Here is a 113941-nt window from a genome sequence, read left to right as displayed (position 1 = left end):
GGCCATCCCCGCAACCTGGAGACGCTGTCACGCCTGCTCCAGACGCGTCACGACCTGGCCACGCTCCTGGGCTACCCGAGCTGGGCCGCCTACGCGTCAGAAGACAAGATGGTCCGGCACCAGCACGTGGCCGAGGACTTCATCGAGCAGCTCGCCACCGCCACCACCACCCGCGTCCAGGACGACTACGCCGCGCTGCTGGAGCGCAAGCGGCGCGACGTGCCCGGCGCCGCTCGCGTGGAGCCCTGGGAGCAGACGTACCTGAAGGAACAGGTGCGCGAGGAGCGCTACCGCTTCGACTCACGCGAGCTGCGCCCCTACTTCGAATACACGCGGGTGAAGCAGGGCGTGCTGGACATCACCGCGCGGCTCTTCGGGCTCACCTACCGCCGCGTCCCGGACGCGCCGGTGTGGCACCCGGACATCGAGGCCTGGGACATCTACGAGGGCCCCACGCGCCTGGGGCGCTTCTACCTGGACATGCACCCGCGCCCCAACAAGTACGCCCACCCGGCGCAGTGGGACCTGGCCACCGGCCGCGCGGGGAGAACGCTTCCTGAAGGCGTGCTGACGGGCAACTTCCCGCGTCCTGGCGCCCACCCCGCGCTGCTCCAGCACGCCCAGGTGCAGACGTTCTTCCACGAGTTCGGCCACCTGCTGCACCACGTCCTCGGCGGCCGTGCGCGTTGGGCGGGCCTGTCCGGCTCGCGCACGGAGCGCGACTTCGTGGAGGCCCCCGCCCAGGTGCTGGAGGAGTGGGCCTGGCGCCCGGAGTCACTCCAGACGTTCGCCCGGCACGTCGTCACCGGCGAGCCACTGCCCACGGAGACCATCCTCCGGATGCGGCGCGCGGACGCCTTCGGCAAGGGACTGTGGCTGCGCCAGCAGCTCTTCTACGCGGCCGTCAGCCTCCAGCTCCACGCGAGCGACCCCGCCGGCGTGGACACCACCGCGCGGGTGAACGCGCTCCAGGAGCGCTACATGCCCTTCCCCGCACTGGACGACACCTACGCCCATCTCTCCTTCGTCCAGCTCGACGGCTACTACTCCTCCGCGTACTACGCCTACCTCTGGTCGCTCGTCATCGCCCGGGACCTGCTCACGCCGTTCCTGGAGCACGGGCTGATGGACCCCTCCACCGCCCAGCGCTACCGGGACACCGTGCTGGGTCCGGGCGGCTCCCGTGACGCGGCGGACCTGGTCCGGTCATTCCTGGGCAGGGACTACGACTTCGAGGCGTACACCCGTTGGCTGAACGACGCCTGACGCTGCTCGTCAGGGGCTGTAAAAACCAAGGGCCCCGCGATGTGAATCGCGAGGCCCCTTGTGTTGTGAATCCGTCAACCCGTTGACACTCCGCTCACGCGGCGTCAGCGCTCAGTGCACCGCGGGTGCGGACACCGGCTGCTCGGGCTGCAGGGAGATGCCCTGGGAGCCCACATCGAAGCGGACCTGCACGGGGACGCCCTGATAGCGGTACTGGGCCAGGGAGTCCGCCGCCTCGTCGAGCTGGCGCTGATAGCGCTCCTCGAGCTCCACGGCGATCAGCAGCATCGTCTCGCCCGCGTCCTCGACGCCCGGGCGGTACACCTGGCACCGCTGGAACCGCGCCCAGCGACCGTTCTCCATCTTCACCAGCTCGCCGTCGTAAGCCATGCGCAGCTCCTCTGCCGTAAATCCAACGGAACCCAATGTAGGGCCGGATTAACTCCGTGTCATCCCCCCACCTGAAAATTCGTCAAAACCCTGAAAGTCCAATGGGTTAGGGGCATATCTGGCAGGCATCCAGGCGAGGAAACAGGGCAACTGCTCAAAAATGTAAATTGAGTGGGCCGTCAACGTGGTTAAGGCCAGCCTCGCGGGGCGGTGGCACGGGAGCAGTGCGTCACCTATGCTTTGGGGGAGATGAAGCTGCCCGGGCTGTTCCGCAAAGAGCGCACCACCATCCAGGCCGCCGACGCCCAGGACCATGCCGAGCGGCTCCTCGCGGAGTCGCTGCGCATGCTGGGTCAGGTCTGCTCCAAGGTCGCGGACGCCATCGAGGCGCAGCGGCTGTCCCGCCAGGGGTACTCGCACAACACCTACCTGCGACGGACCGACGGCGACGAGAACGAGGACGACCGCGTCAAGAAGGCGTAGACGGGTGGCTCGCATGGCCACCGACTCCGACGCTGACGTGCCCGCGCCCTGTCTGGCCTCCGCGCCCACGTGGCGGGACGCCGGCATCCGCATGCCCATGCCCGCCCTCCTGGACGCGGAGGGCCCTCGCCTGCCCGAAGGGCTGCCTCCCGTGGTGGACGCCCACGTCCACCTCTTCCCGGACCGGGTGTTCGACGCGGTGTGGCGCTGGTTCGACCAGTACGGCTGGCCCATCCGCTACAAACTGCACACGCGGCAGGTCGTGTCCTTCCTCCTGTCGCGAGGCGTCCACCGGGCGGTGGCGCTGCATTACGCCCACCGGCCGGGCATGGCCCGCGCGCTCAACGCCTACGTGGCGGAGGTGGCCCGGGAAGAGCCTCGGGTGCTGGGGCTCGCCACCGTGCTCCCGGGCGAACCCGACGCCACGGCCGTGCTGGAAGAGGCCTTCGACGCGGGCCTGCGTGGGGTGAAGGTTCATTGCCACGTCCAGGCCTTCTCCCCTGACGCGCCGCACCTTCACGAGGTGTATGCCGCGTGCGCGAAGGCAGGCCGTCCGCTCGTCATGCACGCGGGACGGGAGCCCTCCAGTCCCCACTACCCCCGCGACACCTACGCGCTCTGCGCCGCGGAGCGGGTGGAGCGGGTGCTGAAGGACCATCCCACGCTGAAGCTGTGCGTGCCCCACCTGGGCGCGGACGAGTTCGACGCCTACGCGCGGCTGCTCGAGCGGCATGACAACCTCTGGCTGGACACCACCATGGCCCTGGCCGGGTACTTCCCCGTCCCGCTCCCCCGCCGCGCGCTGGAGGTCCGGCCCGAGCGCATCCTCTACGGCACGGACTTCCCCAACATCCCCTACGCGTGGGACCGCGAGCTGCGGACGCTGCTGGGGATGAAGTGGGATGACGCGGTGCTCGCGGGCATCCTGGGGCAGAATGCACTCCAGCTCTACGGAGCGTGAGCCCCGTGGGCATCCGGCCCCGGATGCAAGCCTCGCCCTCACGGGCCGTTCGCTGTTGAAAAGCATCGGGGCCCCTTCCGGAATGGAAGAGGAGTTCCCATCATCCTGCCCATAGAATTTCGCGGCGCGACACCCAGCCGCAGCTTCCGAGGCCCTGCCATGTCCCACATCCTGGTCGTCGACGACGACGCGAGCCACCGCACGCTCATCTGCGATGCACTCGAGGAAATGGGCTATCCCACGGTGCAGGCGGCCAACGGCCGCGAGGCGCTGGACCTGCTGGAGGGCGCCATGCCCTCCGCCGTGCTGCTCGACCTGAGGATGCCGGTCATGAGCGGCTGGGGATTGCTCGACGCGCTCAAGAAGATGCCCCGTGCGCGCGGTCTGCCCATCATCATCATCTCCGGCTACGGCTTCGAATGGGAGGCCGAGCTCGTGGGCGCCGCGGGCTACATCTCCAAGCCCGTGGACCTGGACAAGGTGCGGATGACGGTGCAGCAGATCGCAGGACCGCCGGAGCTGTCGCTCGTCCACTGAGTCGGCACCGTAGGAGCCGGCGGGCATCCCCCTGTTGACGGGTGGGGATTGTCCCCCGGTGCCGGGCTCGGGTGAGATGGAGGGCATTCCATGACGCCCTCTCCCACTGATGACCTGGCGGTCGACGCCCGCGGCCTGCAGAAGCGCTTTGGCGGCTTCAGCGCACTCAACGGCCTGGACCTGCAGATTCCCCGCGGCGCCTTCTACGCGTACCTGGGCCCCAACGGGGCCGGGAAGTCCACCAGCATCGCCCTGCTGACGGGGGTGTACGGCCCCGACGCGGGCACCATCCGCATGCTCGGGGTGGACGCGGTGGCCAGGCCCATGGAAGTGAAGCGCCGCGTCGGCGTGGTGCCGGAGGAGCTGAGCCTCTTCGAGCGGCTCACCGGCCGGCAGTACCTCACCTTCTGCGCGCGCATGTACGGGCTGGACGGCGACGAGGCCGCGGCGCGGGCCACGGAGCTGCTGGAGCTCACGGAGCTCACCTACAAGGCGGGCGCGCTGGTGGCGGAGTACTCCAAGGGCATGCGCCGGAGGCTCGCCATCGCCGCGGCGCTGATCCACGCGCCGGAGCTGGTGCTGCTGGACGAGCCCTTCGAGGGCATCGACGTGCTGGCCGCCGGCGTCATCCGCGAGCTGCTGCGCGAGCTGAGCCGCCGAGGGGTGACGCTGCTGCTCACCACGCACGTGCTGGAGATCGCCGAGCGGCTGGCCACGCACGCGGGCATCATCCGCGGCGGCCGGATGCTGGACCAGGGCCCGGTGGGCTCGCTGCTGTCGCGCTACGCGTGCCCCTCGCTGGAGGCGGTGTTCGAGAAGCTCATCTCCGTGCCGGCCTCGCGCAACGCGCGCCTGTCCTTCTACGGCGAGGCGCCCGAGTCCGTGACGCCGCTGCGCCAGGAGACCGCATGAGCCGCCCCGCCGTGCCCGGCTTCTTCCGGCACCTGTGGCTCTTGTGGGGGCTGCGCTTCGACATCGGGCTGAATCAGGGCCCCGGACGCAGCCGGTTGCTCGCGGTGGCCGCCTTCGCCGCGTCGAGCGCGCCGGGCCTCTTCCTGGGCCTGACGTTCTTCACGCTGATGCGGCTGCGGCCCATCGCGCAGAGCAACGTATGGCCCTTCTTCATCCTCAACCTGCTGTGCTTCGTCACCTTCTCGGTGTGGGTGACGTGGCCGCTGCTCTCCGCGGGTGTGGATGACCACTCCGAGCTGAGCCGCTACGCCGCCTTCCCCATCTCCCCCTTCCGGCTGCTCATCGCGTCGACGGTGGCCAGCCTCTTCGAACCGCGCGCGCTCGTCTTCTACGCGCCGCTCACCGGGGCCGCGCTGGGCTTCGCGTCCGTTCGCGTGCTGTACATGCCGTGGCTGGCGGTGGTGCTCTACGTCCTCTTCGCGCTCCTGTGCGCGGCCTGGAGCCGGGTGGCGCTGTACGCCGTCATCAACGTGCTGCGGGCGAAGCACAGCGCCGAAATCATGGGCGGCGGACTGGGGCTCTTCCTCCTGGGCGCGTCGTTCATTCCGCCCATCGACACCTCGTGGCTGACGGCGGTGGGCGAGGCGGGCGTGGACGCCCTGGACATGTCCCTCATCATCAACGCGGCGGTGGCGCTGGGCCGCGTGCCCCCGGGCCTCTTCGGAGACGCGCTGGCGCAGCTCGCCTGGCACCGGCCCCGGGTGGCCATGCTGGAGGCGGCGGCGCTGCTCTTCTTCGCGGGCGTGGGCATGGCGGTGGCCTACGCGCTGCTGATGCGCTTCCACCGGCAGGCGGGCCGCGCGGGGAGCGCTGGCAAGGACTCGGGTGACAGCAACCCGTTCGCCACCACGCGGACGCGCTACACCACGCTGGTGACGCGCGAGGCCCTGGACCTGTGGCGCAACCCGCGCGCGCGGCTGCTGGCGTCGGTGCCCTTCATCCTGGCCATCCTGCTGAAGCTGCTGTCCGGAAGGGATTTGTTCGTGTTCCTCCTGGGCGGCTCGGCGGATGCGTGGCTGATGGGTGGCCTGTGCATCTACGGCGCGGTGGTGATTGCGTCCACGTTCTCCCAGAACACCTTCGCGTATGACGGACAGGGCTTCGCGGCCTTCCTGGCGGCGCCCCTGGACCTGGCGGAGGTGCTGCGTGCGAAGAACCAGGTGCAGGGGGCGGCGGCGCTCGGGATGGCGGCGCTGGTGGCGCTCTTCTACCGGGTGTACTTCGGCTTCGGCACCGGGCTGGACCTGCTGTGCGCCATGGCGGCCGTGGCGGCCGTGGTGCCCATGCTGCTGGCCGCGGGCAACTTCCTGTCGCTGTACTTCCCGGTGAAGTTCCACGCGAGCCTCAAGCGGCGGGACAAGGTGCCGCTGACGGCCTCCATGCTGGGCATCCTCGCGGCCAGCGCGGGCTGCATGCCCTTCGGCTGGGCGCTCAGGCTCGCGGGCAAGGAAGGCCCCACCTGGCACACGGCGGCGATGATTCTCCTGGCCGCCGCGCTGAACGTGGCGCTGTATCGCGGCGTGCTCCCCCTGGCGCTGCGGCTGCTGGAGCGGCGGCGGGAGGTGGTGCTCCAGGCGGTGACGCGGGAGTAGCCCACGGACGCCTGCAAGCGCGTCCGCGGTCTCCTGTTCCCCACCTCCATCGCGCTCAGTAGGCGATGCCGTGCCGGGCGGCCTGCGCCTTCACGCCCTTCATCACGTTGGCGTCGAAGGCGTCCTCCTTCTCGGGGGCGTTCTTCGTCAGCCACGCCTCGCGCTCCGCGGCCAGCGCCTCCGCCTTCTTCTCCAGCGACTTCTTCTCCTCGGAGAGCGCCTTCACCTTCGCCACCTGCGCCTCCTTGGACATGCCCTTGAGCTCGGAGGGGAGCTCGTCCGCCTTCACGCTCGCCAACGAGGACGGCGCCTCCACCAGGTCCACCGCGCCGCCCACCGCCTTGGGCGCGCTGCTCGCGGGGGCTCCCGCGGCCCCACGGCCGCGCGTCTTCTTCATGTAGCTGATGCGCTCGGCCGCCGCCTCCGGCGCCAGCGCCCCCATGGAAGCGGCGCGCGCCATGTTCTCCGCCTGGACCTCCCTGCGGCCCGTGTAGAGCGTCTTGGTGGACAGCTCCGCGTTCACCTTCGCCAGCTCCGCGTCATACGGCGTGGCGACGGCGACCATGCCACCGCCCTGGTCAATGGAGTCGAAGGTGCCGTCCGTCAGCTTCGCCACGAACCGCCACGACGTCTCCGTCTCGGCATCCCCGCCGCACCGCACGGTGTTCACGACGATGTGCTTCTCCCGGGCCTTCTTCGCCCAGTGCTTGAAGTCCCAGTCGTCGTTGCGCTGCGCGGGGGGCGCGTCCCCCACCAGGAAGATGGCCTTCATCACCTCGCGGTTCTGGCTCCAGGACAGCTTGGACACGGCCTCGCCCAGGCCGCGCCCCACGTGCTCGGGCGTATCCCCGCCGCCCCCCGCCTCGAACTTGCGCAGGTTGGCGAACACCGTGTCCAGGTCGTCGCTCAGGTCGAAGCGCTTCGTCACGTAGTCGTCGCCCACGTCGCGGTAGGCCACCAGCCCCACCTTCAGGTGCGGCGTCGGGCGGCCCTGCGCGATGCGCGATGCGATGGAGTAGATCTTCCGCTTCGCCCCCTCCAAGAGCCCGCTCATCGAGCCCGTCGTATCCAGCACGAACACCACCTCAATCTCCGGCCGGGCGGAGGCGGGGACCTGCTGTTGCTGGGAAGGCGCTGGCTGCGCGGGCTTCTGGTTCGGAGCGGGCTGCGCCTGAGCGGCCGGCGTCGCCGTCCTGGCGGGCGTGGGCTTCTCCACGGGCTTGAGCGGCGGGCTCTCCTTGGCCAGGGCCAGGGCAGCGGACAGAGCGGTGACGAGCGCGGCCGACAGCGCGGCGCGCGACAGGGACTTGCGGTCCATGGCGTTCTCCAAGGGGATGGGACGACGACAGCGAGGTTCAAAACGAACGACCTCACCCCCAGGTCTACGCCCCCGGTCGATTTCTCACACGCTCCGCCGGCCGCCTCGCCGAGCCCGCCTGCCCTGGAGCGGCTTGCCCGGGTGGCACGGGGGGCGGATGCTGGCGGGCACCAGGAGATTCAAGAACATGACCCCATCCATCCGCCGGCCCCTCATCGGGAGCCTGTTCCTCGTCGGCAGCGCGCTCGCGTTGTCCTGCGGCGGCACCGGGCCCTTCTTCCGCATGGCCTTCGACATCCCCGACACCCTCACCGCCATTCCGGGCGAGAGCCTCCCGGTGGACATCACCGTGCGGCGCGAGGGCGACGACCAGAGCGCGTTCCGCATCAACCTCCAGAACGCGCCCGAGGGCGTGACGCTCGCGCCGGAAATCGTCCTGCCCGACGGCGAGGCCATCGTCACCACGACCGCCACCTACGCGGTGGCGCAGGACACGCAGGCCCGGGGCATGATGCGCGCCTTGCTGGTGGCCACCAACGCCCTGGAGACGTTCGCGACCGGCGCCAACATCTTCCTCGTCATCCTCCCGCCGCCCGTGGACCAGCCGGACTTCTCCGTCACCATCGAGCCGCGCCAGTTGGACCTCTCCGCCGGCCAGAATGAGAAGGTGCGCATCACCGTGACGCGGGCGGAGGGCTTCACCGGCCCCGTCACCGTCGCCCTGGAGTCGCCCACCCGCCGCATCAGCATGCCCACGGTCACCATCCCCGCGGACCAGACCTTCGTGGAGCCCTACATCAACACCGACCGCGGAATGACCCGCGTGCCCGTCGCCGCCTCCATCATCGCCACCAGCGAGGACGGACGGCAGGCCAGCACGGGCACCACCGTCAACGTGCGCTAGGCACCGCCACGCCTCGGTTCGAAAGCCCACCCGCTCAACCTGCCCTCCCTGTCAGACGAACGGCGAGCCCCCGTCCAGCGCCGGGGCCCGCCCGCACGACACCGGTGCACGAAGAGGCCTGGGAGGGTTACCTTGAAGACAGTCATGAGCATCTCACCCACCCGCCGGCAGGCCGCGCTGGACGCCCTCAAGCTGGACGACGAGTCCCTCCTGAAGGCGTGCGAGGTGGACTACTTCATCGCCTCGGGCCCGGGGGGCCAGCACCGCAACACCACCGCCAGCGGCGTGCGCCTCACGCATGCCCCCACCGAGCTGTCCGTCAGCGCCACCGAGCGCCGCAGCCAGGTGCAGAACAAGGGCGTGGCGCTGGAGCGCCTGCGCGAGGGCCTCAAGGTCCTCACCTTCGTGCCCAAGGTGCGGCGGGCCACCAAGCCCACCGCCGGCTCCAAGCGGCGGCGCCTGGAGGGCAAGAAGCGCACCTCCGAAAAGAAGGCCCTGAGAAACAGCAAATCCGGCTGGTGACCCGGGTCCATTCGGACTCCAGTCACCCTGTCGTCGGACAGTCTGGGTGCGCCTAAAGTTTGCGGGCTCGCAGACGTTGCGAGGTCGTCTGCCGCTCTCAGCGCCCTCCTCTTGGAAATTTTCCGTGGAGTGTCAGGGGCTTGGCTCACCAGGCAGGGAGGCACGCGGTGTGCAGATACACCCCGCGTGTCTCCACTGCCCCAGCCCCCAGGGGTCATTGTGCCCGCAGGACATTCCCCCATGCCCTTGCTCACGGTTTTTGCGACGCCTTCCCAGAAGTACCGTTCCCGCGCGCCCCGCTGGAAGCTGTGGGCGCCCCTGGCGCTGACGCTGGCCGCCTCCGCCGCGTGGGCCCAGGACGCCGCCCCCGCGCCGGACTACGCCGTCGAGGCGAAGGACGCGCAGCCCTCCGGCCTGGTGGTGCGGGTGGCGCCCCTTCATCAGACGCAGTTCATCGTGGAGAACGCCGAGCGCGTGAGAGTCCAGGCCGCCGCGGTGGTCGAGGCGTCGCTCGGTGAGCCGAACCAAATCATGGTCCAGGGGCTGAGCCTGGGCGTGTCCGAGGTGCTCGTGTGGCGCCAGGGCGTCAAGCAGCCCCTGCGCGTGCGCGTGGAGGTCGCGAAGTGAGCCGGCGCGAAGCACGCGGAATGACGCTGCTGGAGGTCAGCATCGTCCTCGCCATCATCGCGGTGCTGGCCGCGCTGGCCTACGCGGGCTACGCGCAGCTCAGCGCGCGGACGAGCCCGCAGAACGCGGCCGCCGACCTGTCCGGCGCGCTCGCCGAGGCCCGGGCCCGCGCCGTGGACCGCCAGGCCGACGTGTGGCTCATCATCTACCCGGACATCAATCCGGAGGGCCAGGCCGGCGCCGGCAACGGCGCCTGGTTCCTGGTGGAGGACCGCCTGCGCGACTTCGGAGCCGCCGCGGCCCCCGCCGGGCAGCTGAGCTTCGGCACCTTCTCACCGCCGCTGGACATCCAGCCCACCGCGGCGCAGGGCCGGCTGATGGACGCCACGTACCTGGACCGCTACTCGCAGCGCACCGTCCGCTTCGGCGCCAGCGGCAACCTGGCGTGGACCGGCATCTTCGAGGGCCTGCCCGCCACGGACTGCAGCTTCTGCAGCGGCGCGCCGCGGCGTGGCGCCATCGTCTTCCGCGGTGACGGCTCCGCGCGCTTCGTGGACGGCGCGGGCCAGCCCGTCATCCCCGCTGGCAACGACACCGTGAACCGGGCCGCGTCGCTGGCACTTCTCTCCACCGACGGGCAGCGCGAATACCTCTTCGCCGTCTCCGCGCCCGTCGGCTTCGTCGACATGAGGGTCAACCGATGAGGCGCCTGAATCCCGCATCCCGCCGTGCCCACGTGCGCGGCGCCACGCTCATCGAAGGCCTGGTGGCCGCCGCCATCCTCGCCATGGGCATCAGCGGCGTCTTCGGCGGGCTCATCTTCGCCAGCCAGCAGAACGCCGCCGCCAACCGCCTGTCGCAGGCCAGCGCCATCGCCTCGCAGGTGCGCTCCGGCATCCAGCTCCAGGGCCGCTCCCGCCTCTTCGCCGACACCGGACCGCTGTCCAGCGCGCGCTGCGCTGGCGCCGCGGAGACGCTGGAGCTGGCCGGCGGCCTCTCCACCCTGCCCGACGCCTGCGTCGTGGACCTGGACGCCTTCGAGACGGGGACCGGCGACCCGCTGCTCCGCGTGGTGCCGGGCTACTCGCCGGAGGAGAGCGAGCACTACCGCCGCGTCCTCGTCTGGACGCCGGCGCAGGCCATCGACTCGGTCGCGGTGGTGGTGTCCTTCCGCAGCGCCGGCCAGCGCCGCTACGTCAAGCAGTTCGTCGCGCTCTACAACCCGGCGGAGAACGGCGCGGGGGTGGAGCTGTGAGCATGTCCAGGGCGCACGCGCGACGCGGCTTCACGCTCATCGAGTTGCTGGTGGGCATCACCGTCTCCTCGGTGGTGCTGCTGGCGGTGGCGGGGACCATCATCGCCGTCAACAACATCTTCCAGAACAACACCGTCTCCAAGACGGCCGTCGAAGGCAGCCGCGTGGGCACCGACTACCTCAACCGCACGCTGCGCTACGCGGGCTACGGGCTGGACCCGGCCATCGCCTTCGACTTCGACACGGCGGGCCTGCCGGGGGCGCGCAAGGACAACTACACCGAGGAAGTGGAGGACTGGGGCACCTTCGTCACCGACGACCTGGCCTTCCGCTACCGCGACCCGATGTTCCTGCGCCAAGGCCAGCTCGACGGCACCGGGACGCCGCCCTTCCAGTTGACGCTGGACTCCGCTGCGACCTTCGGCCAGCCCCTGCGCCAGGGACAGGCGGTGCTGGTGGCCTGCCCGGGTGGCCAGGACTACTTCCTGGGACGCCTGACGGCGGACGTGCCCGCGGACGGCACCACCGCCACGCTGGACACCGCGCTCGCCGCGGGCCTCCCGGGCGACGTGCCCAGGGCCTGCATGTCGGACGCCGGCCGCGTGCCCTTCGTCATGCTGGTGCATGAGAAGCGGCTGCGCGTGGAGGCGCACGGTGGGCGCCCGTACCTGGTGGTGAAGCACGGCTGGGCGGACAACGCCGACTTCGACCCCATCGCCGCGGACGTGGAGTCCTTCCAGGTCAGCTACCAGATGAACCGGCCGCCCGCGAACTCCGCGTGCTGCGCCGGCCTGCCCGCGCCCGACGGCGCCGTGGGCAGCGGCATGGCCTGGGTGCTGGGTGACGAGGACTCCGTCGTGCTGCCCAAGTCCGACGCCGACGTTCCCACGCCCACGTACAGCACGCCCTATGACCATGAGCACCGCTACAACATGAATCCGGCCAACATCCGCTCGGTGGGCGTGGGCCTCACGGTGCGCTCGGTGCGCCAGCTGCCCTCCGGCCAGAAGAACCAGGCCCGCCGGCTCTTCAACGCGGAGCCGGTGAATCCCGAGGACACGTTCTTCCGCACCACCGTGGAGACGTCCGTCCGCATTCCCAACATGACGTCCCGCGCGTTCTTCATCCCCGAGCTGCGCGCCGCTGGCGTCGCCGGTGACCTCAAGAACGTCTGGGGAGGCTAGCCACCATGACTCACTTCGCCTCACGCCGGGGCAGCGCCCTGGCCATCACCCTGATTGCCCTGACGGTGCTGCTGCTGCTCGTGGTGGGCGCCATCACCTTCACCGGCCGCAACCAGTCCGCCGCCGTGGCCAAGACGCGCAGCGACCGCGTGGAGGCCTGCGCGGAGACGGCGCGGCGCTACCTGCTGTCGCGGCTGAAGGTGTTCGGCACCGGCGCGGTGCCCGTCACCCACATCAGCCTGGAGCAGGTGCTGCAAGACGACCAGGTCGTCGCCGACAGCACCGTCATGCGCACCGCCCACCTGGGAGACACCGCGTCGGCGCCCACGGCGGCGGTGCTCGCCTCGTCCTCGTTCAGCAGCGGCAAGGACCAGGTGAGCGACGCGGCCAACACCCTTCGAGAAGGCACGGCCGGCGGCAGCTACTACCGCGTGGTCGTCATGTGTGACGAACCCGGAGGCCGACAGGCCGAGACCGAGTTCGTCTTCCGCTTCGGCATCTGACCCCTTCGACACCGCCCTTCCCCGAGAGCCCCCCCCATGAAGGCACTCTTCTCCACCTTGACGGCCCTGTCCGTGCTGCTGGCCGCCCCTGGCGCGCTCGCGCAGGACCCGGCGTCATGCAGCCTGCAGTCCACCTCCCGCCTGGACGCGCTGCTCAACCCCGCCCGCGGCAGCGACGAGCGCTTCTTCACCAGCCCCAGCGGCCCGCCCAACATCCTGCTCATCCTGGATACGTCGGGCTCCATGGCCTGGTGGCCCATCGCCTGGAGCAACAACGACGACTACAGCTACGCCGAAAACGGGAACGGGCAGTTCCCCGGCTGCCGGCAGGGAAACATCGACGAGCTGAACTACGACGCCAACGTCGAGTACCCGCGCATGTGGCTGTCGCTGACCAACCAGGACTCGCCCTGGTTCGTACCCACCAGCTACTACCGCTTCGACGGGAGCGGCGGCAACAACCAGGAAAGCTTCGGGATGAACCTCAACCCCGTGCGCTTCGACCAGCCACCGCCCAACACCGTCATCAGCGACAACGCGGCGGCGGCATGCGCCAACCTGGTGGGCACCGGAAACGGCGGCAACCGGCCCGCCGCGCGCGCCGCGTGCGCGCAGTGCCTCGCGACGAAGGGCTACTTCCAGCACACATCCAGTCGGCGTGTCGCGTCGGGCAACTTCCTCAACTTCTACTCACCGCGCGGCCACTCCGCCGTCAACGTCATCAGCCAGGTGCTCAAGGACTCGGAGCGCACGCGCTTCGGCGTGGTGACGTTCTCCGCGAGCAGCGCCGCCAGCAACACGGTGAAGTGGGACAACCAGGACGTGGTGCGCTTCGAGCGCTTCGGTCCCCGGTGTGACCAGTCACTCAGCGGCGCGGAGCGTGACAACCACCGCAACAACCTGCTCCTCAAGATGAACCGCGGGCTGCAGTTCAACACCGGCACGCCGCTGACGCAGGCCATGTGGGGCGCCAGCACCTACTTCCGCTCCGCCGGCAGCGACCCGTTCCCCGGCTGGTTCGGCAGCGGCTACCTGCGTGACTCGGACTTCGACGACGAAGACTCGCCGGGACGGGCCGCCACCTGCTTCACCTGCGGCTTCAACGCCATGATTCTGCTCACGGACGGTGAGCCCAACGAGCCCAGCGGCGACTCCGCCCAGGTGCCCTCCCAGGTGCGGAACCTCGAAGTCCCCTGCAACAACTGCGCGGCGGCCGGCCAGGGAAACAACAGCGGCGGCTCCAGCAGCCACATCCACCGCATCGCCAAGTGGATGTGGACGCATGACCTGCGGCCGGAGCTGGATGGGGCGCAGCAGGTGGCCACCTACACCGTGGGCTTCGCGCTGACGAACACGCAGGCCATCAACCTGCTGCGTGTCACCGCGGACGCGGGCGGCGGGCGCTTCTACGCGGCCACCAACTCCAGCCAGCTGAAGACGGCGCTCCAGTCCATCGTCGACGACGTGCAGAACCGGAACGTCGCGTTCGCCGCGGCGGCCATCTCCTCGTTCCAGACGGGCAGCTCCACGCTCAGCGCGTTGATGCCGCGCATGTCGCCCGCGTCGGGTGACAGCGCCTGGCGCGGAGACCTGTGGCGCTTCAACCAGTTCAACGAGTTCGTGGAGGGCGTGGACAAGAATGGCGACGGGGACATGGACGACATCTTCGTCGTGGACCGGGATGGCGACATCGTCGTCGAGGACACGTCTGGCAACTTCGTCAAGGACGGCGGCAGCACCCCGGCCAATCAGTTCTGGGAGGCGCGCCGCGCGCTGATGGCGCGGACGCTGAACAGCCGGAAAATCTACACGGTGACGGACAGCAACCAGGACGGGCGCATCACCGCCGCGGACAACACGGCGACGCCCATCGAGTTCACCGTGGAAAACCGCGAGGCGCTGAAGAGCTACTTCGGCATCCTCGGCACCCCCGTCTGTCCGAAGGTGCAGTCGCTCATCCCCCTGGACATCGACCCGGGCACGTTGATGACAGGCCTCCGGCTGACGCCGCAGCAGGCCGCCGCGGCCATGAGCGTCACGGTGCCCGGCTTCACCAGCCTGACGCAGACGCAGACCTGGCTGGACGACCTCTGCGTGCGCACGCTCATCCAGTACGTGCGCGGCCAGGACCTGGCGGACGAGGACGGCAACAACAACCGCATCGAGGTGCGCCGCTCCGTGCTGGGCGACATCTTCCACTCCGCGCCGGTGCTGGTGGAGCCACCCATGGACAAGTTCCTGTGCAACCTGGGCATGAGCAATCAGTGCACGCGCACGCTCTACAGCCAGCAACTGGGCGTGTCGCCCACGCCGCTCGCCACGGAGAACATCAGCCGCTGCGGCAACACCGTGGAGGTGGACGCGTATGACGCGTACCTGCACCGCTACCGCCGCCGGGACAAGCTGGTGCTGGTGGGCGCCAACGACGGCATGCTGCACGCCTTCCGCGACAGCACCGCCAGCGGCGACAACTGCGAGGGCGGCATGCCCATGATTGAGTACGCGCCCAGCACCGGCGAGGAGGAGTGGGCCTTCATCCCGCCGGACCTGCTGTCGCGCCTGCATGAGATGGCCAATGGCCACCAGTACTACGTGGACGGCGACATCATGGTGCGCGACGTGTGGGCGGACGGCTCGGGCGGCTCGCAGGCGGACGGCATCAAGCAGTCCGACGAGTACCACACGATGGCGGTGATTTCGGAGGGACGCGGCGGCGTGCACTACCTGGCGCTGGAGCTGCGCGCGGACGCGGGCACCGGCCGCTTCGGCGCGCCCCGGATGCAGTGGATGTACCCGCAGCCGGACTCCCCGGAGGCCGCCCTCTTCGGCAAGACGCTCTTCTCGCTCAGCCCCAAGCCGCCGCCCATTGGCCCCGTGCTGGTGGAGGCGGGCACCGCGCCCGGTGCGGTGTCCCGCTACAACGTGGAGACCCAGGAGCGGTGGATGGTGGCCCTGTCGGGCGGCTGGTCCCCCGGCCAGGAGAAGGGCCGCGGCATCTACATGGTGGACGCGTGGTCCCCCGAGGTGAATGGCCGCACCGACAACCTGTGGTGGAAGTTCGAATACGACCCGAACGCCACCGGCGAGCAGCACGGCCCCGCGCGGCACCTCACCCACAGCGTGGCGGCGCCCGTGGCGCTGGTGGACTACGGCGTGGCGGGCAACGTGCAGCAGGATGGCTTCTTCGACACGGCCGTCTTCGGCGACATGCGCGGCCAGCTCTGGGTGGCGCGCATGTCCGTGCCCGGCGCGCTGGACCCGTCCACGCGGCTCATCCGCAACTGGAGCGCCGCGCGCGCCTTCCAGATGGACCGGGACTCCGTGGGCCCCTCGGGCGTCCCGGGCACCAGCCTGACGCGGACGTGGCCCTTCTATTACGTGCCCTCCATCGGCATCCAGCCGGGCACGGGCGCCATGCGCGCGCTCGTCGGCACGGGTGACCGCTACGCGCTGCTGGATGACCAGGCCGGCATCTGCCGCTTCGACAACCCGCAGGCCTGCGCGCGCTACGGGTGCGGCAACGTGGAGGTGGACTACCGCGTGGACCGCATCGGCGAAAACATCACCCAGTCGCGGCACCAGTGGACGCAGCGAGGGCTGGCGCAATCCACGCTGACGCGCGGGACGGCGTCACAACCCGCTTGCGGCGACCCGGGCCAGACGGTGGTGTCTGCCCGGTTCACCCGGCACGAGGCCCGCGCCTGCCCGGGAGCGCCCCAGGACTACACCTCCATGAGCCCCGCGCGCGTGGAGTGCGGCAAGGACGCCGCGGGCAACTTCCGCTGCCTCGACGTGAGCAACGTGGCGCCCAACTTCGCGGACCTGGAGCTGACCCGCAGCGTCAACGCCATCGGGAAGAACCGCTTCTACGGCGTGCGCGTGTACGGCGTCACCGGGCAGATGTTCGCCGAGGACGCCACCGCTGTTTCCGCGGAGGGCCCCATGACGGCGAGCCAGTTCGACGCGGAGCGCCTGAGCGACCGCACGGGCGACAACGACACCAGCGGCGACCTGGTGGACGTGACGAACATCACCTGCGACGCGTCCGGGGCCTGCTCCGCGACGGGCGCCGCGCCGGAGAGCCCGGGGTGGATGCTGGAGTACACGGACAACCACACCCACAAGACGGCGGGCGGCGCGGCCACGGTGGCCAGCTGCACGCTGTGGAACGTCATCTACCCGTCGCAGGACGGCGAGGTGTGCAGCAGCACCGCGGCCCGGGCCCGCTTCTACCAGGCGGACTTCCTCAGCGGCCTGCCCAACTGCGCCGCGTCCTTCGACAACGCGCGCTTCCAGGAGCGCGCGGTGCTGTCGCCGCCGCCCGAGCCCGCCACCGCGGTGATGATTTCGCCCACGGGCAGCGTGAAATACAGCGCCATCATGCAGGAGCCCGGGCAGCGCCAGGCCACCTCCGTGGACGTGTCGGAGAACAGCGAGGTGCTGCGCAACGTGTACGAGCTGCCCCTCACCCAGGAGCAGCACGCCTGCCGTCACGAGGACGCGGCCCGCTGCCTGCCGTGATGTCGTGAAGGCCCGCCGCCGCCCTCTCCAGCTCGCCTGGGGAGGGCGGCCGGCGTTAGAAGACGGGCATGCCCACACTCGAAGACGCCATCGCGCTCGCGGTGGCCGCGCACCACGGCCAGCGAGACAAGGCCGGTCAGACGTACATCCTCCACCCGCTGCGGGTGATGATGCGGCTGGACACCGACGAAGAGCGCACCGTTGCCATCCTCCATGACGTGGTGGAGGACACGCCCTACACGCTCGAGCGCCTGCGCGAGCTGGGCTACCCGGAAGCCGTCCTGGGCGCGCTGGACGCGCTCACCCGCCGCCAGGACGAGACGTACGAGGCCTTCATCGAACGGCTGCGCCCGCTGGCGCTCGCCCGCCGCGTGAAGCTGGCGGACCTGGAAGACAACATGGACGTGCGGCGGCTGGCCGCGGTGACGCCCAGGGACGCCGAGCGTCTGGCCCGCTACCGCGCCGCCTGGGCCCGCCTGCGCGAGCCCTGAAGACACCACGGCCCGGAGCGCCACCAGGGACACTCCGGGCCGCGGTGCTACCGGCGCCCGCCGAGGAAAGCAGGGCGCCGGCTTCTTCGACTCCGCGCTAGGCCTTGGCCAGCTGGCGGAGCACGTACTGCAGGATGCCGCCGTGGCGGTAGTAGTCGAGCTCGTTCGGCGTGTCGATGCGGCACACCACCGTGAACTCCTTGGTGCCGCTCTCACCCGTGGCCTTCACGGTGAGCTTCTTCTGCGGCGCCAAGTCTTGCGCCACGCCGGTGATGTCGAACTTCTCGTGGCCGGTGAGGCCCAGCGACGCCGCGTCCTGGCCCGCCTCGAACTGGAGCGGCAGCACGCCCATGCCCACCAGGTTGGAGCGGTGGATGCGCTCGAAGCTCTTGGCGATGACGGCCTTCACGCCCAGCAGCATGGTGCCCTTGGCCGCCCAGTCACGGCTGGAGCCGGTGCCGTACTCCGCGCCCGCCAGCACCACCAGCGGCGTGCCCTCCGCCTGGTACTTCATGGACGCGTCGTAGATGCTCATCCGCTCGCGCGTGGGGATGTGGACGGTGACGCCGCCCTCCACGCCCGGAACCAGCAGATTCTTGAGGCGGATGTTGGCGAAGGTGCCACGCACCATCACCTCGTGGTTGCCGCGGCGCGCGCCGTAGGAGTTGAAGTCCTTGGGCTCCACGCCGTTGGCCATGAGGTACTTGGCCGCCGGGCTCGCCTTGGCGATGTTGCCCGCGGGGGAGATGTGGTCCGTGGTGACGGAGTCACCCAGCAGCGCCATGACGTGCGCGCCATGGATGTCCTGCGCGGGCTTGGGCTCCTTCGGCAGGTTCTCGAAGAAGGGCGGCTTGCGCACGTAGGTGGACGCGTCGTCCCACTGGAAGGTGGCGCCCTTGCCCACCGGCAGCTGCTGCCAGAGCGCGTCGCCTTCCATGGCGTTGGCGTACTGGCTGCGGAACTGCTCCGGCTTCACGCAGGTGCGGATGACCTCCTGAATCTCCTCGTTGGACGGCCAGATGTCGCGCAGGAACACGGGACGACCGTTGGGGTCGGTGCCCAGCGGCGCGTTGTCCAGGTCCATGCCCACCTCGCCAGCCAGCGCGTAGGCCACCACCAGCGGCGGGCTGGCCAGGTAGTTCATGCGCACGTGCGGGTTGATGCGGCCCTCGAAGTTGCGGTTGCCGGACAGCACCGCGGCCACCACGAGGTCCCCCTCGGTGACGGCGTTGGCCACGGGCTCCGGCAGCGGACCGGAGTTGCCGATGCATGTGGTGCAGCCGTAGCCCACGATGTGGAAGCCCACGGCCTCCAGGTAGGGCAGCAGGCCGGCGTCGCGCAGGTACTCGCTGACCACGCGGCTGCCCGGAGCCAGCGACGTCTTCACCCACGGCTTCGGGTTGAGGCCGCGCTCCACGGCCTTCTTCGCCAGGAGGCCCGCGCCCACCAGCACCGCCGGGTTGGAGGTGTTGGTGCAGGACGTAATCGACGCAATCACCACCGCGCCGTGGCCCACCTGGTAGCTCTGGCGGCCGTTCTTCACCGTGACGGTCTGGGCCAGGCGCTCGGGAGGCACCGCGGCGGCGGCCTTGCCCTCGTCCCCGCCCTTGCTCTTGCCGGCCGACAGCATCTCCACCAGCGACTTCTCGTAGCCGGACTTCATGTCCTTGAGGGGCACGCGGTCCTGCGGGCGCTTGGGGCCGGCGAGGCTGGGCACCACGGTGGACAGGTCCAGCTCCAGCGTGTCGCTGAAGAGGGGCTCCTCGGCGTCGTCACGCCGCCACAGGCCCTGCTCCTTGGCGTAGGCCTCCGTGAGGGCGACGAGGTCGTCCGGCCGGCCGGTGAAGCGCAGGTAGTTGAGGCTCTCCTCGTCCACCGGGAAGAAGCCGATGGTGGCGCCGTACTCGGGCGCCATGTTCGCGATGGTGGCCCGGTCCGGCAGGGACAGGTTCTTCAGGCCGCTGCCGTAGAACTCCACGAACTTGCCCACCACGCCCTTCTTGCGAAGCATCTGCGTGACGGTGAGCACCAGGTCCGTGGCGGTGGCGCCCGCGGGCAGCTTGCCAGCGAGCTTGAAGCCCACCACCTGCGGAATCAGCATGGTAATCGGCTGGCCCAGCAGCGCGGCCTCCGCCTCGATGCCGCCCACGCCCCAGCCCACCACGCCCAGGCCGTTGATCATCGTGGTGTGGCTGTCGGTGCCCACCAGCGTGTCCGGGTACACGGTGCTGCCCTGACGGAACGTCACGTGCGCCAGGAACTCCAGGTTGACCTGGTGGCAGATGCCGATGTCCGGCGGCACCACGCCAAAGCCCTTGAACGCGCTCTGACCCCAGCGGAGGAACGCGTACCGCTCACGGTTGCGCTCGAACTCCAGCTCGGCGTTCTCCTTGAACGCGGCGGACGTCGCGAAGGAATCAATCTGCACCGAGTGGTCGATGACCAGGTCGGCCGGGTTGCGCGGGTTGATTTTGTCCGGGTCGCCGCCCATGGAGGACAGCGCCTCACGCATGGCCGCCAGGTCCACCACCGCGGGCACGCCCGTGAAGTCCTGGAGCAGCACGCGCGCCGGGTGGAAGGAAATCTCCACGTCCGGGGTGGCCTTGGGGTCCCAGGCCAGCATCTTCTCCACGTGCTCGCGCTTCACCACGCGGCCGTCCTCGTGCCGCAGCAGGTTCTCCAGCAGGACCTTCAGCGAGAACGGCAGGCGGTTCACCGCCGGGTGGGATTTGGCCAGCTTGCCCAGGCTGAAGAGGTCGTAGGTGGCGGAACCCACCTTGAGCTGGGACTTCGTGCCGAAACTGTCGGTCATGTGTTGCCGTCCTTCCTTGCGCGGGATGCGGCAACTTCTAGGCCCCCCTTTGACGCGTTGCAAAGGGTTCCTGCGAGCGCATTGAAGGCCGGACGATTCGAGCCGCGGGACGCGCCCCGCCGAGGGGTGGGCAGGCGTGGCTCAAATGATTCTGCGAAGCAGAGACAGTGCCCGCTCCAGCAGCTTCTGCCACAGGGGCCGGCGGCGGAACTCCGCCAGCGTCACCTCGCGGCAGTCCCCACAGTCGGTGCGGAAGGAGTCCTCCAGTTGCCGTCCCAAACGAGCGTCGGCGAAGACCGCGTTCACCTCGTGATTGAAGGCCAGGCTGAGGCGCTCCAGGTTGAACGAACCGATGGTGCCCCACACCCCGTCCACCACGGCCGTCTTGGCGTGCAGCACGCCGCGCTGCCATTCGAAGATGCGGACGCCCGCGACCAGCAGCCGCTCGTAGAAGGCCCGGGCCATGAACTCCAGGAGGGGGTGGTCACTGCGAGCGTTGAGCAGCAGATGGACCTCCACCCCGCGCCGGGCCGCCTCACGCAGCGCCATCACCATGCGGCGGTCCGGGATGAAGTAGGCGGCGGCCACCAGCACGCTGCGCCGGGCCCGGCGGATGGCGTGCAGATAGGACCGGTGGATGCTTCGCCGACTGGACAACACCGCCAGCCCCACCGAGCCGCGGCGGGGCGGCGGGTTGCGCAGGCGCTCCAGCCGCCGCGTCAACCGGTGGAAGCGGCCCTGGAACATCATCCGCCACGTGGCGGAGAAACACCGCTCCAGTTCGTGGACGGCCGGCCCTTCGATGCGCAGCACGTCATCCCGCCACGCCGCGCCCAGCTCCGCGGGCGCCCAGTGGGCGGAGATGTTCACCCCGCCGGTGAAGGCCACCTCACCGTCCACCACCAGGATTTTGCGGTGGTCCCGCCGCAGCAGGTGCCGCAGCCCGCGTGACAGGCTGAAGGGCTTGAAGGCGCGGATGTCCACGCCCCGCGCGCGCAGCCCGGTGAAGAAGCTCCGGCGGCTCGTCCACGAGCCCACCGCGTCGTACAGCACCTTCACGTGCACGCCGCGCTCGGCCGCCTCCGCCAGCGCCTCGCCGAACCGCTCACCGACGGCGTCGGAGACGAACATGTACGTCTCCAGGCGGACATAGCGGCGCGCCTGGCGGATGGCCTCCAGCATCGCCGGGTAGGCCTCCACGCCGTCACGGAGCAACTGACAGGCGTTGCCCTGCACCACCGCGTGGCGGCGAGGCAGGTAGTAGCGCGACAGGAGCAGCCCGGAGACGTTGGGGCTCCACACCGGCCCATGCTCCGGCACGGGCCCCGGGGGCGTGGGCGCGCGCCGCGGCGCGCCCGTGTCCGCCTCCCCAGCCTGCTCGGTCAACGCCTCCGGCTCACGCATGGCCTCCCAACGGTGCGGATGCCCGCGAGCCCTGGCAACCCGAGCCGCTTCGCAGCCTGGCTTCCCGTGCCAGCCGGTGTCCGGAAGCCGACGGGACAAGCCCGTGACTTCACGAACACCGGAAAGCCGTGGCGTGCACCTAGAGGCCGTACTCCGCGCGCTTGGCGTCCGCGCGGGTGGCGCACGGCTGGTCGAACTCCGGGAAGTACTCCTTCACGTGGTCCAGGGTGGCGGAGGCGCTCTTGTAGTTGCCCTGGTTGTAGTAGCCCTCCACCTCCAGCAGCAGCTTGGAGCAGGTGCGGTCCAGCTCCTGCTGCGCCGCCTTCATGCGCTCCTGGGCGTCGTAGTAGAGGTCCGGCTTCGGCTCGGGGTGGGCCTCCAGCATCAGCCACGACACGCGGAAGGACTTCCAGGCCTCGTAGCGGTTGCGAGCGCCGATGTCCGGCGTCTGGAAGTGCTTCAAGCCCCGCTTGTGGTACTCGGTGGCCTCGCGCACCAGCTCCTCGGGCAGCAGGTCCGGCAGCAGCGCGCGCTCCACCCAGATGTTCCAGATGGTCCACGGGTCTTCGCCCGGCGGATTCTTCACGTTGTCGAAGATGATGCGGTTGGGCTCGCCCTTCTTCAGGTGCTGCGCCGGAATCATCAGCTCGATGGAGCGGTCCTGGCTGGCCAGCGTGTCGGGCGGCACCTTGCCCACGTCCACGCCGTTGACGCTCACCACGACCTCATCCTTGGAGATGCCCTGGGCCTGGTAGTGGAGGATGACCACCGCGCGCGTGGCGGCGGTGTACTCCCACTCGAAGACCTTCATGTCCGCGCGCTCCCACGTCACGCCCGGCCCCAGGCCGAACGACTCGCGGATGGGCTGGCCGCTGAGCATCATGGGCTCCTCGCCCACCGGCTGGCCGTCCTCGCCGCTCAGCACCAGCCAGTAGAGGACGCCGAACAGCGCGAGCACCATGGCCACGCCGCCGCCGATGATGCCGGTGCGCACGCCCTGGCTGGCGTCCGCCCAGAAGAGCTTCGCGCTGGACACCACGCCGGGGGACTCACGCCGGATGCGCGCGCGCTCCGCCGCGGACAGGCCCCCACCCCCCGACGCGGACGGCGCCGGACGGGCCCGGGCCGGCGGGGGCGAACTGGCCGGCCGCCTCGCGGGAGGCGCCGCGGGCGCCGAGCGCTCGATGGCCGCCGGCCGTGAGCCGCTCTGCCCCTGGGACACGGGGCGCAGGGCCTGCAGGTTGGAGCGGGTGGCGCCCTCTCGGATTTCGTTCAGCGCCTCCTGGTCGGCACCGTCCGGGGCCAGCGCGACGCCCTTGTTGCGCTGCCGCTTCAGGGAGTCCAGGGAGACGATGCGCGTGCTGCCATCGCCTTCCTGGGCACCGGCGGGCAGCTCCTCTTCGCCCGTGGCCGGCTCGTCCGTCAGCATGCCGAAGATGAACGTCACCGGCCCCAGGGTCAGCTTGTCGCCGTCCTCAAGCACCTGCGTCTTCACCGGGCTGCCGTTGACGAGCGACCCGTTGGCGCTGCCCTGGTCCTCGACGGCGTAGGCATCACCGTCGAGGAAGATGCGACAGTGGCGCCGGGACACACCCGGGTCGAACAGCGCGACGTCACAATCCGTCGAACGGCCGATGAGAACGGAGTCCTGGTCGAAGACGAACTCCTTACCGGCTTCTCTACCCTCGGAGATCGTCAGCTGGAAAGGCATGGGGGGTCACAATCCTACAGAGGCCCGCGCCGCTCGGGCAACGGCCGCACGCGCGGAGGGCGGTTCCATGACCTGCGCCTCGCCACCGAAGGACAGGACCCACTGGGTGAGCCAGCGCTCGCTGTCCCCCGCCACCAGCACCTCCACGCCCCCGTCAGCGAGCGGGCGGGCGTCCTGGCCGAAGCGCTCCTTCACATAGGGTGCGGCCACGGGGGAGAAGCGCACACGCACCGTGGCATCCTTCAAGCCCCGCGCCGGGTTGGGCACGTCCGCCCGGGCGTCCGCGGGCGGCTGGAAGGACACGTCCGTGACGAGGATGTCCTCCATCCGGTCCAGACGGAACAGGCGCGCGTCCTGCCGGGTGTGGCAGTAGCCCTGCAGGTACCACTGCCCCCGGTGGCTGAGCAGCTCGTAGGGGCGCACGGTGCGCGGCTCCGGCGACCGGCCGGGGCTGGCGTAGCCGAACGTCACCTCCAGGCGCTCGATGATGGCGCGGGTGAGCGGCCCCAGGGCCTGGGGCGCCTCCGTGGACGCATCAATCTTCCGGTACATCTCCCGGTAGCGCTCGCGGGTGGCGGGCGGCAGCACGCGCTCCAGCTTCTCCAGGGCGCTCTGCAGCGCGTCCCCCGTGGCCGGCCGCAGCAGCTCCGCCGACGCGGCCAGCGCCGCGGCCTCGCCCGGCGTGAGCCGGGGCGGCGCGAACAGGCGCTGGTCCAGGTCCACGTAGACGCGGTCGTTGTCCACGTAGATGTCGATGTAGTCGTCCGGGTTGAAGGGCGGCCGGCCCACGCAGGTGAGCAGGTCCAGCTCCTCCAGCAGGTCCTCGCGGCTGACGTTGAGGGCGCGCGCGAGCGCGTCCACCGTGACGCCGGGGTGCTTGGAGACGTAGGGGACCAGGAACAGCAGGCGGCGGAGCCGCTCGTGGACGTTGCTCATGCGCTCACCTTGTCCAGCGAATCGTCGTGGCACGCCACGATGCGCGAGGCCATCTCCCGCAGGCGCGCCTGCGCCCGCTCCGGGCCCTCCACGCGGCAGTCCGGCCCCAGCGCCAGGCAGAAGCGCATCAGGCCATCCACGAACGTCACCGGCAGCCGCGCCCGCACCGCCCCCGCCTCCGCGGGCTCCAGCGTGGCGCCGGGCAGCAGGCTCGCGGCCCGCGAGGCGAGCGTGCCCGACAGGTGGAGCACCACCTCCACCTGCTCATGGAAGCGGTGCTGCCACGGGAAGTACGCCACGTGGGCCTCCAGCGAGAAGTCCGCCGGCACCTGGAAGTCCGGCGTGCGCGGACGCGCCGTGTTCACCTTCAGCTCGCGAATCCGGTGGACGTGGAAGGTCCGCAGGTCCTTGCGCAGGTGGCAGTACCCCACCAGCGTCCAGGCGCCGCGGCGCAGCGCCAGGCCAAACGGGTCCACGCGCCGCTGCGTGGTGCCGGCCTGCTTGGGGCTGGCATACGTCAGGTCCACCCACTTGCGGGCCGCGCACGCATCCCAGAGCTGCTCCAGGCGCGCGGAGACCTCCTTCTCCTGGCCCTCATGCACGGAGCCCAGCTCCATGCGCACCCGGGGGGTGGGCAGGGATTGACCGGCGAAGAAGCCGATCTTCCGCAGCGCGTGCGCCAGGTCGTCCCGGCCCGGGAAGGCGCCCGACGCCAGCGCCGCGGAGCCAGCGGCATAGAGCACGGCCAGCTCTTCCTTGGAGAGGTCCGCCTCCGGAAGGTAGTAGGCGTCCCGGTCGACGAGGTAGCCGTCCCGCCGCTCGTCATCGCCCTGCGCGTACGTCAGCGGAAAGCCCAGCTCCACGAGCTCCGCCTTGTCGCGCTCGAACTTGCGCTCGGCGGCATCATCGGAGCCGCCGTAGTCACCAGGGAAGTGCTCGCGCAGCTCGGCCCAGGAGATGGGCTCGCGCGCGTCGAGCAGAAGGGCCACGAGGTCGAGGATGCGTTCGGTGCGGTCCATTGGGAAGGTCGGCGACGATGCCGGGCGGACCCGGGGGGGTCAAGAAGTGGACGTGTGGGTGGGAAACAGGTGAGCGGTCCGCCCGCGTCCGCGAGATAGCCGGATGCAACTGAACAGACAAGCAGGTAATCGCCTGTGGGTGCGGCCATCCTCATTCCAGCGGACAAGGACTTGGGCGGGGGGCTCGCACGGCGGGCATGATCTGGGTTATTGCTGCACCATTCCGTGGAAGTGGAGGAGACGCGGACGGGCCATGCCTGTCCGGATGCCGCGTGGCCGACGCGGCGAGCGGAGCCTCTGAAGGGACTCACGATGAGCGGCATCACCCTCGTCCGTAATGTAGTGGCCGGGTTGGCGATGTTCGTGGGCGTCACGAGCATGGCCGCGCCTGCGCCCGTGCGCGCGGAGCCCCTCTACTTCGCCGTCGAGGTCCGCCGCGACGGGCGCCTGGTGGCCCAGCCCAAGCTGCTGGGTGAGACGGGCCGCACCCTTCGCGCCGAGCGCCGCCGCCCCGGAGCGCCCCTGCCCGACTACCGGCTGGTCCTCACGCCCAGGGCCGAAGGCCAGTCGTTCCTCCTCCAGTTGGACCTACTCCTCCCCGAGGCGAAGGGCCACTCCGAGCTGGCGCTGCTCCACGGCCAGGAGCGCAAGCTCCAGCTCGGCCGCGTGCCCGGGGAGCTCGAGGTCTCCCTGCTGCTGATGAAGGTGGACTCGCCGGAGTTCCGCGCGCTCATGCAGTTGGGCGAAAGCTGCGGCAAGTCGCTGTCCACCTCGTCCATCTGACCGGCTACAGCACCGCCAGGTCGTCGCGGTGCACGGCCTCGTCCAGGTAGCGGTAGCCCAGCACCGCTTCGATGTCCGCCGTGTGGTGTCCGGCGATGCGTCGCAGCTCGTTGGCGTCGTAGGCCGCCAGCCCCCGCGCGAACACGGTGCCCTCCGCGTCCACCAGGTCCACCGGGTCTCCGCGCCCGAAGTCGCCCTCCACGCCGCGCACGCCGCTGGGCAGCAGGCTGCGCTTGCCGGTGACAATGGCCTCGCGCGCGCCGGCATCCACCGTGAGCGTCCCGCGTGCGCGCAGGGCATGGGCAATCCACGCGGCGCGGGCGCTGCGGCGGCTGCCCGTGGGCTCGAAGAGGGTCCCCACGTCCGCGCCTTCCAGGACGGCGCGCAGGCGGCCGGGCACGGCGCCGGACGTAATCACGCAGTGGATGCCGGATTCAGAGGCGCGCGCGGCCGCCCGCACCTTGGTGCTCATGCCGCCCGTCCCCACCCCGCTGCTCGTGCCGGTGGCGAGCGCCAACACCTCTGGCGTCACCTGCATCACCGTGGTCACCAGCTCCGCGTTCGCGTCGCGCCAGGGGTCACCGGTGTAGAGGCCCTCCACGTCCGACAGCAGGATGAGCGCGTCGGCGTCCACCACGCCGGCCACCAGGCCCGCCAGCGTGTCGTTGTCACCGAACTTCAGCTCGTCCACGGAGACGGTGTCGTTCTCGTTGATGACGGGGACGACGCCCGCCGTCAGCAGCCGCTCCAGCGTGTGCTTCACGTTGAGGTAGCGCCGGCGCTCCTGCACATCCTCGTGGGTGAGCAGCACCTGGGCCACCGCCTTCCCGCGCGCGGCGAAGGCCTCTTCGTAGGCCTGCATCAGCCGGCTCTGCCCCACCGCCGCGCACGCCTGCTTGCCTGGGATGTCGCGAGGGCGCGAGGGCAGGCCCAGCCGCTCGACCCCCAGGGCGATGGCCCCGCTGGACACCACGACCAGCTCGCGGCCCTGCGCGGCCCACAACAAGTCCTGGCCCAGCGCATCGAAGTGCTGACGATTGAACCGCCCGGTGGCGTTCGTCAGCGCGTTGGTGCCGATTTTCACCACCACCCGCCGGGCGGCGCGCAGGGCGGTGCGTCCCGTGGAAATCGAACTCACGGGGCGTCAGCGTAGGTCAGAAATGGAAGACGCGCGCGTCCGGCGTGTTTTCCTCACAGCGGCAGTCATAGAGTCGTCCGGAAAAGGTGGGGGCCCAACGCCTCCGCCAGGAGCGCACGGTTTGAAGGAAATCTACGGCAACACCCTGGGCCTCAAGTCGAGCGAGCAGCACCGCCTGCGCAACACCTTCCGCCGGCGCGTCCCACCGCACGAAATCGTGTCGCCTGAGCTTGCCCGGCACCTCACCGAGCTGTCGCGTGAGACGAACCGGCAGGTGGGTGTGCTCGTCAACCGGAAGGGCGAAATCGAGCACGTCATCGTGGGCAGCGCCCACAAGCTCGAGCTGCCGGACATCGGCCGCGCCCGCGCGGGCCAGGTGCGTCTGCGTGGCCTCCGCCTGGTCCACACCCACTTGAAGAGCGAGCCGCTCACCAAGGACGACCTCACGGACCTCGCGCTGCTGCGCCTGGACTGCGTGGCGGCCATTGGCGTGGGCCACGACGGCCTGCCCGGCGTCCTGCACTACGCCTACCTCGTTCCAGAGAACAGCTCCGGCGAATTCTGGCACGTCGAGACGCTGCCCTCCGTCCACGTAGTGCAGCCGGACCTCATGGACACGCTGGGCGCGCTGGAGGAGGAGTTCAACCGCAAGGCGGCGTCACGCAAGGTGGGCGGCCGGGAGAAGGCCATCCTCGTGGCGGTGTGCCTGGACGGCAACCGCGCCCTGGCCGAGTCCAGCCTGGCGGAGCTGAAGGAGCTGGCGCGCACCGCGGGCGTGGAGGTCATCGACTCCGTGCTGCAGGTGAAGCGCGAGGCGGACCCGCGCTACCTCATCGGACGCGGAAAGCTGGAGGAGCTCAACCTGCGCTCCATGCAGTCCATGGTGGACCTGCTCATCTTCGACAAGGACCTCACCCCGTCCCAGGGCCGGCACATCGGCGAGGCCACCAGCCTCAAGGTCCTGGACCGCTCACAGCTCATCCTGGACATCTTCGCGCAGCGCGCGCAGAGCGCCGAGGGCAAGCTCCAGGTGGAGCTGGCGCAGCTGAAGTACCGGCTGCCGCGCCTGGTGCAGAGCGACGATTCGCTCAGCCGGCTCATGGGCGGCATTGGCGGACGTGGCCCGGGTGAGACGAAGCTGGAAATCGACCGCCGCCGCGTGCGCGAGCGAATCACCCACCTGGAAAAGCGCATCGACGCGATTGGCAAGGAGCGCAGCGTGCGCCGGGCCCAGCGCAACCGGCGCGAGCTGCCCGTCATCTCCATTGTCGGCTACACCAACGCCGGCAAGTCCACGCTCCTCAACGCGATTACGAACGCCGAGGTGCTGGCGGAGAACAAGCTGTTCGCCACGCTGGACCCCACCAGCCGGCGGCTGCGCTTCCCGCAGGAGCGTGAGGTCATCATCACCGACACGGTGGGCTTCATCCGCGACTTGCCCAAGGACCTGGTCGCCGCCTTCCGCGCCACGCTGGAGGAGCTGTACGACGCCAGCCTGCTGCTCCACGTCGTGGACGCGGCGGACCCCGCCCGCGACGAGCAGGTGGAGGCGGTGGAGAACATCCTCGAGTCACTCGACTTGATGGAGAAGCCCCGCCTCATGGTGTGGAACAAGGCGGACCTGCTGCCGCCAGACGAAGTGGAGGTGCTGCTGCGCACCCGGGGCGGCGTGGCCATCAGCGCCGCGACGCGCGAGGGCCTGGCGACGCTGCTGGCCAAGGCGGACACCACGCTGTTCGCCGAGGGCGCCACCGCGGCCATCGGCGCCGTCTGAGCCCGCGGTTGCCGGGCAGGCACGGCTCCCCGTAGAGTCGGGGGGCCGTGTCGACTCCATTCTTCACACCCCTGCTGCTGGCCCAGGCTGACTACGCGAAGCCTGTGTCCTCGCTGTCTCCGAAGTACTTCGAGCTGCTGGAGCAGAACAGTCACATCATCTACCCCGTGCTGGCGATTCTGACGCTGGTCATCATCGCCGCGGGTGTCCTCCAGGCGTGGCGCACGCAAGACCTGGACGGCCTCCAGAAGAACGAGTTCAAGCGCGCCATCGTCAACGAGCTGCGCCGCAACATCAGCGGCATGCCCGGTGACTTGCTGTCGAAGTCCGTGGGGCTGGACCGGCTCAAGACGAACCGCCTGCTGGAGCAGATGCAGCAGGAGGGCCTGGTGGTGAGCCACACCAACTCCCAGCGGCTCACCGTGTGGCGCGTCCGCGGCGCCACGCCGGACGCGGCGCCGCGCCGCTTCTGAAGGCCGCTCAGACGCCCGCCAGCTCCGACTTCGGCTGGCGCGTCATCAGGTCCACCACCGCCGAGCGCGCGCTCTTGCCCTCGTGGGCAATCAGGTACACCTGGTGGCAGATGGGCAGCTCCACGCCCGTCTTGAGCTCCAGCTCGTGCGCGCTGCGGGCCGTCTTCACGCCTTCGGCCACTTCCTTCATGTCCGCGAGGATGTCCGGCAGCTTGCGGCCCTTGCCCAGCTCCATGCCCACGTGCCGGTTGCGGCTCAGCTCGCCGGTGCACGTCAGCACCAGGTCGCCCATGCCGGACAGGCCGGAGAGCGTCAGCGGGTTGGCGCCCTTGCGCACCGCCAGGCGCGTAATCTCCGCCAGGCCGCGGGTGATGATGGCCGCGCGCGCGTTGTGGCCCATGCCCAGGCCGTCCGCCATGCCGGCGGCAATCGCGATGACGTTCTTCAGCGCGCCGCCGTACTGCACGCCCACCACGTCCGTGGACGTGTAGCTGCGGAACGTCTCCGTCTGCAGCGCCTTCTGGCAGCGCAGCGCCACCTTGTCCCAGTGCGAGGCGATGGTCACCACCGTGGGCATGCGCCGCGCCAGCTCCTTGGCGAAGCTGGGGCCGGACAGCACCGCGAGGTACGGGTGGAACTCCTCCGGCAGGCAGTCCTCCAGGAGCTCCGTCATCGTCAGCAGCGTCCCGTTTTCGATGCCCTTCGACACCGTGACGATGGGGACATGGCGCGGCAGGTACGCCTGGGCCTTCGCCACCACCTCGCGCGTGGCGTGGCTGGGCGTGGCCAGCACCACCAGCTCCGCGCCCGCGAGCGCCTCCTGGAGGTCATTCGTGGCGCGCACGCGCTCCGAGATGGGGATGCCCTTCAGGTAGGTGGGATTCTCGTGCTGCGCGTTGATGGCCTCCACGACGGAGGACTCGCGGCCCCACAGACGAACCTCCTCGCAATTGACCGCGAGCACGTTCGCCAGGGCGGTACCGAAGGAGCCGGAGCCGATGACACTGCCACGCATGGAAGACCTCGCTAGAAACCAGTCACGACGCCAAAGGTGATGACGGGCATGAAGTCCGTCTCGTCAGGCCGGGTGCGGATGTCCCCGCCAATCGTCAGAGCGTAGGACGTTTTCTCACTCACGGGGATTTCCGCGCCCAATCGCACCGGAAAGGCGCCGGACAGCGCCACGTCGGGGGGCAGGCCGCCCAGCGGTACCCCTTGAATGGGCTCGGTGTCCAGCGCCATCAGGTAGCGGACGTCCAGGAACAGCCGCGGCGCGCGGGCGCCCGCGAGCTGGAGATTGCCGACAAGGCCGGGCAGCACGTTCCAGTTGCGGCGCCCGCTGTAGTAGCGCGCGCCCCGGTCCTCCACGCTCGCGGGCCGCAGGAAGAAGGCGTGGCTGCCCTCCACCGCCACGCCCACGCTCCACCGAGGCCCGCCGTCGAGCACCATCCACCGCGCGCCCACGCGCAGCTCGTTCATCAGCCCGTAGGCGCTGTCCACGCCAGCCAGCACGTCCACGCGGCGGTGGACGCCCACGGCGACCCGCGCGGACACGATGGGAAAGCCCAGGGCCAGGCCCGCGGCCAGGCCCCCTGTCCCCACGGTCCGGGCGCCGAGCAGGCTCACCCGGTTGGGGACGGACGGCGGCCTGACGAGAACCGGCGGCGTCCGGGGCGCTTCGGGGACGGCGGCCTCGTCGGCGGGCACCAGCGGCGGGACTTCGGGCAAACGGGGCAGCGTGGCCGCCTCCTCGGCCTCGGGGACGGCGGTGGCCCCCGGGAAGGACTCCCAGGCCGCGTCGTCTGGCGCTTCGTTGCGAGCGGGCGCGGAGACCTCGCCGGGTTGTGCCCACGAGGTGTCCGGCGCCGGGTTGCGTGGGGGAGGCTCCGCGGGACGCGCCTGGACGTCTCCCACCAGGGCAAGCACGAGCAGGGGTAGGGAAGGGGCGGAGCGCATGGCGGGGCGCCTCAGCTTAGTCCGACGCGTGGACAAGGCACGAGACAAGCCCGCCCGCTCGGCGGCCTGAACGGGCCTGCGTCCGGAAGCGGTCAGCGGCCTGCGGGAAACGTCGCCGCGCGAGGCATCCTCCGGTCTACCATCCGCGCCGCTTCAGCAGGCGCACACGGGAGTCACACGGGATGAGGGCTGGAGGGCGCGCGGCATTGTTCATGACACTGGCACTGGCGGCGTGCCGAAGCCGCCCCTCCGACCCACCCCCGGTGGACGCGGGCGCTTCGGCGCCCCCTGGCGAGCGCGCGGCGCTCCCGGACTGCGAGGTGCTGCTGCCCTTGGACGACCGCGAGCTGATGCTCCCCGGCTTCACCATGAAGCAGGAGCGCGCCTGCCCCACCTGTGGACCGCTGTGCAGCTTCCGCTCGGACGCCGAGCCCGGCCTCGCTGTCTCCGTCACCTGGGACTGCAACGCCCGCTACGCGCAGTCGGACATCCACGCGTTGATGGCCCCCACCCTCCAGGCCGGCGGCGTGGCGGTGCCCGCGCTGGGCCGTGCCGCGGTGCGGCGCGCGCCCGCGCAGGGAATGTCCCAGGTGCTCGCCTGGGATGACGACACGGACTGCGCGGTCGTCGTCACCTGGCTGGGCGGTGAGACGGAACGGGCCGTGGAGGTGGCGCGCTCGGCGCTCACCGCCACCACGCCCGCCGCGCTCGACGCGGGGACACCCGGTGCCCAGGACGCGGACGCCGGTGAAGCGGACGCGGGGGACTCCGGCGCGCCCTGAGGCCCACCGGACAGGCCCCCTCCCCCTACAGCGTGAGCAGGTACTCCACCAGGTCGTCGACCTCGGCGTCGGTGAGCTGCGCCGTCACGCCGTGCTGGTTCGACTCGCGGCCCTGCATCAACCGGTCCCTCAGCGACACGGCGCTGCCGTCATGCAGGTACGGCGCGGTGCGGGCCAGCCCCAGCAGCGACGGCGTGTTGAGCCCCTGCTTGCGCACCTCCGGGTCATCCTGGAGCGGCCCCGTGGTGACGAAGGTGCCCACGTCGGCCTGCGTGTTGAGGGTGAAGTGCGCCCCGCCGTGGCAGGTGTCACACGCGGCCTTGCGGAACACGGCCTCGCCGCGTGTCTGCGCGTCGGTGAAGACGTCGGCCCTGTGCGGGTTGTCCGGCGCGGGCAGCACGTCGATGAAGTCGGACAGTTGCGCCACCATGACGCCGTCCAGCACCGTCCCGCCCATGCGGTGGCGCACCGTCGCGTCGAGGAAGTCCCGCATGGTGGAGAACTCGCCGCTCCAGTGGAACGGGCCCGTCTTCGTCATGCTCCGGCCCGCGAGGCTGGGCGTCTGGCGAGGCCCGTCCGGGAAGCCCCAGACGTGGCCGTCCTCGCGGCCATCGGGATGGCAGCTCGCGCACGACGCGCCCACCGAGCTGCTGGCCATGCGCGAGTCCAGCGCGCTGAAGAACAGCTTGCGTCCCGCCACCTCGTTGGGCGCCAGCACGTCCCCGGCGATGGGCAGCGGCGCGCCGTCCACGCGCACGTTGGCGGTGCCACCCGCGCCGTCGCTCACCAGCGTCGTCACCGTGTGGTCGAAGGCGTTGTAGACGTAGGCCTTGCGCCCATCCCGCGTCATCGCGATGCCCGTGGGACCGGAGCCCACGCGCACCAACTGGCGCACCGTGCTGCCCAGGCCCGCCATCAGGTCCGAGCCCGAACGGCGCCCCGTGGGGATGATGGCGACGTTGTCCGTCTCCCGGTTCACCACGAAGGCCCAGAGGCCCGTCGGGTCCACCACCGCCGCCACCGGCCCCTGGATGGGGTGCGTCAGCTCCGGGCTGATGATGGTGGAGGGCGGGAAGTCCGGTGACAGGTCCGGCGGCGGACGGCACCGGTCCAGGTCATCCACCCGGGGCGTGCCCGTGTCCGTGTCGAAGGTGACCAGCCCTGGGGCCACCACGCCGCCCGTGTTGCAGGGCCCGCCGCCGCCGTAGAGCGAGCCCCCCGACGGCGGGGTCGGCGACCCGTCCGGAGACAGCGGGTCCTCCCGGGCCCACATCACGGTCGCCAGCGCGCGCGCGCCATCCGGCGTCACCGCCACGCTCGACATGCCGCGCGGCTGGAAGCGGATGTCCGCGGTCGAAGGCAGCGGCGGCAGCCCGTCCGGGGACGCGGCCACGTCGTCCCGGACGTTGGCGCGCGCGTACAGGTCCGTCTGCTCACGCGCCATGCGGGGCCGGTCCGCGTCCGTCAGGTCCACGGAGACCAGGTCGCCCTGGCGGAAGCGGGTGATGAGCGCGCGCCTGCCACCCTGCGCCAGCGCGATGCCTCGGGGCTCATCCCCCACCGGCAGCTCCCAGCGCACCGCCAGCGAGCGCGTGTCCACCGCCATCAACGAGCCATGGCTCGACGTCGCCAGCGCGGTGCTGTTCACCACGTACAGCGTGTCCCCCGCGGGCGACACCGACAGGCCCATGGGCTCCACGCCCACCGCGACGCGGGCCGACTCGCTCCAGTCACCCCGGCGGATGACGGACACGCTGCGCGAGCCGCGATTGGAGACGTAGACGGTGTCGTCCGGCCCCACCGCCACGCGCTCGGGGAGGAGGCCCACCTTCACCTCGCCCACCTTTTCACGCCGCGCCGTGTCCACCACGGCGAGGACGCCGTTGTCCGAGTCCACCACGTAGAGAAAGGCGTCATCCCGGCTGAGCGCCACCGAGCCCGACGCCTGGGTCCAGGTCGCCTGGGCATCGCGGTCTTCACACGCCGGCAGCGCGAGCATCGAGGCCAGCACCGTGGCCAGGACCGTCCGTCTCATGGAGGGGTTCCCTTCCTCGCGGCGGCCCGTCCCACCCACCCGACGCCGGGCGGCCGCGTCCTCAGCGGGGAAGAAGGCGGCCGGCCCACGTCGCACGCCTGCCCCGCTGCCACCCATGCTTGCACCAGAACACACCTGAAGTCGATGCCGTCCGCACACACCCCGGGTGGGTGGTGGACACTCCCTGGCGCGGGCGTGGATGAAACGCCACGAGCGTGTAGCGCCGGGTGGGAGTAAAGGAGGGGGGCCGTGTCCCGCACTCCGCCCCGCTTCCTCAACTTCCGGCGCACGTTCGCGCTGCTCATCGTCCTGGTGGTGGTGCCCTCCGCCGGCCTGTCCGGCTTCGGGGTGGTGGCCATCATCAACGAGCGCGCGGCCGTGGAGAAACGGCTGGAGGCCGCCTGGCGGGGCACCCTGGAGTCGTTGTCGGAGGAGCTGCCGGGCCTCCTCGGCTCGGCGCGCCTGGCGCCGGTGAATGGCCAGCTCCAGTTCATCCTCCCCGACGGGCAGCCCGTGTCGGAGCCGAACGGCGCCTTCCAGTTGGAGGATGGCCAGGTCCGCACCCGGGACACCCAGTTGGAGGAGGCGCTCATCACCGTGCTGCCAGAAGCAGGCGGACTGCCCACCGAGCCCACCGTCTTCTCGCTCACCGCGGGCGGACGCGCGGTGCTGGTGGCCGCCGAGCGACGCGGCAACGTGGTGCACGGCGTGCGGCTGTCGGTGCAGACGCTGGAGGCCCTGCTGGCCGAGCGCGTGGACTCCCGAGCCGTGTCCAGCGAGCCAGTGCGCTTCGCCCTGCTACCCGTGCCCCGGGAGCCCTCCGAGGGCGGGCTGATGGGGCGCCTGGTGTCGGAGGTGGCGCAGGCGCGCGCCAGCGCCATGGGGCCCACGGGCCTGGCGGAGCGCGTGCTGCCCTCACCCCTCCAGGACTTCCGGATGGTGGTGCTGCCCACCGGCGAAGACCCGGTGGCGCGCGCGTCCACTCGCAACCGCGTGCTGTACGGCGTGCTGCTGGGCCTGTTCTACCTGACGCTCACCTTCGGCGTCGTCTACACCGGCCGCGCGCTCTACCGCGAGGCGCAGCTGTCGCGGATGAAGACGGACTTCGTGTCGCTGGTGAGCCACGAGCTGCGCACGCCCCTCACGTCCATCCGCATGTTCATCGAAACCCTGGCCCTGGGGCGGCTGAAGGACCCGGCGCAGATGCAGGAGGTGCTCACCCTGCTGATGCGCGAGACGGAGCGCCTGTCCATCTTCGTCGAGCGCGTGCTGGACTGGGCGCGCATCGAAGGTGGGCGCAAGGTGTATCAGCGCGAAATCGTGCCGGTGCCGGAGCTCGTGGACGCGGCGGTGGAGGCCTTCCGCATCCAGCGCATGGAGGACGGCGTGGACCTGTCGGTGGAGGTGCCGGACGGCCTGCCCGAGCTGGACGTGGACCGGGCCGCGGTGGCCGGCGCGCTGCTCAACCTGCTGCAGAATGCCTACAAGTACAGCGGGCCGGACAACCGCCGCATCACCCTCCAGGCCCGGGCTAGCGGCAAGGGCGTGGACCTGTCGGTGGAGGACAACGGCATGGGCATTGCTCCCAAGGAGCGCAAGCGCATCTTCGAGCGCTTCTACCGCGTGGACAACCTGCTGACGCGCAGGACGGAAGGCAGCGGGCTGGGGCTGGCCATTGCCCGGCGCATCATCGAAACCCACGGAGGCCGCATCTCCGTGCAGAGCGAGCCAGGCAAGGGAAGCCGGTTCACCATCCACCTGCCGGCGGGGAAGGCATGAGCGACAAGACACGGAGCATCCTGGTCGTGGAGGATGACCTGTCCATCCTCACGGGCCTGTCCATGAACCTGCGCTTCGAGGGCTACGAGGTGCTCCAGGCGCAGGATGGCCGCACGGGACTGGCGCGCGCGCTGGACGAGTCACCGGACCTGGTGGTGCTGGACATCATGTTGCCGGAGCTCAACGGCTTCGAGGTCCTCAAGGAGCTGCGCCAGCGCGGCCGGGACACGCCCGTCGTCGTGCTCTCCGCCAAGGGCCTGGAGACGGACAAGATTGTCGGCCTCAACCTGGGCGCGGACGACTACGTGGTGAAGCCGTTCGGCCTCCAGGAGCTGCTGGCCCGAATCAAGGCCGTGCTGCGCCGGCGCTACCCATCCGCGGGGGCGGGCGCGCCGCCGCCGGTGACGTTCGGCGACGTGAGCGTGGACATGGCCGCCCGCACGGTGGCGCGCGCGGGGACCCCCGTGGAGCTCACCGCGCAGGAGTTCAAGCTGCTGGCGCACTTCCTCGCGCACCCGGGGCGCACCTTCACCCGCGAGGAGCTGCTGTCCGGCGCGTGGGGCTACCACTACGAAGGCAGCGCCCGCACCGTGGACAACTTCATGCGCCAGCTGCGCCTGAAGTTCGAGCCCGACCCGGAAGCCCCCTGCCACTTCCTCACCGTGCGCGGGCTGGGCTACCGCTTCGAGCGCTGACGGGCGCTCACGGTCCGGCGATGCCGATGTGGCGCGAGTCCTCCAGGTCGAAGGGCTTGCCGTCGAAGCGGCCGTAGCGCTCGCGCGGCACCAACCCCGCCGCGGCGAGCGCCGCGTCCAGCTCCTCCGGCGAGAAGTGCCGCAGCTTGAGGCGGCGGATGGGGCTGGGCCCACCGGGGGCTCGCCGCTCGCGCAGGTGGAGGGTGAAGAGCGGGCGGCGGGGCTCCAGTCCGGCGCTGGGCGCCTCGTCATCCCGGGGGAGCACGGGCTCACGGGGGGTGTTGAGCACGTCGTAGACGAAGGAGCCGTCCGGCGTGAGGTGGTGACGCACCGTGGCCAGCAGCGCCTCCAGGTCGTCCTTCCCCGGCACCAGCCCCAACGCGTGCTGGGGCGCGAGCACCAGCGGGAAGCGCTCCGACAGGCGCAGCGAGCGGAGGTCCGCCACCTGGAAGCGCGCCCTGCGTGAGATGTCCTCGGGTTCCGAGCCGCGCCGCTCCTCGGCGGAGCGAATCATCGCCTCCGAGGGGTCCACACCCACGGCGTCGTAGCCATGTCCCGCCAGCGACCACACCACCCGGCCATTGGCGGCTCCCAACACCAGCACGGGCCCGCCATGCTCGGCCGCCTGACGTGTGTAGAACAGGAGGTCCGGCTCCTGACCGACAAGAGAAAGTGGCATCCGGCCCCGCGCGTCATGACCACCCATTCGAGGAAGGAAGTAGCACGAATCCGGCCTCACCCGGGACAGGCACGTACGCACGCTGGGAAGCGGCTTACCCACATCGTGTCCGGCGCCTGACGGACACGCCTCGCTTCGAGGCTGCTCGTGCTGGCACCGTCCTTGCGAACAAACGGGGATTGAACACGACGGCCCACTTCGGGCCGGTCGGCTTTTCAGCAGGGGACGGTGACGAGATGAAGCGCGGATGGGGATGGGCGGGCGCGCTCTTCATGGCGGGCATGGTGTGGGCGGGCTGTGGCGCGGGGAGTGACACGACGGGGGCCGAGGACCTGGACGTCCCGCCCTCGGAATCCCCCCAAGCCCCGGAAGGCGATGCAGGCACGCCGGACTCGGGCACGCCGGACTCAGGGACACCGGGTGACGACGGTGGCACGCCCGACGCGGGCCAGCCGGATTCGGGCACGCCGGATGACGATGGTGGCACACCGGACGACGGAGGCACGCCGGACGGGGGCCCCGTGGAGGTGCCCCTGCCCACGCCTTCCGCTGCGAACTGGGAGTTCATCGGCCGCGAGGCGGGCGGCCCCCGCTTCATCCACGGCGTGAGCGCGGACGCCTCCGGCAACATCTGGGTGGCGGGCGGCGAGGAAGGGCTCTTCGTGATGAAGAAGGGTGAGCGCACCTTCCGGCGCTACACGATGGCGGAGGGCCTGCGCCCGTACGGCTACATGCCGGACGGCAGCGCGCCGCCGGGACCGAAGTACCTCAAGGTCATCTCCGTCGCGGGCGCTTGGAACGACACCGTCTTCGTCGGCTACGAGGGCATGCCGGGCGACGGCGCGCTCCATTGCGAGAACAACTGGGACAGCAACGCGCCGGACCCGGCGCGCTACAAGAGCGGTGACGCCGACCGCGTCTCTCTGCGCGCGGACGGCACGCTCGACGTCGTGCACTACGACATCTTCTCGGGACCGAACGTCGTCGACGCCGAGCTCCGGGGCCGCGAGAAGCTCTGCAACATCTGGCGCATCGCCTATGACGCGACGACAAACAGCGTCTGGTTTGGCGCCAACCACGGCCTCGCCCGCGGCGATGCGGACTACCAGGGCGACCCGACGTGCAACGGGCAGTTCCACTGCTGGGGCGTCGAGGAGCACTCGCACCCGGGCATCAACGCGTACATCTACACGAACCCCACGGCGGACCGGGCCCAGTATGGAGAGGACCGGAGCCAGTGGCGGGTCCAGCCCGCGCTGCTCACGGATGCGTACTGGGGCCTGGGCGTGCGTCCGGACGGAGACGTCTGGGTCGGCGGCGCCAACCGGACGACGCGCTACTTCTACGGCACCGTCGGGAACGATTTCTGGGAAGGCCAGACGCGCACGGAGTCCCGCGCCTACGCGTGGAACCGCGTCGACATCTGGAAGGACGCGGTGGGCGAGGAGCGCTACTCCCGTCCAGAGCAGCGCACGGATGACCTGGTCTCCGGCATCGCCGTCGTGGGCACCTCGGCCTGGGTGGGCTCCTTCGGCCACGGCATCGCGGAGCTGAACGACAGCGGCCAGGTGGTGCGCACGCTGAAGAACGAGCTGGCCGCGCCGCATGTGGCCAGCGTGGCGGCGGACCCGGCCAACGGCAGCATCTGGGCCGGCCATAGCTGGGGCGGCGGCCTCTCCCGGGTCCGAGGCGGCTCCGTCTCCCACTACGGCCTCTCCGTGTTCGGACGTGAGCTGTCCAGCATGCGCGTGCCGGACATCCAGGTGGACCGCTCCGGCCCGCGGCGCCGCATGCTGGTGGCCTTCCAGGGCGCCACGCTGAGCGACGGCACCGTGATGCCGGGCACCATCGGCATCTACTCCGGGGACTGAGCGGCCCGTCGGACGGAACGTGGGTCGCGGCCGGGCTTCTTCACGGGAGCCCGGCCGTCGCCTGGTCGCAACTCGTAGCTACTTGTACCAGGGGTACGTCAGGTTGGCGGGGAGCAGGAAGGCCCAGCCCGCATCGATGACGATGGGGCCCTCGCCGGGCCTGCCATACACCTGCACCGGTACCTGGGTGACACCTTCCTTGTATGGGTACTGCAGCGGTTTGTCCCCCTGGCGGAAGTGCACGTCCCGGAGCACCACGCGCAGTTGCTCCGGGCTGTACAGGGTGGCGACGAACAGGAAGTGCTCGTCGTCTCCCGGCACTCGCTTGCGCTCCACCGTCATCAGCAACGACGTCCGTTCATCGGACTCCACGCTTCTCACCAACCTCCGCGTGTAGCGGGGCGCCAGCCAGAAGGCGGCCAGACCGATGACAATCAAGAGACTCCCCCAGATGGGGAGCTGCGCGCTGAACGGCCATCTGTACCTTCCGGAATCGAGCGCCCTCTGGAACGATGACGCGCCGTAAAGCACCGCCAACGCCCCCAACGCCACGCCCACGCCGGCCCAGCGGAAGGAGCCCGCGAGGCGCTGTCGCAGCGCATCAATCAACTCGTCACGGCTCCCCTGCACAGGCTTCACCTCGGGACGCGCATCCGGAACCACGGAGGACCTCCTGGTTCACTGCCCCGCGTCCTAAATCGCCCCGCCGCGCGGCGATAGCCTCCGTCGACCGCGCGCCGCTCCTGCCAAGCGTGCAGTTCCGCCCTCCGCGGGCCAGCGGCCTTCACGAGCCGCCGTGTGGCGACGCCGGGCTGCCCCCCCGCCTTCGTTACGCCACGGGAGCCCGCCCCGCCCGCCTCCGGCCGGCCCCCGCATGGCCGGCTGCTGGGCGAGCATCGTCCTGAGGGACAGGAAGTCACCACGGAGCGCGAAGCCGTCTAGAATCCCCGCCGGCCATGCCCGCTCTGCCCCCCGCACCCATCCCCTCGCACACCGTCATCGGCGCACGGACCCAAGGGGAACGGCTCTCCGCCCAGCTCTTCCACCTCGTCCTGCTGGACACCGAGCGCGCCGGCACCGTCTTCCCCCTGGCCAATGAAGCCCTCCGCGTGGGCAAGGCCCCGGACAATGACGTCGTCATCGACCACCCCACCGTGAGCCGTAACCACCTGGTGGTGCGCCGCCAGGGAGACCGCTTCCTCGTGCAGGACCTGGGCTCCACCAACGGCACGTTCCTCGACGGTGCCCAGGTGCGCGAGGCCTTCCTCCGCCCCGGCGCCCTGCTGGAGGTCGGCGACGTCCGGCTGCGCTTCAGCCCCCAGGTGTCTCCCGTCCAGGTGGAGCCCATCCTGGAGGACCGGCTGGGCGACCTGGTGGGCCGCAGCCTGCCCATGCGGCAGATTTTCGCGCTGCTCCAGCGCATCGCGCCCACCGACTCCACCGTGCTGCTCGTGGGTGAGACGGGCTCTGGCAAGGGCGCCGCCGCCAAGGCCACCCACAAGCTCAGCCCTCGCGCGGGCGGGCCGCTCGTCGTCTTCGACTGCGCCAGCGTGTCCGACTCCCTCATCGAGAGCGAGCTGTTCGGCCACGAGAAGGGCGCCTTCACCGGCGCGGTGAGCCAGCGCGTCGGCTGCCTGGAGCGCGCCAACGGCGGCACCCTCTTCCTGGACGAAATCGACGACCTCGCCCTGGACCTGCAGCCCAAGCTGCTGCGCGCCATCGAGGACCGGGAGTTCCGCCGGCTCGGTGCGTCCACCCCCATCTCCTTCGACGCGCGCATCATCGTCGCCAGCAAGAAGGACCTATGGGCGGAGACGCAGGCGGGCCGCTTCCGCGAGGACCTCTACTTCCGCCTCTCCGTCTTCACCGTCAGCCTGCCCTCGCTCAGGGACCGCAAGGAGGACATCCCCCTGCTGGTGGATGCCTTCGCGGGAGAAGGCGTGTGGCCCCGGCTGCCGGAGAAGATTCGCGAGCAGTTCACCGGGCACACCTGGCCGGGCAACGTGCGCGAGCTGCGAAACGCCCTGGAGCGCGCCCGGCACATGGTGGACATTCCGGAGCTGGCCGGGGACACCCTCCTGCGCGAGTTCACCCGCGAGCCCCCCGCCGCCGCCGGAGACTCCCTGCCCGTGGAGTTCACCGGCCCCTTCAAGGTCTGCAAGGACGAACTCATCCGCGCCTTCGAGCGCGAGTACCTCACCCGGCTCCTGGGCCGCGCCAAGGGCAACATCGCCCGCGCCGCCCGCGAGGCCGAGCTGGACCGGAAGCACCTGTACTCGCTGCTCCACAAGTACGGACTCGTTCAGAGCGAGACGGACTGAGGCGCCCGCAACGTCCGGGCGCGTCGGACTGGCGACCAGCGGACGGAGTGTGGAAGCGGCTCGTGACAGCCCTGCGGTCCGTGGCATGTTCGCGGCGCACTGGGAGTCAAGCCTCCCCCCTCTAGGAGACGTCAAAGAATGAAGCGTCCGTCCCCCTGGCTCGCCATGCTGTTCGCCGGTTTCATGTCCATGCACGCCACCGGCTGCTTCGGTCAGTTCCAGCTCACGCAGAAAATCTGGAACTTCAACAAGAACATCTCCGGCAACAAGTTCGTGCAGTGGCTGATGTTCCTCGTGCTCACCATCATCCCCGTCTACGGGCTGGGCGCGTTCATTGACGCTATCGTCATCAACAGCATCGAGTTCTGGACGGGCAGCAACCCCGTCGCCAGCGTCGATGGCGAGCCGGAGACCACCCGCATCGTCAAGCTGAGCCCCACCGACACGCTGCGCCTGTCGCGTGACGTGGAGACGGGCGTCATGCGCATGGAGCTTGCGCGCGAGGGCCAGGAGACGATGGTCCGCTACTTCGAGCCGCTCGAGGACGGCATGGTGGTCCGCGACGACGCCGGCGCCATGCTCATCCAGGCCCAGGAGGCGACGGACGGCGCGGTGGCGGTGACGGACGCCGCCGGCACCACGCTGACGGTCCACGCCCGTGACGCGCTGGCCGTGGCCCGCCGCGTGTACGAAGAGGGTGGCGCGCAGGCGCTCGCGCAGCACGCCGTGTCCCAGGCCTCCGTGTCCCAGGGCCTGGCCAGCAACACCTGCGTGGCCCGGTAACAAGGCCCGCGGCTCGCTGTTCGGAAATGTCGGGACCTTCGCGGCACAAAACCCCCGACATTTCCGAACAGCAACCCTCCCGACTCGCTCCGGCCTCTCCCCTATTCGGGAGGCGTGCCCGCGTCGGGAGGAGGAACGCCGCCGTCGAGCAACTGGCCCGGCTCCGGGCCGAAGCTCGCGTCCTGCGCCACCACGGAGAAGGTGCCCTCCAGGTTGCGGCCGGCGCCATAGCCGTCACCCCGGCTGAAGGACATGGAGAAGTCGCCGCGCGTGGGTTCTCCCGGGTTGCCTCCAGACTCCAACTGCAAGTCCCCCTTGTTCACCGGCCCGAAGACGCGCGCCGGCTCGCCTGCGTTGAGGTGCACCACCGTGGCCCGCGCCTGTCCCGACGGCGTGGTGCCCGCGAGGTTCACCTTCGTCCCGGGGCGCAGGTCCAGCCCCTCGGTGGACACGGTGAGGCGGACGACCAGGTCCACGTCCAGGTCGTTGTTCCGGTAGTAGCTGACCTGGAACGCCTCCGCGTTGCGCAGCACCTCCACGCGGGACACCTCCAGCGGGAAGAGCTCGGACACGCTCCCGCCCAGCGAGTTGTCCGCGAGGCCGCACGCGGCCAGCCCCGCCCCGGCCATCAGGGCGGACAAACCCACGGCGGCCAGCGCGCGGGCCGCGCGCGTCATCGCTCCACCGCGAGCTTCAGCACGCCCTTGTCCTGCGCCACCACCGGCGCCCGGTACAGGACGACGCGCTTGCCGTTGGACAGGTACGCCAGCTTCGGCGACCAGCCGCCGCCCGCGTCCACCAGCGTCTCCCGCCAGTTGCCCTGGATGCGCGTGGAGATGACCAGCGCGTCGTCGTTCGGGTTGCAGCTGGTGTCATTGCGACCGGGCTCGGCGGCGCAGATGTAGAAGGCGATGGACGGCTCGTGGTGGACCGGGTCGAAGGCGAGCGACGGATACCAGCCGCCCGTTCCGTTGTTGAACACGGGGTCCGGCATGGACCAGTCCCGCTCGGACGTGCAGGACGTCGCGGAGGCGTCAGCGCATTCCGTGTACGTCAGCGCGTTCGAGGACCGGTTGAGCACGGCAATGCCAAACCCCTCGACAGAATCGAATGCGAGCGAGGCCCCGAGCTGCGTGTTGGGGACAGCCTGCACCCGCACCGGCGGCGTCCAGGTGAGACCGTCCGCGTTGCGCCGCTGGAAGTGCACATCCGTACCGGTGGCCTGCGCGGCCGTTGCCGCCTTGTCGTGCACCAGGGCCGGCTGGGCCCCCGCCATCACCATGGAGATGTGGCCACCGTAGCCCAACTTGTTGTCACCGGAAGACACCGCGACTCGGCGCTGCCAGTTCGTGGGACCGCCGCTGGCAATCTCCAGGTCACTGGCCCCGAAGTCCTGGTTCTGGAAGTTCCCATTTTGCCCATCCCGGTAAGCGACGATCGCCTCGCTCCCATTGAACACGATGGCGGGGTTGAGGCCGACGAGGAAGCCCACGTCCGTCACAGGATTGACGGGCTGAGCCTCATCGGAGCGCCGCACGACGATGCGCTCCGTCCACGCGCCGGAGGCACTGCGATAGGCAACCGCCAGGTCGCTCTGGAACCAGAACGACGAAGGGTCTTCCCGGTCGCCGCCCAGGTACGTCACCACCGGCTGACCTTCCGGCCCGAAGGCCACGGACACGCCGTACACGCGCTGCACGGTGGCGATTTTCTCCGCCGCGCCGAGCTGCCCGCCGTCGAACTCGCGGTACATCAGGTCCATGTTCTCCACGTTCTCCCGCATCGTCCCGTTGCGGACGAAGTACGCCATGCCGATGCGGTCCTGCGGGCCCACTGCCATGGCGATGGAGGAGATGGGGTCGAACTGGCCTTCGTCGGAATCCACCACGAACTTCGCGAAGGGCGAGGTGTCGGTCGGACCGCCGTCGGGATTGCCGCCCGCGTCAGGGAGCAGCGGGTTGCCGTCCTTGTCACATCCCAATGCGAGCACCAGGCCCAGCGCCCAGGCATGCCGTTTCATGTGCCACTCCTCGTGTGTTGTCGGCCCTGCACGTCGTGGTGGCATCCTACGCCAGCGCCGCGCGGCGGGGAGCGACCGAGCATGTCTTATGAATCCAGCGCGAAGCGCCCGCGTGCGCTAGGCTCGCGCGCCGTATGACACGTGCGCATTCCAACCGGGGGCGCCTGTCCCGGCGCTCCCTCATCCAGCGGCTGACCTTCCTGGGCGGAGGCGTGGTGCTGCTCGGCCCGGCCTGCAAGCGCTCCTCCGAGTCGAAAGACAAAGCGCCCCCCACGGACCCCGGTCCGCTGGCGGCGAAGCAGGACGGCCAGGCTCCGCGCACCTTCTCCACCTTCGAGTACGCCGTGGTGGCCGCCGCCACCGAGCGCATCCTCCCGCGAGATGAAGACCCGGGCGCCCTCGACGCGAACGTCCCCGTCTACATCGACCGCATCCTCCAGACACCCGAGCTGGAACCAGTGCGCGAGGACTTCCTCTCCGGCGTGGCGGCCCTGGAGCGCCGCGCGCAGCGCATGCACCAGAAGGGCTTCGCCGCCCTGACGGCTGAGCAGCAGGACGAACTGCTCACCCTCTTCAAGGACAGCTCGCCCCGCAGCGGCGAGGCGCACTTCTTCGAGCTGCTGACGGTGATGACGCTGGAGGGCTTCCTCGGGGACCCGTCCTACGGCGGCAACCAGGGCAAGGTGGGCTGGCGGTTGATGGGCTTCGACACCGTGGGCACCCTCGCCTCCGCGCCGCCGGAAGGCCACGACGGGCCCAAGTGCCTGCGCGAATGCGGGGTCCACCGGTGAGCCTGCCCGAAGTGGACATCTGCATCATCGGCAGCGGCGCGGGCGGCGCGCCCATGGCGCTGGAGCTGGGCCGCGCGGGCTTCAAAGTCGTGCTGCTGGAGAAGGGCCCGCACTACCAGCCCAAGGACTTCATCCACGACGAAATCCTGAACAGCCGCCGGAACTTCTTCATGCCGGTGCCGTGGGAGGAGCCGCACCTGGTGCGCCAGGGCGCGAAGGGCCGCTACGAGAAGACGAGCGCGGCGTGGACGGCCAACTGCGTGGGCGGAGGCACCGTCCACATGAGCGGCTTCTTCTACCGGCTCAAGCCGGTGGACTTCCGGCTGCGGTCCACGCTGGGCGCCGTGCCCGGCAGCACCGTGGCGGACTGGCCCATCTCCTACGAGGAACTGGCGCCCTTCTACGACAAGGCCGAGGCGGAGCTGGGCGTGTCCGGCGAGTCCGTCCCCCACCCCTTCGCCGAGCCGCGCAAGGGCCCCTACCCACTGCCGCCGCTGGACGTGCACCCGGTGGCGAAGGAAATCGACAAGGCGTGCGGCGCCATGGGCTGGCATTCCCTGCCCACCGCGCGCGGCATCCTCAGCAAGCCCTACCGGGGCCGGGCGCCGTGCTCGTACTGCGCGCTGTGCGGCAGCTACGGCTGTGAAACCGGCGCGAAGAGCGGCACGAACGCCAGCCTCATCCCCGCCGCCGTGGCCACCGGCAACGTGGACCTGCGCCCCGGCTGCATGGCGCGCACGGTGGAGGTGGACAAGCAGGGCCGCGCGCGGAGCGTCGTCTACCTGGACGCGGACGGCGTGACGCGCGAGCAGCCCGCGAAAGTCGTCGTCGTGTCCTGCACCGCCGTGGAGAGCGCGCGCCTGCTGCTCAACTCCACCTCCAGCCGCTTCCCGAAAGGCCTGGCCAACGGCAGCGGGCTGGTGGGGCGCAACCTCACCTTCAGCTCGTTCGGCGAGTCCCACGCCACCTTCCGCCTGTCGAAGCAGTCCGCCGCGCGGCCGTGGCTGAAGGATCCGTCCCCCTTCGTGAACCGCAGCCTCCAGGACTTCTACCTGCTGCCCGACGCCCGCTTCGGCTTCCGCAAGGGCGGCACGCTGGGCTTCATGTGGGCGCACCCCAATCCCATCCACGCCGCGGTGGGGCTGGCGGGCCAGGGCGAGAAGGCCCTCTTCGGCAAGGCGCTGAAGGACAAGATGCGGGAGTACCGCGACTCACGCATCCTCCAGTTCGAAGTGTACGCCGAGTTCCTCCCCACCGCCGGCACCTACGTCAGCGTGGAGGACGGCGTGAAGGACCGCTACGGAATCCCCGTGGCGGCCATCACCGTGGACCGGCACCCCATGGACCTGGCGGCCACGCGCTTCCTGGTGGAGCGCGGCGAGGAGGTCCTCCTGCGCCTGGACCCGGATGACGTCCGGCGCGGCACCACCAGCGGTGAGACGTCCATCCTCCAGCACGGCACCTGCCGCTTCGGCGACGACGCGGCGACGTCCGTGCTGGACCGCGACTGCCGCGCCCACGAGGTGCCCAACCTCTACGTGGTGGACGGCAGCTTCATGCCCACCGGCGGCAGCGTGCCGTCCACGCTCACCATCACCGCCAACAGCTTCCGCGTGGCGGACCACCTGGTGCGCAAGCTCAAGGGCTGACGCTAGCGATTGCGCAGCGGCGTCACGTCCACCTTGAGGATGTAGCGCGCCTGCATGTCGGACTCGACCTCGATGAGGTGGTCGCCCACGCCCGTGAGCTCCGCCTCCTCGGTGAAGGCGCCCTGCCGCTCCATCACGTCCAGCACCGCGCGGCCTTCCGTGGCCCGGCGGATGCGCGCCCGGCAGCCCTCTTCATGGAAGAGCATCACGGTTTCGCTTCCCGCCGCGGTGACGTCCTCCAGGAAGAGGCTCACCTTCACGGTGGAGGCTTCCTTCAACTGGACGATGACCTGCTGCCGGCCAGGGAAGCGGCCTTCCGAATAACTTTCCGAGCCGAGAATACAGCCCGCCACGCGGTCGCACACAGGCCAGGCCGCGCCGCAGGTGTCCTTCACCCGCGCGCCAATGAAGTCCTCGCGCGTGCCGTCGCAGGCCCCCCAAAGCGACGCGAAAAGCAGCACCGCTGCTGCCTGGGCCTTGCGGCCAAACACTGTTACAACCGGCGTCATCTTCAGACCCTCATGCGAGGCGTGTATGTCCATGCGACTGCGTACCCGTTGGCTCCCCATCATCTTCTTCGCCCTGGCTGGTTGTGGGAACGAAACGGAGCTTCCCCAGGCGCCCACACTCTTCATCGACCGCCCGGCGCTGACGTTCAACCGCGAGTTCGAGCACGGCACCTACGTCGGGCAGACGACCTTCAACTCGCTCGCCATCCAGAACCGCGGCCTGGACCCGCTGGAAATCACGGCCATCACCCTGTCGGCGCCAAGCGTCTTCACCCTCCAAGTCCCCGAGGGCTTCTCCCCAGGCACGCCGCTGCGGCTGGAGACGTATGACCGCGCCTTCCTGACGGTGGCCTTCCGGCCCACCGATGACACGGAATACGACGGCACGATTACCATCGAATCCAATGCCCCCCAGCAGGTCATCACCCTCAACGGGCTGGGCGTCGCGCCCTGAAGTCCTCGCGGCTCACCGCGTGACGGGCGGGAGCCACGGCTCCCGCTCCGCCGCCACCAGACTCATGGCTGGTAGGTGAAGTTGCAGCCCCCGGCGTAGTTCTGGATGACGCCGCCATCCGCGTCCGGCGTCGTCCCACCGTCGGTGACGACCGGGCACGACACCGTCGTCCCGCCGTCCACCGGGTAGCTCTGCGGATAGTCCCCGTGGCCGGTGCGCAGCGTGTAGTCCACCCGCTCGTAGTCCAGCCGCTCCGACGCCGTCACGTCCACGCGCAGGGTGCCGCCGCGGATGAAGCGCCGCTCCAGGCAGCCGCAGGCATAGGGCGCCAGGGTGACGACGGTGGAGTTGGGGCGGTCCTCCAACTGGTAGAGCGGCTGCAGGCTGCTGGTGCCCGCGTTGGACGGCGTGTGCCAGGCCCGCAGCGCATCCGAGCGGTAGCCCAGCGTCAGCGGCCCGCGGTTGCCCGTGCGCACCGGCGTGCAGGTGCCGACACCGGCGTCCGTCGCATCGCCGTCACAGAAGGTGAGGTCCAGCGCCAGGCCGTGCGGCGTGCCACCGTCGGCCAGCTTCGCCACCTCCCACTGGAGCAGCCACGTCCGGTCCTCCGGCGGCGGCACCGAGGGCAAGTCAAACACGTACGAGTCCATGTCGGAAGGCACGGCGTCGTAGTCCAGCGGGCCGCGCACCCCCAGCCCGTTGACGCGGTCCGTGCCGCTGCGCAGCCGGCCGTGGCCATGCGACAGCTGGCCCGTCACGGAGAACTCCGCCGTGTCGGGCGGCGACGGGAAGGCCGTGGTGGACGCGAGCGTCCGCGCCACCGGCGCCTCCGCGCCGTTGACGTAGCGAGACAGCTCATCCGCGTCCTCCGCGTCCCAGCTCACCTCCAGGCGGTAGTCCTTGTCGTCGACCCACGAGCCGTTGTCCTGCACCAGGAAGTAGTACGTCAGCGCGGCGGCATGCGCCGGAACCGGGACGACACCCCGGAAGTTGCGCAGCCCGGTGAAGCGCGAATTGCCCACCGCCTCCTCACGCGACGAGTGCACGCACATGGGCACGGGCAGGTCCGTGCGGCGGCAGAAGCCATCCACCAGGGCCCGGGCGTCGGGGTTCTCGGAGAAGTCGCGCGGGCAGACGGCGGCGTTGGTGGCGCAGTTCTCCCGCCACTCGCTCAGGTTGGCGCCGGTGGAGCTCTGGGTGAACACGTGCACCACGCGCGAGGCCGTCACCGGCAGCTCGGGGAAGCGGCCCCCGGTGTCCAGCGGCACCAGCCGGTAGCGCAGCAGCGTGGGCGTGCTGAAGGCCGGCAAGCGCACCGAGTACCAATCCCGGTCGGGGATGTAGCCCAGGCGGCCGGTGAAGGAGACCGCGGAGCCGGCGCCACCGGGCGTGGCGCTGTCGAAGTTGCGCGCGGTGGCCACCTGCACCTTGTCATTGCCCGTCGTGGTGCGGTCCTGCGCGTCCTCCTCCTCCAGCACGCGCACCTCCACCTCGTAGGGCTGCGCGAGGTCGCCCTGGGCCGTGTCCCGGTCATTGGTGCCGCGGTAGCCCTTCACCACCAGCGTCCACCGCCCCGCGTGCTCCACCTGGACTTTGCGCGCGGTGGCCAGCTCGCCGCCGCGCACCTGGGGCAGCACCACGCCTTCGTCTTCCTTCTCCATGAAGCGCGGGCGCCACAGCTCGTAGGACAGGCGCCAGTTGGGAACGAAGTCCAGGTTGGGCGCGACGACGCGCACATAGGCCACCTTCCCCGCCTCCAGGTCGAAGGCGTAGTGGTCCACGTCGTTGTCGGTGGCCAGGTAGCCGGTGGAGGCGCCCATCAGCATCTCCCCCGCCTGCGTCAGCGCCAGCGGGGTGGCCGTCTGGGGCGTGTCGTTGGGCTCCTGCGCGTCCGGGTTCTGGTCGATGCGCACCGTCAGCCGGTACTTGTTGCGCGCGTCGAAGTTCGGCCGCGAAGGCACGTCCGGCGCGTCCTGCACCAGCACCAGCAGCGTCTGGCTCTCCAGCCCGTCGCGCAGCGGCAGCACGATGTCCACCGGGCGGGGCGCGCCCTGGGCGTGCTTGTCCTCCTTCTTCGCCAGCGCCCCCTCCGTCCCGTCCGGCTGCGGGCCCAGAATGGTGACGGACAGATTCACCGCGGTGCTGGACGCCAGGTACGTCCCGTTGACGTTCAGCAACGTGCGGGCGTTGGTGCCGGGCGGCAGGACGACGCGGTACCAGTCCTGGTCACCGGCGCGAGGCTCGCTGTCCAGCGCCAGGAAGCGCTCCAGCGGCTCGCCCGGCTTGAGCTCGCACTCGGGCCGCGTCAGCGCCTCCTCGCGCGAATTGCACAGGTCCTCCACCACGGGAGTCCCCGCGTCCGGCGTCTCCCCTCCTCCGGACGAACAGGCGGCGAGGACGAGCAACGCGAGCGGCAGCAGACGGACAGAGGTGGGCATGGCGTCGGTTCTCAAGGCGTCGGGGGCACGTCGTCGGGGCGGCCGGGGCAGCCGTCGACGAACTGCTCGGGCTCCACGCGGAGGATGCCGTCAGCGGGCGACTTGATGCCGCCCACCGGGTAGCGCACGTCATTCACGCGGAAGGTGCGGACCAGCGTCCGGGCGGTGGGGTCGTCTCCGGGCACCATGGCCACGGACATCGCGATGTCGTTGAAGCCCGCCCCGCGCTGCACCACGCCCGCGTCGTCCGTGGACGCCATCGTCGGGGCCAGCAGGACGTTCTCCACGCGGAAGCGGTAGCACTGGCGGCCCAGGCTGTCCGGCGGGCCGTCCGCCTCGAAGGCGTAGCGGTAGCCATTCACCGACAGGTCCGCGGTGTCCACCGCCAGCGGCCGGGTGTGCATCCGCAGCTCCATCCGGTTCGTCAGCCCGTCGTTGTCCGGGTCTTCGTCCAAGTCGTTGCTGGCGCCCTGGGTGCCGCCCAGCCACTCCATGCCGTCCGGCACGCCGTCCCGGTCACTGTCCGCCAGTGTCGCGTTGGTGCCCACGAACTGCTCGTCGCAGTCCAGCAGGCCGTCGCAGTCCGAGTCCACCCCGCGCAGCGCCGGCGGGCACCCGCGGTCCAGTCCGCCACCGTCCGGCAGGGCCTCCTGCGTGGGGTCGAAGTCCACGCCGCGCTCGCGGAAGTACACCTCCACGCCGTCGCTGAAGCCGTCCCCGTCCGTGTCCACCCGGTGCGGGTCCGTGCCCAGCTCCAGCTCGCGCGCGTCCGTCAGGCCGTCACCATCCGAGTCCGCCTCACCCACCGGGCTGCCGGGCGGCGCGGAGAAGTTGAAGGCCACCAACTCCTTCATGATGAAGGCGCGGCGGACCTGGCCGAAGGTGAAGTCCAGGAAGTTGATGGGCTCGTTGTTGCGGAAGTCGCGGAAGTTGCCGCCGCCCAGCGAAGCCATCTGCTCCAGCCGGTCCGCGTTCTGGTTGATGATGAGCAGCGGGCAGCCACCGTCACCGGACAAATCACACACCGAGGACACCGGCTGCGTGGGGTTGAAGACGTGCACGGTGTTGACACGCACGTCCTCCACCAAATCCCGCAGCTGGCGGATGCGCACCACCGCGTCGCCCCGGAGCAGCTCGTCGTCCTGGTCGTTGGTGGGCTTGCCGTCCGACAAGAAGATGACGGAGTAGCGCGCCTGCGCCAGCGCCTGCGAACCGCCCGGCTCCAGCCGGCTGCGCGCGATGTCCGTGTTGATGAGCGAGTAGATGTCCGACAGCGGCTTGACGAAATCCGTCGAGTCCCGGTTCGGCGAGGTGTCGGGGTTGCGGAAGGTGAGCAGCTGCTCGGACAGGCGCCGCAGCGTGGCGTCATCCATGGAGGACACCTGGACGAAGCCGTCCTCGGGCGGGTTGCCCGGCTGCTGCGTGAGGAAGGCCGTGGTGCTGCCCGCGAAGAGCATCACCGCCAGGTGGACCTCGGGGTCCCTGGGCAGGTTCTGGATGAGCTCCACCAGCGCGGTGGCGCGCGCGCCGTCCGGGTCGCTCACCCGCATGGACTGAGAGGCGTCCATGGCGACCACCAGCTTGATGGGCCGCACCACCTCGTTGCTGCCCACGGTGCAGAAGCGGCCCTCCAACGTCACCGCCCGGTCCACCGGCACTTCCGTGTCACGGCGCGGGTCGTACAGATAGGAATCCGTACACGCCACCACCAGCGCCACGGACACCAGGACGCCCGCCAGGACTCGTACGGCGCGGCTCACGGAGTGACGCTCCCCGAGGGCGGGATTCCGACGCAGTCGTTCTGGTTGTTCCACGGGTTGCTCAAGGTGTCGGGCCGGCGGAAGTCAGCATCATCGAAGGTCAGCTCGGGCCCCAGTGGGACGCGCACGCTGGGCGGCGCGTACTGCGCCCAGGCGCAGGCGGTGCGCCACACGCCGTAGTCCGTGCTCACGCCACTCTCCGGCGCCTCGGCGAACCACACCTTGAAGAGGTTGTAGCCCTGCTTCACGCCCGCGCGGTCCGGCGGCGTGACGAGCTGCAGGTTGGACACGGTGAAGTCGTAGCAAAGGCTGCCGTCGGGGCGGACCTCCGCGATGCGCGTCTCGTACTGGTAGCCGAAGCGCTCGTGGAAGGCCTTGTCGCGGCGCGTGGGGTCACTGCCCGCGCGCAGCTCCTGGCCGTCCGGGATTCCGTCCCCGTCCGTGTCCAGGCCCGACACGCTGTTCTCCAACGGGTCCAGCCCCCAGCGCGCCTCCAGGCCGTCCGGCACGCCGTCACCATCACTGTCCACGATGCCGGCGCGCGTGCGCAGGTAGTCCTCGGCGAACTGGGACAGGCCGTCCCCGTCCGTGTCGCGGCAGACGCAGTTGGGCGTCAGCGGCGAGGCCGGGTTGCACCCGCGCGCGTCCAGGTCATTGGCGGCGCGGAAGCCCTGGTCCTCGCGGCGGAACTCGAAGCCGTCATCCAGACAGTCGCCGTCGCTGTCCGCCACGAAGGTGTTGGTCTTCAGCGTGAAGCTGTTGTCGATGGAGTCCGGCACGCCGTCTCCGTCGCTGTCCAGCACGCGGCTGGTGTCACCCGGCGCGGAGCTGAGCGACTCCACCAGCAACGTCTTCATCACGTTGCGCGAGGCGAACGACGAGTAGTCCAGCGCGCCCAGCCCCAGGTTGGAGATTTCGCCCGTGTCGTTGAACTCCTGGTACACGCCGTTGCCAATGTCCGCGAAGCGCCGCAGCAGCCACGCGGCGATCTTCTTCGCGGCCTCCGGATATTGCGCCGGCGCCACGCCCGGGTAGACGCCGTAGATGTCCTGGCAGATGGGGCCACACGCCCGCACCGCCTCTTGGTTGAAGAGCAGCACCGTGTGCATGCGCAAGTCGCCCACGTTGTACTGGTCCTTCAACTCCATCAGCCGCCGCACGTAGCTGAACAACTGGTAGTTCTGGTTGCGGTCCGTCCCCACCTCGAACCCGTCAATCTGGTCCGTCGTGTTGGTGAGGTTGCAGAAGTCGACCAACGAGTCCGCCCACGTCAGGTCCGGGTTGTCCGGGTCGGCGTAGACGCTGAGGTTGTCGGTGGCCGAGCAGCGCGGATACGGCGTGCCGTCGGTGAGGAAGACGACGACGTAGCGCGTGCGCGGCAGCAGCTCCGGGTTGGACTGCGCCACCGCGTTGATGTCGCTGGAGATGAGGCTGTAGGCGTAGGACAGGGCGCCCTGGTAGTCGGTGCCCTTGCCCAGCTGGCTCTGCAGGCCCTCGATGTAGCTGTCGATGTTGTTGTCCGGCCGGGCGAAGCGGTCCCCCGTCGTGGTGGGCGGCCAGACGTTGCGCACGTTGGTTTCGAAGGGGGCCACGGACACCTGCACGTTGCCGCCCTGCGCATTCACCTCGCGGAACTGCTGCACCAGCCGCTTGAGGGCGCGCACGCGCGCGGGCTCGGTGACGCCCGCCGGGATGATGTCCAGAATCTCCCGGCGCTGGCAGAAGCCGCTGTCGAGCTGCGCGCCCGGCGGGTCGGAGACGCACATGCTGCCCGACTCGTCGATGACCACCACCACCTTCACCGGGAAGCCGGAGGGGCTGGGCGGGCGCGTGCACACCCGCCCCTGGAGCGTCAGCCGGTCATCGAGGTTGGAGAGCGCATCCACCCTCGATTCGAGCATGGCGTCCGAACAGGACCACAGGCCCGAAGCCAGGAGGCCCGCCGCGAGCAGCGAGGTACGAACGAAGCGGCGCATGCGGAAGGGACCTCCTGGTGGGGGAACGGCGAGGTTACTGCTGGGGACGGCGGCGGCGCATCAGCACGCTGAGCAGCGCGGCGCCCAGGGCGGTGGCGCTGAAGCCCACGGGCACCGAGCTGCAGCTGTTGCCCTCCTCCGAGTCATCCCCCACGAGCACCGTGAGGGTGGAGGTGGACACGCGCTGGTCGGGGAACACGCGGTCGGAGAAGGCCAGGCGCGCGGTCAGCTGGAGCTGGTACTCGCCCTTCTTGTCCGGGACGAAGGTGGGCACGCTGCCGTCGACGTACATGTACTGCCAGTCACGGCTGAGCGTCACCGCGCCCTGAGGACGCTCCACCACCGCGGTGGAGCCCGAGGGACGCTTCACCACCGCCCACTCGTACTCCATGGCCGCGCCGTTGCGGTTGGCGAACAGCGGCGGACGGATGGTGATGCCGGCCTCGTTCGTGCGGAACAGGCCACCGGCGCTGACGGTGAACGGCGACTTCGGGTCCAGGCAGTCGTCGGGGCGCTCGGGGTTCGTCACCAGGCAGTAGCGCGTGTCGCACGCGTCGCCCATGCCGTCCCGGTCATCGTCGCGCTGGTCGCGGTTGGAGACGGCGGGGCAGTTGTCCTGCGTGTTGAGCACGCTGTCGCCGTCGATGTCGGGGTCGCACGCGTCGCCCACGCCGTCACCGTCCGTGTCGCGCTGGTCGGGGTTGGGCACGCCGGGGCAGTTGTCGCTGCTGTCGGAGATGTTGTCGCCGTCCGCGTCCACGCGGCACTGGGTGACGTCCTCCGGCATCGCCTGGTCGGGGTTGTAGACGAGGGGGCAGTTGTCCTCGCCGTCCAGCACGCCGTCGCCGTCGTCATCCAGGTCGCAGACGTCGCCCAGGCCGTCACGGTCCTGGTCCTCCTGGCCCGGGTTGGGCACCAGCGGGCAGTTGTCCTCCGCGTTGACCTTGCCGTCGTTGTCCTGGTCCGGGTCGCAGTCGTCGCCGATGCCGTCGCCGTCCGCGTCACGCTGCTGGAAGTTGGAGAGCATGGAGCAGTTGTCGCAGGCGTTGCCCACGTCGTCGCCGTCGTCGTCCGCCTGGTCGCGGTTGGAGACGAAGGGACAGTTGTCGCGGTCATCCGCGCGGCCGTCGCCGTCCGCGTCGTCCGTGTACGACAGCGTGTCGCCGTCGTCCGTGTAGTTCACCCACACGCTGCCGCCCGCGCCGCAGCCACAGCCACCGCCGACCTCCAGCGGCATGCCGCACCGGTCCCCCAGGCACTCCGGGTTGTCGGGATTGTTGTTGGACTGTGCCAGCGCCCCCGTGGGGCCGAGGACGAGGAAAGCCCCCAGCGTGAGGGCTGAAGCGAAACGAGCGCGTGTCATGGTGACTCCTTTCAACACCGGACGCCTAGCAAGGAACGATCCGTACCAGACACTTGGAGGAATCCCTGGAATGTCAGCGGGTTGGACACGAGGAGGAGCACGGCGGGCTGAGGATGTGGGGGGGACTCCCCAGTGAAGGCGAGGGGTACACCCCACACCGTGGCAGGACGTCAGGTCCCTGGGATGAAGGTGTCGGGCTCCAGGGGAATGATGCCGGCCGGCAGGCGGCCCCCCTCTTCGCTGTATTGGATTTCCTGGATGAGCAGCGAGCCGATGCCCGCGCCTCGTGGGTCATTGTCCCGGCCAGCCTGGAGGTACAGGTACACCTCGTTGGTGCCCGCCTTGATGACTTCGCCCGGGATGAAGGGGTGTGCCCGCTCGCGGGTGGGGACGACGGTGACGTTCTCCACGCGCACCTGGTAGCAGCTGCGGCCATCCGCGGTGGGCGTGGTCTCCACCAGCTCGTAGCCGTAGCCACGCTCGCGGTGGAAGTCGAGGTCGGCGCTGAGCGGGTCTGCGTGCGCCTCCACCTCCGCCACGTTGGTGACGCCGTCGCGGTCCGTGTCGAGCAGGTCCTCGGGGATGAGCGGGTTCGTCATCGCCAGCGCCTCCACCAGGTCCGGGAGCGCGTCCCCATCCGTGTCACCGATGCAGGCGTTGGTGCCCAGCACGCGCTCCTCGCAGGTGTTGAGCCGGTCGCCGTCCTCGTCCAGGGACACGTTGCAGCCGTTGATGATGTCCGGCTGGAGCGGGTCCAGTCCCATGCGGACCTCGACGCCGTCCATCAACCCGTCCTGGTCCGTGTCCTGGCGCAGGGGGTCGGTGCCCATCAGCTCCTCATCCTCGTCGGGCAGGCCGTCCCCGTCGCTGTCGACGAGCACCTGTCCGGCGCGCACCACCACGTTGCGGTTGTAGGCGAAGAAGCGCTTGAGCTTGAGGGTGTTGGTCCGCGCGGCGTACTGGATGTTGGTGAGGGTGCCCGACAGGCCCGCCGCGTCCGTCTCCAGCGGCTCGGTGCCGCCGGCGCTGGCGATGGCGGCCACGTGCTGGCGGGTGATGAGGTCTGGCGTCTCGCCGCGCACGTAGATGGGCTGCACCACCACCTCGCCCGCGCTGAACTGCGAGGCCAGCGCCTTGATTTCGCCGGTGACGGCGGTGAGCTCACATTGGCTGCACGCCGACGTGTTGCCCAGTGCGCTGCAACGCGAGTCGAGCCCCACGTTGAAGGCCGGGTTGGCGCAGCTGGTGTCCTGGCTGCGGACCACGACGACGATGACGTAGCGCGTGCGAGCGACCTCGCCGCGGCAGGACGTCTGCATGTCGCCCGACAGCAGCGTCTTGGCCAGCCGCAGGGCGGCGCGGACGCTCACGGGGCCGGACTCCTGGTAGGTGGCGTAGCGCGGCAGCGCGGACTGGAAGGCGGACGCATCCGAGAAGCTGCCCAGCAGGCCGGTGGCCACCGTGTGGTACGCCACCAGGCTGAAGTGGACGAAGGGACCGGAGAAGCGGCTGGAGAGCGTGGACAGCGCCTCGGTGGCGTAACCCACCACCTCGCGCTCGACGCCTTCGCCGCCCTGGAGCGCGAAAATCACCTTCGTGGGAAAGGCCTCGCCGCCCGCGAGCGGCACGCAGACCGTCCCAGAGAAGCTGGCGCGGTCCTTCCCGCCGGGTCCCCGGCCATTGAGCGCGTAGAGGCCCGCGTCGGAGCACGACAGCAACAGCACGGGAATGAGCCAGACGGACCGCGTGAGGGCGCGCATCAGTCCGATTGTACACCTTAGGCCCCGGTGACAACGCAAGTGCTCGTGACACGAAGCCCGCAAGCACCACCCAAGGGGCACAGCACGGGCCGACAATTCGCCTCCCCGTGGAACGGGCGTCGGACCACCCGGCGGCGCCGTGAAGCCCGGCGTCCTCCGGGCATGGGCAGCCAGGTGACGGCCTACAGCGTGAGCAGGAACGCCAGCAGGTCGTCGCGCTCTTCAGACGAGAGTGCCCTGGCGTCGCCATGCTGGGGCCCGGACGTCTCCAGCAGCGCGCGCAGCGCGAAGCGCGTCTCCACCACGAGCCGGTGGTCCTTCACCCCGTAGCCGGCGGTGGCGCTCGTCAACAGGGGCCACACGTCCCACGCCCCCACCAGGGAGGGCGTCGCCGCGCCGGGCGCCAGGTCCTGCTGCTCCAGCCGCAGCGGCAGCGCCACGGGCGTGCCCACCTCCAGATACCGGCCCCGCGTGGCCAGGTCCTGGTCCAAGGTGTAGAGCGGCGCCGGGTGACACGTCGTACAGGCGCCCTTGCCCTCGAACAGCGCGCGTCCTCGCGCTGGCCGCCCCACCCTGCCGTCCGGCAACTCCACCGCCTCCAGCGGGGCACCGTCCTCACCACGATGGGGGTTGGGCGGGGTGGCGATGAGCGCGTTGAAGAGGGCCAGCGCCTCCACCTCCGACGGCGACGGGTCCGGGTTGTGGAAGCGGTTGCGCGCGCCCACGAAGCGCACCGTGTCGACGAGGCTGATGTGACTGGCGGGCGTGAAGTACGGCGGCGTGTCGCGGCTGCCTCGCAGCGTCGTGGAGCGGTAGATGCGGTTGGGCTGCGTCTTCTCGTAGAAGATGCCTCCCGTGTGGCCCTCGATGTGGCAGCCGTCACAGGTGATGCCCGTGCGTCCCAGGTCCGCGTAGTAGAGGACCTGCCCCAGCCGGCGCTTGGCCTGCGCGCGGGACGTCTCCACCGGAAGCTGACGCACCACCCGCGCCTTGCCCGCCTTCGCCTCGCGCACGTCCACCACCGCCACCGTCCGGGTGAAGCGGTTGAGCACATACAGCGTGCGCGCGTCGGGCGACAGCGCCAGCGCGCTGGGCCCTGAATGAAGCGCCTCGCCCGCCCTGCCCCGGACCCCGAAGTCCTCGGGCGGCCGGATGCGCGGCGTGCCTTCGGGCGGCGCCACCGCCACCTCCTGGAGCACCGCGCGCCGGGCGGGCGCGTCCCCCGACACCAGCGCTCGCGCATCCAGCACCCGCACGAGCCCCAGCCCCACGTCCGCCGCGTAGAGCAGGCCCGCGCCGTCATCCAGCGCCAGCCCCTCCGTGCCTCCCGCGCCGAAGCCCCGGTGCCGCACGTAGGTGCCACGCGAGGGCTCCACCACCGACACGCCGCTGTTCGCGCTCACCTCCATGCGCTGGGGATTGGGCCCCACGTTCGGCCCCAGGCTCGACATGAAGACGTGCCCCAGCCGCTCGCTCGCCACCAGGAAGCGCGGCGCCTTGCCGCCCATCACCTGCTCGCGGAAGCGCTCGGTGTTGCCCCCGACAATGGACACCCCCGGGCCCGGCGCCACCGTGGCGACGAGCGCCCCATCCTCCTGCCGCAGCAGCTCCAGTTGCCCCGTCTGGAGGCTGCCCACCGCCAGCAGGTCCTTCCACCTCGCCAGGGCCCGAGGGTTGGGGTCCACCGGCGCCGACCACCGCACGCGCCCGTCCGCCAGCGACAGCGCCCGCACCTGGTCCCGCACGCGCTCGGCCACGAAGGCCACGCCGGCACGGCCATCCACGGCCAGCCCCTCCGCCCCCAGCGGCGCGGGCAGCACCCGAGGCGCGGCCTCCGGCGCGTCCAGCGCGTACAGCCACAGCTCCGGCTGATACCGGTGCGCCACGCCCAGCCAGGGCCGGCCGTCCGCATCCGTCCAGGCCGCCAGCGCGGAGGGACCGTCTCCCGTGGCCAGCCGCGACACGCGCCCGCTGTCGACCTCCAGCGCGAACACCGTGTCGGTGGGCGACGAAGCGATGAAGAGCGTGCGTCCATCCGGCGCGGGCACCATCGCCGTCAGGTCGGTGAAGGCCGCGTCATTCACCACCGTGAGCCGCGCCGAGCCCTCCGACTCGGTGCCGTCCGGCCCGACGAGCCGCGCCTCCACCACCGCCTGCGGCGCCTCCGCTGGCAGGCGGAGCCCCGCGGGCAGCCGCGCATAGGCGTGCGTGGCATCCACCACCGTCAACGGCAGGCGCAGCGACAGCGGAGGCCCCAGCGACAGCGACAGGCCCGGCGCCAGCCGCTCGCCCTGGATGGAGAGCGGCTGGGAGGTCTCATTGCTCGTGAGCCGGGGCCCCACCGACGACAAGGCAGGGCGTTCAGCCTCGGCGACCGGAGCGGGCGCGGCTGCTTCACGGAGCCGATGCACCACCACCACGCCCGCGGCGACCATCGACACGGTCAGCACCGCCAGCACCGCACGCCTGCGACTCCTGCTCATCCGCGCCAGTAGCCTCCGCGCGCGAGCATACCCATCAGCCCGGCGAGCTCGAAACGCAGCGCCGCACGCCATCTTTCCAGCGTCCCGGCAACATCCCACCCTACCGTGGTGGATGCGCCCCACATGGGGTGGAGTGCCCTCTACACCTGAGCGCGCACAGCGTCACATGTGAGCGCCGGAGTGTGCGTTGACAGGTCGGTACACGCATCGCTTAACCTGTTGATGATGCGACGCTTCCTCCTCTGCATGGCTGTCGCCCAGCTCCTCGGCGTCGGTACGCTGGTGGCTCCGACCGAAGCCTGGGCCCAGAAACGTGGCCGTACCTCGCGCCAGGTGAAGACCCGGGCCGCCAAGAAGGCGGCCTCCAAGGCGCCGCCGAAAATCGAAACCAAGGGCGCGTCCGTGGTGGACCCCGTGACGGGCGACGCGGCCACGGCCTCCTCCAACGCGCTGCCGCAGCGGGGCCCGGCGCGCATCGACTTCGATGACCGGCTCATCCAGGGACAGACGAACAAGTCCGGAGCCGTGTACCTCTACGACCGCAAGGAACTGAAGACGCGGTCGATGATCCGCGAGCGCGAGAGCTTCCGCTCCGAAACGCTCTCCACGGTGTACGACCCCTAGGGCAGCACCGCCCCCCAGCCCTTGAATGGAGCGTCACTGTTGAGCGGTCAGCCCAGCGTCCTGCAAGTCGTCATCCTCCGCGACGGTCTCCTCGTGGGAACAGAGGTATTCGTCCCGGGCACCTATGCGCTCGGCTCGGATATGTCCTCCGACCTGCGCCTGGATGACCCGTCCGTGGAGCCGCGGCACGCCCTGCTCTACTTCCAGAACGGCCGCGCGGCGGTGCAGGACGCGGGCTCCAGCACGGGCCTCTTCGTCAATGGCCACCGCGTCTCCGCCTGTGAAATCCGGCCGGTGGATGAGGTCCTCTGCGGGCCCTTCATCCTGAAGACGCGCGTGCTGTCGCAGAAGCCGCAGGAGGCCAAGCCGCAGCCGCCGCCCGAGGTCGCCGCGCTGCTCGGCGCGGCCCAGGCGCCCACGCCACTCGCCCCGCAGCAGCACGCCGCTGCCCCCGCGCGGCAGCTCCGTCCGGCCACAGGCGTCCCTCCGCTGTCCGCCACCATGCCCGCCGCGCGCGCCCCACAACAGGTCGCCGCGGTTCCTCCCGCCCACGTGGCGACGCAGGCGGCCTACCCCACGCCCGCGCAGCCCATGCCCGCGGTGGCCGTGGTTCCGCCCGTGCCCCAGCAGGCCGCCGTCCACGCCGCTGGTGCCCACGCGCATGGCGCCCCGCGGGCGCAGCCCGCCGTCATCCCCGTGTCTGGCGCGCAGCAGGCCCCCGCGGGCGTGCCGGCGAGCACGGTGCCCTCGGTCCGCCGCAGGGCCGCGCCCGAGCCGGCCCCGGTGGCCAACCCGGGCATGCAGTTCGCGGACGAGCTGATGGCGGACCTCGCCCTTGATCCGCTCCCGGCGCCCACCGGGCCGCTGCTGGAGGAGCAGCGCACGCTGGCGCGGCCCACGCATGCGCCGCGCATCCCGTCCGGCAAGGGCACCGCGCAGCTCTACCTGGAGCTGTACTGGGGCGCCGTGCGCCGCGACGCGCGCCGCTTCGCGCCGGACAAGAAGAAGCCGGTGCAGGCCTCGCTGGAGCTCGAGGGGGCCATGCCCCTGTGGGGCTTCACGCTGCCGGAGGGCGCGCCCTTCACGCTGGCCGAGCCGCTCAACAACGCCTTCCGCCTCTTCGTGCCGCCGGGCACCGACGTGGAGAAGAGCGCTGGTGACGGCCGCTTCACCCCCGTCACCGGCGCGGCCCTGGAGTCCGATGGCAGCCGCCGCTTCCTCACGCTGCGCGAGGGCACCGCCGCGCGCCTGACGCAGGGGCAGATGTCCCTGGTGGCCTACGCCGCGCCCAAGCCCGCGCGCGTCTTCGTCAACCCGCTCAAGGGGCTGCCCTGGCTGACGCTGACGCTCCTGGGCCTCTTCGCCTCCGCGATGGCCGCGTTCCTGGTCTTGAAGCCGCACCAGCCGGAGGTGGCGGACTTCCAGCAGAAGAGCCTGCCCCCCGTGGCGCTGCGGCTCATCGCCCCCGAACCGAAGAAGAAGGAAGAGGCCAAGAAGAAGCTGGAGGCCATCAAGCAGCAGGCGAAGAAGCCCACCAAGGAGAAGGTGGCGCAGAAGGCCCCGCCCAAGCCGGCGGAGAAGACGCCGCCGCCGAAGCAGCCCGAGCAGGCGGTCGCCGCCGCGCCGCCGCAGAACAAGGCGCTCAAGGCGCTGGCCAAGCTGTCCGCCGCGGGCCCCGCCACCAAGGACCTGCTCGCCGCCGTGGACAAGCTCGGCAGTGGCCCCGGCAGCAAGAACGTGAAGAACTCCAACTACAAGCTGTCCGGCCTCATCGGGAAGGCGCCCATCGCCAACGCGGGCGTCGGCACCTTCGGGTTGGGCGGCGGCGGCAAGGGCGGCGGCGCCACGCTGGGCGCGGAGCTGCTGCGCGGCAAGGGCGGCGGTGGCATCGGCGCGCTGGGCGCGGGCGGCGTGGGCAAGGGCAAGGTGGGCGGCACCGTCACCCGCGCCACGGCCCGCAGCATCGCCTCCACGCAGGGCACGGTGGACCGTGAGGCGGTGGCGCGCGTCATCAACAGCCACCTCAACGAGGTCCACGGCTGCTACGAGCGCGCGCTGCTCAAGGACCCGGGGCTCGCGGGCAAGGTGGTGCTGCAGTGGACCATCGGCGCGAGCGGCCGCGTGGTGGCCGCCAAGACGAAGTCCTCCACGCTGCGCAATGCCTCCGTCGAGTCCTGCATCCTCTCCAAGCTGAAGTCGTGGACGTTCCCCTCCCCCAAGGGTGGCGTCGTCATCATCACCTACCCGTTCCTCTTCAACTCGGTCGGCTACTGACGTGGCCTCAGTCCGCGCGTCCGTTCCCGTCCTCCCCCAGGAAGCCCCCACCGTGCGATACGCCCTGCTCATCCTCTTGCTGCTGACGCCCGGACTCGTCCGCGCGCAGGCCGAGGCGCTGGAGAATCCCGGCGCAGTGTCCGCCATCCAGGAGCGGCGATTCCGGATGCACCACGAGCTGCTGCTCGGCGTGGGCGTGCTGCCGGCCAACGCCTACTACAAGGGCCTGGTGGGCACCGTCGGGTACACGTACCACTTCAGTGACACCTTCGGGTGGCAGGTCGGGCGTGGCACCTACAGCTACAACCTGCAGACCAGCCTGCGGAAGCAGCTCGAGCGCGACTTCAACACGTCCCCCAACGCCGCCGCCTTCCAGGACCAGGTGCAGTGGATGGTGGGCTCGGACCTCATCTGGAGCCCGCTCTACGGGAAGATGGCCTTCCTCAATGAGTCCGTGCTGCACATCGAGGCCTTCCTGCTGGGCGGCGGCACGGTGGTGAAGCTCGACCGGGACGGCGGCTTCAAGCCCGCCGTCAACGTCGGGCTCGGCCTGCGTCTCTTCACCGGCAAGACGCTGTCGCTGCGCCTGGACGTGACCAACAACACCGTGTTCACCGGCCCCACGCGCGTCATCCAGGTGCCGCTCATCCAGTTCGGAACCGCGTTCAACTTCGGCGCCACGGAATGACCTCCCGCTCGCTCATCGCCGCGCTCACCAGCGCCGCGCTCCTCGTGTCTCCAGCGCCCGCCGCCGCGCAGTCTCCGGCCGCCGCGCAGCCCACGTCCCCCGCTCCCGCGCAGGGCTCGCCCCCGGCGGGAGACAAGGCCGAGGCCACTGACGCCACGGCCGCTGCGCCTGACGCCGCCAGTCCCGCCGCGGAAGCGCCGCCTCCCGCGCCGCAGAAGGTGGACCCGGGCGTCTTCGACAAGGCGCTCAAGGACTACTTCGACGGCAAGCCGCGCGACGCCGCGGGTCCCCTCCATGCCTGGCTGCAAGCCGCCCCCAAGACGGATGAGAACTACGCCTGGGGCCAGTACTTCCTCGCGCGCAGCCTCATCGACCTGGGGCTGACGCACGCGGGGGCCTCCTACCTGGCCCGCATCGCCCGCGAGCGCTCCAACCCCAACGCGCTGCCCCGCGCCCTGGACACGCTCAAGGCGCTGACGGACCGGCCGCACGACGAGGTGATGATCGAGGAGCAGGTCTTCGGCGCGCTGGACCTGGGCTTCCTCCCGGAAGACACGGGCGCGTATGTGCACTACCAGCAGGGTCTGGTGGACCTGCGCGTGGGCAACGAGCGCTGGGCCAACACCCACTTCGCCAAGCTGTCGGAGACGACCGCCGAGGCCAGCCACGCGAAGTTCGCGCTGCTCGTCACCCGCCTGAAGCAGGTGAAGGAGCCGTCGGACGAAATCATCGCCGACTTCCTGGCGCTGTCCGCGGACGAGAAGCTCACCCGCGAGGCGCGCAACGAGGCGGCGCTGGCGGTGGCGCGCCTGCGCTACGAGCGCAAGGACTTCCAGGGCGCGCTGGAGGCGTATGACCGCGTGAAGCTGCCCGAGCTGGACCCGGGCCGCGCCAGCCTCTACCTGGAAGAGGCGTGGACCCGCTACAAGCTGGGCGAGCTGCGCGCGTCGCTGGGCATCCTCACCACGCTGGACGCGCCGTCCTTCCGCGACGAGTTCATGCCGGACAAGTACCTGCTGCGCGCGCTCATCTACCGCGACTTGTGCCACTACCTGCCGGCCAAGCGCGCCGCCAAGGAGCTGACGCGGCGCTTCGCGGACTCGCTGGAGGCGGTGCGCAACCGCGAGGACCTCACCCAGGACATGCGCCTGCGCCGCGCCGCCAACGCCCACGGAAGCACCCAGCGCGCCGCGCGCTTCCTGGAGACGCTGGAGCTGGAGGGCGAGCGGCTGGGCCGCTACGCCGGCAGCTTCGGCGACCGGCTCTTCTCACACCTGACGAAGCTCTATGACTTGTCCCGCGCCGAGGCGGTCCGCGTCCATGACGCGCGGCTGGCCGAGGCCGTCCGCCAGGAAGCGGACACGCTGCTGCGCGCCGCCGAGCAGGTGCGCCTGATGGAGTACGAAGTGGGCCTGAAGCTGTACGAGCGCGTGAAGAAGGGCGCGCGGATTGTCGCGCCGGAGGACGAGCAGCTCCTGTCGCCCACGCAAACGGCCTACCGTTTCGACGGCGAGTACTGGAACGACGAGCTGCGCTCCTACCGGGTCCGCATCGACAGCCGCTGCATCGAGGAGACGCCATGACCGGCCACCTGACGGGCCTGCTTGCCGCCGCGATGCTCGCGGCCGCCCCGGGCGGCGCCGGACGCCCCGGCCCGGGCATCAACCCGATTGTCTCCAAGGCCAAGGAGCGCGACGAGCTCATCGCCAAGCTCAAGCGCGACATCTTCAAGGTGGACCGCGCCATCGGCGAGACGGAGCGCCTCATCTCCAAGAGCCGCAACGCGCCCTACCTGCCGGACCTCCAGTTCCGGCTGGCCGAGCTCTACGTGGAGAAGAGCCGCTACGTGTACTACCTCCAGGCGGAGACGCGGCCGGAGGGGGCCAGCGGCGCCATCGTGTCCCCCGAGACGCGGCTGATGAAGCAGAAGGCCGTGCAGATGTACTACCGGCTGCTGCGCGAGTACCCGGACTTCAAGGACGGCGACCAGGTGACGTTCTACCTGGCGCACGAGCAGCGCGAGCTGGGCCAGTTCGACGAGATGCTCAAGACGCTCGGCGACCTGACGCGCAAGTTCCCTGGCAGCCCGCTGCGCCTGGAGGCGGAGCAGATTCTGGGCGACCACTTCTTCGACAAGGCCGACCTGGGCCAGGCGGAGAAGCACTACCAGGCCATCCTGGAGGCCCCGCCCTCGCCGGTGCACGACCTGGCCCGCTACAAGATGGGCTGGATTCGGGTGAACCAGGCCAAGCACGCGGAGGCCGTCACCTTCTTCGAGGCCGCCGCCGCCAGCGCGCCGCTGCCCGGCGTGGACGTGAAGAAGGCGCTCAACGTCAAGCGCGAGGCCCTGCTGGACCTCGTCTACAGCTACACCGAGGCCAAGCCGGCCAAGGGCGCGCTCAACTACTTCGAGAAGCTCAGCGACAGCCGCGCCACCTACGCGCTCGCGCTGGACAAGCTGGGCAACCGCTACTTCATCAAGCAGCAGTACGAGTGGGCCATCCCCGCGCTGCGCAAGCTGATGGAAATCCAGCACGACCCGGAGCTGGACCTGGAGCGCGGCCAGAAGCTCTACGACGCCATCAAGGCCTCCAAGGGCAAGGTGCTGCCGGACGCCGAGGACCTGCGCATCCTCGTGCGCGCCGCGGTGCAGAGCAAGACGGACCCCGAGCTGGTGGAGGCCGAGCGCAAGAAGCACCTGGTGGAGCTGGAGGAGATGGCGCGCGACCTCTCCACCCTGCTCCACGTGGAGGCGCAGAAGAAGAACGACAAGGCGCTCTACGTGAGCGCGGCGGAGGCCTATCAGGCGTACCTGGGCCTCTTCCGGCCCCAGCAGCACGTGCGCACGATGATGAAGAACCGCGCGGACGCGCTGTACTCCGCCAACGCGTACCCCGAGGCCGCGCGCCAGTTCGAGGAGCTGGCCCGCTACCACGTGAAGGCCAAGGACGCGAAGGGTGAGGAGGAGGCCCTCAACGCCGCGCTGCTGGCGCACTTCTCCACGCTCAAGCCGGAGGAGGCGCAGAAGCGCAACGCCTTCGAGGTGGCGGACGCGCGTCAGGCCATGAAGCTGCTGGGCGCCGACTTCGTGTCGCGCTTCCCCCGCAGCGAGAATGCCCTGGTGGTGAAGTTCAACATCGCCCGCGCCTACTACGAGGACGGCGAGTACCCGAAGGCCGCCGAGCTCTTCACCGCCTTCGCGCTGAGCCACCCGCAGCACAAGGAAGCCCCCGTCGCGGGCAACCTGGCGCTGGACAGCCTGCGGCAGCTCAACGACTTCAAGGGCCTGGACGAGACGGGCAAGAAGCTGCTGGGCGCGCCGCTGCCGGCCAGCTTCCGCGCGGACGTGCAGAAGATTCTCACCCAGAGCCGCGCCGAGGCCCTGGACGAGCTGGCCCTGCGGAGCGCCCAGGAGACGGGCGACGTCATCCAGGGCCTGGTGAAGGTCGCCGACGAGAACAAGAACACCGACATCGGCGAGAAGGCGCTCTACGGCGCGTTCACCGCGGCGCGCGAGAAGCGCGACATGCAGGCCGAGCGCGAGCTGGGCGCGAAGCTGGTGCAGGACTACCCGAAGAGCCAGTACCTGTCGGACGTGCTGCTGACGCTGGGCCGGCACGCGGCGGAGGCCGCGGCGTTCGGCGAGGCGGCGGGCTGGTTCGAACAGGTGGGTCAGAAGCTGGGTGGCGACTTCGCCGCCGTGGACGGCTGGCTGGCCGGCGCGCGGCTGCGCATGGCGCTGGGCGAGCACAAGGAGGCGGCGCGTGACCTGGAGGCCGCCGCCGACATCGCTGGCGCGCGCAAGGCGGACGTCCTGGTGCTGCTGGCGCAGACGCGGCTGAAGCAGAAGGACTTCGCTCGCGCGAAGACGGCGGCCGAGGCCGCGCTGAAGATGGACCGCCACAGCGCCGCCGCGGCGGCGGTGCTGGCCGAGGTGCAGGCCACCACCGCGCCCACCGCGCCCGCCGACGCGCTCATCGCCACCCTCACCACCGCGGTGCAGGGCCCCAACGGCGGCACCGAGGAGGCGGCGAAGGGCCTGTGGTACCTGGGCGAAATCCTCTACCGCGGCTACAGGGACCTGTCGGCGGACCAGGTGGAGGAGAAGGTCGCCGCGCTCCAGAGCATGGAGGGCATCTACACGCAGGCCGCGTCGCTGGGCTACGCCGAGTGGGCGGTGGCCTCGCTGTGGCGGCTGGCGCTCGCGTACGGCCACATCGCGGACGTGGTGGAGGGCACGGCCCTTCCCGCCGGCCTGTCCGCCGCGGAGGCGCAGCAGTTCCGGGCCGCGGTGAAGGAGCAGGTGACGCCGCTGAAGGCGCGCTCCGACGAGGCGTTCAAGGCCTGCTTGTCCCGCGCCGAGTCGCTGGAGGTCTTCAGCGCCGCGGTGGTGGGCTGCCGCGCCCGCACGGAGACGGCGGCGCTGCCGGTGCCGCAGCCGGGCACGCCCACGCAGCCGGCGTCCCTGGAGGACCTGCGCAAGAAGGCCGAGCGCACGCTCAACGCGGAGGCGCTGGAGGCGCTGGGGCTGGCCTACCTGGACGCGCGCCAGTACGGCATGGCGCAGCTCACCCTGGGCCGCGTCACGGAGCTGCAGGACACGCGGGCCTCGGCGCACTCCGCGCTGGGACTGGCGCTGCTCCACATGGGTGACGCCATGGGCGCGCGCGAGGCCTACGGCCGCGCCATGGACTCCGACCCCACCTTCGGCAAGGCGCGCCTCAACCTGGCCGCGCTGCGCTGCCGCTTCGGCGACGTGGACGGCGCCCGCCGCGAGCTGGCCGTGCTCAAGGACGTGGCCTCGCTGGGCGGCAACGACGTGGATGGCGGGTGGAAGGCATGCAAGTGAGGCCCGCGCGTGCATCGTGGCTCGGCGTCCTGCTCACCGCCGCCCTCTGCGCCTGTGGCGACGAGGGCGGGCAGTTGGAGGGCAGCGTGACGTCGCTGCTCGACCTGCGCTACGACCGCGCGGAGGCGCAGCTGGCCGAAGGCGAGCTGGCGGTGAACTTCGTCACCCAGCAGGGCACGGGCACCAACACGGTGCTGAAGGTCAGCGCCCGGGTGCAGGACATGCTCCCGGAGGGCTACACCGGCTCGCTGGACGTCAACCTGGCGGAAGTCCTGGCCAACGGCGCCCAGCGCGGCGCCATTGGCCGCAACGTGCTGGATGAGCCGGCGCGGACCTTCCCGGAGCTGCGGGTGGGTGGGCTGAAGGTGAAGGCCCTTCCCAGTCAGCAGGGGCAGCGCATCTCCGGCGAGTTCCACGTCACGTTCGTCAACGGCACCCACACCTATTCCGGGCGCACCATCTTCGGAAGCTTCGAGGCGACGGTTCCATGAAGCGCTTTGTCCTGCTCACCCTCCCCCTGCTCTCCGCGTGCGGCGCCAGCTACAACATGCGCGTGCCCGACTCGCTGGAGAAGAAGCTCCCGTACGAGGCGCGCATCGAGCTGCTGGAGGCGGAGAACAACCTCGCGCTCGCCATCGACAAGGTGGACGAGGCCGACAACGAGATTGGCCGCGCCCGCGACCACATCCGCCGCGCCCGCTCCCGCCAGGAAGCTGCGAAGGACGAAGTGGACCGCGCGTCGGACGAGGTGTCCCGCGAGGTGGCGAAGCTGGCCATCGACGAGGCCGAGGCCCGCGTGGCGTATCTGCGCGCCCGGCAGCGGCTCACCGTGGGCCTGCGGGACGTGGAGCGGCTGGCGCTGCGCTGCGCCTTCGCGGAGTTCGAGCTGGCCCGCCTGCAGGTCGCCCGGAAGGCGAAGGTCGAGGGCAGCGAGCGGCTGGAGCCGAAGGACTTCGAGGAGCAGGTCTCCGAGTGCAAGGCGGAGGTGAAGGAAGAGCGCGCCGAGCTCACTGGGGATGAGAAGGAAGAGAAGACGGCGCGGGAGGCGTGGGAGGCGAAGAAGGCGGCGCTCGCGAAGAAGACCTTCGACGCGCGCGCGAGTCCCTACGTGGAGAACCTATAATGAAGACTGCCAGCTTCCTGGTGCTCCAGCTCCTCACCGCGCAGGCCGCCGAGCCCGACACGGCCACGCTCGAGCGCACCGCCGCCGTGGAGAGCGCGCGGCTCGCCGAGGCCCCCGATGACGCGGACGCCCTGTACCGCCTGGGCACCGCCTTCCTCGCGCTCAACACGCCGAAGAAGGCCGTGGCGCCCCTGAAGAAGCTGGTGGACCAGGAGCCGGACCTCATCCCGCCGAAGCTGGCCCTGGCCCGCGCGCTGCGGCTGTCCGGGGAGCCGGGGCAGGCGCGCACGGTGCTGGACACGGCCATCGCCGCCTTCCCCGAGGCGTCCACCCTCCGGGCCGAGCGCGGCCTGCTGGCGCGCGTGCTGGACGAGCGCGACGTGGCCATCAGCCAGTACGCGGTGGCGGTGGAGCTGGCGCCCCAGGACGCGGAGCTGCGCTTCAACCTGGGCGAGGCCCTGCAGCGCGCCAGCCGCACGGACGACGCCATCGAGGCCTACCGCGAGGCGCTGAAGCTGGACGCGAAGCTCAACGTGGCCCGCGTGAATCTGGGCAAGGCCCTGGCGGAGAAGGGCCTCAACGGCGAGGCCAAGGAGACGCTGCGCGAGGCCACCCGGCAGAAGCTGGGTGACACCGAGGCGCACTACAACCTCGGCGTGCTCCTCATGCGGGAGAACGACCTGGACGGCGCCATCGCCGAGTACCAGCGCACGCTGGCCGCAGACCCCAAGCACGCCAGCGCGCACAACAACCTGGGCGTGGCGCTCAACGGGAAGGACGACCCACGCAAGGCCACCGACGCCTTCCTCAAGGCCATCGCGGCGGACCCGAAGTTCGCCGAGGCGCACTTCAACCTGGGGCTGGCGTACTACCAGCTCGGTGACAACGTCCGGGCCATGAAGGCCTTCGAGAAGGCCGTGGTGCTGGAGCCCCAGCGGTCCAGCGGGCCGTACATCCAACTGGGCCACCTGTACCTGACGCAGGGCAAGAAGAAGCAGGCCGTGGCGGCCTTCACGAAGGCCATCGAGAAGAGCGCCGAGGACGGGAAGAAGACGACCGAGGCGTACCAGGGACTTGCTCGCGCGTGGCTCAGCCTGGGCAAGGCGGACGAGGCGGTGGCCACCCTGAAGACGGCCGTGGACGCCTTCCCGAAGGACGCGAGCGCCCGCGCCGCTTATGGCGAGGCCCTGCGCGCCAAGGGTGACCTGGATGGCGCCATCGCCGAGTACGAAGAGGGCGTGAAGCTCTCCCCCACGCCGGAGAACCGGCTGGCGCTCGCGGATGTGTACGCGCAGAAGCGGATGGGCGCGAAGGCGCAACCGCTCTACAAGGCCCTGCTGGAGGAGGACCCCGCCAACCGCGCCGCGAAGCTGGCGCTCGCGGACCTGCTGCTGGCCATGGGCGACTATGTGGCGGCGGAGGGGCTGCTCAAGCCTCGGGACGGCGAAGAGGCCGACACCGCGGCGCTGGCGCGGCTGGGCATCGTCCACTCGCGGCGTGGGCGGCCGGACCTGGCCGTGTCGGAGCTCGAGGCGGTGGTGGCGAAGGACCCGGCGCAGTTGGAGGCTCGCGCGGAGCTGGGCTTCATCTACCTGCGTGGCGGCGACGGCGCGAAGGCGAAGAAGGCGCTGACATCCGTGCTGTCGGTGGACCCGCGCCACTCGCTGGGCCTGCTGTACATGGGCCACACGCTGTACCAGCAGGGCAACACGAAGGGCGCGGAGAAGTCCTTCCGCAGCGCCGTGCAGTCGGACCCGAACTTCGCCGAGCCGCACAACGCGCTCGGGCAGTTGCTGGAGGCGACGAAGCGCCTCGACGAGGCGAAGGACGCCTACAAGAGGGCCGTGCAGTTGCAGCCGGACCACCCGGATGCGAAGGACGCGCTGATGCGACTGACGGCGTCCGCGCCCACGCCGTAGGCCGCGCGCGGGCCCACGGCAGCGTGTGCGGGCATCGCGCCCGCGCAGCCCTGCGTTGAGCCCAGACGCTTGAGCAGCACATTCGAAGCCGCGTGCAGGAACGCGGACGACAGCCCCAATATTGCTCCTCGACGACGACCCGCGACCTGCCAACCTCGGACCGGCCCCCCTCTTTCAGCGCTCCTCATCCGTGGCGCCAGAAGACGTGCCGTCCGCTGTCCTGAGCACGGCGGGCAACTCAGGCCCCGTGGGCACCGGCTGGGGCTCCAGCGCGAGCGCCCGGCCGAATCGATGGCGCGCCTCCGCGTGCACGCCAAAGGACGCGCCCTCCGCATGCGCCACCAGCACGAGGTCTTCCGAGGGCGGCGTGCCAGCCTCGAAGGCCACGCCGTACGTCACGGAGCGCGCGCCTGTCCCCTCCCCAGCGGGAACGGTGAAGGCGGCCGCGCCCTCCGTCAGCGTGGAACCGGCAGGAAGCGAGAGCCGCACTTCAACGGGTGCCTCGAAGCCCGCGCGCCGCTCCACTTCGGCCACAAGCCACACCTGCCCAGGCGAGGACGCCACCACCGTCCAGTTCACGCGTAGGGGAGAAGGAAGCCTCGCCGTGAGCCCAACTCCCGGACCGGTGGCGTGCGCATGCCCAGCAGCGTCCAGCGTCGGCGCGTCGTCCGCTGGCCGTGCATCCTCCGCAGATGAAGAAGCACCACGGCCTTTCCAAGCCATGTGGCCATGGCCTCGTGCCTCCTCCGTCCGGGCAGCGCGGTGCCCCGACGCGGGAGGCGCCAAGAGCGCACGGCTCGCGGAGACACCTCCCTGCATCGGAGACGGGGCAAGGCCCGCGAAAATCGGCGTCCGCAAGACAGCCGCGTCCCCGGTGACGCGTGTGCGTGCCACGGCTTCCTGAGGAGCGGGCGGCGCGAGGCGCTTGCGAGTCTTGCCGCGGATGCGCTCCACCCCTGAAGCCACGCCCGTGGACAGGGCCCCCGCCAGCGCCAGCGCCAGGACGACGCCCACCACTCGCTTGCGCGTCAGTAACATGCGGCCTCTCCGTGACATGGCGTCGTCATCGACATGCTCCGCGGCGTCACTGGCACAGCGGTGAGTGACTGGGATACGGGTAGGCGGACTCCGGCTCGGTGGCCGCGTCCATCACCCAGCGCGGGAAGCCCTGGCACATCATCGTGTCCAGGAAGTCCGCCAGGCAGGGAGCGGGGATGTCCGTCCGCGCCACGTCCACCAACTGCCCCGCCTCCACACGCCACTGGTGCCGCTGGTAGCCCCGCCGCCACGGCGCCGCGTTCATACCGGGGGCCGCGAGCGCCTCGTACATCGGCTGCCGCGACGACGTGCCCTTGCCGAGCCGGTAGAGGATGGCGGCCACCTCGCTCACCTCCAGCTTCTGCAGCAATCCCGCCTCCGGACGGGGCCGCGTCCACGCACCCGTCGCGGGCCGGCGCGCCTCCAGGTCCATCCAGAACATCGTCCCACCCTGCCTGTCGAAGTAGCGGGGACTGCCTCGCACGTCCGCGCTGAACCAGGTGGCCCACCCCTCGCTCCACGCCTGCCCCGGGAAGGTGGGCACGCCGAGGTAGTGCGGACCGCCCTCGCTCGGACTGGTGCCATGGCTGGCCATCACCCAGTGCCCGAGCTCGTGCAGCACCATCGCCTCCGACCACCAGGCCGCGTCGCCATCCCCCGGCAGCCACACCTGCGCGCCCCACGTCCGCCCCGCCGCCGTCACCGGCCACGGTGCGAAGCAGGCGCCGCAGGACCACGTCGTCCCAAAGCCGAGCCACGCCACGACAGGCAGCCCCGCGCGGCCATACCGTCCCCGCGACTCGTGCCACGCGGTGCGCAGCGCGCTGAACACGGAGGCGGCTCCGGAACCGTCCGCCTCCGCGATGGAGAAGACGCCCTGTCCGGCCACGGCGCGCGTGGACTGAGACCAACTCCAGATGCGCGCCGCGCTGCCCGGCGCCTCCGTCACCTCCCGAGCCCCTCGCTGCCCCGGGTCCGCCACCGCGTAGGCCACGCGCGCGGCCGAGCCCAGCCCTGCCGCGTACACGACGATGCGGTCCTCCTCCCGGGGCTGCGCCGCGACCCGCACCGAGAACCGCCCATCCAGCCCCGACACCTGGAAGTCCACGAGCGCGGCCCCCTGATACGAGGCCACGAGGAAGCCTCCAGCCGGGACCCACTCCGCCTCCGCCGACCATCCGGTGAAGTCGGCATCCGGGAACCTTCGCGCGTAGCGCACGGTGCCGCTCAGCGTGGGCCCAGGCGCGCCACACCAGCCGCGCCCCTCCGTCTCCACGCAGCCCGCCGCGCACTCGCGCGCACGCCACTTCCCCTGGACACAGGCCTGCCACACACCGTCCGCCGAGCACCGCGAGCCGCCGTCCAGGCACGCCGCGCCCGCGGCGCAGTGGGCTACGCCCTCCAGTACGCAGGCCTCGGTGGCGCCGCAATCCTCCTGGAGGCGCACGCCCTCCACGCACCGCTCCACGATGCGAGCCCCCAGACACCGGCCACCCTCCGGCATGGAGACACAATCCACCGCGGTACGCAGGGCCTCATCCGGAAAAGCGGAGGCGCACGCGCGGGCGCGGCACACCGTGTCCTCCGGCTCGCAGGCGGCATCACACGGACGCCCGTCCTGCTCCGGCCCGCACGCCAGCACGAGCATGCCCAGGCACCACACCGCCGTTTCGAAACGCAATGCCGTGGCACCTCCGCGCCCGCCGAAGGGAGACGGGGCGAGGAGGCACGACAGCACGCCCGGTGTGCGGCGTGGGAGCACCGGGCAGGCCAAGGCTCCCCTGCCCGTCTGCCGCCAGGGTGACGAAACGGCGCCCCCCACGGGAAAGGCCCTGGGTCATCACGCGCGGTGTGGAGGGGCACCGGCGCCCAGGACCTCTCCCGCGGGGAGCTGAAGCCAGCGGGCACGGCGCCTCCATCCGTGCTCAGGGAGGCAGGGGCGCGCGGCCCTCCGGGATGACCAGGGGACCGGGCAAGCCCGGCCACTCGACGACCTGCACGCGCAGGCCGAAGACGCGGGCCACCAGTTCCTGGGAGAGCACCTTCGCCGGCGCGCCCAGCTCCACCACCCGGCCCTCGGCGAGCACGGCCATCCGGTGCGCGTAACGCGCGGCCAGGTTGAGGTCATGCAGCACCGCCAGCACCGCGCCGCCTTCCTGGGCGAAGCGTGCCGCCGCCTCCAGCACGAGGTGCTGGTGGGCCAGGTCCAGGCTCGCCGTCGGCTCGTCCAGCAGCAGGTAGCGGTGTCCGGAGGCTACCGGTTCGGAGAGCTGAGCCAGCACCCGCGACAGCTGCACCCGCTGCCGCTCCCCCCCAGACAGCGTGAGATACGAACGCGAAGCCAGGTGCCGTGTGTCGGTGGCATCGAGCGCCGCCACCGCCGCCGCCAGGTCCGCGCTGCCTTCAGCGCGGCTCGCGTGCGGACTCCGCCCCAGCAGCGCCACCTCCAGCGCCGTGAAGCCGAAGCCCAGCGACGACTCCTGGGGAAGCACGCCCAGCCGCACGGCCCGCTCCCGCGGCTTCCAGCGCGACAAGGGGAGGCCGTCCAGGAGCACCTCGCCCGTCGAGCACCTCAGCTCGCCCGACATGGCGGACAGCAGCGTGGACTTGCCCGCGCCGTTGGGCCCCACGACGGCCAGCACCTCGCCGGGCTGCAGCGTCAAATCCATGGGCCCCAGCGTCCGCCCCCGGCCCCGCCACACCTCGATGCCACGAACCTCCAGGCTCATACGGCCCCCTTGCGCGACAGCAGCGCGACGAAGACGGGGACGCCCAGCACGGACGTGAGCGCGCCCACGGGCAGCTCAGAGGGAATGTCCGCCGTGCGAGCCAGCAGGTCCGCGCCCACCAGCAGCGAGGCCCCCAGCAAGGCGGACGCGGTGAGCAGCCGCCGGTGGTCCGGCCCCAGCGCCAGCCGCAACAGCGCGGGCACCAGCAAGCCCACGAAGGCGATGACCCCGGTGACGGACACCGCGGCCCCCACGCCCAGGGCCGCGGCGAGGATGAGCCGGCGCTTGAGGCGCTCGACATCCACGCCCAGGTGCCACGCCTCGCGCTCCCCCAGCAGCAGGAGGTTGAGGGTGCGCGCCTCACGCAGCAGCAGGCCCAGGGCGATGAGCAGCGGCGGCGTGGCGGCCCCCACCACGTCCCAGGACGCGCCGGCCAGGCTGCCCCAGGTCCAGAAGGTGATGGAGCGGAGCTGCGCGTCGGTGGCCATCTGCGTGAGCAGACCGATGCCCGCCCCCGCCCCCGCGCTGACGGCCACACCCGCCAGGAGGATGCGCGCCGTCTCCGTGCGACCGCCGCCCCCACCCAGCCGATGCGCGAGCAGCGTGGCGCCCAGCGCGCCCATGAAGGCCGCGCCCGGCACCGCGAGCATCCGCAGCGAGCCCAGGTGCGCGCTGAGGGCCACGTCCATGACGATGGCCGCCACCGCCCCCAGCGCCGCGCCGCTGGAGGTGCCCAGCAGGCCGGGCTCCACCAGCGGATTGCGGAACAACGCCTGCAATGCGGCACCCGAGGTGGCCAGCACCGCGCCCACCATGATGCCGAGCGTCACGCGCGGCAGGCGGATGGTCAGCAGCACCGCCTGCGGTACCGACTCCAGCCTGTGGCCGATGTCCAGGCCCACCTGGTTCAGCAGACTGCCCGCCAGCGCCAGCAGCGGCACCGGCACCGCGCCCACGGCGAGCGACAGGAGCACCACGCCCAGCAGCAGCGCCGTCAGCAGCAGCCACGGACGCGGGGCTGCTGGCTGGAGAGGCTCCTCGGCGCGGAAGGTGGCGGAGACGGGCGCAATCCCCGACGCACTCATTTGCTGCCCCGAGCCGGGGCCGCGTACCCATCCTGCAAGCGGCTCACGGCCTTGCCCAGGTGGGGCCCCAGCCCCATGAAGTGGACGTCGTCCACGGTGATGAGGCGCCAGCCGCGCACCTGCGACAGGCCCGGCGTGCGCGACAGGCCTGCCTCACCGCCCACCGGCTCCAGGGAGCTGGCCGGCATGAGGATGAAGTCCGGCGCCGCTTCGACCACCGCCTCCGGCGTCAGCGGCTTGTGGCCCGCATAGCCGGCGATGGCATTCACGCCGCCCGACAGCGTGACGAGCTCGCCCGCCGCCGTCCCGGCGCCCGCCACCATGAGGACGTTGGCCCCGCGCGCGTACAGCGCGAGGACCTTCGGCGGCTTCGCGTCCTTGCGCGCCGCCGTGCGCTCCCGCGCCTCGCGCAGGTCCGCGTCCAACTGCTTGACCAGGGCCTCCCCCTGCTCGGCCTTGCCCAGGCGCCGCGCGAGCGTCCGGATGCGCTCGCGCGTGGCGTCGACGGTGTGCTTGTTCGGCAGCACCACCACGTCCACGCCCACGGCCTTGAGCTGCTCGAGCACGCCCGGGGGCCCCGCCTCCTCGGACGCCAGCAACTGCGACGTCCCCAGCGCGACGATGGCCTCGGACGACAGTGCCCGCTGGTAGCCCACCTTCGGCGACTTCCGGGCCACCTCCAACGCCAGGCTGGTGTCGTCCACGCCCACCACCTGCCCGCCCGCGCCCAGCGCGAAGACGGTTTCAGTGATTGCGGGGCCGATGGTGACCAGCTTCGCCGCGTGGACCGGGGCCTTGGCCGCCGCCTGGGGCTTCGCGGGCGCCGGCGCCGCCGCGTGCGCGAGCGAGGCCACCGCCATGAAGACCCACGACAGTCCGGACGCGCGGCTCATCGCGCCACCTCGCTCGCGGGCAGCGCCTGGGCCAGCGCCTCGGCCAGCGCCCGCCACTCGGGCGACTCGGGCTGCCCCGGCTTCCGCTTGCCGAAGATGAGCGCGATGTTGTCCCCCGCCTCGTTGAACAGCTCCACCGAGGTGACGACGCCGTCCCGCGTGGGCTTGCGCACGACCCACGCCGAGTGGACGTGGTCCGCGCGGACGTGGAGGTTGAAGCCCGCGTCCAACACGTTCATCCACGGGCCCATCGGCTTCACGTTCTTCACCGGACCGGTGTGAATCTGGATGCAGCCCGGGTTGCCCACGAAAATCATGATGGGCAGCTCCGTCTCGGCCGCCTTCTCCAGCACCCACGTCAGCGAGGACGGCGCCACCGGGGTGGTCAGCTCCGGCTCGGCCAGGCGGAGCGCCTGGGTGCGCGCCACGCTGAAGCGGTTGAGCAGCATGAAGAACTCATGCGTGTCCTGGAGCGCGCGCCAGCCGGAGCGCAGGCCCTCCGCGTCAATCTCACTGTCGGGCTTGGGCGCCGCCGCGGGCGTGGCCGGGACGATGCTGAGCACCGGCGACTGCTCCGCGTGGGTGAACTCCTTCACCAGGGCGTCGAACGTCTCCTCGCGCCCGGCCTCCTCCACGTAGATTTTGTGGACGGCCGTCCCCGACGCGTCGAAGAACTGGAGGCTGCGGCGGATACCATCGCCGTGCGGCTCACGGAGGGCGAAGCCGAAGCTCCAGCGCGAGAAGAACAGCCGCAGGTCGATTTCCTCGTCCAGCACCAGCCCCTGCTTGCCGTGCAGCTCGATGTTGCGCCAGGTGCCACGCTTCTCATGCACGGCATGCGCGTTGCGCGTGAGCGACATCACCCGCCCCAGCGACTCGAAACGGGGCAGGAGCGCATCCAGCCGGAGGTCCAGCCGGACGACGCTCTCGCCAAGCCCCGTGGCGAGCAACTGCGCTTCACTCACCCCCAGTTGCTCGGCGGCGTCGCGGATGCGGGTGCGGGGCTGCTCCTCGCGGAGGGTCTGCCAGCGCTGGCGCAGACGGGTGGGCTCGGAGACGACATCAGAGTTCGCGGTCTGATTCATGTTGGACACCTGGAAGCGGAAGGAAGCTCAGTACACAGACGGCTGCGTCACGGCGCTGCCGCTGGAGGCGGGGCCAGGCACCTTCGCCCAGCGGAATGACAGCATCCCCGGCGTGCCCGCGTCGTCGTAGTAGGACTGCATGGCGACCTTGAAGTAGTCACCCGCGTCGGAGCGGACGACGTACACATTGCGACGCGCCGTGAGGGCGTGCGTCGTCATGTCATAGGCGTACCAGCCGTCGCCCTGCTGGAAGGCGCTGTCCGGGTCCTCGCCCCGGTCCGGGCCGTCCTCGGCATCCGCGACGTAGCCCTCCGCCGGCGCCTGCGTCACCGCCGCGAAGTCCGTCTCGGGGAGCACCGCCACCGCCACGTTGCCGGTGCCACTCACACCGCCCCGGGTGCGGACGTTGAAGCGGTTGAAGGCCAGGTCCCAGACAGTGTCCTCGGAGGAGCTCACCTGCGCGCCCTGGTCCAGGTCCAGGCCAATCCAGTCCGCGCTGCTCGTCGCGTTCACGGTGGTGGTGTACGAGCCGTCATCGTTGGCCACGTGCTTCACGTGAGTGCCATCCGTCGGCGCGTTCTCATCCGGATTCCCCGGCTCCTGCGGGTCGGGGTTCTGCGTGTCGTCGGGCGGCAGCTCCAGGTCATCGCCGCACGCGGACAGGGAACCGGCCAGCAGCAGGGCGGCGGCGGCGCGGCCCAGGAAGGAGGAACGGGGAGAGAAGCGGGACATGAGGACTCCTTGAGTGAGTGAAAGGTGGAAGGAAGCGTCAGAGCCGGGCGGAGAAGCCGGCCTGGACGGCGCGAGGAGGAATGGGGAGGTCGGTGGGGTTGCCCGCGTTCGCGAGGTTGGTGCCCAGCACGAAGAGCTGGAGCTCCTCGCGCAGGCGCCAGCCCAGCCGGGCATCCACGGTGACGTAGGTCTTCGCGTCGTACGGGTTGGCGACGCCATCACCGTCCGTGTCCGGGTAGAAGGGGCGCGGCCCCACGAGCGCGCCGCGCACCCAGGCCTCCAGGCCCGACGTCCGGTGACGCCAGGTGGCCTGGGCGGTGAGGCGATGACGCGCCTGCCCCTCCAGCGCCAGCCCCGTCTCCTCCGAACGGCCGTCGGTGAGCGTGTAGCCCAGCTCCGCGGAGACGCGGCCGGGCAGTTGCTGGCGCACGCCCAGCTCGCCGCCGCGCACGCGCGCACGCGCGATATTCACGTAGGTGAAGAGCTGCTGCGGGCCGACCAGCTCCGTGGAGACGCCAATCATGTCCCGCAGGTTGTGCTGGAAGGCGCTCACCCACAGGAGCGAGGACGCCGCGGGCTTCACCTCCACCGACAGGTTGAAGCTGCGCGAGCGCTCCGGGCGCAGGTCCGGATTGCCGTGCACCCGGTAGCCCACACTGGGGTTTTCGAAGTCGAGCAGCAGCTCCTGGAAGCCCGGCGCCCGGAACGCCCAGCCGTAGCTGCCGCGCAGCGTGAGCCAGGACGTCGGGTCCATGCGCGCCGCCAACCGAGGCGTCACCGCCGTGCCGAACTGCGTGTCCGTGTCCACGCGCGCGCCCGGCACCAGCGTCAGCTTCCAGCGCGGCGCCAGGGCCCAGTTGTCCTGCACGTAGAGGGACGCGCGGGCGCGCTGGCCGGTGCCGTCCTCGCCCAGCCGGTCCGCCCGCAGCCACTCACCGAGCAGCTCCGCGCCCGCCACGAAGGCGTGAGCGTCCCCCACCTTCGCGTCCAGCTGCGCGCCCAGCCGACCCTGCTGCTCGCGCGTGTCCTCGATGGTGTCCAACGCGTTGGAGCGGCGCTGGTCTCTCAGGTAGCGCCGGTTGAACCACGCATAGGCGCCATCCACGCGCAGCGAGGCGTTGCGGGACAGCGTCCACCGGGGAGACAGGCGCACGGAGAGCGAGTCATCCCGGCTGGCCCGGTCGAAGGTGGCGCCCGTCACGCCCACGTCCACGCCGCGCTGCACCCGCCGCGCATAGGTGGCGTTGGCCTGCAGCGCCGTGCCCTCGCTGACGCGCAAGTCGCCGCCCGCGGACGCGTCGATGCCGTCCAGGCTGCTGCCCGTGGTGCCGATGCTCGTCGGGTCCAGGAGGTACGCGTCCCGCCGCGCCAGGCCGCCGCTCAGGCGCAGGCCCCAGTCCTCACCCTTCGCCTCGCCGGTGGCGTCCAGCTCCAGCCGCTGCATGGAGCCGTAGGAGGCGCGCAGCTCGGCGCCCAGCGGACGGCGGGCACGGCGGGTGATGAGGTTCACCACGCCCGCCACCGCGTCGCTGCCGTAGAGGACCGACGAGGGACCCTTCACGACTTCCACCTGTTCGATGTCCTCGGTGGACAGGCGGGACAGGTCCACGCTTCCAGCCACCCGGCCGGCCACGCGCTCGCCATCCACCAGCACCAGGACGTACTCCGGCGACAGGCCCTGCAGTTGCACCGTGGCGCCCGCGAACGTCTGGACCACCTGGAGCCCTGGATGCGCGGCGAGCAACTCCGACGCGTCCCGCGCCCCGCTGGCCAGGATGTCCGAGCGGGTGATGACCTCCGTGGCCACCGCCGAATCCTCCAGCCGCTCCGGTGAGCGCGACGCCGTCACCACCGTGCGCGCTTCCGGCAGCGCCTCCTCGTCGGACGCGGGCTGCGGCCCCGCATCGGCCTGGGCCACCCGCGCATCGGGCGGAGCCTCCGCGGTGGAAGCCACCTCAGCGGCTGGCGCTTCACTGCCACCGCCCCACGCCGTCCACGGCATGGCACAGGCCACGAAGAGCAAACACCCACGCCACGCCATGCCGCGTCCTCCGGCGCAAGGCCGGGGGCCTTCCGCTGAAGGCCCTGTAGGGCGCTGGGCTCAAGGGCCTCGGGCCTCAGGAAAAGACCTCACTGCACCGGGCCTGCGCGGCCCGGGAACGACGCACACGTCAGCGGCCGGAGCCGCTCACCCGCGCACCACCACCGCCCTCCGGCGGCGGCCGCTCCAGGGGCACCACCTGCGTCCGGTGGCAGCGGCGGCACTTGAGCTCCACGCCCTCCGGCACCAACCGCGCCAGCAGGCTGCCGCACATGCAGCGCAGCTCCTCCGCCCCGCCTTCACCGTGGCAACCGTCGCGCATCACCGCTCCTGGCTCGAAACGGTGGCGACGATATTGATACTGATTTTCAAAGTCAAACGACTGGCGAAAAAACCGTCTCGGGGAGAATCAGGGTGTGTGGGAGCGCGCCGCTCAGTGAACCTTGGAGCGCGCGGAGGTGTCGCGCGCCAGACGCACCTTGGGCGTCACCATGCGGGCGACACCAAAGTAGAGCTGCTCCTCGGTGTAGACCTTCCGTACCCGGCGGGGGCCGCCGGGGTGGTAGGCGGGGCCGGGCCGCTCCAGCCACTGGAGGATGCGCACCTCGCCGGAGTGGGCCATGGCGGCCAGCAGCTCTGGGGGGCACAGCTTGAGGTAGCGGCGCACCAGCGGCTTGAGCTTGCGGGAGAAGTTGCGCCCCAGCACGGCATGGCGCCGGCCGGCGTGCAGCGTCCCGTCGAAGCGGCGCGACAGGTGGAAGAGCTCGTGAATCACCGTCTCCACGCGGGCCTGCGCGGTGGAGCCCCGGAAGAAGAGCGGCCGGAGGGTGACGCAGTACAGCATCCGCTTGCCCTGGATGCGGATGATGGGCTTGCGGCGTCCGGTGCGGTCCGTGCTCTTCCCGCCCCGGAAGCACAGGGGCTTCACGGTGCCCCGGGAGGCGCGGCGGGCCTCACCGGCCACCACGAGGATGCGGCCCGCCTTCACATGCCCGAACTCCGGCATCTTCGCCGCGATGTCCCGGATGAGGGAGCGGAGCGTCTTGTTGAAGTTGGGGCGGCGTCGGGCCACGGCTGGTGGACAGTCTAGCGGAAAAGCCCTTGAGAGGACTCCTGGGGGTGGCCACATTGTCTAGCGTCATGCGCTTGCGCTCGCCCATGTTCCGACTGGCCGTGGTGCTGTCCCTCTGTGCGGGGTGTGCTTCCGCCCCCACCCGGCCTTCCAGTCCCGCCGTCCTCACCGCCCAAAGGACGGTCGTCGCGTCCCAGGGCCTCACCGACGCCCTCCTGCGCTACGAGGCCCAGGTGACCAGCCCCGGGGAGGGGGTGGTGGAGCGGGCCGACTACGAGCTCGTCGCCGACGGGCAGGTGGTGAAGACGGGCACCGCGAAGCTGGACGTGGCGCTGACGCCCGGCGCGCCCACGGACCTCTCCTTCGAGGAGCGCGCGCCCTACGTGAAGAACGCGGACGACCTGGCGCGGCTGAGCGCCCAGGGAGGCACGCTGCTGCTCGCCCTGCGCGGCACGCTCGTCGTGCGCGCTGGGGGCCAGGAGCAGACGATTCCCTTCGCCGCCAGCCGCGCGGCGCGGATGCCCCGGCTGCCCACGGTGGTGGTGGCGGAGCTGGACGGGGCGCGCTACTCGGATGAGGAGGTCCAGCTCAACCTCCGCCTGGGCGTGCGCAACCCCAACCCCTTCCCGCTGCGGCTGGAGGGCCTGACGTGGACGGCGTCGGTGGCCGGCAAGACGCTGGACAGCGGCACGCTGGCGCAGGCGGACACCGTGGACGCGTCCGCCACGGGCGTGTACCCGGTGGAGCTGGCGGTGACGAAGGACACCTGGGGCCCGGAGGTGAAGGCGCTCATCTCCAAGGGGCTGTTGCCCTATGGGGTGACGGGTGAGGTGACGGGCCCGCTGCTGCGCGTGCCCTATTCGCTCACGGGCGAGGTGAAGCTGAACGTCTCCCGGTAGAGTGGCGCGCCGTGCCCATCTACCTGTTGAGTGACGAGCACCCGGAGCTCTTCCCGCCCCCGGAGCGCGCCGACACGAGCGGCGTCGTCGCCGTGGGCGGTGACCTGCGTCCGGAGCGGCTGCTGGCCGCGTATGCCCGCGGCATCTTCCCCTGGTACAGCGAAGGGGACCCCATCCTCTGGCACTCGCCGGACCCGCGCTTCGTGCTGACGCCGGACGCGCTCCACGCGGGCCGCTCCCTGCGCAAGACGATGGCGCGCGGCGTCTACGAGGTGCGCTACGACACGGCCTTCCGGCGCGTCATCACCGAATGCAGCCGGGTGCCGCGGCCCGGGCAGGCGGGCACCTGGATTACCGAGGAGATGATGGAGGCCTACGTCACGCTCCACGAGGCGGGCTTCGCGCACTCGGTGGAGGCGTGGGCCCAGGGCGAGCTGAAGGGCGGCCTGTACGGCGTGTCCCTGGGCGCGGCCTTCTTTGGAGAGAGCATGTTCGCGCTGGCCCCGGACGCCTCCAAGGTGGCCTTCGTCACCTCGGCGGAGCGCTTCCAGGGCTGGGGCTTCCAGTTCATCGACTGTCAGGTGGAGACCGAACACCTCGCCCGCTTCGGCGCGGAGAACTGGCCCCGCAGGCGCTTCCTCGCGGCGCTCGCCCGGGCGCTGAAGGAGCCCACCCGGCGCGGGAAGTGGACGGAAGCCGCGGCCCGGGAGACCTGAGGCTGTCGGAAAATGCGCGGGCTCCTTTGAATATCGGCAGCGGCGGGCCGTCACCTCCTCACCCCGCCGCCAGAGGAGTCGCCCATGCGCTGGAAGTCCGCACTGTTGCTGCCGCTGTGCCTCGTCACCACCGCCTGCGGCACGTCAGCGAAGCACCAGGCGCTGCTCGAACGCCGCGACGCCATCCGGCTGGCGGACACCGAGCGCGAGCAGGTCGCCCGGGAGCAGTACCGCAGCGTCAACGGCTTCCAGGACACGCGCTGGGGGATGACGCGGGCGGAGGTCCTGGCCATCGTGCCTGGCGCCATCCCGACCAACGCCTGGGGAGATCTGCGAGCCCTGGGCGTCGTCGCGGACCGCCCCGCCGTCATCGACTACGTCTTCGCCGATGGGCAGCTCGCCCAGGTCTCGCTCCGGTTCCGGACGCCGGGCGCGGTCCGAGGCGACTTCCGGGCGCTGGAGGAGCTGCTGACCCTGAGGTACGGCAAGCCTGCCGCCCGGGAGGACTCCGCCCTCGACGCGGCCCAACACCTCGCGCTGGTGGAGATGAGCAACAACCTCTCCGAGGCCTCGGCGAACTACCACGCGGCGCGCTCGGGCTACCGGTCCCCCACCCCAGCGGTGGGCTCCTTCGAGCGCCAGCGGGAGGCTGATGCGCGGAATGATGCGCTGACCGCCCACTACGACTACGCGCTCGAGTCCACCTGGAAGGACGCCGAGACGGACCTGGTGCTCAGCGGCACACAGCAGCCTGGTGCGCGCGGCCTCTCCCTCCAGTACCAGAGCGCGCGGCTCGCCCCCTACCTGTCCCAGGAGCTGGCGGTCCGCGCGGCGCAGCGCAAGGTGGAGCAGTCGCGGGAGCTGTAGCTGGGGCGCTCAAGGGCCGAGAGAAACGACCCAGTCCCCGGCGTAGTGCGACGTCATGGGCGTGCGGGCCAGCGGCGGACAGTACAGGAAGTGCTCGTCGAAGCTCGCGAGGTCCGCGCGCTCGGAGAGCCTGAGCAGGGCGAGCCCCTCCAGCCAGATGGCTCGCTTCGGTGCGAAGCGTGTCACGGGGGTCGTGAAGAGCTTCGCGCGCTTCTCGATGTCCTCGCCATGCACGAGCACCGCGTGCCTGAACGCCTCGGAGAAGGCCGCTGCGTCGCCATCGAGCAGGGCGCGGGCACAGGCCGCACGGTCCGACTCCGCCTCGAGCTGCAGCGCCTCCAGCGCCTCTACCCTTGGGATGACGGCGTCCCGGGTACCGGGTGAAATCAGCGCCTGGAAGAGCTGGGCGCGGGCGTGCTCGGAGCGGTACTCCTCGCCCGGGAGCCAGCGCGTCTCGGAGAGCTCCGCGACCTGCCGCGCCAGACTCCAGTGTCCCGCCGTAACGGCACCGAGCAGCGGCTCCATGTAGCGCGAGGCAGGGAGTGCCCACTGCTTGAGGTGGCAATGCGTCAACGACCGTCGCCAGTTCTCGGCGGCTCGGCACAGGTTGAGGAAGAAGTCCTGCGGGTTGCCATCCACGAGCAGGGTGGCCACGGCCACGACGTGGAAGTGGAGGCAGAGTTCGTCCACGGTCCGCACCAGGACCTCCTGGCTCGCGGTGGGCTCGACCTGACGCATCAACCTGGGGAATGGCCCGCCCGGAGTCCTCCCGCAATGCCGCGAGCTTTGCCACGCTGCCTCCTCCAGATTCAGGCGAACATGTCGTCGAAGCCTTCGGCAACATGGAGCTTGAAGCCCTTCAAGCCAGACTGCTCAGTTGACGAACTCGGCCTTGCCCTTGGTTTTGCCAGAGACGACACCGCCCCCCGCCGTTCTGGCCTCATCCCCCGTGCTGGTGCTGAACTGGGAAGTCCTTCACACACAAGGGGTTCCCCTACACGGCCACCGTCTTGCTGCCCTGGGCGGTATCTCAGTAGATTCAAATTACAGGAGTCCCAAAGCGCACTGCAGCAGGTGCTGTGCGAGAGTTACTCGCACCGTACTAGCGAGACGCAAAACTTCCGAGACGGAAAAGGTGCCGACCCAGGTGATTGAGGGTGCGTCATGAGCGCACGCAAGGCGGCTGGGCGCCCGACGAGGAAGCCCACGACAGGCAGTGCCAGGAAAGTCGCCGCACCGCCGCGACAATCGACAGGCGCCGCTGGCGAGAACGCCGCTCCCGTTCCCAACACCCAACTTGAAGCCGACGTGGCGGTTCTCGTGCGCGACATCGGCTCGATGATCGCCGCCACGCGCAAGAAGGTGTCGGTCACCGCGAACGCCGCGCTGACGGAGCTCTACTGGCAAATCGGGCAGCTCGTTCACACAGCGGTGCTCAACGAGCGGCGCGCGACGTATGGGGCCCAGCTTGTCTCCTCCGCGGGGAGACAATTGGAGGCGCGCTACGGGCGAGGCTTCGGCGAGAAGAGCCTGCGGCACATGATCCGGTTCGCACGCGCGTTCCCCAGCGCGGAGATTGTCTCCGCACTGTGGAGACAATTATCGTGGAGCCACTTCAAGCAGCTCAGCTACCTGGAGGACGAGCTGAAGCGCACCTTCTACGCCGAGATGTGCCGGGTGGAAGGCTGGTCGACGCGCGACCTCGCCAAACGCATCGACGGCATGGTGTTCGAGCGCACGGCGCTCTCGAAGAAACCCGAGGCGCTCATCCGCAAGGAGCTCGCCGCGCTGCACGAGAAGAGCGAGCTCTCCCCAGCGCTCGTGTTCCGCGACCCGTACATGCTCGACTTCCTCGAACTCGCCGACACATACAGCGAGAAGGACCTCGAGTCGGCCATCCTCCGGGAGATCGAGCGCTTCCTCCTGGAACTAGGCGCGGGCTTCGCCTTCATCGAGCGGCAGAAGCGCATCACGCTCGATGGCGACGACTACTACCTCGACCTCCTGTTCTTCCACCGGCGCATGCAGCGGCTCGTCGCCATTGAGCTGAAGATCGGCGACTTCAAGCCCGCCAACTCTGGGCAGATGGAGCTGTACCTGCGCTGGCTCGACCGGCATGAGCGCCAGCCCTCGGAACAGCCGCCGCTCGGCATCATTTTGTGCGCGGGCAAGAAGCGCGAGACGGTGGAGTACCTGGATCTCGACGCGCGGGGCATCCACGTCGCCGAGTACCTGACCGAACTGCCTTCTCGGGAGGTGCTTGAGGAACGCTTGCACCGCGCCATAGAAGCGGCGCGGGACCGGTTCGTGCCAGGCGCCAGCGCCGATACGGTGTTCGACGTCGCCCTGACGCGGACACCGACCGCCAAGCCCAGGGGGCGCAAGAAGTGACGGCGGGCTCCGCCACCGCGTAGATGCAAGCCCCGAGAGAGAAGGTGCGCACGGAACAGGCACGCCGTTGGAGCCCCAGTGGCCCCCTCTCCCGGCTCACGCCGGGGACTCAATCCCCCGACGCCCCTCACCGTTTGCACGACGACAGTGTGCGCTTCCCGAACGCCAGCTCTTCCTCCGTGGGGCTGCCGTAGCGCACCGTCTTCGGCGCCGCCTTGGGCCTGCCAGCGTCGTGGACGTGGAGCACGCCCAGGTCGCGGCTGAGGACGGTGCGCAGCCCGGTGCCGTCGTAGAGCGCGCCGAAGAAGGCCCCGCCGCCGCGCAGCGGCAGCGGCGCCAGCGCACCGGCCGGCCGGAGCAGCAGCGAGGTGTGGTCCTCCGTGGCCCACTCGCAGGGGTCCTTCTTCCCGTCCCGCTTCATCCACGACACCAGGATGTCGAACACGGCGCTGCCGTCATCCCACCGGCTGCTGAAAATCTCCCACTCGCGCTGACACTCCGGGGCCTCGCACGACGCGCGCTCGGGAATCACGTCCGACAGCTCCAGGGGCAGCCCCCGGCCCTCCTTGCTCGTGGAGTTGTCGTCGGCGCGGCGCAGCTTGCAGCCCGTGGGCGCGTCCTTCTGGCGCAGCGCCACCGGCGTGCCCGACAGCCGGCCCGGGGGCAGCACGTCGCAGTCCACCTGCAGCTCGGACATGAGGTACGTCTTGCGGTCCGCGTCCGTCCCCATCCGCACCGCCCACCACACCACGGGCACCGCGCGGCAGGCCGCCGAATCCGCCTTGCCAAACACCCACAAGGGCACGGACGGGTCCGGCGCGCCCAGCTTCCGGACGTCCACATCCTCCGGCACCAGCTTCACGCCGGAGCGCTCACGCTCGCTCTCCGAGAAGAAGCGGTCCTTCGACTCCGGGATGAGGGCCTGGTGCGCCAGCCAGCCCGCGCCCTTGAGCCCCACCAGGTTGCGCGCCGTGAAGGGCACCACGTCCGGGCGCTTCGGACAGCCGCGCTCGGGCTCGGCGGCCGGAAAGGTGTCCACGTCATCGAACTGCGCGGACGCCACCAGGGGCAGCAGCAGCGCCAGGCTCGACACCCACGCCTGCGCGGTCAACCGGACAGCCAAATGCATCGGGCTCCTCCACGAAGCAGCGTCCGCGGCCAGTTGGGGCGCGCGGGCGAAAGAGGGAGCCTCCCGTCATACCGCAAGCCCACGACACGCCAAGCCCAAGCCCTCAGCGCTTGCGTGACTTCTTCGGCGGCGGCAGCACCTCCACCGGAATCTCCCGCTCCACCTCCACCGCGGCCGGCGCACCCGCATCGGTGGGCGCGGGCGGCTTCACCTCCTGAATCTGGTCGTCCAGCGGCACCCGGCCCACGGAGCGGTGGAACAACTCCCACAGCGCCTTGCGGTGCACCTCCGGCGAGCCCGCGCCCGACACCACCACGCCCGCGCCGCTGTAGCGGGCCTCCAGCCCCAGCGGCTCGAGCCCCTCCCCCAGTGAAGCGAGCTGCTCCTGGAGGACGGGCAAATCGAAGGTCAGCTCCAGCTCCCGGGCCACGAAGGCGTCCGTCTTCAACAGCTCCAGCAGCGCCAACCTGCACGCGGAGTCCTTCACCGAAGCGCTCAAGGAGCGCTCCGTGCCGGTCGTCGCGTTCAGGTCCGGACAGGCCTCGCGGGCCGCGGCCAGCCGGGGCGCGGGGTCCTCCCGCGGCGGCGAGCCCACCGTGAGGCGCCACACGGCGAAGCGGCCCCCCGCGTACAGCAGGAGCAGCGTCCGCCCCGCCTTCTGGCCGGTGAGCAACAGCTCATTGCTCCCGGGCAGCAGCTCCGCGTCCGCCACGGAGGCGTCCGCCACCTGGACCCAGTCCACGGTGTCGAGCTTGTGGAAGCGCTCCTTCCCGGGCTCCAGGGGGACGACCAGGTCCACCGGCCACGCGCGCGCGCGCGCCGGGACGAGGAGGGCCAGGAGTGCTCCAACGACGTACATGCGAGCGGACATCAGGGCTCCAGCGCAGTGGTGTGGACCCTTAGCACGGGATAAGAACAGGGCTCTATGCCTACCTGGACCCTCTGGGTCGCCTGCCTGGCGCTGAGCTTCATCAGGGCCCTTGTCGCCGCTTCGGAGTCCGCGCTCTACGGCGTGTCCGACCTGCGAGCACAGGAACTGGTGGACACGCAGCCGGGCCGGGCGACGCGCCGGGTCCTCCGCCACAAGACGGACCGCGAGCCCGTGGCCACGGCGCTGCGCCTGGGCATGGTGCTCAGCGGCTTCCAGGCCGCGGCCATCGGGGCCTTCGTCCCGCCGCGCATGCTGGACTTCAGCCGCTACGGCGAAGCCGAATGGCTGCCGGTGGCCACCGTCGCCGCGGGCGCGCTGCTGGTGGGCGTGCTGGCCACGCTCATGGAAGTCACCATGCGCGGGCTGGCCAACGGCAGCCCGGAGCGCTGGGCCCTGCGGCTGTCGGGCTTCACCGCGCTGCTGGTGACGGTCCTCTACCCGCCCATGCGCGTGGCCATGGTGGTGCTCAACCTGATGGCGCGCACCTTCGGCCGCACGCTGCGCTTCGAGCCGCCGCCGCCGCCGCTGGAGGAGCTGGAGAAGCTGCTGGCCGCCCAGGCCGCGAAGAACGAGGTCGACAAGAGCGCCCCGCAGCTCATCCGCTCCATCTTCGAGCTGTCCGACAAGCGCTGCCGCGACGTCATGGTGCCGCGCACGGAGGTGGTGACGGTGGACATCACCATCCCCCCGGAGGAGCTGCTGCGCCTGCTGGCGGAGGAGAACCACTCCCGCATCCCCGTGTACCGGGACGACGTGGACCACGTCATCGGCGTGCTGCACGCGCGCGACATCATCCCGCTGCTCCAGCACCCCGAGCTCATCGTCCTGCAGGACATCATCCGCCCGGCGCACTTCGTGCCGTGGATGAAGCCCATTGGCGACCTGCTCCGGGACATGCAGAAGCAGAAGATTCACATGGCCATCGTCGTCGACGAGTACGGCGGCTTCATGGGCGTGGTGACGCTGGAGGACATCCTCCGCGAAATCGTCGGCGACATCGGCGACGAGTTCGAGGTGGAGGAGAAGCACGTGGAGAAGCTGGCCGACGGCAGCTTCCTGGTGGACGCCGCGCTGGAGGTGGACGCCTTCACGCAGACGTTCGGCTTCCCCCTGCCCGAGGGCGACTTCGACACGCTGGGCGGCTTCCTCTCCTCCATGGCGGGCCACCTGCCCGACGTGGGCGAGCGCTTCGCCTACAGCGGCTGGCAGTTCGTCGTGGCGTCCAAGGAAGGCCCCCGCATCGACCGCGTGCGGATGTCGCGCGGGAAGTCCGGCCTCACCAAGGACGGCAAGGCCACGGAGCCCCGCGACGGACTGCCGCGCGAGCCCGGCCGCGAGGAGCAGGCCTCCGCGAAGAGCTGAGGCCCCAAGCGACACCGGCCCCGCTCCGGGGCCGGCGCCCACGCGCTACTGGGACCAGTAGCACTCCAGCGTCTCTCGCGCGGACTTGCCAATGAGCTCGCAGTTCTCGAAGCGGGCGCGGTCGCTGCCGCCGAGCTGCTGGCCGTAGCGGTCCGCGAAGCGCCGGAAGTAGGCATCCGGAAGCGCCTTGGAGTCGAGCCGGAAGTCCGCCGCCGGGGCGCGCTCGAGCTCCAGCCGGAAGGAAATGCCCCGCCCGGCGACGAGCCTCCGGATGCTGGCCTCGTCGGTGATGGCCTGCTCCACCAGCTCGTTGAGCGGCTGCCTCAGCGACACGGCGCCGTCCTCGCCGGTGCGCCCGGTGCGCCGCGCGGCGCCCAGGGAGACGCTCCAGTGCAGCGGGCCATTGAGCGCGAAGGTCCGCTCATCACAGCGCTGGGAGCGCTCCTCCTCGACCTCGCCGGTGTTGACCACCTCGCGGGTGACCTCGTCGTCGGAGAGGGCCGTCACCAGCGGATAGATGGAGGCCAGCGCCAACACCAGGCCGAGCGTCATCGGGAGGTCGATGTCCTCGTCCTCGGACGCGCCGTCGGACATCGACATCAGGACGCCGCCACCCCCGAGCATCGCGAGCCCGCCGAGCAACGAGCCCATGGGTGGACTCGTCGTCGTGTCGATGCGCTGCTTGCTGAACTCGGTGGAAATCTCGGTGCAGGTGTTGCGCTTCACCGAGACGCGGGCCACGTAGGACGCATCCACGACGCTCTCCAGCGTGTCGCGGTGCGTCTCCCCCAGGGGCGCCTCTCGCAGCCGCTCGCCACGCACGTACTCGGACGTCGTGCTGCACCCCGCCTGGGTGAAGAGCAACGCCGCCAGCCCCGCTGCCCCGAACCTAGAAGAGCCGGTTGCGCGCATCTTCCATCGCCCCACAAAGCCGCGAGTAGTGTTCCAGCGCCCGCTCCAGCCGCAGGCTCTTGTCGACGTCCGTCTGCCGCCCGGGGACGAAGTCCCGCACCGACGTCACGGAGAGGTCCACATAGGGCAGGCTCTGGAACTTGCCGGTGGGCTCCGCGCAGTAGCGGTTCTCCGCGCTGCACTTGCGGAACATGGAGTACGTCCCGGTGTGCTTCTCCTTCACACGAAGCCGGAGCGTCGCGTCGTTCCCACCGTTGAGCCGGATGACCTCGATGGGCAGCAGCAAGCCGCGCAGGTCGACGATCTCCGTCCGCTCACGGGGCTTGTCCAGCACCATGATGCGGCAGTCCTTCACCGTGACGTGCACCTCCGTGTCGTTCCACGCCTCGATGTGCTCGCGCAGCCACGCCTCCGTCTGCGCCTTGGTCGGGTCGGCCTTGCGCGAGGGAGCCGGGGGTTCAGGAGGTGCCTTCTCCGCGGCCAGGACACTTGCGGAGCTCAACAGCCCCAGGGAAACCGGAAGCATGCATCGTTGTAAAAGCGACATGCACCGCACGGTGCCATGTCCCGCGCTCCGCCAGCAACGGACAAGTCCCATGTCACCGCATGGGTAAAGCCTGCCCCACCGACATATGCGCCGGCGGCCTCAGTTCCCGTCCAGCGGCGGCACCCAGGCCAGCGGCAGCACGCGCTCGGACTTGAAGGGCGCGCGTCGCTCGGTGCCGCCGAAGCGCAGCACCACCCCGCCCTCCACCCACACCCGCCGGGGCACCGGCTCCGGCGCGCCCGTGGGGCGCGCGCTGGCCAGCGGGAAGAGCACGCGCAAGGGGGCGCTCCCATCCGCGGCCAGGGGGGCCGCCACCTGCTGCGTGCCCACCGCCACGCGGCGGCCGTCCACCCGCAGCGTGAAGTCCACCGCAGCCAGCGTGGCCGCGTCCGAAGCGGGGTTCGTCACCGCCAGCTCCAAATCCAGGACGCCGGTGCCGTCCTGCCGGAAGTCCACCTGGAAGCCCACCACGCGCACCGCGTCTTCATAGGCCCGCGGACGGAAGGGCACCGAGCCCAGACACCCGGACACGGCGAGCCCGCCTCCCAGCAGCCCCAGGATGACGGCCCGGCGCGAGCGCATCTCAGCCACCCAGCAGCGGCTGGAGCGCCTCCACCGTCAGCGGCCAGCCCGCACGCCGGGACAGGGATTCCAGCGCCTTGATGAACTCCGCCGCCGTCTGGAAGCGCCGCGCCCGGTCCGCGAACAGCGCCTTGCGCGCCACCTGCACCGCGTAGTCCGGCAGCTCCGGGGAGGACGTCAGCAGCGGCACACGGGCGTCGCGCACCTTGTGCATCAGCTCCGCCTCGTGCTCCCCGGCGAAGAGGCGGCGGCCGGACCACAGCTCCCAGAGGAGGATGCCCACCGCGTACAGATCCGTGCGCGCGTCCACCGGCAGGCCCAGCACCTGCTCCGGACTCATGTAGGGCAGCGTGCCGCGCAGCGCGCCGGAGTCGCCGCGCATCATCCCCTCCACCTCCGCCACGCCGAAGTCGGTGAGCTTCACGTCACCGTTGATGCCCAGCAGCAGGTTGGCCGGATTCACGTCGCGGTGGACGATGGTGGCGCCGTTCTCCCCCACCTTCGCCCGGTGGATGTAGTCCAGCGCCTTGAGCAGGGACCAGGCGATGTAGCAGGCGGACTCGGGCGGCATGGCCGCGCCGGCCTTCACCAGCAGCTCCTGCATGTAGCCCAGCGTCCGGCCACTCACGAGCTCCTGCACCATCAGGTAGTCCGGCCCCGCCTTGAACAGGCGGTAGGTGCGGACGATGTTCGGATGGCGCAGGCGGACCGTCAGCTTCGCCTCGTCGACGAAGGCCTTGACGTAGGCGGTGTCGCTGCGAAACGACGGGTGCAGCCGCTTGATGACAATCTCGTCCGGTTCACCCGGTGAGCGCTGCGTGGTGACCCGGGCTCGCGCCTGGTACACCTCCGCCATGCCGCCCACCGCCAACCGGCCGACTACCTCGTAACCACCCAGGTCCGGAGCATCCGCCACGGCACAACATTACTGCGAATTTCCGTCCGCACCCACTATTCCGCCATCAGGTCGTGGAAGAGCGCCTCATAGCGGCGGCCGGACGCCCCCCAGGAGAAGTCCTTCTCCATGCCCCGGCGCCGGAACTCGCCCAGGCGTAGCGGGTCCGCGTAGAGGGCCAGGGCGCGGCGGATGGCCGCCAGCAGGGCGGACTTGTGGAAGGCCTCGAAGAGGATGCCGTTTCCGTCCAGGCCCCCCTCCACCGTGTCCACCAGCCCGCCGGTGGCCCGGACGATGGGCACCGTGCCGTAGCGCAGCGAATACATCTGGTTCAGGCCACACGGCTCATAGCGGCTGGGCATGAGGAAGAAGTCCGCCCCCGCCTCCACCAGATGGGAGAGCGCCGGGTCGAAGCCGAGGTGCACGCCCACCTGCTTCGGGTAACGGGCCTGCAACGCGAGCAGCCCCTCCTCCAGGGGGCCTTCGCCGCTGCCCACGCCGACGACGCGGAGGTCCGCGTGGAGCGCGGCCGGCAGGGCCTCCAGCAGCAGGTCCATGCCCTTCTGCCACGCCAGCCGGCTGACGAAGCCGAACACCGGCGCGGGGCTGTCCTCCAGCCCGAAGCGGGCCAGCAGCTCGCGCTTGCACACGGCCTTGCCGGCCAGGTCCTTCAGGCCGTAGCGGGCCGGGAGGAAGGCGTCGTCCTCCGGGTTCCACTCGTGCGTGTCCACGCCGTTGAGGATGCCGTGGAGCCGGTGCGCGCGGTGCCGCAGCAGGCCGTCCAGCCCGTAGCCCTGCTCCGGCGTCTGGATTTCCCGCGCGTAGGTGGGGGACACGGTGGTGAGCGCGTCGGAGAAGACGAGCCCCGCCTTCAGGAAGTTCACCGCGTCGTGGAACTCCAGCCCGTCATGGGCGGTGAACAAGTCCCAGGGCAGCGCCAGCTCCCCCATCACGTCCTTGGGGAACTGCCCCTGGTAGGCCAGGTTGTGGAGGGTGAAGACGCTCTTCGCGTGCGCCAGCGGCCCCGTCTGGAAGCCGCGCCGCAGCGCCACCGGCACCAGCCCCGTCTGCCAGTCGTTGGCGTGGATGATGTCCGGGATGAAGCGCAGCCGCTGCGCCGCCTGGAGCGCGCCCACGCTGAGGTAGGCGAAGCGCCGGTGGTTGTCGGCGAAGGCGCCCCCCGCGTCCCCGTAGAGGCCGTGGCGGTTGCCGAAGAGGAACGCGTTCTCCAGGAAGAGCACCTCCAGCCGCTCCGACACGCGGGCGGAGAGGATGGGGCCCGACAGCTCGCCGAAGGGGAAGCGCAGCAGCAGGGACTGGCCCGTGGGCTGAAGCCGCTCCGCGCCGCGCAAGTCACGGTAGCGCGGGGTGATGACCTTGACGTCATGGCCCAGCGAGGCAAGCGCGGCGGGGAGGGCCCCGGCCACGTCCCCCAGGCCCCCCGTCTTGGAGAACGGGGCCACCTCCGAGGAGATGAAGAGGACATTCATGTGCGCACATTGACGTGTGTGCCGGATGAGTCAACCGCGAAGGTGCACACCTGCCCCGCCCCCCATATGTTGCAACGCGTGATGATTCCTCCAGACCCCATCCAGCGCTTCGCGGAGCTCTTCGAGCGGGCGAAGCAGGCCGTCGCGGTGGACCCCAACGCCATGGTGGTCGCCACCGTGGGAGAGGACGGGCGCCCCAGCGCGCGCGTCGTCCTGCTCAAGGACTTCGATGCGCGCGGCTTCGTGTTCTACACGAACCACGAGAGCCGGAAGGGCCGCGAGGCCCGCGCGCATCCCCATGCCGCGCTCTGCTTCTACTGGCAGCCCTTGAATGAACAGGTGCGCGTGGAAGGCCGCGTGGAGCGCGTCACGGACGCCGAAGCGGACGCCTACTTCCAGAGCCGCGCCCGCGGCAGTCAGGTGGGCGCCTGGGCCAGCCTGCAGAGCCAGCCGCTGGTGACTCGCGAGCAGTTGGAGGCCCGCGTGGCGGAGGTGGAGCAGAAGTACGCCGGCCAGCCCGTGCCGCGCCCGTCGCACTGGTCCGGCTTCCGCGTGGTGCCGGACCGCATCGAGTTCTGGCACGCCCAGGAGAGCCGCCTCCATGACAGGCACGTCTACCTGCGCGAGGACGGCGGCTGGCGCACGCAGTTGCTCTACCCCTGAGGGCGCGGCTACCAGGGCACTTCGGTCCCCTGGTAGTCGAAGAACCGGCCGCTGTGCTCCGGAATCAGCCCGTCGATGACCCGCAGCATGCCGCGCACCGAATCCGGCGTCGGCAGCGTGGCGTCCGGGCCGCCCATGTCCGTCTGCACCCAACCAGGGTGAAGCAGCACGGTGACGAAGCCCTCCGGGCGCAGGTCCGTGGACATGGAGCGCACGGCCATGTTCAGCGCGGCCTTCGACATGCGGTACGCATAGGCGCCGCCGTCGGTGTTGGCCGCCAGCGAGCCCATCCGCGAGGTGACGTGCGCCACCCGCCGCAAGGCACCTTGCCGCAAGCCCGGCAGCACCGCGTTGGTGACACGCAGCGGGCCCAGGGCGTTGATGGTGAACGTGCGCGCCAGGTCCGCGTAGTCCACGTCACCCAACGCGCACCACAAGCCGGAGACACCGGCGTTGTTGATGAGCACGTCCACGGGGCTGGTGCACACGTTCGTGGCGAACGCGCGCACGCTGGCGTCGTCCCCCACGTCCAGCGCATGGATGCGCAGGCGGTTGCCTGCCTTGTGCTTCAAGGGCTCCAGCCGTCGTGCTCCCTCTGACGACCGGACCCCGGCTTCGACGGTGTCGCCTCGCAGCAGGAGCTGCTGGACGAATTCGAAACCAATCCCCCTGCTCGCTCCGGTGATGACGTAGCGCATGCATGGCATTAACGCGCTGAATGCCTCCCGCTGGCAAAACCCGCGCGCCGACAATCGGGGAGTGCACGCTGGTAACCGCATGAACCCCATGCAGAGGACACATCCGATGAATGTCGCCGTCGTGGGAGGTGGGATTTCCGGGCTGGCCATCGCGCACGGTTTGCGTTCGCGCGGTACGGCTGCCGTGCTCCTGGAGACATCCGCACGCCTTGGAGGCGCGGTAGGCACGCATGCGCGCGCTGGCTACCTGGTGGAGCAAGGCCCCAACAGCTTCCTGGACCGAGAGCCCGCGACGCGAGCGCTCGCGGCGGCGCTGAACCTGGAAGGTCGAATCCGGACCGCCGACCCTTCGGCGAAGCGTCGCTATGTCTACACGCGGGGCAGACTCCGGTCGGTGCCGGCTTCTCCGCCGGCGTTCCTGGCTTCGGACATTCTCCCGCTGGGCGCGCGGCTGCGGGTCGCTGGCGAGCTGTTCTCCGGCCGCGCGCCGGAGGGCACGGACGAATCACTGGCCGCGTTCGGCCGCCGCCACCTGGGCCACGCGGCGACGCGGGTGTTGCTGGACGCGGTGCAGACGGGCATCTACGCCGGTGACGTGGAGCAGCTCAGCGTCGAGGCGACGTTTCCCCTGCTGGTGAAGCTGGAGCGCGAGCACCGCAGCCTCATCCTGGGCGCCCTCCGCGCGCAGAAGGCTCAGCGCAAGGCCCTGCCCGCGGGTGACGCGCCGAAGCTGACGGGCGCGCTGAGCACGTTCGACGGGGGCCTCCAGGTGCTCATCGACGCGCTGGCCGCCTCGCTGGGCGGCGCGGCGCACGTGGGCGCGCGGGTGGAAGGCCTGACGCGCGTGGACGGCGGCTGGAAGCTCGCCGTCGAGGAGCACGGACGCCGCGCGGAGCTGACCGCGGCCCACGTGGTGCTGGCGGTTCCCGCGTTTGTCGCCGCGCGGCTGCTGCGCCCCCTGGACGACGCGCTGGCGGAGCAGGTGGCCCGCATCGAGTACGCGCCCATCGCGGTGGTGCACCTGGGCTTCGACGCGGGCGCGCTCCCCGCGCCGGATGGCTTCGGCTTCCTCGTCCCCTTCGAGGAGCGGCGGCGGCTGCTGGGCGCCATCCACGCGTCCACCACCTTCCCCTTCCGCGTCGAGGGCGACCGCGTGCTCTACACCTGCATGGTGGGCGGCGCGCGGCAGCCGGACCTGGTGCAGCGGGATGAAGCGGCGCTCGCGGCGCTGGCGCTCGAGGAGCTGCGGGCCCTGACGGGCGTGACGGCCCAGCCCACCTTCACAGAGGTCTTCCGCTGGCAGCAGGGCATCCCCCAGTACAACGTGGGGCACCTGGCGCGGATGGCGGACATCGACGCGGCGCTCCAGCGCTGGCCGGGGCTGCACCTGGCGGGCAACGCCTACAAGGGCATTGGCCTCAACGACTGCATCCGCAACGCGGCGCGGCTCGCGGATGCCCTGGCGGACGAGGACACCGTTCGGAAATAGCGCCTGCGACCGCTCGTTGTCAGGGAGCGACCGCTCGGGCCGGAGGCGTCAGCGCAAACCAGGAAGTCGCGTCAGACTGGCAGTGCATGCTTCCCGGAGTCAGGAGCCTCCCGCCATGTTCGCCCTCCCCTCCCCCGTCCTCGTCGTCGCCGCCATCCTCTTCTTCCCCGTCGTCCTCGCCGGCAGCATGCTGCTGGACGCCTTCGAGACGGAGCTGGAGGAGCGCCCGGCGCGGTGACGCGGCCAGCGGTGTAGGCTCCCGCTGGCGCATGCTGGAAACGTCGGAAGGCTCCATCGTCCGCGCCACCCTACGGGCCCTCGTGGAGCCCCGACGGCTGCTGCCCATCCTCTTCGTCTCCGGCGCGCTGGTGACGGCGCAGGTGCGCTTCAGCCACGCCCCCCTCTGGGCCGCGTTCGGACTGGGCCTCCTGATGTGCCTGCTCTTCATCGCGGTGGCGCCCGTCTCCTACCGCGTCCTCTTCCCGGAAGGCCTGGACCTGAGCCACGGCGGCATCCGGCTCCTGCTCTACGGCACCGTGGGCAGCGGCGTGGTGCTCACCTCCGGCTTCGTGCTGCCGAAGCTCCTGGGCATGGGCCCCACCTTCCTCACGCAGCCCACCAACCTCGCGGTGTGCGGCGCGCTCTTCCTCGTGGGGGGCTGGGGCCTGGGCCGCGACATCGGCTTCGAGGAGAGCCTCACCCGCGAGCGCGCCCGCGCCGCCCGCTTCGCGCTGGAGGCCGAGCAGGCGCAGCTCCTCGCGCTGCGCAGCCACCTGGACCCGCACTTCCTCTTCAACACGCTCAACGCCATCGCGGAGTGGTGCCGCGAGGACGGCGTCGTCGCGGAGGCCGCCGTGCTGCGGCTGTCCACCATGCTCCGCTCCGTGCTCGCGGGCGTGCGCAGCGCCACCTGGCCCCTGGCGCAGGAGCTGGAGCTCATCCGCACGCTCTTTGACTTGCACCTGCTCCGCGACCCGCACCTCTTCCAGCTCACGCTGAACGTCCCCGCCGGCATGGAGGCAGTCCCCGTCCCCCCGCTCGTGCTGCTGCCCCTGGCGGAGAACGCGGTGAAGCATGGCCCCGCCGCCGGCCACCGCGGCCCCCTGTCCCTGGACGTCACCGCCCGGGGACACGAGGTGGAGGTCGCCCTTGAAAACCCGGGCCCCTCGCGTGGCCCCCGTGAGGGCAGCGCCGGCCTGCCCACCGTGGAGCGCCGCCTCGCCCTGGCCTACGGCGGCGCCGCCCGGCTCGTGCTCGACAGCGGCGAGGCGCGCACCCGTGTCACCGTCACCCTGCCCCGCGCGGGCCCCCAACCTGGAGTCCTCACCTGAGCGCCCCGCTTCGAGTCCTCATCGCCGATGACGAACTGCTCGCCCGAAAGCGCCTGACACGGCTGCTCGCGGCGCTCCCGGACACGGAGGTCCGCGGCGAGGCCTCGGACGCGGAGGGCGTCCTCTCCGCCGTGCGCGCGGGCGGCGTGGACGTGGTGCTGCTGGACATCCACATGCCCGGCCTCAGCGGTTTGGATGCCCTGGCCCTGCTGCCGGAAGGCGGCCCGCGCGTCATCCTCTGCACCGCCCACGCCGAGCACGCCGTGCAGGCCTTCGAACATGGCGCGGTGGACTATGTGCTCAAGCCCGTGGAGCCCGCGCGCCTGCAGAAGGCCCTGGAGCGGGCTCGCGCACGCGGCCCGGCCGAGGTCAGCCCCCCACCGAAGCCACCTGGCCCGCCCGTCCGCGGCCTGGGGCGGCTGCCCATTCCCACGCGGCAGGGCATCGTCCTGGTGGACCCAGAAGCCATCTCCCACGCGTCACTGGAGGACGAATTGGTGACGGTGTTCACCACGCAGGGAGACTTCCTCACCGACTTCACCCTCAACGAGCTGGTGGAGAAGCTTCCGTCCGAGCACTTCCACCGCGTGCACCGCCGCGCGCTGCTCAACCTCACGCACGTGGCGCGCCTGGAGCCGCTGGACACGGGCGGCTACCTGGCGCGCACGCTGCGAGGCCACGCGGTGGAGGTGAGCCGTCAGTCCGCGCGCGAGCTGCGGCGCATGCTGGGCCTGCGTCGCGGCGTCGAGGAAGAGGGCTGAACAACGACAAAGGGCCGCGCTTGGGTGCATCCGCGCGGGCCCGGCTGCGAGTGGCGACCTACTTCACGCGCACTTCGACGCTGACGACCCGGCCACCCTCGTTGCGCGAATAGACGACGGTGCCGCGCTCCGTCCACACCGGCCCGAAGCCCGTGCCCAGGCTGTAGGCCGAAGCGACGTCGTAGTCCTTGTCGAAGGCGAGGACGCGCACCTCGCCGTCCTCACCCTGCCGCAGGCTCGTCGTGGTGTAGACGATGATGCGCCGGTCCGCGTCCCACTCCAAGGTGCCGCCCAGCGCGGGGTTGGGGATGGAGGCCGAGCTGAATTGCGTGGTGCCCACGTTCGTCACCTGCTTCAGGTCCTTGCCGTTCTCCTTCACGCGCCACAGCGAGGGCACGCCCGAGCGCCGCGTGGACTGGAACAGCACGGTGCGCCCATCCGGCGTCCACACCGGCGCGCTGTCATCGAAGCCCTCCGTCACCCGGTCCGACTTGCCCGAGTTCGCGTTGAGCACGTAGAGCTCCGAGCGCTGCACCACGTCACCCTCGCGGTATCCATCCGGCAGCTTCGCGTACGCCACGCGGTCGCCATCCGGGGACACCTCGGGCGCGCCGGTGCGCTGCGCCACCAGGTGCGAGGTGCCCTGGCTGTCCATGCGCATGAGCTGAAGTGAGGTTGTCTGATACACGATGATGCGCCGGTCAGCGGACTCGGACGACGGCTCCACCAACGACTGGGACGCCACGCCAGCGGACTCAGCATCCGCGTGCGCCTCCGCCCCACCGCACGCGGCGAGCAGCAGCGAAGAAGCCATCCACATCGCAAGGTTCCTACGGGGACTACGGCAGCGGACGTCAGTCGGATGCATACGGTCCTCTGGGTGGAATCCACCTACCAGCGCGGGGTTGACAGGTTTTACAGTCCGCGCTCACCGGTACTCCAGGTCAGAACACCATAACAACCCAGACCGTCATAAATGCTACCCGCCGACTGGACGCGACACCGCCACACACCGCGTCAGGGTGACGCGAAAAGTGAGTGAACCTGGGTCGCGTCCGCGCCAAGGATGTCTGAGAGGACCCGGGACGGTTGGATGGGGACGGCGATGCCAGCGCGCGCGCACCGCGCGGCTTCGTCCAAGGTGAGCGAAGGCGCGGAGCAGTAGGACTCCCGCCAGTGCTCGGCGAGCTGCCGGGCGAAAGTCACGCGCAGGGCCTCCACCTTCGCCTCCAACCAGACCTCCGCGTGGGTGAAGCTCGGGCGCTGGGGCCGCACGTTGCCCTCCGCGAAGGTGACGTCGTGCTCGTGCCCGGACTCGGAGAGCTGGTCCTGCAACGTCACGGTGAGGGGGCCGCGCCGGGCGTCCAACACCGCGGAGGAGGCCACCGCGATGTGGTGCGCCTGCGACAGCCGCAGCGCGTGGTATTCAAAGGACTTCGGGACGTCGCGGTAGCGCGTGACGGGCACGGAGTAGGTGTGCGTGTGCTGGGTGTACTTCGTCACCGTGCGCGTCTTCGTCTTGCCGTCCTCGTCGGTGTACTCCTCCTCCGCCTCGTAGGGCTCCTCGATGACCTCCTTGCGGTCCTCGTGGTCCGTGTAGGGCACGCGGTCCGTCCATGACGCGCTCAGCGACACCGGCTGGCTGTCGCGCTCGGTGACGAAGCGTCCCTCCAGGCTGAACACCGGCCGCGCCGAGCCCCCCGGCGCGAACCAGGGCGAGGACTCGAAGGCGTGGGTGAGCCGGGCCTCCAACTGCGCCTGCTGGGCCTCGTCCAGGCCCTCCACGGTGCCCGCCCACGACGGCGAGCCGAACAGCTCGGGCGCCGTCGCGGGGCGCGGCGCGTACTCCCGCCAGTGGCCGCAGTAGCGGAACACCAGCTCGCGCCAGTGCGGGCTGTCCTCCGTGCTGAGGTCGCGCAGCCGCTGGCAGGACGTCTTGCCGCTCTGGAGCACCAGCCACTCCATGTCGCGGGAGATGAGGGCCAGCTCGCGGTGCGCCAGCAGCGGCTGCTTGCGCCGCAAGGCCTGCTCCGCCGTGAGCGCGTGGCCTTGACGCGCGGAGTTTCCGACGAGCCGCTGGAGGTGACGGCGGGTGCCATCCACCTCCTCGCGCAGGGAGCTCTCCATGCCCCCATTCAGCTTCGAGTTCCATGCCGTCCGGTGGTCCAGGAAGCGCAGGAGCCACGCCTCCGCTTCTTCGTCATCCCCCTCCAGGCGCGTCTCCCGCGCGTTGCTCAGCAGCTGCGCCAGCGCGCGCGCGCGCAGGGCCTCGCGGGCCAGGAGGAGCTCCTGGTCATAAGGGCGCTTCTGGATGAGGTCGTCGTAGATGGCGGCGGCCTCCACGAACATGCCCTTGCGCGCCAGGGAGTCCGCGCGGCCGCGCAAGGTGGTGCAGGCGCACAGCGCCAGGACGGAGACGACGAGGAGGAGCCGGGCCATGGTCACGAAAGAGCAGGTCGAGTGCGTCCGGTGACGGACGTGGCGGCGGGATATTCACGGAGCGCGGCCCTTCACCGCACGCCGCCGGAGACAGGCTACTCGACCGGCCATGAATGGACAGGCGCTCCGGATTCGGAGTGCTGGAGGTAACGCTCCAGCATCGCCGCCAGGGCGTCCTGCCGGGGCATCTGTGACTCCAGCCGCGCCAGCACCTGCCGCTGCCAGGTCGCGCCCGTCCGGCGCAGCAGGACGCGCTGTTCGATGATGCCCAGCAAGCCGTCCGCCTCCTCCGCGTCCACGCCCGCGCGCACCAGGCCCTCGCGGGCTTCGGGGAGCAGCCGCTTCACCAGCTCCGTCGCCGCCACGGGCTGGGGGCTGGGCGCCGTGGCCGAGGGCCACAACAGTTCCGCGTCCAGGCCCTGCCGCGCGGCGCGGATGAAGTTGCCGTACGCGTGGACGAACGGCAGCGCGGGCAGCAGCGCGTCCACGCGCTCGGCCAGCGCCAACGTGAGGCCCAGCAGGAAGGCGCCGTTGGCCACCATGTCCACCGGCGTGGGCCCGGCGGGCAGCGCGCGGAACTCGATGCGCAGGTGGCCTCCGTCCTTCGGGTCGTAGATGGCGCGGTTCCAGCTCCACACCGTGCCCTGGTGCAGGCGCAGCTCCTCCAAGCCCGGCACCTCGCCCGCCGCCACGCGCTCGCGCGGGGGCTCGTCGCCCGACACCGGCAACAGCGGCGGATGCAGCGCCACCGCTTCGGCGAACAACTCGTAGGCGCCCTCGCGCACCCAGCCATGGCCGAACGACACGCGCGCGTGAGGCTGGAAGCCGCCTTCTCCGGGCTCGCCCCGGTCGTCCACCGCTTGCCGGAACAGGGCCACGCGCGTCTCGTCCCACAGCTTCCGCCCCAGGAAGAGCGGCGAGTTGCCCGCCACCGCCAGCACCGGCGCCGTGGCGAGCTGCGCCGCGTTGTACATGCGCGCGAAGTCACCCGGCGCCACGCGCAGGTGGTACTGGAGCGACGTGTTCGCGCCCTCCAGCGTCACGTCCTTCCAGGTGAGCGACAGCGCCTCCTCCTCGCCCCGAATCGACACCTGGAACGGCGCGGACCGGCGCTGACGGATGGCGGTGGACATGGCGCGATAGCGCGGCTCGTTCGTGAGCGCGCCACTGCCCAGGTCCGCCTCGCGCAAGGTGGGGAGGATGCCGATGACGGCCACGCGCGCGCCCTGCGTGGACGCGGCCCGGCGCACCGCGCCCACCGCGCTCTCCACCTCCTGGCGCAGCGCACTGAAGGGCCTGCCGGCCAGCGGGCCCGGGCGCAGGTTCACCTCCAGGTTGAAGGCATCCAGCTCCAGCGTCACGCGGGGGTCCTCCGCGCGCGCCAGCACCTCCCGGTTCACGGGCAGCGGGAAGCCCAGGCGGTCCACGAGGTACAGCTCCAGCTCCGCGCCCACCGTCGGCGCGCCCGCGCCGAACCCCGGACGCGCCAGAAGCGCCCGCAGCGCCTCCAGGCACTCCGCCAGCCGCCGGGAGAAACGCGCGTGGTCCTCCGGACGGAACTCCTCCTGATGGATGGCCATCCCCATGACGCCTCAAGGTAGGCACGGCCGCCTGCTTCCGCCCGGGAGCCCGCCTGCACGGACACCAGGCACCTGCCGGACCGCCCCACGGGGCAGGGTCAATGTCCAGGAACGGCACCGGGCACGGGTAGGTACGCCCGCGCCCGGTGTGTTATCTGGGGGCCTGGCCATGCCGTCCGACACGTCCGCCAACCTGTACGATTTGACGCGGCCCGCGCTGGGGGCGCTGCTCTCCGGCTGGGGCTTCGGCCCCTACCACCGCGACCAGCTCTGGACCGCGCTGTACCGCCGGCACGCGACCACCTTCGACGAGCTGGACGGCCTCAAGCCGGAGCTGGTGCGCGCGCTGCGCGAGCACACGCGCCTGGGCCAGTTGGCCACCCACCACGAGTCCTTCAGCAGCGACGGCTTCACGCACAAGCTGCTGCTGCGCCTGGACGACGGGCAGACCATTGAAACCGTGCTGATGCGGTTCAAGGGCCGCGCCACGGTGTGCATCAGCACGCAGGCCGGCTGCGCCATGGGCTGCGTCTTCTGCGCCACCGGGCAGATGGGGCTGTCACGTCACCTGACGCCCGGCGAAATCGTGGGGCAGATACTCCACGTCAACCGCATCCTGCGCGCCTCCGGCGAGACGCTGCGCAACGTCGTCCTCATGGGCATGGGCGAGCCGCTGCACAACTACGAGCACACCCTGTCCGCGGTGGACGTGCTGGTGGATGCGCTGGGGCTCGCCATGGGCCCACGCTTCATCACACTCAGCACGGTGGGCGTGGTGCCCGGCATCCGGCGGCTCGCGGACGAAGCGCGCCCCATCCACCTGGCCGTCAGCCTCCATGGCGCCACCGACGCCGAGCGCGCGGCGCTGGTCCCCGCGGGGCGCCGCTGGCCCCTGGACGAGCTGATGGACGCGTGCCGCTACTACAGCGAGAAGCGCAAGCGCCGCGTCTTCTTCGAGTGGACGCTCATCTCCGGTCGCAACGACACCGCCGAGCACGCGCACACGCTGGGCCGGCTGCTGCGCGGCATGGACGCGCACGTCAACGTCATCCCCCTCAACCCCACGGTGGGTTATGACGGCGGCCCCAGCAGACCTGAGTCCGTGCGCGCCTTCCAGGACGTGCTCGCCTCCCATGACGTGCCCAGCACGGTGCGTCAGCGACGGGGCATCGACATTGACGCGGGCTGTGGCCAGCTCAAGGCCACCGTGGAGCGCCGCGCACGCCGTTCACTTCCCACCAGCGCCTGACGCACGCCCGAAGGCCCCAAGCCTGCTGTCCGCCCAGTCCCCGGGTACGAGCGCACTGGTGACGCGAACGTCCCTTCGTCAGGGTCCTGAGTTACACCCCAAGGGGCGCGCCGTGTCGGTGGCGGACGCCCATGTCGATTACGGGCCGTGCCCCTTGCACGCGACACGGCCATGGGCACATTCTTTCCATCGGCTTCCCCGGGGAGGTGGGCGATGCTTTCCATCCAGGAGCACGCAACGGTGGATGAAGCGAGCAGTGAGCTGCTCGACTTCGTTCTCAAGCCGTACAACTGGCTATCACTGCCAAGAACAGGCACGGACCCGGCGGCATGGCCCGGGCAGAACACGCTCTATCAGCGCCGCGTGGGGCCGCTGCGTATCTGCGCGTCCGTCGACGTGGCGGCCACGCTGGACGTCTTCCTGCACATCGCCTTCCGTGCACCGGGCCTCACGCCGGTGAAGGCGGCGGACTACCTGGAGAACTTCCTCAAGCAGCGGCTGCCACTGACGCCCAACTCCGAATGGCAGGTGGAGGTGGACGAGCGCCGGTGGATTCACTTCTCGCGGCGCTACGCGGGCCCTCACCTCAAGGCGTGAGCGGCTCCAGCCGGTAGTGGCGCAGCGGCTGCGCCACGTTCTTCACGGGCGTCTCCGTCAGGGGCCCGAAGCGCAGGCCCTGGAAGAAGGGCTCCTCGGAGCCCACCAGCGCGGCATGCACGCTGTCCATCACCAGCGTCTCCCGGAAGCCCGCCAGTGACTGGAGGCGGGCCGCCTGATTCATGCCGCTGGAGAACGCCGTGTACTGGCGGTTGGGCCCGAAGAGGCCGCAGTTGGCGTGCGCCAGGTTGACGCCCACCGCCACCCCCAGACCGGGCAATTTCACGCGCTCACACAGCGCAGCGACTTCCTCGCGCGCGCCCAGTGACGCGGTGAAGGCCTGGATGTCACACGCGGCCCGCACCGCCGCCTGTGCGCGCTCGCGCGGCGTCCCCTTGAAGAAGGGCGGCCCGAAGAGGCCGATGACGCAGTCACCGACCATCTTGTCGAACACGCCGCCGTGCTCCCAGATGCAGCCCACGGCGCGCTCGCTCCACTCGTCCACGAAGCGGCCGATGTCGCGCGGGCTGTCGAAGCCCCGCTCGCAGATGCGGGTGAAGCCGTTGATGTCCGCGAAGAGGATGCCCACCTCCTGGTCCTGCGCCCGCAGGTGCTGGGCATAGGCGGGGTCCTGCAACAACGCGTCGATGACGGCGTTGGGGAAGAACTGCGACAGGTGGATGCGCTCGCGGTTGTAGTCCTGGAGCCGCTGACTCAGCGTGGACGCCAGCACCCGGATGAGGTCCATGGCGTAGGTGGAGAAGCCGTCGTCGTTCCACACGACAATCTTCCCCAGCGGCCCAGGCGCGGCGGCGCCGGAGATGAGCACGGCCTCCGTGGTGCGGCCGGAGAAGAGCCGCCGCAGCGTGGACTCCTCGCTCAGGAGCAGCCGGGGGCCATGTTGACGGATGGCCGCCTCCAGCCCCGCGTGGGGCTGCTCGCCGCTTTCGAACTCCAGGTGCCCGTTGCGGTAGGTGCGGTAGTGCAACACGTGCGGCTGCACCGCGTCCCGGGACAGCAGCAGGAAGCCCGGCAGGCGCACGCGCTGCGCCAGCGTCAGCACGGCCAGGTCCATGCCCGCCTCGAAGACGGGGTTGGCCAGGTGGCTGTTGCACTGGAGGATGAGCTGGTGCTTCTCCGACGCGGTGTGCACCAGGCACAACACCGTGTCGAGCTGCTCCGCCACGGTGTCCAGCACGCGCTGCAGTCGCGCGGATTCCGCCGGCGCGGTGGCGTCGTTCGCGAAGAGCAGGCCGAACATGCCCACGCGGGTCCCCGCCACGTCCAGGGGCTGGCTGACCAGGGTGTCCTCGCCCAACCGGCGCACGCCCACGGCGCCTTCCAGCAGCGCGCCGGGGTGACAGTCACTCCAGTCCCCATCCTCCCACGTCTGCTCCACCAGCTCTTCGTCTCGCGTGGTGATGGCCACGGCCTTGGCGCCGGTGAGCGAGCGCACCAACGGAAAGCAGCGCTTGAAGGTCTGCGTCAGCGTCTCGCGCTCGCGCAGGCTCTCCTCCAAGGTGTCATCCACCGCGCGCTGGAGGGTGCGCAGTGCCTTGTACTCCCCCAGGTTGATGTCGGTCATGGGCTGCCCTTCTATCGCCGCCCGGGCGGTGCTGTCACAGGGCGGGGGTTTGTTGCTGGCCGCCGGACACCTGCCCGTCCACCACGTCGATGAGCCAGTACCCCTCGTGACCGGATTCGGTGGAGGAGCCCGCGCCAAAGACATGGGGCCGGTCGGCGGTGGCGGGATGGTGGTAGCGCCGGTGGATGTGGCCGTGCAACACCGCGTAGCGCGGGCCCGGCAGCAGCTTCAGCAAGGCGTCCGCGTCCCGGAGGCCATGGTGCCAGCGGTCCGGCCGTCCATGGGGATTGAGCGGCGCGTGGTGCACCACCACCAGGATGGCGCGGCCCTCCAGCCGGGCATCCTTCAGCAGCGCGGACAGGCCTTCGAGCTGCGCCTCGCCGATGACGCCGTAGGACAGGCCCGGCGTGCGCGGCACCCGGGCGGACAGCAGGCCCACCACCGCGGCCTCGGTGCCCAGCAGCCGGACGAAGGGAAAGGCGCCCTCGCGGCGGTACTCCGGCAGGTCGCTCTCCAGCAGGTGGCCGAAGTACTTCGCGAAGCGCCCGGTGCGGTGGCTCCCGGGCGTGAAGACGTCGTGGTTGCCGGGGATGACGGTGCAGCGGCGGGGGTCCTCCGCCAGCGCGCCCAGGGACTGGCGGGCGCCGCTGAACTCACCGTCCAGCGCGTACGCCGTCAAGTCGCCGGAGAGGATGAAGTGGTCCACCTGGAAGGTCTGCGCGTCCCGGGCAATGGCGGCCAGCGCCTGAGGCGCGCGCGCGTACCGCCGGGCGCGGCCTCCCACGGTGAGCTCCGCCAGGGCCACCCAGCGTCGCCAGCCCAGCCGGTGCAGCGGAAGCGCGAAGTAGTCCTCGGTGATGTGGACGTCGGAGCAGTGGGCGATGCGCATCGAGGGGTCTTTCCGCCAATCACGACGAACGTAGCACCCGCCCCCGGAGGCGTCGACGAAGCAGGCCGCGGGCACTGCGGCGGGCCCCCCGCGTCGGTTATGGTCCCCCGCGACGATGATTCGCTCCGCGTGCCCGCACGCCCCCTCTTCCCACGGCCTCCGGGGGTGCCCATGAGCCAGGTCCGAGGCCGCTTCGCGCCCAGTCCCACCGGGCGCATGCACCTGGGAAACCTCCGCAGCGCGCTGCTCGGCTGGCTCCACGCGAGGGCGGCCCACGGCCGCTTCCTGCTGCGCATCGAGGACCTGGACCGCGCGCGCTGCAAGCCGCGGCACGTCGAAGATTTGCTGCGCGACCTGGAATGGCTGGGGCTGGACTGGGACGAGCAGCCCCTCTTCCAGAGCCAGCGGGACGGCCTCTACCGCGACGCGCAGGCGAAGCTGGAGCGTGAGGGGCGCGTGTATCCCTGCTTCTGCACCCGCGCGGAGATTGCGCGGGCCGCCAGCGCGCCTCACGGGCTCTCCGACGAAGGCCCCCGCTATCCGGGCACCTGCGCGCGCCTCACCCGCGAGCAGATTTCCGAGCGCGCCCGCGCGCGCGCGCCCGCGTACCGCTTCCGCGCGAGCCCCGGCGAGGTCCGCTTCGTGGACGGATTGCAGGGCCCGTACTCGCAAGACGTGGACGCGGTGGTGGGCGACTTCGTCGTGCGGCGCAACGACGGGGTGGCCAGCTACCAGCTCGCGGTGGTGGTGGACGACGCGGCCACGGACATCACCCACGTGCTGCGCGGGGACGACCTGATCTCCTCCACGCCCCGCCAGCTCCAGCTCTACGCGGCGCTGGGCCTGCGCGCGCCCGACTTCCTCCACGTCCCGCTGGTGCTGGGCGAAGACGGCAAGCGGCTCGCCAAGCGCGAGGGGGCCTTCGCGCTCGCGGAGCTGCGTGAGCGTGGCGTGGCGCCCGAGCGGGTGCTGGGCCTGCTCGCCGCATGGAGCGGATGGGGAGCGGGCGGCCCCATGACGCTCGCTGAGCTGGTGCACCGCTTCCGTCCCGAACGGCTGCCGCGCGCCCCCGTCGTCGCGGGCGAGGCCGCGCTCCAGGAAGCACTCGGCCTGGGGTGAGCCCGAGCCCCGCCCTCCCCCACGGAGAGGCATCCGAAGATGGCGGAATCGTGCGTCCGCTGCCCCATGCCCATGTTTGCCGCGGACATGAGCGCCTTCTTTGTTCGGGGCGCTCTCAGGCATCAGGAGGGGCAGCACCATGGCAGCCATCGTCGAGAACCAAGCGCCCGGCGACATCTCCGCCGTCGCGGGCAACCCCTACAAGTTGAGCTGGGGCGCCATCTTCGGCGGCGCCTTCGTCGCCCTGGCCTTGTGGCTTCTGCTGAACTCGCTCGGGCTGGCGCTCGGGCTGTCGTCGGTGGACCCCAATGACCCGAGCAGCGCCCGGGCGGCGGGCATCGGCACCGGCATCTGGGGCGCCATCGCGCCGCTCATCGCCCTCTTCTGCGGCGGCTTCGTCGCCGCGCGCACGGCGGGCCGGCTGGACAAGCTCGGCGGCGCGCTGCACGGCGCGGTGATGTGGGGCCTGACGACGTTGGTGGGCACCGCCTTGCTGGGCATGCTGCTGTCGTCCATCATCGGCACCGCGCTGCGCGCGGGTGGCGCGGTGGTGGGGGCCACCGGCTCGGCGGTGGCGGGCGCGGCCTCGGGCGGCGGACAGGCGGCGCAGACCTTCGGGCTGGACGCCAATGACGCGCTGGCCCCCATCAACCGGCGCCTCCAGGCGGAGGGCAAGCCGGCCATCACCGCCAACCAGCTCCAGGCCGCTACGTCCGATGTCCTGAGCACCGCCCTGCGCACGGGCAACCTCGACCAGGAGGTGCTCGTCACCTCCATCGCGGAGAACACGCGCTTGTCGCGCCAGGACGCCCAGGAAATCGCGGGCCGGGTGGGTGACCAGTTCACCGAGTTCCGGAGCCAGGCCGGACAGATGGGCGAGCAGATCCAGCAGGGCGCGCTGCAGGCGGCCGAGCCCACCAGCCGCGTCTTCTGGGGCATCTTCGCGTCACTGCTGCTGGGCCTCATCTCCGCGGTGCTCGGCGCCACGGTGGGCGTGAGCCGCCGTCAGCGCATCGCCGCCGAGGGCGCCGTCATCACCACGCCGCCCACCCGCCCCACCGGGCCCACCGAGCCCACCGGCCCCCGCCGCGAGGTCTATCCCTAGGGGGCAGCCATCCCGGCCGCGAGCGCCCGCACCCGGGGGCTCGCGGCCGGCGCTCGTGCGAGGAAGCCCTGGAGGCATATCCTCCAGACGTCCATGTCCGACCGGTCGCCCCTCATCCGCTGGCTCGTCATTCCCGGGGTGAGCCTGGGCGTGTTCATCTTGAGCGTCGCCCTCTCCTACTGGCTGACGCGCCCCGTCCACGAAGCGCCACTGCCCGTCGGACCGCCCCCCGCCGAGGAGCTGCCCTCCCCGCGGCCCCCCGAGCGCATCGCCCCCACGCCCGGCCTGTCCCCGCCCAGCGCCACACCCCCGCCGGTGCAGCCACCTCCCGGTTTCCCGTCCGCGCGGAGCGAGGTGCCCGCGCCGCCCGCGGCCTCGGGGGACCCGCGGCGCGTGGTGGAGGTGGAGCCCGTGGTCGAAGCCACCACCGGCCGCATCCACGCCGACGACATCCGCGCCGCCATCCAGGCGGTGACTCCGCTCGTGCAGCAATGTTTCGAAGACGCGGCACAGCGCAACCGGGGCCCGCAGACAGTGAAACTGCGCTTCACCGTGGAGACGGGCGACGAGGGCGGGGTGATGAACGCGGGCGAGCTGGTGTCCAGCACCATTCCGGACCCCTTCGTGCAGGCGTGCGCGCTGGACTCGCTGCTGGACGTCCGCTTCCCGGCGCCCTTCGGCGGAGGAAAGGCGACGGTCGTCTACCCCTTCGAGTTCCGCGTCCCCGGGGAGACTGGCCGGTAGGGCCGGGTTTTGCGTAAGGTGCCGGAGCCCCCGACCCTTCATGCCCGTGACCGTCGAACAGCTTGGTTCCCATGACGCGGAAGCCCTTCGGGGGCTGCTGTCGAAGGACCCGGTCCACAACCTCTACCTGCTGGGGTTGCTGGAGGAGTTCGGCATCGCCCCCCGTGGCAGGGTGCCCTTCGCCTTCTACGGACGCTTCGACAGCCAGGTCCTCACCGCCGCCGTGTTCGTGGGCGGCGACGGCGGACTGGTGGTGCCCAGCGCGAGCGACTCGGGCGCCACCAGCGTCATCGCGGACGCGCTGGCCTCGCGCCTGAAGCTGCGCTCCACGGTGGGGGACAAGTCGTCGGTGGACGCGCTGCTGCGCAGCCTGGCGCCGGGCAAGCCGCGCCTGTCTCGCACGCAGCGGCTGTTCAGCGTGTCCGCGGACGACCTGGGCCCCTTCACCAACCCGCTCTTGCGGCTGGCGAAGGAAGAAGACTTGCCCCGGCTGCTGCCGCTGGCCCAGGGCTACGTGCGCGAGGTCCACGAGCGAGACCCGCTGGCCGAGGACCCGCGCGGCTACGAGGCCCGCGTCATCCAGCGCATGCGCCAGCGCCGCACCTACGTGCTGGAGGAGAACGGCGCGCTGGTGTTCAAGGTGGATATCGGCAGCCGCTCCCAGTACGGCGCGGAGCTGGAGGGCCTCTACACGCTGCCTTCCGAGCGAAAGAAGGGCCACGCCCTGCTGTGCCTGGGCCAGATTTCCCGCCACCTGCTGTCCTCGCTGCCGCGGCTGACCCTGCGCATCGACGAGCGGGACGAGAGCACCGCCCGCATCGCCCGCAAGGTCGGCTACCTGGCCGGACGGACGTGGCGGCTCGTCCTGGTGGAGTAGCCACCGGCCGCGTACAGTCCGCGCCCGCATGAGCCGTCCCACGCCTTCCCGCCGTCCCCTCTCTGGAGAGGGCCCCGTCATCCTCCACGCCGCCACCGACGCGCGCTGGCTGCCCCTGGCGCTCGAGCGGTTCGACGAGGTGCTGGTGGACCATGCCCACTGCGAGAAGAAGGCCGCGGCCAACGCCCTGTCCATGCTCCAGGCCTACCCGGACCTGCCGGGCCTGCCCTCGCAGATGGCGCGGCTGGCGCGCGAGGAGAGCGCCCACCTGGCCCGCGTGTTGGACCTGATGGCGGCGCGCGGCCTCACGCTGACGAAGGACGCGGGGGACCCCTACGCCCAGGGCCTGCAGAAGCTGATTCGCACGCCCGCCGCCGAGCGCCGCATGGACCGGCTGCTGGTGGCCGCCGTCATCGAAGCCCGCTCCTGCGAGCGCCTGTCCCTGCTGGCCGAGGGCCTCACCGACCCGGCCCTGGCGCGCTTCTACGGCGAGCTGGCCCAGTCCGAGGACGGCCATCAGTCGCTGTTCTACCGGCTGGCCGTCACCGCGGCCGAGGGCGACGAAGCCAGCGTGAAGGCGCGGCTGGAGTGGATGCTGGAGCGCGAGGCCCAGGTCATCACCGACGTGGGCCTGCGCGCCGCCATCCACTGAGCCGTCACGGCCCCGTGGGCGCCCGCAGGCCCACGGCCGGACGAGGCGCCGCTGGCGCCGTCGAGGCGCCCTTCTCCAGCGGCCACGCCCAGGGCACGGCCACCGTGAGCAGGAGGACCAGCCCCGCGGTGAGCGGCGTGCCCAGCCGGAAGAAGTCCGTGAAGCGGTAGTGCCCCGGGCCGTACACGAGCACGCAGCTGGGCTCCAGCGGGGTGATGAACGAACAGCTGGCCGCCAGCGTCACCGCCATGGCGAAGGGCCGCGCGTCCACGCCGAGCTGCTGCGCGGCGTTGATGGCCACCGGCAGCACCACCAGCGCCGCGGCCTGGTTGCTCATGGGCGCCGACAGGACAATGGTCAGCACCATCAGCAGCACCATCACCGTGCGCGGGCCGCCATACGCGCCCAGCGCCGCCACCCTATCTCCCACGAACGCGCCCGCGCCGCTCACCTCCATGGCCAGCCCCAGCGCCATCATGGAGCCGATGAGCAGCACCACGCGCCAGTCCACGCGGAACGCGGTGCGCGGGTCCACGCAGCCGGTGGCAATCATCAGCAACATGCCGGTGAGGCCCGCCACCGACAGCGGCACCACGCCCAGCGAGCCCGCCGCCAGCGCGCCCAGGAACAGCACCACCGCCAGCAGCGCCTTGCCGTAGCGCGGGGGCTGGTACTCGTGGCCGCTGAGCACCGTCAGGTTGCCGCCCCGCGCCAGCTCGTCCACCCTGTCTCGCGCGCCGCGCAGCAGCAGCACGTCTCCCACCGACAGCGGCAGCATGGACAGCGAGCGCTCCCCGAAGGTGCGGCCCAGGAGCTGGAGCTTGGTGACGCGCTGGATGGCGGGCTTGCGGTGCAGGGCCAGCGCCACCATGCCGTAGCGCTCCACGAAGAGCGTCTCCTTCAGGCTGCGCCCCACCAGCGGACTGCCAGGCGGCACGCTGGCCTCGATGAGGAGGGTGTCCTTCACGCGCAGCTCCTCGTCGGACAGCCGCACGTCCGGGCGGATTTCGATGCCGCGCAGGTCCTTCACCCGCAGAATCGTCTCGCGGTTGCCCTCGATGAGCAGCCGCTCGTCGCCGCGCAGCCGGTAACCCGGCACCGCGGACAGGGCCTCGCCGTCGCGGATGATGCCGATGACGCGCAGCCCCAGCCCCTCGGAGATGTCCCCCAGCTCCTTGCCCACGTAGCGCGAGTCCGGCGGCAGCACCGCCTCCGTGAGGTAGTCGCGCAGCGTCCAGTCCTCCATGGCGCCGTGCCCCTCGCGCGCGGGCAGCAGCCACGGCGCCAGCAGCACCACCCCGAGGATGCCGATGATGGCCAGCGGAAACCCCACCGGCGCCAGCTCCGTCACGCCGATGCCCGGCATGCCCTGCCGCTGCATCGCGGCGGACATCACCAGGTTGGTGGAGGTGCCGTAGAGGAACACCATGCCGCCCAGCATGGAGGCGTAGGCCAGCGGCAGCAGCACCTTGCTCTTGGGCACCTTGGCGCGCTGGGCGGCGCCAATGGCCACCGGCAGGAAGGCCGCCGTCGTCACCGTGTTGGAGATGACAGAGGAGAAGACGGCCACCGCCACCATCATCGCCATGACGAACGTCTGATGGCCGAAG

99 protein-coding genes and 1 pseudogene (2 of these 100 cut by a window edge) are annotated in these 113941 nt (G+C 70.8%); 52 read left to right on the top strand and 48 right to left on the bottom strand.

From position 1 onward, the window contains the following. On the top strand, nucleotides 1–1266 hold the 3' portion of the coding sequence (locus KGD87_RS33590; protein ID WP_284665011.1) for a M3 family metallopeptidase. It extends 792 nt beyond the left edge of the window; 1266 of the gene's 2058 nt are visible here — the last part of the coding sequence; its start codon lies off the left edge, out of view; the stop codon is at nucleotides 1264–1266. Between the two features lie 111 nt (nucleotides 1267–1377). On the opposite strand, the gene KGD87_RS33585 is transcribed toward KGD87_RS33590, so the two are convergent. Further along, nucleotides 1378–1656 carry a hypothetical protein gene (locus tag KGD87_RS33585; protein WP_284665010.1) on the bottom strand — a complete coding sequence of 93 codons (279 nt, stop codon included), beginning with the start codon at nucleotides 1654–1656 and terminating at the stop codon, nucleotides 1378–1380. Nucleotides 1657–1905: 249 nt separating this feature from the next. On the opposite strand from KGD87_RS33585, the gene KGD87_RS33580 reads away from it, so the two are divergent. The 5 genes from KGD87_RS33580 to KGD87_RS33560 all read left to right on the top strand — a co-directional run bounded on the left by KGD87_RS33580 (nucleotide 1906) and on the right by KGD87_RS33560 (nucleotide 6201). Continuing rightward, entirely contained in the window at nucleotides 1906–2139 is a 234-nt protein-coding gene (locus tag KGD87_RS33580; RefSeq protein ID WP_284665009.1) for a hypothetical protein, read from the top strand. A 13-nt stretch (nucleotides 2140–2152) separates the two neighbouring features. Further along, nucleotides 2153–3100, top strand: a complete 948-nt coding sequence (locus tag KGD87_RS33575) for an amidohydrolase family protein (RefSeq protein WP_284665008.1) — start codon at nucleotides 2153–2155, stop codon at nucleotides 3098–3100. Between the two features lie 159 nt (nucleotides 3101–3259). Then, entirely contained in the window at nucleotides 3260–3637 is a 378-nt protein-coding gene (locus KGD87_RS33570) for a response regulator (RefSeq protein WP_284665007.1), read from the top strand. A 90-nt stretch (nucleotides 3638–3727) separates the two neighbouring features. After that, nucleotides 3728–4549 carry an ABC transporter ATP-binding protein gene (locus KGD87_RS33565; protein ID WP_284665006.1) on the top strand — a complete coding sequence of 274 codons (822 nt, stop codon included), beginning with the start codon at nucleotides 3728–3730 and terminating at the stop codon, nucleotides 4547–4549. Then, nucleotides 4546–6201 (top strand): hypothetical protein, encoded by a 1656-nt coding sequence (locus KGD87_RS33560; protein ID WP_284665005.1) that lies wholly within the window; start codon nucleotides 4546–4548, stop codon nucleotides 6199–6201. The genes KGD87_RS33565 and KGD87_RS33560 overlap by 4 nt, the downstream gene beginning before the upstream one ends. A gap of 55 nt (nucleotides 6202–6256) precedes the next feature. Here the strand turns inward: KGD87_RS33560 and KGD87_RS33555 are convergent, their stop codons facing one another. Next, nucleotides 6257–7519, bottom strand: coding sequence for a vWA domain-containing protein (locus KGD87_RS33555; protein ID WP_284665004.1), 1263 nt, complete (start codon nucleotides 7517–7519; stop codon nucleotides 6257–6259). A gap of 187 nt (nucleotides 7520–7706) precedes the next feature. On the opposite strand from KGD87_RS33555, the gene KGD87_RS33550 reads away from it, so the two are divergent. The 9 genes from KGD87_RS33550 (at nucleotide 7707) to KGD87_RS33510 (ending at nucleotide 17526) form a co-directional block, all read left to right on the top strand. Continuing rightward, nucleotides 7707–8423 carry a hypothetical protein gene (locus tag KGD87_RS33550; protein WP_284665003.1) on the top strand — a complete coding sequence of 239 codons (717 nt, stop codon included), beginning with the start codon at nucleotides 7707–7709 and terminating at the stop codon, nucleotides 8421–8423. A gap of 144 nt (nucleotides 8424–8567) precedes the next feature. Next, nucleotides 8568–8945, top strand: a complete 378-nt coding sequence (locus KGD87_RS33545; protein ID WP_026113834.1) for a peptide chain release factor family protein — start codon at nucleotides 8568–8570, stop codon at nucleotides 8943–8945. A gap of 240 nt (nucleotides 8946–9185) precedes the next feature. Next, nucleotides 9186–9572, top strand: coding sequence for a pilus assembly protein N-terminal domain-containing protein (locus KGD87_RS33540; protein WP_284665002.1), 387 nt, complete (start codon nucleotides 9186–9188; stop codon nucleotides 9570–9572). Continuing rightward, entirely contained in the window at nucleotides 9569–10276 is a 708-nt protein-coding gene (locus KGD87_RS33535; protein ID WP_284665001.1) for a prepilin-type N-terminal cleavage/methylation domain-containing protein, read from the top strand. Before KGD87_RS33540 ends, KGD87_RS33535 begins: the two co-directional genes overlap by 4 nt. After that, nucleotides 10273–10827 carry a type IV pilus modification PilV family protein gene (locus tag KGD87_RS33530; RefSeq protein WP_284665000.1) on the top strand — a complete coding sequence of 185 codons (555 nt, stop codon included), beginning with the start codon at nucleotides 10273–10275 and terminating at the stop codon, nucleotides 10825–10827. The genes KGD87_RS33535 and KGD87_RS33530 overlap by 4 nt, the downstream gene beginning before the upstream one ends. Nucleotides 10828–10829: 2 nt before the next feature. Beyond that, the gene (locus KGD87_RS33525) at nucleotides 10830–12011 is read left to right on the top strand and encodes a PilW family protein (protein ID WP_284664999.1); all 1182 of its coding nucleotides are present in this window, start codon (nucleotides 10830–10832) and stop codon (nucleotides 12009–12011) included. Nucleotides 12012–12016: 5 nt separating this feature from the next. Further along, nucleotides 12017–12514 carry a hypothetical protein gene (locus KGD87_RS33520; RefSeq protein ID WP_284664998.1) on the top strand — a complete coding sequence of 166 codons (498 nt, stop codon included), beginning with the start codon at nucleotides 12017–12019 and terminating at the stop codon, nucleotides 12512–12514. A 36-nt stretch (nucleotides 12515–12550) separates the two neighbouring features. Continuing rightward, the gene (locus tag KGD87_RS33515) at nucleotides 12551–17035 is read left to right on the top strand and encodes a pilus assembly protein (protein ID WP_284664997.1); all 4485 of its coding nucleotides are present in this window, start codon (nucleotides 12551–12553) and stop codon (nucleotides 17033–17035) included. 68 nt (nucleotides 17036–17103) lie between these two features. Further along, nucleotides 17104–17526: a GTP pyrophosphokinase gene (locus KGD87_RS33510; RefSeq protein ID WP_284664996.1), complete on the top strand. Its 423-nt coding sequence runs from the start codon at nucleotides 17104–17106 to the stop codon at nucleotides 17524–17526. 97 nt (nucleotides 17527–17623) lie between these two features. Here the strand turns inward: KGD87_RS33510 and acnA are convergent, their stop codons facing one another. The 5 genes from acnA to KGD87_RS33485 form a co-directional block, all read right to left on the bottom strand. Further along, nucleotides 17624–20338, bottom strand: coding sequence for an aconitate hydratase AcnA (gene acnA / locus KGD87_RS33505; RefSeq protein WP_284664995.1), 2715 nt, complete (start codon nucleotides 20336–20338; stop codon nucleotides 17624–17626). Nucleotides 20339–20479: 141 nt separating this feature from the next. Continuing rightward, nucleotides 20480–21742 carry a cardiolipin synthase ClsB gene (clsB, locus tag KGD87_RS33500; protein ID WP_284664994.1) on the bottom strand — a complete coding sequence of 421 codons (1263 nt, stop codon included), beginning with the start codon at nucleotides 21740–21742 and terminating at the stop codon, nucleotides 20480–20482. A 139-nt stretch (nucleotides 21743–21881) separates the two neighbouring features. Then, nucleotides 21882–23453, bottom strand: a complete 1572-nt coding sequence (locus tag KGD87_RS33495; protein ID WP_284664993.1) for an FHA domain-containing protein — start codon at nucleotides 23451–23453, stop codon at nucleotides 21882–21884. 6 nt (nucleotides 23454–23459) lie between these two features. Beyond that, the gene (locus KGD87_RS33490) at nucleotides 23460–24389 is read right to left on the bottom strand and encodes a helix-turn-helix transcriptional regulator (protein WP_284664992.1); all 930 of its coding nucleotides are present in this window, start codon (nucleotides 24387–24389) and stop codon (nucleotides 23460–23462) included. Continuing rightward, entirely contained in the window at nucleotides 24386–25408 is a 1023-nt protein-coding gene (locus tag KGD87_RS33485; RefSeq protein WP_284664991.1) for a helix-turn-helix transcriptional regulator, read from the bottom strand. Before KGD87_RS33485 ends, KGD87_RS33490 begins: the two co-directional genes overlap by 4 nt. A gap of 312 nt (nucleotides 25409–25720) precedes the next feature. On the opposite strand from KGD87_RS33485, the gene KGD87_RS33480 reads away from it, so the two are divergent. Continuing rightward, nucleotides 25721–26191, top strand: coding sequence for a hypothetical protein (locus KGD87_RS33480; protein WP_176409270.1), 471 nt, complete (start codon nucleotides 25721–25723; stop codon nucleotides 26189–26191). Between the two features lie 4 nt (nucleotides 26192–26195). Here KGD87_RS33480 and proB read toward each other — a convergent pair whose 3' ends face one another. Beyond that, entirely contained in the window at nucleotides 26196–27329 is a 1134-nt protein-coding gene (proB, locus tag KGD87_RS33475; protein WP_284664990.1) for a glutamate 5-kinase, read from the bottom strand. A 121-nt stretch (nucleotides 27330–27450) separates the two neighbouring features. Between proB and hflX the strand changes: the two genes are divergently transcribed. Together hflX and KGD87_RS33465 are read left to right on the top strand one after the other, a co-directional pair. Then, entirely contained in the window at nucleotides 27451–29103 is a 1653-nt protein-coding gene (gene hflX / locus KGD87_RS33470) for a GTPase HflX (RefSeq protein ID WP_284664989.1), read from the top strand. A 47-nt stretch (nucleotides 29104–29150) separates the two neighbouring features. Continuing rightward, nucleotides 29151–29576, top strand: coding sequence for a hypothetical protein (locus KGD87_RS33465; protein WP_284664988.1), 426 nt, complete (start codon nucleotides 29151–29153; stop codon nucleotides 29574–29576). 7 nt (nucleotides 29577–29583) lie between these two features. Here the strand turns inward: KGD87_RS33465 and KGD87_RS33460 are convergent, their stop codons facing one another. After that, on the bottom strand, nucleotides 29584–30591 hold the full coding sequence (locus tag KGD87_RS33460; protein ID WP_284664987.1) for an NAD(P)H-dependent glycerol-3-phosphate dehydrogenase: 1008 nt from the start codon (nucleotides 30589–30591) through the stop codon (nucleotides 29584–29586). An 11-nt stretch (nucleotides 30592–30602) separates the two neighbouring features. Then, nucleotides 30603–31532, bottom strand: coding sequence for a hypothetical protein (locus tag KGD87_RS33455; protein WP_284664986.1), 930 nt, complete (start codon nucleotides 31530–31532; stop codon nucleotides 30603–30605). Nucleotides 31533–31714: 182 nt separating this feature from the next. Here KGD87_RS33455 and KGD87_RS33450 point away from each other — a divergent pair, with 182 nt between their 5' ends. Further along, entirely contained in the window at nucleotides 31715–32314 is a 600-nt protein-coding gene (locus tag KGD87_RS33450) for a hypothetical protein (protein WP_350100653.1), read from the top strand. Between the two features lie 25 nt (nucleotides 32315–32339). Here the strand turns inward: KGD87_RS33450 and KGD87_RS33445 are convergent, their stop codons facing one another. Further along, a complete protein-coding gene (locus KGD87_RS33445; protein ID WP_284664984.1) occupies nucleotides 32340–34349 on the bottom strand; it encodes a c-type cytochrome in 2010 nt (669 codons plus the stop codon). Between the two features lie 249 nt (nucleotides 34350–34598). Between KGD87_RS33445 and KGD87_RS33440 the strand changes: the two genes are divergently transcribed. Further along, nucleotides 34599–36128 (top strand): sensor histidine kinase, encoded by a 1530-nt coding sequence (locus tag KGD87_RS33440; RefSeq protein WP_284664983.1) that lies wholly within the window; start codon nucleotides 34599–34601, stop codon nucleotides 36126–36128. Next, the gene (locus KGD87_RS33435; protein ID WP_284664982.1) at nucleotides 36125–36823 is read left to right on the top strand and encodes a response regulator transcription factor; all 699 of its coding nucleotides are present in this window, start codon (nucleotides 36125–36127) and stop codon (nucleotides 36821–36823) included. Before KGD87_RS33440 ends, KGD87_RS33435 begins: the two co-directional genes overlap by 4 nt. A gap of 7 nt (nucleotides 36824–36830) precedes the next feature. On the opposite strand, the gene KGD87_RS33430 is transcribed toward KGD87_RS33435, so the two are convergent. Next, nucleotides 36831–37529 carry a class I SAM-dependent methyltransferase gene (locus KGD87_RS33430; RefSeq protein ID WP_284664981.1) on the bottom strand — a complete coding sequence of 233 codons (699 nt, stop codon included), beginning with the start codon at nucleotides 37527–37529 and terminating at the stop codon, nucleotides 36831–36833. Nucleotides 37530–37738: 209 nt separating this feature from the next. On the opposite strand from KGD87_RS33430, the gene KGD87_RS33425 reads away from it, so the two are divergent. Continuing rightward, nucleotides 37739–39373, top strand: coding sequence for a ligand-binding sensor domain-containing protein (locus KGD87_RS33425; protein ID WP_284664980.1), 1635 nt, complete (start codon nucleotides 37739–37741; stop codon nucleotides 39371–39373). A 78-nt stretch (nucleotides 39374–39451) separates the two neighbouring features. Here the strand turns inward: KGD87_RS33425 and KGD87_RS33420 are convergent, their stop codons facing one another. Continuing rightward, nucleotides 39452–40036, bottom strand: coding sequence for a hypothetical protein (locus KGD87_RS33420; protein WP_284664979.1), 585 nt, complete (start codon nucleotides 40034–40036; stop codon nucleotides 39452–39454). Nucleotides 40037–40329: 293 nt separating this feature from the next. On the opposite strand from KGD87_RS33420, the gene KGD87_RS33415 reads away from it, so the two are divergent. After that, entirely contained in the window at nucleotides 40330–41694 is a 1365-nt protein-coding gene (locus tag KGD87_RS33415) for a sigma 54-interacting transcriptional regulator (RefSeq protein WP_163780522.1), read from the top strand. A gap of 138 nt (nucleotides 41695–41832) precedes the next feature. Then, the gene (locus KGD87_RS33410; protein ID WP_284664978.1) at nucleotides 41833–42477 is read left to right on the top strand and encodes a DUF3332 domain-containing protein; all 645 of its coding nucleotides are present in this window, start codon (nucleotides 41833–41835) and stop codon (nucleotides 42475–42477) included. Nucleotides 42478–42578: 101 nt separating this feature from the next. On the opposite strand, the gene KGD87_RS33405 is transcribed toward KGD87_RS33410, so the two are convergent. Beyond that, nucleotides 42579–43154 (bottom strand): hypothetical protein, encoded by a 576-nt coding sequence (locus KGD87_RS33405; RefSeq protein WP_284664977.1) that lies wholly within the window; start codon nucleotides 43152–43154, stop codon nucleotides 42579–42581. Next, nucleotides 43151–44497: a hypothetical protein gene (locus KGD87_RS33400; RefSeq protein ID WP_284664976.1), complete on the bottom strand. Its 1347-nt coding sequence runs from the start codon at nucleotides 44495–44497 to the stop codon at nucleotides 43151–43153. Before KGD87_RS33400 ends, KGD87_RS33405 begins: the two co-directional genes overlap by 4 nt. 134 nt (nucleotides 44498–44631) lie before the next feature. Between KGD87_RS33400 and KGD87_RS33395 the strand changes: the two genes are divergently transcribed. Both KGD87_RS33395 and KGD87_RS33390 read left to right on the top strand, forming a co-directional pair. Next, nucleotides 44632–45288 carry a gluconate 2-dehydrogenase subunit 3 family protein gene (locus KGD87_RS33395; RefSeq protein WP_284664975.1) on the top strand — a complete coding sequence of 219 codons (657 nt, stop codon included), beginning with the start codon at nucleotides 44632–44634 and terminating at the stop codon, nucleotides 45286–45288. Next, entirely contained in the window at nucleotides 45285–46937 is a 1653-nt protein-coding gene (locus KGD87_RS33390) for a GMC family oxidoreductase (protein WP_284668726.1), read from the top strand. Before KGD87_RS33395 ends, KGD87_RS33390 begins: the two co-directional genes overlap by 4 nt. Nucleotides 46938–46939: 2 nt before the next feature. On the opposite strand, the gene KGD87_RS33385 is transcribed toward KGD87_RS33390, so the two are convergent. Further along, nucleotides 46940–47446 carry a hypothetical protein gene (locus tag KGD87_RS33385; protein WP_284664974.1) on the bottom strand — a complete coding sequence of 169 codons (507 nt, stop codon included), beginning with the start codon at nucleotides 47444–47446 and terminating at the stop codon, nucleotides 46940–46942. A 31-nt stretch (nucleotides 47447–47477) separates the two neighbouring features. Here KGD87_RS33385 and KGD87_RS33380 point away from each other — a divergent pair, with 31 nt between their 5' ends. Next, a complete protein-coding gene (locus tag KGD87_RS33380; RefSeq protein ID WP_284664973.1) occupies nucleotides 47478–47900 on the top strand; it encodes a hypothetical protein in 423 nt (140 codons plus the stop codon). 62 nt (nucleotides 47901–47962) lie between these two features. Here KGD87_RS33380 and KGD87_RS33375 read toward each other — a convergent pair whose 3' ends face one another. From KGD87_RS33375 to KGD87_RS33350, 6 genes are all read right to left on the bottom strand, one after another. After that, the gene (locus KGD87_RS33375; protein WP_284664972.1) at nucleotides 47963–50338 is read right to left on the bottom strand and encodes a hypothetical protein; all 2376 of its coding nucleotides are present in this window, start codon (nucleotides 50336–50338) and stop codon (nucleotides 47963–47965) included. Between the two features lie 11 nt (nucleotides 50339–50349). Beyond that, nucleotides 50350–52098 carry a vWA domain-containing protein gene (locus KGD87_RS33370; protein ID WP_284664971.1) on the bottom strand — a complete coding sequence of 583 codons (1749 nt, stop codon included), beginning with the start codon at nucleotides 52096–52098 and terminating at the stop codon, nucleotides 50350–50352. Beyond that, nucleotides 52095–54074 (bottom strand): cell-cell cohesion protein MtsD, encoded by a 1980-nt coding sequence (mtsD, locus tag KGD87_RS33365; protein ID WP_284664970.1) that lies wholly within the window; start codon nucleotides 54072–54074, stop codon nucleotides 52095–52097. The genes KGD87_RS33370 and mtsD overlap by 4 nt, the downstream gene beginning before the upstream one ends. 34 nt (nucleotides 54075–54108) lie before the next feature. After that, nucleotides 54109–55437, bottom strand: coding sequence for a cell-cell cohesion MYXO-CTERM protein MtsC (mtsC, locus tag KGD87_RS33360; RefSeq protein ID WP_284664969.1), 1329 nt, complete (start codon nucleotides 55435–55437; stop codon nucleotides 54109–54111). Between the two features lie 170 nt (nucleotides 55438–55607). Then, nucleotides 55608–57197, bottom strand: coding sequence for a calcium-binding protein (locus tag KGD87_RS33355; RefSeq protein WP_284664968.1), 1590 nt, complete (start codon nucleotides 57195–57197; stop codon nucleotides 55608–55610). A gap of 182 nt (nucleotides 57198–57379) precedes the next feature. Beyond that, nucleotides 57380–59803, bottom strand: coding sequence for an MtsA protein (locus KGD87_RS33350; protein WP_284664967.1), 2424 nt, complete (start codon nucleotides 59801–59803; stop codon nucleotides 57380–57382). Nucleotides 59804–59902: 99 nt separating this feature from the next. Here KGD87_RS33350 and KGD87_RS33345 point away from each other — a divergent pair, with 99 nt between their 5' ends. From KGD87_RS33345 to KGD87_RS33310, 8 genes are read left to right on the top strand one after another with little or no spacing between them, the layout of a single operon-like run. Further along, entirely contained in the window at nucleotides 59903–60304 is a 402-nt protein-coding gene (locus KGD87_RS33345) for a hypothetical protein (protein WP_284664966.1), read from the top strand. Nucleotides 60305–60343: 39 nt separating this feature from the next. Beyond that, a complete protein-coding gene (locus KGD87_RS33340) occupies nucleotides 60344–62578 on the top strand; it encodes an AgmX/PglI C-terminal domain-containing protein (RefSeq protein ID WP_284664965.1) in 2235 nt (744 codons plus the stop codon). Between the two features lie 52 nt (nucleotides 62579–62630). Then, complete coding sequence (locus tag KGD87_RS33335; RefSeq protein ID WP_284664964.1) at nucleotides 62631–63266, top strand: outer membrane beta-barrel domain-containing protein; 636 nt, start codon at nucleotides 62631–62633, stop codon at nucleotides 63264–63266. Continuing rightward, complete coding sequence (locus KGD87_RS33330) at nucleotides 63263–64849, top strand: hypothetical protein (protein WP_284664963.1); 1587 nt, start codon at nucleotides 63263–63265, stop codon at nucleotides 64847–64849. The genes KGD87_RS33335 and KGD87_RS33330 overlap by 4 nt, the downstream gene beginning before the upstream one ends. After that, complete coding sequence (locus KGD87_RS33325; RefSeq protein WP_284664962.1) at nucleotides 64846–68115, top strand: tetratricopeptide repeat protein; 3270 nt, start codon at nucleotides 64846–64848, stop codon at nucleotides 68113–68115. Before KGD87_RS33330 ends, KGD87_RS33325 begins: the two co-directional genes overlap by 4 nt. Further along, entirely contained in the window at nucleotides 68097–68606 is a 510-nt protein-coding gene (locus tag KGD87_RS33320; RefSeq protein ID WP_176419147.1) for a hypothetical protein, read from the top strand. Before KGD87_RS33325 ends, KGD87_RS33320 begins: the two co-directional genes overlap by 19 nt. Continuing rightward, nucleotides 68603–69238, top strand: a complete 636-nt coding sequence (locus KGD87_RS33315; RefSeq protein ID WP_284664961.1) for a hypothetical protein — start codon at nucleotides 68603–68605, stop codon at nucleotides 69236–69238. The genes KGD87_RS33320 and KGD87_RS33315 overlap by 4 nt, the downstream gene beginning before the upstream one ends. Next, a complete protein-coding gene (locus KGD87_RS33310; protein ID WP_284664960.1) occupies nucleotides 69238–71157 on the top strand; it encodes a tetratricopeptide repeat protein in 1920 nt (639 codons plus the stop codon). Before KGD87_RS33315 ends, KGD87_RS33310 begins: the two co-directional genes overlap by 1 nt. A 174-nt stretch (nucleotides 71158–71331) precedes the next feature. On the opposite strand, the gene KGD87_RS33305 is transcribed toward KGD87_RS33310, so the two are convergent. The 10 genes from KGD87_RS33305 to KGD87_RS33260 all read right to left on the bottom strand — a co-directional run bounded on the left by KGD87_RS33305 (nucleotide 71332) and on the right by KGD87_RS33260 (nucleotide 81832). Continuing rightward, entirely contained in the window at nucleotides 71332–71691 is a 360-nt protein-coding gene (locus KGD87_RS33305; protein WP_284664959.1) for a hypothetical protein, read from the bottom strand. 550 nt (nucleotides 71692–72241) lie between these two features. After that, a complete protein-coding gene (locus KGD87_RS33300) occupies nucleotides 72242–73876 on the bottom strand; it encodes a hypothetical protein (RefSeq protein ID WP_284664958.1) in 1635 nt (544 codons plus the stop codon). 244 nt (nucleotides 73877–74120) lie between these two features. Further along, entirely contained in the window at nucleotides 74121–74924 is an 804-nt protein-coding gene (locus KGD87_RS33295) for a heme ABC transporter ATP-binding protein (RefSeq protein WP_284664957.1), read from the bottom strand. After that, nucleotides 74921–76009, bottom strand: a complete 1089-nt coding sequence (locus tag KGD87_RS33290; protein ID WP_284664956.1) for a FecCD family ABC transporter permease — start codon at nucleotides 76007–76009, stop codon at nucleotides 74921–74923. Before KGD87_RS33290 ends, KGD87_RS33295 begins: the two co-directional genes overlap by 4 nt. Further along, nucleotides 76006–76902 carry a heme/hemin ABC transporter substrate-binding protein gene (locus tag KGD87_RS33285; RefSeq protein ID WP_284664955.1) on the bottom strand — a complete coding sequence of 299 codons (897 nt, stop codon included), beginning with the start codon at nucleotides 76900–76902 and terminating at the stop codon, nucleotides 76006–76008. The genes KGD87_RS33290 and KGD87_RS33285 overlap by 4 nt, the downstream gene beginning before the upstream one ends. Further along, nucleotides 76899–77987 (bottom strand): hemin-degrading factor, encoded by a 1089-nt coding sequence (locus tag KGD87_RS33280; RefSeq protein WP_284664954.1) that lies wholly within the window; start codon nucleotides 77985–77987, stop codon nucleotides 76899–76901. The genes KGD87_RS33285 and KGD87_RS33280 overlap by 4 nt, the downstream gene beginning before the upstream one ends. A gap of 27 nt (nucleotides 77988–78014) precedes the next feature. Then, nucleotides 78015–78719: an HmuY family protein gene (locus KGD87_RS33275; RefSeq protein ID WP_284664953.1), complete on the bottom strand. Its 705-nt coding sequence runs from the start codon at nucleotides 78717–78719 to the stop codon at nucleotides 78015–78017. A 37-nt stretch (nucleotides 78720–78756) separates the two neighbouring features. Further along, nucleotides 78757–80760, bottom strand: a complete 2004-nt coding sequence (locus KGD87_RS33270) for a TonB-dependent receptor plug domain-containing protein (protein ID WP_284664952.1) — start codon at nucleotides 80758–80760, stop codon at nucleotides 78757–78759. A 130-nt stretch (nucleotides 80761–80890) separates the two neighbouring features. Next, nucleotides 80891–81082 carry a hypothetical protein gene (locus KGD87_RS33265; protein WP_284664951.1) on the bottom strand — a complete coding sequence of 64 codons (192 nt, stop codon included), beginning with the start codon at nucleotides 81080–81082 and terminating at the stop codon, nucleotides 80891–80893. Between the two features lie 111 nt (nucleotides 81083–81193). After that, entirely contained in the window at nucleotides 81194–81832 is a 639-nt protein-coding gene (locus KGD87_RS33260; RefSeq protein ID WP_284664950.1) for a hypothetical protein, read from the bottom strand. 68 nt (nucleotides 81833–81900) lie between these two features. On the opposite strand from KGD87_RS33260, the gene KGD87_RS33255 reads away from it, so the two are divergent. The 3 genes from KGD87_RS33255 (at nucleotide 81901) to KGD87_RS33245 (ending at nucleotide 84314) form a co-directional block, all read left to right on the top strand. Beyond that, nucleotides 81901–82731, top strand: coding sequence for an LEA/WHy family protein (locus KGD87_RS33255; RefSeq protein ID WP_502888049.1), 831 nt, complete (start codon nucleotides 81901–81903; stop codon nucleotides 82729–82731). Between the two features lie 11 nt (nucleotides 82732–82742). Further along, entirely contained in the window at nucleotides 82743–83447 is a 705-nt protein-coding gene (aat, locus tag KGD87_RS33250; RefSeq protein WP_284664949.1) for a leucyl/phenylalanyl-tRNA--protein transferase, read from the top strand. A gap of 84 nt (nucleotides 83448–83531) precedes the next feature. Beyond that, nucleotides 83532–84314 carry a hypothetical protein gene (locus KGD87_RS33245; RefSeq protein WP_284664948.1) on the top strand — a complete coding sequence of 261 codons (783 nt, stop codon included), beginning with the start codon at nucleotides 83532–83534 and terminating at the stop codon, nucleotides 84312–84314. A gap of 9 nt (nucleotides 84315–84323) precedes the next feature. Here the strand turns inward: KGD87_RS33245 and KGD87_RS33240 are convergent, their stop codons facing one another. Continuing rightward, a complete protein-coding gene (locus KGD87_RS33240) occupies nucleotides 84324–85004 on the bottom strand; it encodes a hypothetical protein (RefSeq protein WP_284664947.1) in 681 nt (226 codons plus the stop codon). Between the two features lie 186 nt (nucleotides 85005–85190). After that, nucleotides 85191–85344, bottom strand: a pseudogene (locus tag KGD87_RS33235) (PAAR-like domain-containing protein); the annotation flags it as partial. A gap of 134 nt (nucleotides 85345–85478) precedes the next feature. Here KGD87_RS33235 and KGD87_RS33230 point away from each other — a divergent pair. After that, nucleotides 85479–86705: a PDDEXK nuclease domain-containing protein gene (locus KGD87_RS33230; protein ID WP_284664946.1), complete on the top strand. Its 1227-nt coding sequence runs from the start codon at nucleotides 85479–85481 to the stop codon at nucleotides 86703–86705. 127 nt (nucleotides 86706–86832) lie between these two features. Here KGD87_RS33230 and KGD87_RS33225 read toward each other — a convergent pair whose 3' ends face one another. Together KGD87_RS33225 and KGD87_RS33220 are read right to left on the bottom strand one after the other, a co-directional pair. Beyond that, nucleotides 86833–87834: a hypothetical protein gene (locus tag KGD87_RS33225; protein WP_284664945.1), complete on the bottom strand. Its 1002-nt coding sequence runs from the start codon at nucleotides 87832–87834 to the stop codon at nucleotides 86833–86835. A gap of 103 nt (nucleotides 87835–87937) precedes the next feature. Next, a complete protein-coding gene (locus tag KGD87_RS33220) occupies nucleotides 87938–88705 on the bottom strand; it encodes a pilus assembly protein N-terminal domain-containing protein (protein ID WP_284664944.1) in 768 nt (255 codons plus the stop codon). 54 nt (nucleotides 88706–88759) lie between these two features. Between KGD87_RS33220 and KGD87_RS33215 the strand changes: the two genes are divergently transcribed. Continuing rightward, nucleotides 88760–90127, top strand: coding sequence for a hemolysin family protein (locus tag KGD87_RS33215; RefSeq protein ID WP_284664943.1), 1368 nt, complete (start codon nucleotides 88760–88762; stop codon nucleotides 90125–90127). Between the two features lie 45 nt (nucleotides 90128–90172). Here KGD87_RS33215 and KGD87_RS33210 read toward each other — a convergent pair whose 3' ends face one another. From KGD87_RS33210 to glgA, 5 genes are all read right to left on the bottom strand, one after another. Continuing rightward, nucleotides 90173–91039 (bottom strand): hypothetical protein, encoded by an 867-nt coding sequence (locus KGD87_RS33210; RefSeq protein WP_284664942.1) that lies wholly within the window; start codon nucleotides 91037–91039, stop codon nucleotides 90173–90175. Further along, a complete protein-coding gene (locus tag KGD87_RS33205; protein WP_284664941.1) occupies nucleotides 91017–91565 on the bottom strand; it encodes a hypothetical protein in 549 nt (182 codons plus the stop codon). Before KGD87_RS33205 ends, KGD87_RS33210 begins: the two co-directional genes overlap by 23 nt. A gap of 120 nt (nucleotides 91566–91685) precedes the next feature. Next, nucleotides 91686–92168 (bottom strand): LEA/WHy family protein, encoded by a 483-nt coding sequence (locus tag KGD87_RS33200; RefSeq protein ID WP_284664940.1) that lies wholly within the window; start codon nucleotides 92166–92168, stop codon nucleotides 91686–91688. A 1-nt stretch (nucleotide 92169) separates the two neighbouring features. Next, nucleotides 92170–93084, bottom strand: a complete 915-nt coding sequence (locus KGD87_RS33195; RefSeq protein ID WP_163782549.1) for a serine/threonine protein kinase — start codon at nucleotides 93082–93084, stop codon at nucleotides 92170–92172. Between the two features lie 35 nt (nucleotides 93085–93119). Continuing rightward, entirely contained in the window at nucleotides 93120–94553 is a 1434-nt protein-coding gene (glgA, locus tag KGD87_RS33190) for a glycogen synthase GlgA (protein ID WP_284664939.1), read from the bottom strand. On the opposite strand from glgA, the gene pdxH reads away from it, so the two are divergent. Then, nucleotides 94554–95216 (top strand): pyridoxamine 5'-phosphate oxidase, encoded by a 663-nt coding sequence (gene pdxH / locus KGD87_RS33185; RefSeq protein WP_284664938.1) that lies wholly within the window; start codon nucleotides 94554–94556, stop codon nucleotides 95214–95216. It abuts the gene before it with no gap. 8 nt (nucleotides 95217–95224) lie between these two features. On the opposite strand, the gene KGD87_RS33180 is transcribed toward pdxH, so the two are convergent. Next, nucleotides 95225–95914: an SDR family oxidoreductase gene (locus KGD87_RS33180; protein ID WP_284664937.1), complete on the bottom strand. Its 690-nt coding sequence runs from the start codon at nucleotides 95912–95914 to the stop codon at nucleotides 95225–95227. Between the two features lie 79 nt (nucleotides 95915–95993). Here KGD87_RS33180 and hemG point away from each other — a divergent pair, with 79 nt between their 5' ends. The 4 genes from hemG (at nucleotide 95994) to KGD87_RS33160 (ending at nucleotide 99495) form a co-directional block, all read left to right on the top strand. Beyond that, on the top strand, nucleotides 95994–97403 hold the full coding sequence (gene hemG / locus KGD87_RS33175) for a protoporphyrinogen oxidase (RefSeq protein WP_284664936.1): 1410 nt from the start codon (nucleotides 95994–95996) through the stop codon (nucleotides 97401–97403). 115 nt (nucleotides 97404–97518) lie between these two features. Continuing rightward, on the top strand, nucleotides 97519–97641 hold the full coding sequence (locus KGD87_RS33170; protein ID WP_255207871.1) for a hypothetical protein: 123 nt from the start codon (nucleotides 97519–97521) through the stop codon (nucleotides 97639–97641). A gap of 31 nt (nucleotides 97642–97672) precedes the next feature. Beyond that, on the top strand, nucleotides 97673–98734 hold the full coding sequence (locus KGD87_RS33165) for a sensor histidine kinase (protein ID WP_284664935.1): 1062 nt from the start codon (nucleotides 97673–97675) through the stop codon (nucleotides 98732–98734). Beyond that, a complete protein-coding gene (locus KGD87_RS33160) occupies nucleotides 98731–99495 on the top strand; it encodes a LytR/AlgR family response regulator transcription factor (protein ID WP_284668724.1) in 765 nt (254 codons plus the stop codon). The genes KGD87_RS33165 and KGD87_RS33160 overlap by 4 nt, the downstream gene beginning before the upstream one ends. A 58-nt stretch (nucleotides 99496–99553) precedes the next feature. Here the strand turns inward: KGD87_RS33160 and KGD87_RS33155 are convergent, their stop codons facing one another. The 3 genes from KGD87_RS33155 to KGD87_RS33145 all read right to left on the bottom strand — a co-directional run bounded on the left by KGD87_RS33155 (nucleotide 99554) and on the right by KGD87_RS33145 (nucleotide 103520). After that, nucleotides 99554–100309 carry a beta-propeller domain-containing protein gene (locus KGD87_RS33155; RefSeq protein ID WP_284664934.1) on the bottom strand — a complete coding sequence of 252 codons (756 nt, stop codon included), beginning with the start codon at nucleotides 100307–100309 and terminating at the stop codon, nucleotides 99554–99556. Nucleotides 100310–100512: 203 nt separating this feature from the next. Continuing rightward, nucleotides 100513–101934: a hypothetical protein gene (locus tag KGD87_RS33150; protein ID WP_284664933.1), complete on the bottom strand. Its 1422-nt coding sequence runs from the start codon at nucleotides 101932–101934 to the stop codon at nucleotides 100513–100515. Between the two features lie 95 nt (nucleotides 101935–102029). Then, nucleotides 102030–103520, bottom strand: a complete 1491-nt coding sequence (locus KGD87_RS33145) for a glutamate-cysteine ligase family protein (protein WP_284664932.1) — start codon at nucleotides 103518–103520, stop codon at nucleotides 102030–102032. A 163-nt stretch (nucleotides 103521–103683) separates the two neighbouring features. On the opposite strand from KGD87_RS33145, the gene rlmN reads away from it, so the two are divergent. Together rlmN and KGD87_RS33135 are read left to right on the top strand one after the other, a co-directional pair. Continuing rightward, entirely contained in the window at nucleotides 103684–104763 is a 1080-nt protein-coding gene (gene rlmN / locus KGD87_RS33140; protein ID WP_284664931.1) for a dual-specificity RNA methyltransferase RlmN, read from the top strand. 213 nt (nucleotides 104764–104976) lie between these two features. Further along, nucleotides 104977–105360, top strand: coding sequence for a hypothetical protein (locus tag KGD87_RS33135; RefSeq protein WP_163785205.1), 384 nt, complete (start codon nucleotides 104977–104979; stop codon nucleotides 105358–105360). On the opposite strand, the gene KGD87_RS33130 is transcribed toward KGD87_RS33135, so the two are convergent. Together KGD87_RS33130 and KGD87_RS33125 are read right to left on the bottom strand one after the other, a co-directional pair. Then, nucleotides 105350–106945, bottom strand: coding sequence for an adenylate/guanylate cyclase domain-containing protein (locus KGD87_RS33130; protein ID WP_284664930.1), 1596 nt, complete (start codon nucleotides 106943–106945; stop codon nucleotides 105350–105352). The two genes, KGD87_RS33135 and KGD87_RS33130, sit on opposite strands and share 11 nt — an antisense overlap. A 34-nt stretch (nucleotides 106946–106979) precedes the next feature. Then, on the bottom strand, nucleotides 106980–107834 hold the full coding sequence (locus KGD87_RS33125) for a metallophosphoesterase family protein (protein WP_163785201.1): 855 nt from the start codon (nucleotides 107832–107834) through the stop codon (nucleotides 106980–106982). Nucleotides 107835–108005: 171 nt separating this feature from the next. Here KGD87_RS33125 and gluQRS point away from each other — a divergent pair, with 171 nt between their 5' ends. From gluQRS to KGD87_RS33100, 5 genes are all read left to right on the top strand, one after another. Then, entirely contained in the window at nucleotides 108006–108953 is a 948-nt protein-coding gene (gene gluQRS / locus KGD87_RS33120; RefSeq protein WP_284664929.1) for a tRNA glutamyl-Q(34) synthetase GluQRS, read from the top strand. Between the two features lie 139 nt (nucleotides 108954–109092). Beyond that, nucleotides 109093–110058 (top strand): hypothetical protein, encoded by a 966-nt coding sequence (locus KGD87_RS33115; RefSeq protein ID WP_284664928.1) that lies wholly within the window; start codon nucleotides 109093–109095, stop codon nucleotides 110056–110058. 93 nt (nucleotides 110059–110151) lie between these two features. Next, a complete protein-coding gene (locus KGD87_RS33110) occupies nucleotides 110152–110802 on the top strand; it encodes an AgmX/PglI C-terminal domain-containing protein (RefSeq protein WP_284664927.1) in 651 nt (216 codons plus the stop codon). A gap of 40 nt (nucleotides 110803–110842) precedes the next feature. Further along, entirely contained in the window at nucleotides 110843–111679 is an 837-nt protein-coding gene (locus KGD87_RS33105; protein ID WP_163780955.1) for a GNAT family N-acetyltransferase, read from the top strand. 28 nt (nucleotides 111680–111707) lie between these two features. After that, the gene (locus KGD87_RS33100; RefSeq protein WP_163780957.1) at nucleotides 111708–112331 is read left to right on the top strand and encodes a MiaE family protein; all 624 of its coding nucleotides are present in this window, start codon (nucleotides 111708–111710) and stop codon (nucleotides 112329–112331) included. Nucleotides 112332–112335: 4 nt separating this feature from the next. On the opposite strand, the gene KGD87_RS33095 is transcribed toward KGD87_RS33100, so the two are convergent. Continuing rightward, nucleotides 112336–113941: the 3' portion of an SLC13 family permease gene (locus tag KGD87_RS33095; RefSeq protein WP_284664926.1), read on the bottom strand. The gene runs 257 nt beyond the window's last position; 1606 of the gene's 1863 nt are visible here — the last part of the coding sequence; its start codon lies beyond the right edge, outside the window; its stop codon occupies nucleotides 112336–112338.

It is taken from the genome of Myxococcus sp. SDU36 (assembly GCF_030168875.1).
Classification (GTDB): domain Bacteria; phylum Myxococcota; class Myxococcia; order Myxococcales; family Myxococcaceae; genus Myxococcus; species Myxococcus vastator.
This window is presented reverse-complemented; position numbering and strand designations above follow the sequence as displayed.

Excerpts from the sequence above, each read along its gene's own strand:
- KGD87_RS33550 (WP_284665003.1), top strand. The coding sequence starts at position 7,707 with ATGACCCCATCCATCCGCCGGCCCCTCATCGGGAGCCTGTTCCTCGTC.
- KGD87_RS33400 (WP_284664976.1), bottom strand. The coding sequence starts at position 44,497 with ATGAAACGGCATGCCTGGGCGCTGGGCCTGGTGCTCGCATTGGGATGT.
- KGD87_RS33215 (WP_284664943.1), top strand. The coding sequence starts at position 88,760 with ATGCCTACCTGGACCCTCTGGGTCGCCTGCCTGGCGCTGAGCTTCATC.
- KGD87_RS33100 (WP_163780957.1), top strand. The coding sequence starts at position 111,708 with ATGAGCCGTCCCACGCCTTCCCGCCGTCCCCTCTCTGGAGAGGGCCCC.
- KGD87_RS33455 (WP_284664986.1), bottom strand. The coding sequence starts at position 31,532 with ATGCGCTCCGCCCCTTCCCTACCCCTGCTCGTGCTTGCCCTGGTGGGA.
- KGD87_RS33230 (WP_284664946.1), top strand. The coding sequence starts at position 85,479 with ATGAGCGCACGCAAGGCGGCTGGGCGCCCGACGAGGAAGCCCACGACA.
- KGD87_RS33255 (WP_502888049.1), top strand. The coding sequence starts at position 81,901 with ATGCGCTTGCGCTCGCCCATGTTCCGACTGGCCGTGGTGCTGTCCCTC.
- KGD87_RS33205 (WP_284664941.1), bottom strand. The coding sequence starts at position 91,565 with ATGCTTCCGGTTTCCCTGGGGCTGTTGAGCTCCGCAAGTGTCCTGGCC.
- KGD87_RS33450 (WP_350100653.1), top strand. The coding sequence starts at position 31,715 with ATGAGGGCTGGAGGGCGCGCGGCATTGTTCATGACACTGGCACTGGCG.
- KGD87_RS33570 (WP_284665007.1), top strand. The coding sequence starts at position 3,260 with ATGTCCCACATCCTGGTCGTCGACGACGACGCGAGCCACCGCACGCTC.
- KGD87_RS33290 (WP_284664956.1), bottom strand. The coding sequence starts at position 76,009 with ATGAGTGCGTCGGGGATTGCGCCCGTCTCCGCCACCTTCCGCGCCGAG.
- KGD87_RS33430 (WP_284664981.1), bottom strand. The coding sequence starts at position 37,529 with ATGGGTGGTCATGACGCGCGGGGCCGGATGCCACTTTCTCTTGTCGGT.
- KGD87_RS33330 (WP_284664963.1), top strand. The coding sequence starts at position 63,263 with ATGACCTCCCGCTCGCTCATCGCCGCGCTCACCAGCGCCGCGCTCCTC.
- KGD87_RS33210 (WP_284664942.1), bottom strand. The coding sequence starts at position 91,039 with ATGCGCGCAACCGGCTCTTCTAGGTTCGGGGCAGCGGGGCTGGCGGCG.
- KGD87_RS33105 (WP_163780955.1), top strand. The coding sequence starts at position 110,843 with ATGCCCGTGACCGTCGAACAGCTTGGTTCCCATGACGCGGAAGCCCTT.
- KGD87_RS33295 (WP_284664957.1), bottom strand. The coding sequence starts at position 74,924 with ATGAGCCTGGAGGTTCGTGGCATCGAGGTGTGGCGGGGCCGGGGGCGG.
- KGD87_RS33525 (WP_284664999.1), top strand. The coding sequence starts at position 10,830 with ATGTCCAGGGCGCACGCGCGACGCGGCTTCACGCTCATCGAGTTGCTG.
- KGD87_RS33405 (WP_284664977.1), bottom strand. The coding sequence starts at position 43,154 with ATGACGCGCGCGGCCCGCGCGCTGGCCGCCGTGGGTTTGTCCGCCCTG.
- KGD87_RS33125 (WP_163785201.1), bottom strand. The coding sequence starts at position 107,834 with ATGCGCATCGCCCACTGCTCCGACGTCCACATCACCGAGGACTACTTC.
- KGD87_RS33545 (WP_026113834.1), top strand. The coding sequence starts at position 8,568 with ATGAGCATCTCACCCACCCGCCGGCAGGCCGCGCTGGACGCCCTCAAG.
- KGD87_RS33510 (WP_284664996.1), top strand. The coding sequence starts at position 17,104 with ATGCCCACACTCGAAGACGCCATCGCGCTCGCGGTGGCCGCGCACCAC.
- KGD87_RS33460 (WP_284664987.1), bottom strand. The coding sequence starts at position 30,591 with ATGCGTGGCAGTGTCATCGGCTCCGGCTCCTTCGGTACCGCCCTGGCG.
- KGD87_RS33155 (WP_284664934.1), bottom strand. The coding sequence starts at position 100,309 with ATGGCTTCTTCGCTGCTGCTCGCCGCGTGCGGTGGGGCGGAGGCGCAC.
- KGD87_RS33325 (WP_284664962.1), top strand. The coding sequence starts at position 64,846 with ATGACCGGCCACCTGACGGGCCTGCTTGCCGCCGCGATGCTCGCGGCC.
- KGD87_RS33270 (WP_284664952.1), bottom strand. The coding sequence starts at position 80,760 with ATGGCGTGGCGTGGGTGTTTGCTCTTCGTGGCCTGTGCCATGCCGTGG.
- KGD87_RS33560 (WP_284665005.1), top strand. The coding sequence starts at position 4,546 with ATGAGCCGCCCCGCCGTGCCCGGCTTCTTCCGGCACCTGTGGCTCTTG.
- KGD87_RS33415 (WP_163780522.1), top strand. The coding sequence starts at position 40,330 with ATGCCCGCTCTGCCCCCCGCACCCATCCCCTCGCACACCGTCATCGGC.
- KGD87_RS33490 (WP_284664992.1), bottom strand. The coding sequence starts at position 24,389 with ATGAGCAACGTCCACGAGCGGCTCCGCCGCCTGCTGTTCCTGGTCCCC.
- KGD87_RS33515 (WP_284664997.1), top strand. The coding sequence starts at position 12,551 with ATGAAGGCACTCTTCTCCACCTTGACGGCCCTGTCCGTGCTGCTGGCC.
- KGD87_RS33220 (WP_284664944.1), bottom strand. The coding sequence starts at position 88,705 with ATGTCCGCTCGCATGTACGTCGTTGGAGCACTCCTGGCCCTCCTCGTC.
- KGD87_RS33265 (WP_284664951.1), bottom strand. The coding sequence starts at position 81,082 with ATGCGCGACGGTTGCCACGGTGAAGGCGGGGCGGAGGAGCTGCGCTGC.
- KGD87_RS33115 (WP_284664928.1), top strand. The coding sequence starts at position 109,093 with ATGGCAGCCATCGTCGAGAACCAAGCGCCCGGCGACATCTCCGCCGTC.
- KGD87_RS33495 (WP_284664993.1), bottom strand. The coding sequence starts at position 23,453 with ATGCCTTTCCAGCTGACGATCTCCGAGGGTAGAGAAGCCGGTAAGGAG.
- mtsD (WP_284664970.1), bottom strand. The coding sequence starts at position 54,074 with ATGCGCCGCTTCGTTCGTACCTCGCTGCTCGCGGCGGGCCTCCTGGCT.
- KGD87_RS33345 (WP_284664966.1), top strand. The coding sequence starts at position 59,903 with ATGATGCGACGCTTCCTCCTCTGCATGGCTGTCGCCCAGCTCCTCGGC.
- KGD87_RS33180 (WP_284664937.1), bottom strand. The coding sequence starts at position 95,914 with ATGCGCTACGTCATCACCGGAGCGAGCAGGGGGATTGGTTTCGAATTC.
- KGD87_RS33315 (WP_284664961.1), top strand. The coding sequence starts at position 68,603 with ATGAAGCGCTTTGTCCTGCTCACCCTCCCCCTGCTCTCCGCGTGCGGC.
- KGD87_RS33380 (WP_284664973.1), top strand. The coding sequence starts at position 47,478 with ATGCGACTGCGTACCCGTTGGCTCCCCATCATCTTCTTCGCCCTGGCT.
- acnA (WP_284664995.1), bottom strand. The coding sequence starts at position 20,338 with ATGACCGACAGTTTCGGCACGAAGTCCCAGCTCAAGGTGGGTTCCGCC.
- clsB (WP_284664994.1), bottom strand. The coding sequence starts at position 21,742 with ATGCGTGAGCCGGAGGCGTTGACCGAGCAGGCTGGGGAGGCGGACACG.
- KGD87_RS33245 (WP_284664948.1), top strand. The coding sequence starts at position 83,532 with ATGCGCTGGAAGTCCGCACTGTTGCTGCCGCTGTGCCTCGTCACCACC.
- KGD87_RS33375 (WP_284664972.1), bottom strand. The coding sequence starts at position 50,338 with ATGCCCACCTCTGTCCGTCTGCTGCCGCTCGCGTTGCTCGTCCTCGCC.
- KGD87_RS33565 (WP_284665006.1), top strand. The coding sequence starts at position 3,728 with ATGACGCCCTCTCCCACTGATGACCTGGCGGTCGACGCCCGCGGCCTG.
- KGD87_RS33170 (WP_255207871.1), top strand. The coding sequence starts at position 97,519 with ATGTTCGCCCTCCCCTCCCCCGTCCTCGTCGTCGCCGCCATCCTCTTC.
- mtsC (WP_284664969.1), bottom strand. The coding sequence starts at position 55,437 with ATGACACGCGCTCGTTTCGCTTCAGCCCTCACGCTGGGGGCTTTCCTC.
- KGD87_RS33130 (WP_284664930.1), bottom strand. The coding sequence starts at position 106,945 with ATGACCGACATCAACCTGGGGGAGTACAAGGCACTGCGCACCCTCCAG.
- KGD87_RS33485 (WP_284664991.1), bottom strand. The coding sequence starts at position 25,408 with ATGGACCGCACCGAACGCATCCTCGACCTCGTGGCCCTTCTGCTCGAC.
- KGD87_RS33355 (WP_284664968.1), bottom strand. The coding sequence starts at position 57,197 with ATGCGCGCCCTCACGCGGTCCGTCTGGCTCATTCCCGTGCTGTTGCTG.
- KGD87_RS33275 (WP_284664953.1), bottom strand. The coding sequence starts at position 78,719 with ATGTCCCGCTTCTCTCCCCGTTCCTCCTTCCTGGGCCGCGCCGCCGCC.
- KGD87_RS33285 (WP_284664955.1), bottom strand. The coding sequence starts at position 76,902 with ATGAGCCGCGCGTCCGGACTGTCGTGGGTCTTCATGGCGGTGGCCTCG.
- KGD87_RS33555 (WP_284665004.1), bottom strand. The coding sequence starts at position 7,519 with ATGGACCGCAAGTCCCTGTCGCGCGCCGCGCTGTCGGCCGCGCTCGTC.
- KGD87_RS33145 (WP_284664932.1), bottom strand. The coding sequence starts at position 103,520 with ATGGGGATGGCCATCCATCAGGAGGAGTTCCGTCCGGAGGACCACGCG.
- KGD87_RS33280 (WP_284664954.1), bottom strand. The coding sequence starts at position 77,987 with ATGAATCAGACCGCGAACTCTGATGTCGTCTCCGAGCCCACCCGTCTG.
- KGD87_RS33200 (WP_284664940.1), bottom strand. The coding sequence starts at position 92,168 with ATGCGCTCGCGCCGGGCCGTCATCCTGGGGCTGCTGGGAGGCGGGCTC.
- KGD87_RS33445 (WP_284664984.1), bottom strand. The coding sequence starts at position 34,349 with ATGAGACGGACGGTCCTGGCCACGGTGCTGGCCTCGATGCTCGCGCTG.
- KGD87_RS33425 (WP_284664980.1), top strand. The coding sequence starts at position 37,739 with ATGAAGCGCGGATGGGGATGGGCGGGCGCGCTCTTCATGGCGGGCATG.
- KGD87_RS33575 (WP_284665008.1), top strand. The coding sequence starts at position 2,153 with ATGGCCACCGACTCCGACGCTGACGTGCCCGCGCCCTGTCTGGCCTCC.
- KGD87_RS33310 (WP_284664960.1), top strand. The coding sequence starts at position 69,238 with ATGAAGACTGCCAGCTTCCTGGTGCTCCAGCTCCTCACCGCGCAGGCC.
- KGD87_RS33225 (WP_284664945.1), bottom strand. The coding sequence starts at position 87,834 with ATGCATTTGGCTGTCCGGTTGACCGCGCAGGCGTGGGTGTCGAGCCTG.
- KGD87_RS33480 (WP_176409270.1), top strand. The coding sequence starts at position 25,721 with ATGAGCGGCATCACCCTCGTCCGTAATGTAGTGGCCGGGTTGGCGATG.
- KGD87_RS33410 (WP_284664978.1), top strand. The coding sequence starts at position 41,833 with ATGAAGCGTCCGTCCCCCTGGCTCGCCATGCTGTTCGCCGGTTTCATG.
- KGD87_RS33395 (WP_284664975.1), top strand. The coding sequence starts at position 44,632 with ATGACACGTGCGCATTCCAACCGGGGGCGCCTGTCCCGGCGCTCCCTC.
- hemG (WP_284664936.1), top strand. The coding sequence starts at position 95,994 with ATGAACCCCATGCAGAGGACACATCCGATGAATGTCGCCGTCGTGGGA.
- rlmN (WP_284664931.1), top strand. The coding sequence starts at position 103,684 with ATGCCGTCCGACACGTCCGCCAACCTGTACGATTTGACGCGGCCCGCG.
- KGD87_RS33150 (WP_284664933.1), bottom strand. The coding sequence starts at position 101,934 with ATGGCCCGGCTCCTCCTCGTCGTCTCCGTCCTGGCGCTGTGCGCCTGC.
- KGD87_RS33385 (WP_284664974.1), bottom strand. The coding sequence starts at position 47,446 with ATGACGCCGGTTGTAACAGTGTTTGGCCGCAAGGCCCAGGCAGCAGCG.
- KGD87_RS33110 (WP_284664927.1), top strand. The coding sequence starts at position 110,152 with ATGTCCGACCGGTCGCCCCTCATCCGCTGGCTCGTCATTCCCGGGGTG.
- KGD87_RS33530 (WP_284665000.1), top strand. The coding sequence starts at position 10,273 with ATGAGGCGCCTGAATCCCGCATCCCGCCGTGCCCACGTGCGCGGCGCC.
- glgA (WP_284664939.1), bottom strand. The coding sequence starts at position 94,553 with ATGAATGTCCTCTTCATCTCCTCGGAGGTGGCCCCGTTCTCCAAGACG.
- KGD87_RS33580 (WP_284665009.1), top strand. The coding sequence starts at position 1,906 with ATGAAGCTGCCCGGGCTGTTCCGCAAAGAGCGCACCACCATCCAGGCC.
- KGD87_RS33165 (WP_284664935.1), top strand. The coding sequence starts at position 97,673 with ATGCTGGAAACGTCGGAAGGCTCCATCGTCCGCGCCACCCTACGGGCC.
- KGD87_RS33135 (WP_163785205.1), top strand. The coding sequence starts at position 104,977 with ATGCTTTCCATCCAGGAGCACGCAACGGTGGATGAAGCGAGCAGTGAG.
- KGD87_RS33520 (WP_284664998.1), top strand. The coding sequence starts at position 12,017 with ATGACTCACTTCGCCTCACGCCGGGGCAGCGCCCTGGCCATCACCCTG.
- gluQRS (WP_284664929.1), top strand. The coding sequence starts at position 108,006 with ATGAGCCAGGTCCGAGGCCGCTTCGCGCCCAGTCCCACCGGGCGCATG.
- KGD87_RS33585 (WP_284665010.1), bottom strand. The coding sequence starts at position 1,656 with ATGGCTTACGACGGCGAGCTGGTGAAGATGGAGAACGGTCGCTGGGCG.
- KGD87_RS33435 (WP_284664982.1), top strand. The coding sequence starts at position 36,125 with ATGAGCGACAAGACACGGAGCATCCTGGTCGTGGAGGATGACCTGTCC.
- KGD87_RS33540 (WP_284665002.1), top strand. The coding sequence starts at position 9,186 with ATGCCCTTGCTCACGGTTTTTGCGACGCCTTCCCAGAAGTACCGTTCC.